A 115,343-nucleotide genomic window follows, 5' to 3' on the forward strand; every position below is an offset into this window, starting at 1 on the left:
ACGGAGTATGAGAAGCTGATGGAAGATCATGAGGCGAAATTGAGAAGAGAGAATAATGAAGGCTAGGGTATACTAGAGTTAAGGTTAATATATAGTTATGATGATGACCTATAGAGATAAGTTATACTTATTGCTATAGGTCATCTTTTTGTATCGAAATTATGGCAGAATTGACAGGGACGGCGTTTACATCCCTTATGTAAAGATATACAATTGATACGAACGGTCTTATGACTGGAATATTGATAGGGGGCTATTACAATGAGTCAAAATGTTAATGAAGCTGCCAGGAAGTCGTTCAATGTCGGCGGCAAGGACTATAACTACTATAGTCTGAAGACATTGACTGAACGGGGCATGTCCGAAACACACAAATTGCCATACTCCGTCAGAGTACTGCTTGAATCGGTACTGCGCCAGTATGATGGCAGTGTCATCAAAGATGAACATATCGAATCTCTGGCAACTTGGGATAAAGGCGATCACCAAGGAAAAGAAGTGCCATTCAAACCTTCACGTGTCATCCTTCAGGACTTTACCGGTGTGCCTGCGGTCGTCGACCTGGCATCACTCAGAAAAGCAATGGATGATGTAGGCGGGGATGTACAGAAGATCAACCCTGAAGTGCCTGTCGATCTCGTCATCGACCATTCTGTACAGGTGGATGCCTACGGTACTGATGATGCACTCAAATTGAACATGGAGCTCGAGTTCGAAAGGAACCAGGAACGCTACGAATTCCTGCACTGGGCGACGAAGGCATTCGACAACTACAAAGCTGTTCCGCCAGCAACAGGTATCGTCCACCAGGTCAACCTCGAGTACTTGGCGAACGTTGTCCATGTCAAGGAGGATGGCGATGAGCTCGTCACGTTCCCTGATACACTTGTCGGTACGGATTCCCACACTACCATGATCAATGGCCTCGGCGTCCTTGGCTGGGGTGTCGGCGGTATCGAGGCTGAAGCCGGAATGCTCGGACAGCCATCCTACTTCCCAGTACCTGAAGTCGTGGGCGTGCGCATGACGAATGGCCTGCCGGAAGGTGCAACAGCGACAGACCTCGCACTGCGCGTCACTGAACTGCTGCGCAAACACGGCGTTGTAGGCAAGTTCGTCGAATTCTTCGGACAGGGTGTAACAGAGCTTCCACTCGCTGACAGGGCGACGATTGCGAACATGGCGCCTGAATATGGTGCAACATGCGGCTTCTTCCCTGTCGATGACGAAACACTCGAATACATGAAGCTCACAGGACGTAGTGAAGAGCATATCGATATCGTCAAAAAGTATCTGCAGGAGAATGACATGTACTTCGACCCGGCAAACGAACCGGTCTACAGCGAAGTCGTCGACCTCGACCTCTCCACTGTCGAGCCTGCACTTGCCGGACCAAAACGTCCACAGGATCTGATCCAGCTCTCCGACATGAAGAAGGAATACAGGAAATCCATTACAGCCGAAAGCGGCAACCATGGCCATGGTCTGGATGAAGCAGAATTCGACAAGAAGACGACGATCAAATTCAACGATGGCAGGGAAGTTGAAATGAAGACCGGCGACCTCGCCATTGCAGCCATCACTTCATGTACGAACACATCCAACCCTTATGTCATGCTGGGTGCGGGTCTGATCGCAAAGAAAGCAGTTGAAAAAGGCCTCGAGGTACCAGCATATGTGAAGACTTCCCTGGCACCAGGTTCCAAAGTCGTTACCGGCTACCTCGAAGACTCCGGTCTGCAGCAATACCTGGATAAACTCGGCTTCAACCTTGTAGGCTACGGCTGTACGACATGTATCGGAAACTCCGGTCCACTGCTTCCTGAAATTACAGAAGCGATCACTGAAAGCGATCTGCTTGTAAGTTCAGTACTGTCCGGAAACCGTAACTTTGAAGGCAGGATCCACCCGCTCGTCAAAGCGAACTATCTTGCTTCACCACCACTCATCGTGGCATATGCGCTTGCCGGTACAGTGGACATCGATCTGCGCAATGAACCGATCGGCAAGGATAAGGACGGCAACGATGTCTTCATGAAGGATATCTGGCCATCCACCCAGGAAGTCAAGGATGCAGTAATGGGCAACGTCAGCCCTGAACTCTTCAGAAAAGAATATGAAAGGGTATTCGATGCCAATGAAATCTGGAACAACATCGAAACGACGGATGCACCACTCTACGACTTCGATCCGGATTCCACGTACATCCAGAACCCATCATTCTTCCAGAACCTGTCCACAGAACCGGGCAAAGTGGAATCACTGAATGGCCTGCGTGTACTCGGCAAGTTCGGCGACTCCGTAACGACAGACCACATCTCACCTGCGGGTGCGATCGGCAAGGATACACCTGCCGGAAAATGGCTGATCGAGCAGGGCGTATCTCCACGGAACTTCAACTCATATGGTTCCCGACGCGGAAACCACGAAGTGATGCTCCGCGGTACATTTGCCAACATCCGTATCCGCAACCAGATTGCGGACGGCAAAGAGGGCGGATTCACAACGTACTGGCCGACTGGTGAAGTCATGAGCATCTATGATGCTGCAATGAAATATCAACAGGATGGCACAGGACTCGTGGTCATCGCAGGAGACGACTACGGCATGGGCTCCAGCCGTGACTGGGCAGCCAAAGGTACGAACCTCCTCGGTGTCAAAGCGGTCATCGCAGCAAGCTATGAGCGTATCCACCGTTCGAACCTCGTAATGATGGGCGTCCTCCCACTCCAGTTCGTCGATGGGGAAGATGCAGATTCACTCGGCTTCGACGGCAGCGAGACATTCGACATCCAAGTCGGTGAAGATGTCATGCCTGGACACGTCCTTGATGCTGTAGCGACGAACCAGGACGGCAAGAAGACTGAGTTCAAAGTCAAGGCACGCTTCGATTCAGAAGTTGAAGTGGACTACTACCGCAACGGCGGCATCCTGCAGCTTGTACTCAGAAACAAACTTAAAGAGCAGTAATATTAAAATAACCCATCTCATTTGAGATGGGTTATTGCTTTTATCTGCTTTCGAATGTGACTTCATCATCCTCAGAGTCTATGACCAGTTCCGTATCTTCAAAGTACCACAGGTCCGATTCCTTGATGAACACCTGTATGCCATCATAGTCGAATACTTTACTGTCAGAGGGGATGCGTTCTACTGTCAATGCTGGAGAAAATCCCTGTTTCAGCTGTGTTTCCCCGCCATACCTTACATAGATGTTGACGCCCTGTCCTTCTTCCGGGTCCAGTTCTTCCTTCATCCAATCCAGTGCACGATCTGTAACTTCCAACATTTCAATCATCCCTTCTGCTACATGAATGTGATTTTAGATTCTGTACCATCCATTATACGTTTAATGTTGGAGATATGTCTAACGACAATGACTACAGCGATGATGAAGGAGAATGCAATCAGCAGCGGATCCCTGAATGCCAGCGAAAGAATAAAGAATAAAACGGCACTCACTATGCTGGACAGGGATACATACTTGCTGAGCTTCAGCGTTATCAGAAAAGCGGCCAGGAGCATGATGAAGAGCAGGGGATTGTATGCCAGTACGGCACCTGCACTGGTAGCGACTGCCTTGCCACCCCTGAACTTGAGGAATATGGAGTAGACATGGCCGATGGCCGCCACAAGGCCGGGAATGAATATATGCATATCCACGTTGAGGAGCATCGCTGCAACCACTGGAAGTGCCCCCTTGAACATATCCAGGAGCAGCACGACGATGCCTGCCTTCTTCCCAAGGATCCTGAAGGTGTTTGTGGTGCCTATATTGCCGCTGCCATGCTGTCTGAGGTCGATCTTATAGAACCACAAGCCGATGAGCAGGCTGAATGGCGTGGAACCCAGGAGATAGCTCAAGACCAGGAGTATTATGATCGTTTCCATTTAAAAACCCCTTTATTATCAGGTACTAACAGTTTACCATAAATTTTTAATGGGGTATAATAAAATATAGTTTACCATAAAATTATTATGTAAACTATTAGTGTTATATGCAATATGAATACATTGATTATGGTTGCAATCCTCACGCTTTTGTATAAAAATAGAACATGAGATAAAAATAACGAACATACGTTTGTAGGAGGAAATCCGATTTGGCAAGACAGAATACTTATAACGATGATTCAATACAAATACTTGAAGGTCTGGACGCCGTAAGGAAAAGGCCTGGGATGTACGTCGGTTCCACCGATTATAGGGGGCTGCACCACCTGGTGTACGAGATCACCGACAACTCGGTCGATGAAGTCATCAATGGCTACGGCGATGAAATAAATATCACCATCAATCCGGATGAAAGCATCACCATCCGCGACAACGGGCGGGGCATGCCGACGGGCATGCACACATCCGGCAAGCCGACACCGGAAGTCATATTCACGGTGCTCCATGCAGGCGGCAAGTTCGGTGCCGGCGGCTATAAGACATCCGGCGGCCTTCACGGTGTGGGGGCTTCGGTCGTCAATGCGCTGAGCGAATGGATGGAGATCAGGATCTACCGGGATGGAAAAGTGCATGAGATGTCATTCAAGGACGGCGGCAAGCTCGACCGTCCATTGGAAGTGACCGGAAAGACGAAGCAGACCGGCACGGAAGTGACATTCAGGCCCGATGGAAAGATATTCAAGAGCGGCACTTCATTCCATTTCGAAACCATCATGGAAAGGATGCGGGAATCCGCGTTCCTGCAGAAGGGGATGCGCATTTCGATTACGGACAGGCGTCCCGAGGAGCCGCTCGAGGAAGTCTTCCAATATGATGATGGGCTGAAAGCCTTCATCAACTTCCTGAATGAGGGCAAGGATGCAATCGGTGATGTGGTCATGTTCTCCGGCGAGTACAACGATATCGTGGCTGAAGTGAGCTTCCAGTATAATGACCAGTACAGTGAAACGCTGATCTCCTTCGTCAACAATGTACGGACGAAGGATGGCGGAACGCACGAGGTCGGCTTCAAGACTGGCTTCACGCGTGTATTCAATGAATATGCACGCAAAATCAAGGAATTGAAGGACAAGGACAAGAACCTTGAGGGCAGCGACATCAGGGAAGGCCTGACTGCCGTCATCTCGGTGAAGGTCCCTGAGAACCTGCTCCAGTTCGAAGGCCAGACGAAGAGCAAGCTCGGTACGAGTGAAGCGCGGAATGTCATGGAATCGCTGATGAGCGAACATCTTCCATACTATCTGGAGGAGAACGGGGCGCTGAGCACCCAGCTAGTCAAGAAGGCGATCAAGGCAAGGAGCGTCCGGGAGACTGCACGGAAAGCCCGTGAGGAGGCTAGGAACGGCAAGAAGCGCCGCAAGGATACACTGCTTTCCGGCAAATTGACGCCCGCCCAGAGCCGCAATGCCAAGAAGAATGAACTGTATCTTGTCGAAGGGGACTCTGCAGGCGGATCTGCAAAGCAGGGCCGCGACAGGCGATTCCAGGCCATCCTGCCGCTTCGTGGGAAGGTCATCAATACCGAGAAGGCGAAGTTTGAGGATATCTTCAAGAATGAAGAGATCAATACGATCATCCATACGATCGGCGCAGGCGTCGGTACGGAATTCAGTGTGGATGATACGAACTACGACAAGATCGTCATCATGACGGATGCCGACACCGATGGTGCGCACATCCAAGTGCTGCTCCTCACATTCTTCTTCAACTACATGCGTCCACTCTTCGACGCGGGCAAGATCTATATCGCCCTGCCGCCTTTATTCCAGCTCAAGAAGAAGGGCAGGAAGAAGGATGAGGTGCGGTATGTCTGGACTGAGGACGAGCTCGTCGAGGCCCAGAAGGAAATGGGCAAAAATATCGAACTCCAGCGCTATAAGGGTCTGGGTGAGATGATGCCGGAACAGCTGTGGGAAACGACGATGAATCCGGAGACGCGGACGTTGATCCAGGTGCGTATTGAAGACGAGGCACTTTCATTGAAGCGTGTCACGACCCTCATGGGGGACAATGTGGAGATGCGCAGGAAGTGGATCGAATCGAATGTCAGCTTCACACTCGAAGATGCGGACAGCATATTGGGGAATGAAGATGTCACAAAACTGGGAGAAAGTGGTGAATTGAATGACTGAACAAGTTCAGCAGCTACAACTTGAAGATGTCATCGGCGACCGTTTCGGACGCTACAGCAAATATGTCATCCAGGACCGCGCCATCCCGGATGTCAGGGACGGCCTGAAGCCGGTCCAGCGGCGTATCCTCTATGCGATGTACAAGGAAGGGAACACTTTTGAGAAGAGCTTCAGGAAAAGTGCCAAGACTGTAGGGAACGTCATCGGCAACTATCATCCGCACGGGGATTCCAGTGTCTATGAAGCGATGGTCCGACTCTCCCAGGAGTGGAAGATGCGCGAGGAACTGATCGATATGCACGGCAACAAGGGGAGCGTCGACGGCGACCCGCCGGCTGCGATGCGCTATACGGAGGCGAGGCTTTCAGAAATCTCGAATGAGATGCTCCGTGACATCAACAAGAAGACCGTCGACTTCATCAACAACTTCGATGATACGGAGATGGAACCGACCGTCCTGCCTTCGAAATTCCCAAACCTCCTGGTCAATGGTTCGACGGGCATTTCTGCAGGCTATGCCACGGACATTCCGCCCCACAACCTCGAAGAGGTCATCGATGCGACATTGAGGGTCATCGACAAGCCGTCCGCCTCCATGGATGAGCTGATGGATATCATCAAAGGGCCTGATTTCCCGACAGGGGGCATCATCCAGGGCAAGGACCAGATCCGGAAGGCATATGAGACCGGACGCGGCAAGATCATCGTCCGGAGCAGGGTGCGGACCGAGGACACCCGGGGCGGCAAGACCCATATCATCATCGATGAACTGCCGTTTGAGGTAAACAAGGCGAACCTCGTCAAGAAGATGGACGAAATCCGGGCCGACCGCAAGGTGGACGGCATCATCGAAGTCCGGGATGAAACCGACCGCGAAGGGATGCGCATCGTAGTGGAAGTGAAGAAGGAGGCGAATGTCGAAGGCATCATCAACTACTTCTACAAGAAGACGGACCTCCAGGTATCCTACAACTTCAATATGGTGGCGATCAGCGACAGGGCACCGAAACAGCTCGGGCTGAAGGAGATACTGGAGAGCTACATCGCCCACCAGAAGGATGTCATCCTCAGGCGCTCGCAGTATGAACTCTCGGAAGCGGAGCGCAGGATGCACATCATCGAGGGGCTCATGCACGCACTGTCCATACTGGATGAAGTGATCCGCGTCATCCGCGAGTCGGACAACAAGCGCAACGCCAAGGCGAACCTGGTGGAAGCCTTCAGCTTCACGGAAGCCCAGGCGGAAGCGATCGTGATGCTCCAGCTCTACCGTCTGACGAACACGGATATCGCAGAGCTCGAAACGGAGCACAGCGAGCTGGAATATACGATCAATCAGCTGCGGGAAATACTGGGCAATGAAAAGCAGCTGCTCAAAGTGATCAAGAAAGAACTGCGCGACATCAAAAAGAAATATGCCGCGCCGCGCAGAAGCACGGTGGAGGATGAAATCGAGTCCATCGAGCTTGAGAAGGAAGTGTTGATCGCCAAGGAGGAGGTCGTCGTTTCACTGACGTCGGAAGGCTATGTGAAGCGCACCAGCCTGCGGAGCTATAATGCGAGTACACCGGATGAAATCGGCATGAAGGAGGATGATCAGGTGCTCCTCTCCCGCCATGCCCATACACTCGAGCACCTGCTCGTCTTCACCAACCTCGGCAACTATATGATCATTCCCGTCCATGAACTGCCTGAGATCAGGTGGAAGGACAACGGCCAGCACCTCTCCAACCGCTTCAGGCTCGGGACGGATGAATCACCGGTGACGGCCTTCGTCATCGAGGATTACGGAGCCGACATCTCTATAGTGACGACCACACGCCGGGGCCAGATCAAGCGGACAGAGCTTAAAGCCTATGAAGCGAGCCGCATCAGGCGGCCGATTTCAGGCATCAGCCTCAAAAAGGACGATCAGGTGGTCTCAGTGGAACTCTCGCATGGCGGCACGGAAGATGTGCTGCTGATTACACAAAAGGGCATCTCGCTCCGGTACCCGCTGTCGGAAGTTAATCCGGTCGGCCTGAAGGCCCAGGGCGTCAGGGCGATTCAACTGAAACCGGATGATGCACTCGCATTCTCGGGACTCCTCTCCAATGAGAAGTTCCTTGTTACGGTCTCCCAGCGGGGGGCGGTCAAACGGACATCTATCGATGTATTCGAAAGGGGTGCCAGAGCCCAGGTGGGCAGCACCCTGCTCAAGGAGATCAAATCGAAGCCCCACCGCATCATCGGGGCGCGGCTCATCGAAAACAATGTCGATATAATCCTTTATTCGCAGAACACCAGTTTCAAGTTGGACGCGAAATCCATCCGGGTGAGCGGCAAATATGCCAACGGTTCATTTGTGGTTGATGAAAATGAATTCGGCGAGGTGGCGCGCGTCGCATTTGAAACGGTGCAATAATCCGAATAGTCCAATTTTCAATTCGGCCTTTAAAGCGGTTTCCCAAATGATATAATACATTTATATCAGGAGGTGCTTTATGGATTTTGAAGGAATTGTACCAGATTGGTTCAAAAGTTTTGTCGACATAGGAAACACCCTGCTGTGGGGTGACTTCCTCATCGGGCTGCTTATTCTTGCAGGTCTTTATTTTTCCATCAGCTCGAGGTTTGTACAGTTCAGATGGTTCAAAGAGATGTTCAAGGTCATTACCGAAAAACCGGAGACGCTGCCTGACGGCAGGAAGGGGATCGCCCCTTTCCAGGCATTTGCAATCAGTGCCGCTTCACGCGTCGGCACCGGCAACATCGCAGGTGTAGCGACGGCCATCGTGCTCGGCGGTCCCGGCGCGATATTCTGGATGTGGCTGATCGCGTTCTTCGGCGCAGCGACCGCATTCTTCGAATCCACGCTTGCACAGGTATATAAAGTGAAGGATGAGGAGGGCGGTTTCCGTGGGGGCCCGGCCTACTACATGGAGAAGGGCCTCAACCAGAGATGGCTCGGACTGTTCTTCGCGGTGCTGATCACAATCACATTCGCATTCGTCTTCAACGGGCTGCAGGCGAACACCATCGCCCATGCCTATCAAGAGGCATTCAACCTCGACAGGTGGGTGGTCGGACTCGTCATCGCAATCTTCACGGCCATCGTCATCTTCGGCGGGGCCCGGACCATTGCGAATGTGGCCGGCTATATAGTCCCGGTCATGGCGGTCATCTATCTGCTGGTCGTCTTCGTGATCCTCATCATCAACTACGACCAGATCATTCCGATGCTGACGGCCATCGTCACAAACGCGTTCGGCATCCGGGAAGTCTTTGGTGGTGCACTCGGTGCAGCGATACTGAACGGCTTCCAGCGGGGGCTGTTCTCGAATGAAGCGGGTATGGGTTCTGCACCCAATGCCGCCGCATCCGCTGCGGTCAGCCACCCTGTCAAGCAGGGGCTGATCCAGGCGCTCGGCGTGTTCTTCGATACGATGATCGTCTGTACGGCAACGGCCATCCTGATCCTGATGTATACGGATCTGAGCTATGGAGCAGACGCACTCCAGGGCATCCAGGTGACACAGGCGGCGATGTCGGAGCAGATCGGCTCCTTCGGGGCGACCTTCATCGCGATCGTCATCCTGCTCTTCGCCTACAGTTCCATCCTCGGGAACTACTTCTACGGTCAGAGCAACCTGAACTACATCAAGGAGAACCGGGTGGTTCTGCTTATATTCAAGGCGCTCGTGGTCGTCATGGTCTTCATCGGTGCGGTGATGGACCTTGAGACGGCCTGGGCGACAGCGGACATGTTCATGGCACTCATGGCGGTGACCAACCTTGTCGCGGTATTCGGACTGAGCCATATCGTCTGGCAGGTTGCAGCCGACTATAAGGCGCAGCTGAAAACGGGTGTGAATCCCGTCTTCCAGACGAACAACATCAAAGCCGACCTTTCGGAAGTCGATGAATGGGGCGAGAACCGATACGCCTATCGTAATGAAGAAAGGCCATAAAAGGCACATAATAAAAAGAGCAGACCATATGGTCTGCTCTTTTCTAGTTGAAGAGTGATCTGAAGAAGGAGACGATGCTTGAGAAGAAATCGGATGCCGCCTTCTTGAATGATTCCCAGGCGCTCGATTCCTGTATATCCTGTCCAATCTCCTCAGCCTGATCGGCTGCATTCTGGAATGCTTCACTCGAAGTGATCTGATCGAGGAGGTTCTGGGCGCTGTCCTTCAGCCGTTCGGCCTCCTCGCTCTGGAAGATGCCGGAGTCCTGTATCTGGATGATGATGACGACGATCCTGTCGATCTGATCCTGTGACAGCAGGCCGTCGAGGCCGTTGGCCGCCATCTGCTCATCGACGATATCCCTGATCTCCTGCTCCGTCAGGTCGCCGCCCTGGTTGATGACTTCAATTTTGATGTCGGTGATCATCTTGTTCAGCTGCTCTTGTGAGAACCCTTCGACATTGCTGTTCTCCTCGGAGATGCCGGAGATCGTCTCAAGTTCCTCCTGGGAGTTCTGTGTACGCTCGGTATCTATGGCTTCCCCCTGTGATTCGTATGCCTTGTAGATGCCGGAGAGGGCACTTTCACCGGTGACATCCTCGGCCGCTCCGATGACCACTTCCGCATCGGTGATGCCGGAAGTCAGCAGTGCATTCTTGTATGTCTCCTCGGTGATTTCAGTGATGTCCCCCATGCTCTCATCCACGGTGATGTCGAGGCCATGGCCTTCGGATTCCTGGATGATGCGGATGCTCGATTTGAGCACCTCATTGCTGTAGTCCTTGCCGATATACTGCTGTACATCCTCGCTGTAGACATATTCGACCTTGTCGCTCTCCTCGGTGCCGAGTATTTCACGTGTCGCATCAAGCAGCTGCTGGTCGCTCTCAAGCGCTGCGCCATACACTGTGACCGCTTCCTCCCATTCCGAAGCCGCCTGGGCCGGAACTGGCACCAGCAGCATGAGCATCATTGCCAAAAGTAATATTTTTTTCATCATTTCAATCCCTCATTCCTTATATATATTTTACTATATAAGCATACGGCACCACAATTTTTTATCCTCCATGGAATGATGGGGAGATATTATTTCTTTATTAATTTCTAAAAACCGGTTAAAATGATTTGATAGATTGATGACAGGAGCATGATTATGGACAATGAATACAGACGTTCCGACAGACCGCAGCCCGAAGGGCGGAAGCGGCGCATCCGGAAGCGGGCGCTCATTCCGCTCATACTGCTCGCGGTGCTCGTCGGCACAATCCTATATGTATACTTCTCATACCAGTCCGGTCTCGATATCGCACGCGACAACGGGGTTGAACAGGAGGAGATGGAATTCAACGGGGCGGATGACAACGACGGCAAAAAGAACATCCTGCTGCTCGGCGCCGACCGCGAGGTGGATGGTGCCCAGCGGACGGACGTCATCATGCTGGCCCAGTATGACTACATGAACAAGGAAATGAAGATGGTCTCTCTCATGCGGGATATATACGTGGAGATCCCCGGCTTCCAGAGCTATAAGATCAATTCCGTCTACTCCCTCGGGGGTGTCGAACTGCTCAGGCAGACCATCCAGCAGAACTTCGGCATCGAAGTCGAGGAATATGCAGTCATCGACTACCAGGCCTTCGAATCGGTCGTTGATGTGATCAATAAGGACGGCATCATGATCGATGTTGAAAAGGACATGTCGGAGAAGATAGATACCGAACTGAAGCAGGGGGAACAGCGCCTTGGAGGGGAAGATCTTCTTGCCTATGCCCGGTTCCGCCAGGATGCAGAGGGTGACTTCGGCCGTGTGAGACGCCAGCAGCAGGTGATCAATGCAGTCAAGGACGAGGCGCTGACTTTGGGCAGCATACTCAAGCTTCCGAAAATTGCGGGCACCGGAATGGGTCACGTCAATACGAGCATGAGCGATGGGGAACTGTACCGGATGATGGCCTCCTTCCTGATACGGGGCGATAAGGACATCCCGACACTCACCGTGCCTGTGGAAGATACGTACCAGTTCATGGACACGCCGCACGCCGGAAATGTCATCGATCTTGACTTCGAAGCGAACAGCCAAGCGATTCATGACTTCTTTGAAGCGGATGCAGAGGATCCGGATGCCGGAGAGCCGACCCGAGAGGAACCGGCAGCGAATGAATAGAAAATAAAAAGGATGGCGGTTACGCCATCCTTTTTTTCGTGCTAATATTTCGGTTTCCTGTCGAGGTCGTCCTGGGTCTTCGGCCATGTACGCTTGCCGTCATTCAGTTCGAACTCCATATTCACATCCGTCACGTGCTGCTGCTTCAGGATCAGTTTTTCTATCTCATCCCTGATCCTGTTGACCTCCCTGGAAGTGAGATTCGGGTCGATTTCGGCGACGACTTCCGCGTGGAGGTTGTCGCCTTCCTTCATGACGAAGAGCTTTCTGATGTCCTTTATCTCATCGTGGCGCAGAACGATCTGTGAGACCCGTTCCTCCATGCGCGGGTCATGTTCTCCAAGTGCCCCGGCTGCATTCTCCATGAAGATCTTATAGACGATATAGAACATCGCCAGGCCGATGAGGACCGAAGCGATCCCTTCACTCTGCGAGAATCCTGTGAAGCGGGCGACGAGGATTGCGATGATTGCAAATATCGCACCCCCTGTGGCGACAGCATCCTCGAGGAAGACGAGTTTTGTGGCCGGCTTGGCCCTGTCCATATTGGCGAAGCTCGTCGTTATCGGCTTCAGGCCGTCATAGGGCATGTCCGCCTGCTGGAGCAGCTCCTTTCCGGCCTTATAGAGCACGAATGTCTCGAGTACCGCTGCGATGGCGAGGACGCCGATGTTGATCAGCAGCATGGTCGTATCGGTCTCTACAGGCAGGGGTTCCAGAATGTGGTGGAGACCCTCCCTTACCGTCTCGTAGGCGAGGATGCCGACGATGATGACTGCAAAGAGCAGGACGAGGTTCACCAGACGGCCGAAGCCGAAGGGGAAGCGCTCGGTGGGTGCCTTTTTCGACAGCCCGGAACCTATGAAGACGAAAAGCTGGTTGAGCGCATCGCCGATCGAGTGCATCATTTCGGCGAACATCGCGACGTTGGCCGTCAGGATGAAGGCTACACCTTTGAGCCCTGCGATGAAGAAGTTGACGATGGAAGCGGTGAGGGAGGCCATGCTCCCTTTTTTAAGTAATGCGATGATATCCTTCAATGAGTGTTCCTCCTTTTTCTCTGTAAAGGTTTTATAATGTCCCATACCCAATTGGCACGCATTTACTTATGAATGCAGGAGATTCGTGTCTATCCGGATGGATTCTGTGATATGATGAATATACGGATGTGCGAACATATGTTCTGTATGGAGGGATGACATGTACAATTATCATATCTGTCCGCAGCGCCATGTATTATGCGTCGATCAGAAAAGCTTCTTCGCCAGTGTCTCATGCATTTTGAAGGGGCTCGATCCCATGACGGCCAAACTTGCTGTGGTGGCGGATACGAAAAGCCTCGGCTCCGTAGTGCTTGCGGCTACACCGGAACTGAAGAAGCTCGGCATAAAGACGGGGTCCAGGCTGTTTGAAATACCGGCCCGCCGCGACATATACATCATCAATCCGTCGATGAAGACATATCTGGACTATTCGGCAAGGATTACGGAAATCGCCCTGAAATATGTGGCGCCGGAAGATTTCCATCAATACTCCGTTGATGAGTTTTTCATGGATGTGACGGAAAGCTACCGCATATTCGAGGATTCACCCTATGCTCTGGCCAAGCAGCTCAAGAAGGAAGTATATGAAGAGACGGGGATCGACTGTGCAATCGGCGTCGGGGATAACATGCTGCTCAGCAAACTGTCCCTGGATATCGAGGCGAAGCGGATGCCGGACGGCATTGCAGAGTGGCGCTATCATGATGTGCCCCGGAAGCTCTGGCCCATCAAGCCGCTCAGGAATTTCTGGGGGATCAACAGAAGGAGTGAGGTCAAGCTTAATGAACGGGGGATATTCTCCATCGGGGATCTTGCACGCTATCCGGTGGTCCATCTGAAGCGGGACTTCGGGGTCATCGGTGTGGACTGGCACCTCCATGCCAACGGAATCGACTTCAGCCTCATCCGCGAAAAGCACGCCATCCATTCCCCATCGATCGCAAAGAGCCAGATACTGATGCGGGACTACCGTTTCGATGAAATATATGTGGTGCTGCTGGAACACGTGGACGAAGTCACCCACCGTCTGAGGCTGGCGGGGAGACTGGCACGGACGATCCAGTTTGCCGTGGGGACTGCAGAAGGCAGGATATACCGCAAGCAGTTCACAGTCCGGGAAGGGACGGATGACGGGGATGTCATCATGCGGGGGATATGGAAGGCGCTTCAGGCACTTGCCGATCCCCATGCCCGGTACCGCACCTTGAGCGTCACGCTGACGAACTTCATTCCAGGATATGCGCGGCAGATTTCACTGTTTGATGACGTGGAGGCTGTCGAAAGGCGGGAAAGGCTGTTGAGGACCGTGGATAACCTCAAGGTGAAGTACGGGCAGCTGAGTGTCATGCGTGCCCTCAGCTGTACGGAAGCCTCGACTCTGAAACTGAGGGATGGGTTGATTGCAGGGCATAAAAGATAGCAGGCAGTCGGGCATAGATTGGGGCAGAAAGGGTATAATGGACATTGGAAGCAGGGATGGATGGCGCATCATAATAGATGGACGGTGCCAGTCCGTCCTCCAAGTGATATAATACATAGGACTATGCTTAAATCATTCACTAATTATGGAGATACTACAGCAAATCTGATAATATAAGCAAAGTATTAAAATTAGTTGACAGGAGTGCCAATATGCAATTTACAGAGTTGACCACTGAGGAATTCGATCATTTCACCCGGACCCGCTTCAGTCATTTTACACAGACGGAGGACAACTACCGCCTGAAGGTGGAGCAGGGTGTTGAAACCTACCTTGTCGGTGTGAAGGACGGAGAAGCGGTCAGGGCTGCCTGCCTCATTACGCTGACCCCGGTGATGAAAGTATTCAAATATGCCTACAGCAACCGGGGGCCGGTGATGGACTATACAGACAAGCAGGTGTTCGATACGTTCTTTGAGGGGCTCCAAAGGTTTCTGAAACCCAAGAAGGTCATGTATGCAAGGATCGACCCATATGAAGTGCTCAGGGAACGGGATCATGACGGCAAGATCCTCAAGGACCGGGGCAACCAGCACATCTTCGATCATTTCGAGGCACAGGGGTTCAGGCATGATGGATTTACGGTAGGATTCGATCCGGTCATCCAGATCAGATGGCATTCGGTACTCGATCTCTCGGGAAAGGATCCGAAGACGCTCCTGAATGATATGGACAGCCTTCGGAAGCGGAACATCAAGAAGGCCCAGAAGCATGGCCTGCATGTACGCTATCTGGAGCTCGATGAGATTGATGTGTTCAGGAAGTTCATGAAGGATACATCCGAAATGAAATCATTCGTCGACCGCGATGATGCCTACTACATCAGCAGGAAGAAGCATTTCGGCGACAACGTCATCATCCCGCTTGTATACGTCAATCTCGACGAATACACGGAATCGATTGCCAAGGACCGCGATGGTCTCGTCAAAAATATCGAAAAGGCCGAGAAGGATCTGGAGAAGGACCCATCCAACAGCAAGGCCGAGAAGAAGATCAAGAATTTCGGCGACCAGCTGAAGAACATAGAGGATAAGCTTGCCGAAGGGAAAGAGCTCCGTGAGACCCATGGTGAGGAGCTGCCGATTGCGAGTGCATACTATTTCATCACACCGCATGAAGTGGTCTATCTTGCCGGGGGCAGCGACAATGCCTTCAGGCATTTTGCAGGAAGCTATCTGATACAATGGCATATGATCAACTATGCACTCGAACATGGCATCGATCTATACAATTTCTATGGCATCAGCGGAGACTTCTCCGAAGAAGCGGAAGACTACGGTGTCATACAGTTCAAGAAAGGTTTCAATGCTGCCGTGTATGAGTATGTCGGAGATTTCATCAAGCCGATCAATGCGCCGGCCTATAAGGCCTATCAGGCGCTCACGAAAATACGGAAGCAGATTGGGAGGTAGGAATACGGATGAAATTTGTTGAATTGACTGAAAAGGAATATGCGAATTATATAGAAAAAGGTGAGGAATCCGCCTTCTTTCAAATGATAGAGAATAAGAAGAACAGGGAGATGGACAAGCAGAAGGTCCGCCTGCTCGGCGTCAAGGACGAGGAAGGTGCAGTCATAGCAGCCTGCCTCTTCACTTTGAAGAAGACCGTCATGGGCAAGTACTTCTACTATTCCAACCGCGGTCCTGTCCTGGACTATCATAATCATGAACTCGTCCGGTTCTTCCTGCAGGCCCTTACGAAATATTTGAAGAAGAACAACGGCCTGTATGTCAAACTGGATCCGAACTGGATCTACAGGAAATATGACAAGGATGTAAATCCGAAAGAGGACTATCCAGCACAGGATGCACTGATCCAGATAATGGAGGAAGAGGGCTATGTCCATCAGGGATTCACACGCGGCTACTCGAAAACATCACAGGCGCGATGGATGAGTGTCCTCGACCTGTCCGGCCATGATGAGAAGTCACTCCTGAAATCCTTCGATTCCCAAAGGAAGCGGAACATCAAGAAAGCCCAGAAGTATGGGGTGAAGGTACGTTTCCTCGAGGTGGATGAAATTGACATCTTCATGGATCTCTATCTTGATACGAGTGAAAGGCAGGGATTCTTCACCCATCCGAATCCAAAGGAATATTTTACAAATTTCAAGAAGTCCTATGGGGATAAAGTCCTCATCCCGCTTGCATACATCGAGCTTGATGAATATGTGGACAACCTCTCCGAACAGATCGAGGAGAACGAAGGCAAACGCAACCAGCTGATGGAGAAGGAGAACAAGAACGACAAGACGCTCAATAAGATCGCCGAACTCGACAAGCAGATCGACAAGATGACCGAAGACAGGATGCAGGCGAGTGAAATACAGAAGAAGGAAGGCAACATCCTCAATCTTGCTTCAGGCATCTATTTCGAAACACCATATGAAATGGTCTACAACTCCGGAGCAAGCTCCAGTAAATATGCCCAATTCGTCGGACCGTACATGATGCACTTCGAAATGATGAAGTACTGCATGGACAGGGGCATCAGCCGCTATAACTTCTATGGCGTCAGCGGGGACTTCTCCGAAGATGGGGAAGACTATGGCGTGTACCGGTTCAAGCGCGGCTTCAATGCAGAGATCGAGGAGCTGGTCGGAGACTTTGTGAAAGTGATCAGCAAAATGCCGTATAACCTCTATAAGGTCAAGCGTAAACTCGAGCAGAAAGCTGCTGCAAAATCCAATTGACGAGTAAAGGAAGGTTAGTGCCGACTATGCAGATAACACCAATACAAGAGGAAACTTTCAAGGCGTTCATGGCCGATTATGACAGCTACTGCCATTACCTGCATGATCCCCTGTACTACGATTATATTTCCAGTCTTCAGGAAACGCATCTGCTCGGGCTCTATGAAGATGAGGCACTCGTCGGTGTATCCATGCTCAGCAGCCGTTCCGTCCTGAAACGCTACAGGATGTTCACTTCACATACCGGCCCATTGATCCAACCCTTTTCAAATGAGCGTCTCCAATTCTTCCTGAAAGAGATCGACGCATATGTGAAGGGGAAGAATGGACTCAAAATGATCCATTCGCCGTACCATATATACCAGATGCGGAATGCTGAAGGAGAAGTCATGGAGAGTGATATGAACAACCATGAAATCGTGGACATATACCGCAATCAGGGGTACAGCCATAATGGATTCACAAAGCAGCTGGTGACGGAAGAACTGCTGAGGCATCAGGCGGTCCTTGACATCAGTATGTCCGAAGAAGAGCTGCTCAAAAGCATGGACAAGACCACCCGCTACAACACACGGACGAGTGAACAGATGGGGGTGCGCCTCAGGTATCTCGAAGAGAATGAGTATGACAAATTCATCGACATATACAAGGACACGGAGGAGCGCATCGGCTTCGACCCCGTCAACAGCCAGAAGATCAGAAACCTGCTCCATGTATTGAAGGACCGGACCTACCTGACATTGAGCTATATCGATCTTGAGGAATATCTGGACCGTCTTTCGGAAGAGCTTGAAGCATTGGAAGCCGATCGGCTGGATATGCAGAATAAGCTCGACAGCGGCAATGGCACGAAACGCATGAAGGGACGCCTGAATGAACTGAAGGATCTGACCGCCAACAAAGAGAAGCGCATTGAAAAGATCAGGGGTGTACAGGCGGAGTATGGCAGCATCATCGAACTGTCAGCTGCGATGTACTACTACAACAACCACGAGATGGTATATCTTTTCAGTGGAAGCTATCCGGAGCACTCCATGTTCATGGGCACCAACTATACGACATGGCAGATGATCAAAAAGGCGAAGTCACTCGGACTCCGCCGATTCAACCTTTCCGGATTGACCGGCGACTTCACGGAAGACTCGAAGGACTATGGCGTCTACAAATTCAAGAAAGGGTATGATCCCTTCATTGAAGAGTTGCCGGGCACATTCGAAAAGGTATTCAACAGACCGGTATACAAGCTGGCTGAGAAGCTCAGGAAGGTATAGACGCAAAAGAAGCTATAGCAATGCTATAGCTTCTTTTCTTTATGCATTTCCTGAAGTAGGGTACTGTATTTTCCGTTCCAGCTTCTGTAGGAAATGATCCATAACAGAAGGATGAGCAGCATGAGCGCAATGGTAGCTGGCCAGAACCAGCCCGAAACGATGCCTTCGGCGTATGAGAGACCGATGGGTGAAAACAATATATAGCAGAAGACCATGGCGCCCATCAACAGAACTGTAACAGGAACCGCAAACTTCCAGGGCAACATATCCACTTTAGGGTCATGCGTGAATTGATGGGGTGCATCAAGTGGTCTGATGAATCCTGAAATCATCATGATCAAGACGGCGAGTGCGAACAGGATACCTTGAATATGGATGAAGCTGATATCAAAACTGAAGCCGAAAAACATGGGGAACCCCCATATCAGCATGTAATAGAGGACGACATGGACGACGATTGCAATCTTGGCACCGATGGGAGGAATATATTTTGAGAATATGCCTACTAGGATGATCGCAATCACCGGGATGTTGAAGAAGCCGGTAAACTCCCTGATGATGTTCCAAAGCCCGTCCGGTGCACGCAGCAGGAGTGGGGCGATGAAGAAGGAAACGAGGGCAAGAAGCGTACCGAACCATTTGCTGACTCGTATCATTTCCCTGTCGGAAGCATCCTTCTTTATTTTCACTTTGTATAGATCATAGACGAACATCGTGGCAGCACTGTTGAGCAGTGAATTGAAACTTGAAAATACTGCACCGAGGAGTACAGCCAGGAAGAAGCCGCTCAGAATCGGCGGCAGCAGCTCGCTGATCAGTGCAGGATAGGCCAGATCCATCGTCTCGAGTCCATCGCCGTATAGATGATAAGCGATGATTCCAGGAATCATCATCATGAAGGGGACGAGGATCTTCAGGAATCCGGTGAACAGTGTGCCTTTCTGGCCTTCAGCAAGGCTTTTTGCACCAAGTGCCCGCTGGATGACATATTGGTTGGTGCCCCAATAGAAAAGATTGGCGAAGATCATCCCGGTGAATATCGTACCGAACGGTACAGAATCTTCACTCGAACCGATGGCATTCAACTTCTCAGGTTCTTCGGTGGCGATGGTCTTCATGCCTGCAAGCATATTCCCATCACCAAGAGCATGGAATCCGATGAGGGGAATCAATAGTCCGATGACGAGCAGCCCGACACCATTCAAGGTGTCGGATATTGCAACGGCCTTGAGTCCACCGAATATGGCATATGCGGCCCCGATGATCCCGACAACCCAGATGACGATCCACATGGACTGTTCGAGTGACATGCCGAGAAGGGCGGGTACATCGAAAAGCTGCAATACGGCAATCGCTCCGGAATAGAGGACTGACGGAATCGTTACGAAAGTATATCCCAGCATGAACAGCAATGTGACCATCATGCGGGTCCCTTCGTCAAAACGGCTGTTCACAAATTCAGGGAGGGTGGTGAAGGCGCCTCCTATGTAACGTGGCAACAGAACAAGGGCAAGTATGATGACCGAGATCCCCGCAGTCACTTCCCATGCCATGTTCGACATGTTGGCATTGTATGATTGGCCGTTCAATCCTACAAGCTGTTCGGCGGAAAGGTTGGTAAGCACGAGGGAACCCGCTATGAACCCGCCGGTCAGACCGCGTCCTGCAAGGAAATACCCATCACTGTCACTGATGGTGTTACGCGTCCTGCGATAGGAATACCAGGCGACAAAGGCCATGAAGAGGATGCAGGTGATAATGGTATAGGTCATTGAATCAACTCCTGATAATATATGTAATTCGTTTATAGTATCTATATATTCTGAATTTTAAGAGATAAACATAGAGAACAAATAATATTAAGCTTTCAGAGGGAAAAATTGCAGTGTCTATTTAACGAGGGTTTTATAAACATTAACAGTAAATAAACAAAAACACCTAAAATGTTAATAAATGTTGTGTTTTTACTTGTCTTTTTTTCTCTGTAGACTTATACTATAACTATACCGTTTAAAATACATTTAAAGGAAGGTATGGAAAAATGAGTAAAATAGGATATGCAAGAGTAAGTACAAAGGGACAGAAACTGGAAAGTCAGCTGGATATGCTGCAGGAGGCGGGATGCATCAAGATCTTCTCCGAAAAGGTGAGCGGACGCAAGGCAGACCGCACAGCGCTGGAACAGTGTATGGAGTACATGCGGGAGGGCGACACGATGGTGATCACCAAGCTGGATCGGCTGGGCCGGACGACAAAACAGTTGATAGAACTCGCGACGACGCTGGAAAAACGCGGAATCGACCTTGAAATCATCAATATGAACGTCACGACGAAAGATCCGATGGGAAAGATGTTCTTTACGATGATGTCGGCATTTGCGGAACTGGAAGCAAGCTTGCTGAGCGAACGGACGAAGAAAGGTCTGGAATCAGCAAGGGCGCGCGGCAGAAACGGCGGCAGGCCTGGCATAACGGATGACAAGAAAGCGATGATACAGTCATTGTATGATACACAGAAATACACAGGGAAACAGATTGCAGAAATGGTTGGCGTATCAAGGGCGACTGTATATAAAGTTGTAAACGAATCAAAAGAAAACAGTTGAACAGCAACAGGAAACATAAAAAATGATGAATGGATGTTAAATGCCTGATCCGGTAATCACTGGATCGGGTATTAATTTGGTCAAATACTGGTAATTCTACAAGGTATTATTTTTCTTATTATAAAGTTTACATAATATATATTATAGGAAGTTATCTATATATCTGAAAGGTGCACCCTTTTTATCTTTTCTTCATATTCCCTATGATTATTCGTTTACTTTATTTTACCTCTGCCGGCCTTCTAACGACGTCGACCCCAACAGTCAAGTGATGGTTCCTTCTATATGCCTATAATCCTATAGATGATCTGTTATTGGATTCATCATATCCAATTTGCTGCAATCATTCCAATCTATTCAAACCTGTATTATATGTATATACATGTGTATCGGCTTTTTCGGCATAAAAAAACAGCTGCATCATATACAGCTGTCCCGTTGCTATCTTTTCCTTTCGTCATGTGGATGATCAGTTTGATCCACTTCCTGTGCGCCTGCATGTTCATCTGCAAGTGCCTTCTTCCGTCTGCGGCCTCTGACATACAGCCATGTCAGGACACTTACGATCAATGACAGTATCCCAAGGAATACGGCATAACCCATCAGCGGTTCCCAGTTGGTATCCTCCATGAAGTTCGGCACGATGAACGCTGTCAGTGCCATTATAATGAAAACGGCAATCGGCATGAGTATATATTTACTGGTGCTCAATGCAATGAGTACGCTGATGATGATTACCAGCAATATGCTGATTATATAGAAGCTTGGACTATCGATCATTCCGTTCACCTCCCTGAAGCATCTATTCCATACTCATATTCTCTTAAATCACAGCAACAAAACCTATTCATTTTGCTTTATTCATATTCGTATAATAAAAGATTTCAATTTTTAGAATTTTCCTGTATAATGGCCTTAATACTTCGGTTTCCGAAATTAAAGGAGTGTCAAAGAATGGAACAATTGAAATCCAGAAATGAAGTTGATGTGAATTATACATGGAACCTGACGGATCTGTTTGAATCTGATGAAGCATTCGAGCAGGCAGCAGAAAACATCCGCCCTGAAATAGAAAGCTACAGCAGAAAGTATGAAAACAGCCTGACAGATGCTTCGGTTGCAGTTGAAGCGATCGAAGGCTTCAAGGGTCTCATGGAGTCGCTGGTGCCGATCGGTGCATATGCGAACCTCAGGCTGTCTTCCGACCAAGGGGATGCATCGGCACAGCGTCTGAGTGGCATTGCGAGCAATATCGGTACATATTTCGGCAGTGAAACGAGTTTTCTGACAAGTGAACTGCTGCAGAAGGACGAATCATTCCTCAAGGATATCAGAACCCGGGCGCCGGAATTCGAAAACTTCGTGGATGAGCTGCTGAAACAGAAGCCGTACCAGCTGGATGCGAAAGTTGAAAAGGCACTTGCCTCCTACTCCACCGTTTTCGAAGGACCCTATAGCCTCTACCTGAAAACGAAGCTGCTGGACATCGATTTTGGGACATTCACAGCCAATGGACAGGAAATCCCCCTCTCCTACCTTGCTTTTGAAGGTGAACTTGAATCGCATGAAGATACTGAAGTGAGACGCAATGCGTTCCGTGCATTCAGCGATAAGCTCGCAGATTATCAGCACACGACGGCAGCAACATACGACCTCCAGCTGAAGCAGGAGAAGACGACTGCAGACCTCAGGGGCTTCGATTCGGTCATCGACTACCTGCTCCATCGCCAGGATGTGGATCAGACGCTCTATAACCGTCAGATCGACATGATCATGAGTGACCTTGCGCCACATATGAGACGCTATGCGAAGCTGCTCAAGCGAGTCCATGGCCTGGATGAGATGAAATACGAAGACCTCAAGATCTCCCTCGATCCGTCCTCTGAACCTGAAATCAGCGTAGAGGAATCCAGAAAGTACATCAATGATGCACTCGGCATCATGGGGGAAGACTATCTCAGCATGGTCAACCGTGCCTATGATGAGCGCTGGATCGACTTCGTGAAGAATAAGGGGAAATCGACCGGTGCCTTCTGTGCAAGCCCGTACGGTTCCCATCCATTCATCCTGATATCATGGACCTCCCTGATGACCGAAGTTTTCGTCCTTGCCCATGAACTGGGACATGCAGGGCATTTCTACAATGCCAACCGGGAACAGAATGTATTCGATGCAAGAAGTTCCATGTACTTCATAGAAGCACCGAGCACGATGAATGAAATGCTCATGGCGAACCATCTGCTCAAGAATTCGGACGATCCGAAATTCAAGCGCTGGGTCATCAGTTCCATCATTTCAAGGACGTACTACCACAACTGTGTGACACACCTGCTTGAAGCTGCCTATCAGCGTGAAGTGTACAAGAAGGTGGACAATAACGAAAGCGTTTCTGCACCGGAACTGAACCGCCTCAAACGTCAGGTGATCGAGGAATTCTGGGGAGAAGATGTGACGATCACCGAAGGTGCCGAACTCACATGGATGAGACAGCCGCACTACTACATGGGTCTCTACCCGTACACATATTCCGCCGGCCTGACCATTGCGACCGCAATGAGCAAACGGGTGCTGAACGAAGGGCAGCCTGCCGTCGATGACTGGCTGAAGGTGCTCAAGTCCGGAGGCACGAAATCGCCTGTCGAACTGGCCCAGATGGCGGGTGTAGATGTAACGACGGACCAGCCCCTGCGTGATACGATCGATTATATCGGGGAGCTTGTGGATCAGCTTGAAGCACTGACGGAAGAAATAGAAGGATAGAAAAAACCGGTAATCGAATTTCGATTACCGGTTTTCTTTGAGCACTGTCTCTTTAGATGTCTGTTCTACTTTCCCCTCCTTCATCAGGCGGCCGAGTGCGCGCTTGAAGGAGCCTTTCGACATGTTGAATGCCTCTTTGATGTCCTCTGGTGAGCTTTTGTCGTTCAGCGGCATGCGTCCGCCATTTTTAGTGATGTAGTCCAGCAGCTTCTCGCTGTCGGCATCCATCTTCTTGTATGCCTGCTGTATGAAGGAACCGTTGATTTCCCCCTTGTCGTTGATGCCGATGACCCTGAACTTTTTCAGTTCGCCGAGCCTCGGTTCATCCTCGCGCTCGCTCTCATGCACAAAAACCTTATGCCCATCTTCGGTCAGAAGGAAGGTGCCGATGCGGAGAAGGCGGTACGGACGCCCTTCCATCCACTTGTTCTTCAGTTCCTCGAACTTGGATGCTTCAATCGGGGTGAAGCGTTCTGCTGCTTCATTTTCAGTGATGAGCCTGCCGTACAGCTGGCTGTCGCTCTCCGCCCTCAACTTGAGGTAGAGCTTATCGCCCTCCTTCGGCCACACGCTCTTCACTTTGGGAAGGTCGATCCATGGCACCAGTATCTCCCGGGGTATGCCGATATCCACAAAGGCCCCCTCCCGGTTCACTTCCGTAACAGTGGCATAGCCATACTGTTCCACTGAAGCGTCAGGGACGACAGGTGCTGCAAACAGTTCGCCACTTCTGTTCGGATAGATGAAGGCGCTGATTTCCTCGCCGATTTCATACTCCCTGTCTGAAGTCGATGCGTTCATCCGGATGTAGAGTGCATCCTCCGTCTTCAGATGATAAGTGGATCCTTCCTTCTTGATCACTTCCAAAAATTGTACTGTACCTGATATCTGGTTCATATATTATCTCCTTCATTATTATAGATCGTTTCAATCACTTCGGTCATATCTTCATTGATGACAAGATCTGCCTCCTCATCGAATGGCGTGTCATCCCGGTTGATGATGACCAGATGACTCCCATTGAAATAGTTGATGAGGAATGCTGCAGGGTTCACGAGCAGCGATGAGCCCATCACCACCAATGTATCTGCCTTCGCCAGTTTGTCTATGGCAGAATTTATGACGGTTTCATCAAGCATTTCCCCATAGAGTACGATATCCGGCCTGAGTACACCGCCACATTCGCAATGTGACAAGTTCTCGGCCATCACGGTCTGTTTGCTATATGCTTTATGACATGCTGTGCAGTAGAACCGGTTGAGAGACCCATGGAGTTCATCCACATTCCGGCTGCCTGCATCGTGGTGCAGCCCGTCGATATTCTGGGTAATGACTCCGAGCGACCGCCCTGTCCTTTCTTCATGGGCGATGAAATCATGGACGATGTTCGGTGCCTTGTCTGCAAGCATCAGGCGTTTCCTGTAGAAACGGATGAAACTTTCCGGGTCATCCTCCAGGTGCTCCCTGCTCAAAAGGTATTCCGGCGAATGGCCTGCCCTGCTGATCTCATCGAACAGACCACCCATACTTCTGAAATCGGGGATGCCGCTTTTGACCGACACCCCTGCACCAGTGAAAAATACGGTACGACGACTCTCATCCATTATAGTGGAAAATCGGCGCAATTCGTGCTCCATTGGTATCCGCCCTCCTAGAATTATATTTCAATGGTACCATAAATGTGTTATCATCGCTTAAGAATATACTAAAGGAGAATGCCTATGCTACAGGTTATAGATGTTGGTCTGAGGTTTGGCGACCGCAAACTGTTTGAAGATGTAAATATAAAGTTCACTCCGGGCAACTGCTACGGGTTGATCGGTGCGAATGGTGCCGGAAAATCCACATTCCTCAAGATACTTTCAGGAGAAATGGAGGCGCAGACGGGCCATGTGAGCATGGCGAAGGATGAGCGTCTTGCCGTCCTGAAACAAGACCACTTCGGATATGAGGAATACCGTGTCCTGGATGTCGTAATGATGGGCCACGCGAAACTTTGGGAAGTCATGAATGAAAAGAATGAAATATATATGAAGCCGGATTTCTCAGATGAGGATGGCATACGTGCTGCAGAACTCGAAGGCGAATATGGTGAAATGGGCGGCTGGACGGCCGAATCCGATGCCGAAAGCCTGCTGCATGGCCTCGGCATAGATTCAACCCTCGTGGACAAGAACATGTCCGAGCTTGAAAACAACCAGAAAGTCAAAGTCCTGCTTGCACAAAGTCTGTTCGGCAACCCTGACGTACTGCTCCTCGATGAGCCGACCAACGGCCTCGACATACAGGCAATCCAATGGCTTGAAGAATTCCTGATCAATTTCGACAATACTGTCATCGTGGTTTCCCACGACCGCCATTTCCTTAATAATGTGTGTACCCATATTGCCGACCTCGACTTCGGAAAGATACAGCTATATGTAGGCAACTATGATTTCTGGTACCAATCCAGCCAATTGGCCCAGCAGATGGCCCAGGATCAGAACAAGAAGAAGGAAGAGAAAATCAAGGAACTGAAGGACTTCGTTGCACGGTTCAGTGCGAACGCCTCCAAGTCCAAACAGGCGACAAGCCGTAAGAAGACGCTTGAAAAGATCGAACTCGAGGACATCAAGCCATCTTCCAGAAGGTATCCGTTCGTGAAGTTCACACCGGAACGTGAAATCGGCAATGATCTGCTCTATGTCAAAGGGCTCACGCACAGTGTCGATGGAAACAAAGTGCTGGACAACGTCAGCTTCACGCTGGATCCGTATGACAAGGCGGTCCTGATCGGCTCCTCTGAAATTGCACGCACCACCCTCCTCCGTATCCTGGCCGGTGAACTCACTCCGGACGAAGGTGAAGTCAAATGGGGAGTGACGACAAGCCAGAGCTATATGCCGAAGGACAACTCGGAATATTTCGAAGGCGTCAATACGAACCTTGTCGACTGGCTGCGCCAGTACGCGCCACCTGAAGAACAGACGGAAACCTTCCTGAGAGGATTCCTCGGAAGGATGCTGTTCAGCGGCGAAGAAGCCAAGAAGAAGGCAAGCGTATTGTCCGGTGGGGAAAAAGTCCGTGCAATGCTGTCGAAGATGATGCTCTCCAAGGCGAACGTCATCCTGCTCGACGAACCGACCAACCACCTGGATCTCGAAAGCATCACTGCAGTGAATGATGGGCTCAAAGACTTCAAAGGCTCCATCATATTCACTTCCCATGACTTTGAATTCATCAATACGATCACGAACAAGGTCATTGAACTGAAGGACTCCGGCGCAATAGTCAAAGAGTCCACCTATGAGGAGTACCTGAAAGACCAGGGTCTCATAAAATCGTAATTTATAGACAATTCCATATATTTTTGAAAAAGTAGTTTACATGCATTGGTTATGTATGTATAATGGCATTTATAAAATTAAATATCAGTTGGATGAGGCGCATCAATCATCAGTAGCCACTTAATATATAGTCTGCGAACTTTAAGTGTGTGAAAGGGTGCGATGCCGAAATGGCCTGCCGTTGCAGCGGCAAGCCATTGGATTTGAGGGTTAAGAGCTCCAGGTCTGTCATTATTTTTACAATAATGGAGTGCATCACTTGTGTATAGATCAGAACAAGTCCGGCATTCCGCCGGGCTTGTTTTTTTTAGTTTGAGTGAGTGCTTCCCCACAGGAGGACATATGGAAACGAGTGTTTTGAAATTTGGCGGAACATCAGTCGGTAATTTCGACAAGATAAAAGATATTGCGAATGAATTGAAATCAAGGGTTTCACGGGGAGAAAAGCTGATTGTTGTAGTCAGTGCAATGGGCGGTACGACAGATGAACTGCTGTTGAATGCAAACAGCCTCTCCTCCACTCCCAAGGAGGATCATGTGGCACTGCTGCTGACTACAGGAGAACAGCAGACCATCTCCTACCTCTCGATCGTCCTTGAAGATCTTGGGATACGGACAAAGGCGATGACAGGCTACCAGGCAGGCATAAAGACATTTGGCGGGCACATGAAAAGCAGGATTGCGGATATTGACCAGAAGCATCTGGAAGCCGCATTGGATAACCACGATGTCGTCGTAATCGCCGGATTCCAGGGCATCAACGATGAAATGGAGATCACCACACTCGGCCGCGGAGGTTCCGACACGACAGCGGTGGCCATAGCAGCCCGGTGCAACATGCCGTGTGAAATATATACGGATGTGGATGGTGTCTATGCGACCGACCCGCGTGTATATGAAGAGGCAGGAAGGATCTATGAAATCACTTACGATGAAATGATGGAAATGAGTGCCCTCGGGGCAGGCGTTCTTGAAACACGGTGCATAGAGATTGCAAAGAACCATTCGATCCCCCTCTACTTGGGCCGCACACTATCAGATGAGAAAGGAACATGGATCATGGAAGATACACAAGTTCTCGAAAGGAAGGCAGTAACCGGTGTGGCGCTCGACAGTGACATCATTCATGTCACCCTGTACGAACCGGAAAGGGAGTCGACCCTCATCTTCGATCTTTTCGAAAAGTTCGAGGCCCATGACATCAACATCGATATGATCTCCCAGGTGGTGAACAGTGAAGGGTTCCAGTTGTCCTTCACCGTCAAAGGAAATGAATCCTATCGCCTGGATGAGATATTCGAAGCGGTCGAACGCCTCCACCCGGAGATGGTGATGGATGTCAGGACAAACCACTCAAAAGTTTCAATCATCGGTTCCGGGATGCGTGATATGACCGGTGTCGCCTCACGGGCGTTCATGGCATTGCAGCAGGCCGGCATCCCCTTCTATCAGACGACGACTTCGGAAATCAGCATTTCCTATGTCGTGGATGGTGAAAAGGACAGGCAGGCAGTCGAAGTATTGGCGAAAAAATTCAATCTATAAAATCAGGAGGAATCGTTATGGTCAAGGTAGCAATAGTTGGAGCGACGGGTGTCGTCGGAAGTAAAATGATAGAAATGTTCGAACAGTACGAGATAGCAGCAGATGAGCTTGTCCTCTTCTCTTCCCCACGATCTGCAGGCAAGGAGGTCGAGGTGCAGGGACAGATGTATACAGTCCGGGAATTGACTGAGGAAGCGGCAAAGGAAGGCTTCGATTATGTCATCATGAGTGCCGGCGGCGGTACAAGCAAGCACTTCGCCCCACTATTTGAAGAAAGCGGCGCGATTGTGATAGACAACTCAAGCCAATGGCGGATGCATGAGGACATCGACCTGATCGTACCGGAAATCAACAGGCCCGTCCTTGACCGCAGGATCATCGCCAACCCGAACTGCTCCACAATCCAGTCTGTTGTCGCCCTTCAGCCGCTGAAGGAGAAATTTGGCCTCAATAGAGTGCATTACACGACATACCAGGCAGTATCCGGCTCAGGTGTCGGCGGCCTGCGCGACCTTGAAGAAGGGGCGAAGGGAGAAGCGCCGACGACCTACCCGCACCCAATCCATGATAATGTCCTTCCGCATATAGACGTCTTCCAGGAAGATGGCTATACGAAAGAGGAAAGGAAGATGATCGACGAAACACAGAAGATCCTGAGCCAGCCAGACCTCGCCGTTACAGCAACATGCGTCCGCGTACCTGTTACAAACAGCCATGCCGTGCAGATCAACGTCACTCTGGACAAGGAAGCGACGGTCGAAGAAGTGCGTGAAGCATTCAAGGGCATCCCCCATATCAAACTGGTGGACAATCCGGAGAACAATGAGTATCCGACTCCCCTTGACAGCACTGGAAAAAGCGAAGTCTTCGTCGGGCGCATCCGCAAGGACGAGTCACTCGAAAACACATTCCATATATGGTGTACAGCAGACAACCTTCTCAAAGGCGCAGCGCAGAATACGGTACAGATCCTAAAAATGATGATGGAAACGGAGAGTGTTCAAAATGGATAGCGATATTATTTTTGAAGGTATTGGCGTAGCAATCACGACCCCTCTGACGAATGACGAAGTGGATTATGCGGCGTTCAGGAAGCATATCGAGTATCTGATCGACAACAATGTCCAGGCGATCATCGTAAATGGTACAACCGGCGAGTCCCCTACACTGTCTTCAGATGAAGCGCGCGAACTGCTCAAGGTGGGTGTGGATACGGTCGCAGGCAGGGTTCCTGTCATCGCAGGCACCGGTACAAACTCGACCCGTGCCAGCATAGAACTGTCCAAATATGCAGCAGAGATCGGAGCAGATGCCTTGATGCTCATTACGCCCTACTACAACAAAAGCAATCAGAGCGGCCTCTATCAGCATTTCACCAAAATTGCAGACAGCACGGAGCTTCCAGTCGTCCTCTACAACGTCCCTGGCAGGACGGGCATGACCATCGAGCCGGATACGGTTGCAGAATTGAGCAGGCACCCGCACATCGTGGCATTGAAAGATGCCGTGGGCGACCTCGAATACACCAAGGAAGTGCTCGAACTGACGTCAGACCAGAATTTCATCCTTTACAGCGGTAATGACGACAATATGCACGATTTCTGCCAGCTGGGTGGAAAAGGACTGATTTCCGTGGTCGGCAACATCATTCCGGGCGAGCTTCAGGAAGTCTATGAAAGCATAAAGAATGGCAGCGGGGATTCACAAGAGAAGTTCGACGCCTTGATGCCGATGATCAAAGCCGTACAGGTGGATGTCAATCCGATCCCTGTCAAAGCGATGACGAGTGAACTTGGTTTCGGCAATTATGAACTCAGGTTGCCGCTTGTTCCCCTCGAAGAGGAGGCATTGAATGAAGTGATCCAGACAATGAGAAAATTCAAGGAGGGTTCCTTCGTATGAAGATCCTTCTCATAGGCTACGGCACAATGAACAAAATCACAGCAAGACTTGCCGAAGAAGAGGGACATGAGATCGTCGGAATCATCGCAGGCAGCGGCAAGGATGCCCCCTACCCTGGCTTCAAAACGATTGACGAGGCAGGAGCGGATGTCGCTATCGACTTCTCGCACCCGGAACTGCTGCTCCCTCTGCTTGAGGATGATGTGAAGACTCCCCTTGTGATCGCCACGACGGGACAGAAGGAGGAAATCGTCTCCATACTGAAGGAAAAAAGCACTTCCCTGCCGGTATTCTTCAGTGCCAATATGAGCTACGGTGTCCATGTGATGAATACGCTGCTCAAGAAGGCGTTGACGGTGCTGGACGAATTCGACCTTGAGATGGTGGAACGCCACCACAACAAAAAGGTCGATGCACCAAGCGGCACACTCGTCAAGCTGCTGGATACGGCCCTGGAGCACCGCGATGGAAGCTATCCGGTCTATGACAGATCCAATGTCCACGAGAAGCGGAAGAAGGAAGAGATCGGCGTCAGTGCAATCCGCGGCGGTTCCATTGTAGGTACGCATGATGTTATATTTGCCAAAGATGATGAAGTCATCGAAATCACCCATCAGGCACAATCCAAGGAAATATTTGCAAATGGTGCACTCAAGGCCGCAAATGTCCTGGTCAATCGTCCGAACGGCTTTTACGACTACAATAATTTATTCGAGGAGAGATAGGAAAATGGAAAACTTTACAGCAGAAGAAATCATCCAGTACATCAGTAATGCACACAAGGTGACGCCAGTGAAAGTCTACGTCAACGGAAACTTTGAAGGCGTGGAATTCCCGGATACACTCAAGGTGTTCGGCAGCGAAACATCAAAGACCATCTTTGCAGACCTGGCGGACTGGAAGGCATTCGAAGAATACAACAAAGATGTCATCACAGACATTGAAGTTGAAATGGACAGAAGGAACTCTGCAATTCCCCTGAAAGACCTGTCGGAAACGAATGCACGTATAGAGCCGGGTGCGTTCATCCGTGAGAATGCAGTGATTGAAGACGGTGCAGTGGTCATGATGGGAGCAACGATCAATATCGGTGCAATCGTCGGAGAAGGCACAATGATTGATATGAATGCCTCCCTCGGCGGACGTGCTGTTACAGGGAAAAATGTCCATGTGGGTGCAGGTTCGGTACTCGCCGGCGTCATCGAGCCGCCAAGTGCTTCCCCGGTCGTCATTGAAGATGATGTCCTGATCGGTGCAAATGCCGTCATCCTTGAAGGTGTAAGGGTCGGCAAAGGTGCGATTGTAGCAGCAGGCGCAATCGTTACGGATGATGTTCCAGCAGGAGCGGTTGTAGCAGGCACACCTGCAAAAGTCATCAAGCAGTCCCAGGATGTGGACAGCTCCAAGAGGGAAATCGTTTCAGCTCTGAGGAAGCTTAATGACTGATCTTGAATTTGTGACTGAACACAGACGGATGTTGCATCAGCATCCTGAAACGAGCATGCAGGAGTACAGGACGACCGAATACATCATTGAATTCCTGCAGCAGATGGAAATACCTTTTGAACGGCCTCTTGAAACAGGGGCCGTTGCTCATCTGTCGGGAAACTCCGATCGGACGATCGCCTTCAGGGCGGATATAGATGCCCTGCCGATACAGGAGAAAAATGATATACCCTACCGCAGCACAGAAGATCATGCCATGCATGCGTGTGGGCATGACGGCCATACGGCGGCCCTGATGCTTTTTGCCAAACGCTGTAAAGCTTTGCATGATGCAGGAGAACTGAGGCACAATGTGATATTCATTTTCCAGCCTTCTGAGGAGACAGCGGCAGGCGCCAACCAGCTGATTGATGCATGGCAGCCTGAGGAAGAAATCGAAGCGGTGTTTGGCGTCCATATGATGCCGAATGAAGATGAGGGTAAAGTGGTGCTCCGGGACGGTGAAATCACTGCAAGTGCAACTGAATTCCGTTTCTACGTGGATGGAAGATCGGCCCATGTGGCGGCGAAGCATGAGGGTGTATCAGCGATAGAGACACTGCTTCATCTCACGACGCAGTTGACACAGCTCCAGCACTTCCACCTGAATGGCCTGAACCGAAACATCATCCATATCGGAAACCTGAATGCGGGGGAAGCCATCAACACTGTTGCAAGCAGAGGCTACCTCGAAGGTACGATACGGACTTATGAGATGACGGATTTTGAGGCGATAAAGGAACGGATGGAAACGTTGGCCCGCACGGCCACTGAACTGTTCAGTTCCAAGGTGGAGGTCACCTTCAATGAAGGATATCCACCGGTGATGAATGCGGATGCGCTGAGGCCGTCTGTAGAAGCGGCCCTGACTGCCATAGATATTAACATCATCGACAGCGAAAAGCCCTACCTGTTCGGGGAGGACTTCAGTTTCTACAACCGGATTGCGCCCTCCTATTTCATATTTTTCGGGAGCCGTAATGAGGAGAAGGGATTTACAAGCAGCCTGCATACATCGACATTCGATTTTGATGAAGCCGTACTCGTTAAAGTGGCGGATTATTATGAAGCGCTGATGGAAGAATTATAAGAAGGAAGTGGATGGAATGGGTGGCACACTCACAATAGACAGAAAACAGTTCATACAGACAGCCGAAGGGGCAGCAGGAGGCAATGATGTCATCGCTGTGGTCAAAAACAACGCATACAATTATGGTCTGGAATTTTCAGTAAGGGCATTTCTTGAGGCTGGCATCCATTCGTTCGCTACCACTTCAATGGATGAAGCGCTTGAGATCAGAAGGATTTCACGTGAGGCGATGGTTTTCCTGATGAATCCGACCTATGATCTTGAGACCGTCAGGGAGAATGGATTCCATATCACCCTGCCCTCCCTCGAATATTATCATGAGTACAGAGAGGCGCTCTCCGGCATCAGTGTACATCTGGAATACGCTGGACTCTTCAACCGTTCCGGCTTCGGTACATCCGAAGAGATGATTGAAGTCATCAACGATGTCCATGCCCTTCCCCGTCATGCAAGGGTGGATGTTGCAGGCGTCTGGACCCATTTCGGCTATGCCGATGAACTGGATATGGAAGAATACGATGTGGAAAGGGAATTATGGATGTCCCTCCTTTCCGATGTTCTGGAGACAGGACATGTCTTCGACTATATCCATTCCCAGAACAGCGCAAGCTTTGCGCGTGACGGGCTGTTCAATGGCCACACACATCTGAGGCTCGGCATCGCCCTGTACGGCTCACGCCCCTATGCATCGCTGCCCGCCGAAAATTACATGCAGAGCCTGACTCTGAAGGCGCCGATCGTCCAGCTGAGAAGACTTTCCGCCAACCAGAAGTGCGGCTACGGCGGAAGCTACCAGCCTGAAAACGATGCAAAAATCGCAGTGGTAGATATCGGCTATGGGGACGGCATCCTGAGAAAGCGCGCCGACTTCGACTGCATGATCAATGGGAAACGCTATGCGATCAAAGCTTTGATGATGAGCCATATGATTGTGGAAGTGGATGAAGATGTGACACTTGATGATGAAGTCATCATGTACAGCAATGATCTGCGGATCGACGACTACACGGCACTGGGTGCAGGGGCAAATTCCGAGCAGCTGGGTGCACTGAACTACAACTCTCTAAAAAAGGTGATTTTAAATGACACTAGCGTATATCAATGATGAACTGCACTTGAACGGCCATTCCCTGAAAGGTCTGGCAGCACAGTATGGGACTCCCCTATTCGTCTATGACGAAGATGCATTACGCAGCCAATGCAGAAGGTTCCACAGTGTTTTTGAAGGGGAAGCGCTGGATTATTCCATTTCATATGCTTCAAAAGCCTTCACTTCCATACAGATGGTCAAACTTCTTGAAGAGGAGAATATGAAACTCGACGTCGTTTCTGCAGGTGAGCTCTACACGGCACTCGAGGCAGGATTCCCGGCTGCAGACATACACTTTCATGGGAACAACAAGACAGCTGAAGAAATCGAATATGCACTTGAAATGGGTATCGGTCTGTTCGTGGTAGATGCTGTGGATGAAGTGGCGCTGATCGACAGGTTGGCTGATCACCCTGTGGATGTGCTGCTTAGAATCAATCCGGGCATCGATGTAAACACACATTCCTATATCCAGACCGGCCAGGAAGACAGCAAGTTCGGACTGTCGATCCACAACGGCACTGCCGAATCGGCAATCGACATGATACATAAAAGCGACAAGCTGAATTTCAAGGGTGTCCATTATCATCTGGGCTCCCAGATCTCGGAGGAAGGCCCTTTCCTGAAAGCACTCGATGTCGTTTTCGAATGGCTGTCCAACGCCTCCATCGATGTTGAGATATTGAATATGGGCGGCGGCTATGGTGTCCGCTACACTGAAGCGGATGTAAGGTTTCCGATCGAGGAAGGCTTCTCAAGGATCATCGGCAAGCTGAAGACCCTTGCTGCCGAATATGACATCGCCTTCCCCCACATCATGATAGAGCCAGGACGTTCAATTGCGGCAGAAGCCGGAACGACCATTTATGAAGTTGGGGTCGTAAAGGATATTCCAGGTGTCTCAAGGTATGTGTCGATTGATGGCGGAATGAGCGATCACATACGGACGCCACTGTATAATGCCGAATATGAGGTGTTGACTGTAGAGGCCGGTGACGGGGAAAGCATCGATTCACATGTCGTCGGCAAGCTGTGTGAATCCGGAGATATCATCGGTAAAAACCTCAGCCTTCCGGAGGACATCAGCCGCGGTGATCTGGTTGCGGTCGCTACTACAGGGGCCTACCACTACTCCATGGCTTCAAATTACAATCAGATGAGGAAACCGGCTGTCGTATTCGTCACTGAGGATGATGTAAGGGAAGTCATCAGAAGGCAGAGTCTGAAACAGCTTATTCAAAACGATGTGATATAAAATAAAAAGAGCCCGCGGGCTCTTTTTTTTGATATAAAAAAACCTGGGATTATCCCAGGTTCAGATGATACAAATCAATTTTTTATAAATAGATTTATATTAGAGTTTAACAACGTTTGCAGCTTGTGGGCCGCGGTCGCCTTCAACAACTTCGAATTCTACAGACTGACCTTCTTCAAGGGATTTGTATCCTTCTTGGTTGATAGCGGAGAAGTGTACGAATACGTCGTTTTCACCCTCGATTTCGATGAAGCCAAAACCTTTTTCTGCATTGAACCATTTTACTGTACCTTGTTTCATTAATTAAATCCTCCAGTGACGATATTCAATAGCATAATCCATATAGCGTAGAAATGTATGGTACATACAATTTCTTATATGGAGAACACTTATTGATATCTCAATTATAAGGCATATGAGCTGGATTTGCAAACCATTCTTTCCTGATTTCATATTTTTTTATGAATATTCAAATAATATTATGCAATTAATTCCCCGTCTTTAAGCATCATCGGTGTATAGAAAATCTGAAGATCTTCTCCACAGTCTTCGCAATTCTCCATCTCGCAGCTGTTGAAGAACGCAAGAAGGCTGTATTTTCCTTCTTTGAATGAATGGAACTGTTCTTTCATTTTCTGGATGATGTCCCTGTATGCATCTTTCATCGCAGTTTCGGACTCATAGCTGAACTGCCTGATGATGTCCTCCTGCCATCCCTCAAAAAGCCACCAGCCTTCATAATCCGCCCTGAGTATGACAATCTTAAACATTTTAAAAACTCCATTCGCGTTTGATAATATATGTATTATATACGCGTATAATTCGCATTATCAAGCTAAAAATCCTATAATATAGTATAAGAGGTGTTGCAAATGGAATCAAGAATGATAATCGTATCCGGACGTGTCCAGGGGGTCGGTTTTAGATATTCGACAAAAGTCATCGCAGATCGGCTGAACATCACCGGATATGCAGCAAATGTCCGGGACTATGTGGAAATACTCGCCACAGGATCGGAAGCGGATCTGGATGAATTTGTAAGGCAAGTCACTGAAGGTGCCTCCCCTGCTTCGAATGTTGATGACTATTCGGTCAAGACCATTCCCCTGGAAGATGGCTATGACAGATTTGTAACCAAATAGTATTGACTGAAGGTGTAATCCAAAAATGAAGAATAATATATCACACTGGTTCGCCTCATTGATTTCCATACCGGTTGCAGTTGTAGCTGGTACGTTTTCGATGATCGCCTTCGATATCCATCTGGCTTTGGACATGATGGTTGCAGCAGGCGGTTTTTTTGCAGCCTACTTCCCTACCCAATCGATAAGCCTGAATTCCCAGCTGCAGAAGATGGGAATATCCAAAAGTGAGTACCGTTACGTCAAAAGGCAGCTTGCAGAAGCGAGGGAAAAGATCAAAAGGCTGAGGCAGAGCTATAAGAATGTAAGGACCTTGAAGGATGTCAAACTCATATATGACATCAATCGGCTCGTCCGAACGATCTACCAGGCGGTCGAAAATGATCCCAAGCTCTTTTTCAATGTACAGCAGTTCTTCCATTCGAACCTTGATTCTGCCGTGAATACCATCGAACAGTATCTTTTTCTGTACAAGATGCCCGGCAAGACCAGGGAGGAGAAGGTGAAGCTGCATGAAACGCGCATTTCACTGCTGGAACTCAAAAGGACCATCCAGTCGAACCTTTCTGCGATGAACCGGGACAGCTATCAGGCTCTTGAAGTTGAGAAGGACTTCATAAAACTGAATAAGAAGCGCACGATGTCCACACTCAAACTCGACAACAAACTTGATAAGGAGAAGGTGGACCTGAATAAGAAAGAAAAAGAGCCAGTATATCAAAACAGAGGTGAAGATGATGAAAGAGGAAAATAAACTAAAAGAGAAACTATTATCCGATCCATTCTCTTCTGTAGATGAAGACACTGACCTCATGCCCCAGCCTGAAGTGGGCATCGAGGAAAAGAATGAGCAGAGCACTCTCGCGACATATCAGGAAAGGTTTACAGAAGAAGATCTGAAGAGGATTGAAGAAATTAAGAATAAGATAGAACCATTGGATAATGATGCACTCATACAATATGGTTCAAACGCCCAGCAGGCATTGTCCAAGTTCTCACACCAGATGCTCACAGAAGTCCAATCGAAGGACGTCGGTCCCATCGGAGAGACGCTGGAGAGTCTGATGAAGAAACTGAAGGAAATCGATCCGGATGAACTGACGAAAGAGAAGAAGAACATCTTCAACCGCATATTCCGGAGGGTGAAAAAATCAGTGAATGAATTGATTTCGAAACACCAGAGCGTGGCCTCGCAGGTCGACCGCATCGGCATACAGCTTGAACATGCCAAGGAGGTTCTGGTCAAGGATGTGCATCTCCTGGACAAGCTGTACGATCAGAACAAGGATTACTTTGATGCAATCAACATCTACATCGCTGCGGCTGAAATGAAGAAGGAAGAGCTTGAAAACCAAACACTGCCTGAACTCAGAAAGAAAGCTGAGGAATCAAGCAACCAGATGCATGTACAGGAAGTCAATGATATGATGCAGTACGTCAACAGGCTTGAAAAGCGGATACATGACTTGAAGCTCTCAAGACAGATCACCCTGCAGTCCGCCCCACAGATCAGAATGATACAAAACATCAACCAGACGCTGGCAGAGAAGATCCAAAGCTCCATTCTGACAAGCATACCGCTTTGGAAGAACCAGATGGCCATAGCCCTCACACTGCTCCGTCAGGAGTCCGCATCACAGGCACAGCAGGCAGTCACCAATACGACCAATGACCTGCTTACAAAGAACTCTGAAATGCTGAAGCAGAACTCCATACGGACAGCCCAGGAGAATGAGCGTGGCATCGTGGATATCGAAACGTTGAAGACGACCCAGGAAAATCTGGTGACCACCATTGAAGAGACATTGAGAATCCAGCAGGAAGGTTCGCAGAAACGCCAGGCAGCAGAGCGGGAACTGGAAACCATGGAAGAGGAACTGAAGACAAGGCTTCTGGAGCTCAAAGAAGAGCATCGTTACTGATACAATAATAAAAAGCGCATCCATCGGATGCGCTTTTTATTATGAATATTTCACTTTTTCATGCTTCATGCCGATCAGATATCCAATGATATATCCGATGATCATTACTGGAATCCATTCAAATGAATTCGCGAATAGAGGCATGCTCTCTATCCATCCAAGATCCATCCATCCATTCCTGTGTACGACAGCAAGGATGCTTGTGATGATCACAAGTGCAACTGGGAGCTGGAAACTCAGTCTCGGTGAAGGGACAAAGTATGTCAGGAACAGCAGCGCGACAGAAGTCATTGCGATCGGATAGATGATATAGAGGACTGGAACACTGGTCTGAATGACTTGGTTAAGCCCCTGGTTCGCCAATACGAGGGAAATCAGTGTGAATACGACGACGAACTTTTCGTATGATATCTTTGGCAGGATGCTGTTGAAGTATTCACTTACGGCAACAATCAGGCCAGTAGCCGTCGTTATACATGCAACCGCGACGATTACACCAAGGAGTATCGCGCCAAATTGGCCGAAGGAGTCGTCTGCGACGAATGTCAGCAGGAATGTTCCCAGATTCTGATCATCGACCTGCTCACCACCGAGATCTACACGGTTGCCGATCCATCCAAGTGAGACATAGATGATGCCGAGGAGCAGTGCGGCGATGGAACTTGCCTTAATTGTTTCGATAAGCAGCTCTTTTCTGCTGGTGACACCAAGATCACGGATGGAATTCAGAACGATGACTGAGAATGCGATGGCTGCGATGGCATCCATTGTAAGGTATCCTTCTGTAAAGCCGACAGAAAATGGCGCAGTTGTATCGAAGCCTTCCGCCGGGGCACCTGGATCGTTGCTTATGTACATCATAATGGCTTTGATGATAAGCGCTACAATAGTGACCAGAAGCACTGGTGTAAGGAACCGGCCGATGTTGTCGACCATGCGGCTCGGGTTGTAGCTTAAAAGGAAGACGATAGTGAAGAAGACGATTGAGAAGATGAGCAGGCTTACCCAACCTGTTCCATTCATAAATGGCATAAGTGACATCTCATAGGCTGTCGTAGCTGTTCTTGGAATGGCGAAGAACGGCCCGATGGCAAGATAGATGACCACCATGAAGATGACTGCAAAAGCCGGATGGACGACTTTCAATGATTCCCTGTATCCACCTTGTGAAATGGATCCGGCGATTACCCCGACGAGAGGGAGTCCGACACCGGTGATGACGAATCCGATGATGGCCATCCAGAAATAGTCTCCACTCTGGAACCCGAGACCAGGTGGGAAGATCAGGTTCCCTGCCCCAAAGAACATGGCAAAAAGCATGAACCCGATGATGATGCTGTGTTTGAAATTCATGGGTTGACCTCCTAATACTTAAAAGTTATTGAAATGATAAACCTTAGTTTACAATACAAACCCCTTTAAGTCCATAAAATTCTTAATTGTCAGATATTTCAAAATGTGAAAAGCTACACTAATATTTTGGTCAATATCCTCTTGAGCAGGTTGGGCAATGCAGCAGCAATTTCTTCTGCATCATTGACGATGATGGCATTGGTGTCATAGATATTCCTGATGGCGGCCAGTGTGTTTTCCTCATTCGATTCATCGATGAAGATATTGATGACCTGGACGCCGGATTTTCTTGCTTCCTGCACTGCCTCATGCGTATCTATGATACCGCTCTGGTTATATTGTTCGGCACTTGGCAGGCCATCGGAGAACATGATGATGAATCTGTCCTTCTCACTGCGCATCCGCAGCTTTTCGGTCTCATGTCTTATCACGAGTCCATCACGGTTATCGCCCGAAGCTTCAATGTCCATCAGTGATACCGGGTAGTAGTATTTGGATTTCCCGAAGTCCATGTGCTCATAGATGTTATTCGGATAATGATTCTTCATCACTTCAAATGTGTCCTCATGATGGGAAACGATACGGTGTGGTATATCCAGTGACTTGAGGATATTATTCAGTATGATGACACCATTCCGGCAGCCTTCAAGGTTTTCAGTCATCGAGAACGACTGGTCGATGATGACTGTAAACGCAGCATCCAGCTCCTTGGATTCGGTATTCTTCTTTACAAAAAGCTTCGGGCTGTCATCGATTATCGGTCCTATTGGATTCTTCATGAGTTTTCCTGTAGTGCGCCTCGTCTCGAAAGCGTTCATCTTGTAGTTGAGTATCTGGGTAATATCCCCGATGACCTTTTTGGCTACAGCATTATAGGACTCGAATATCCGCTGATAATCCTTATACTGGGAGAGTTTGATTTTGGGCTTTACGATGTTGAGCACTGCGTGCTGATTGATGGCGCCAGAATCCTCCATCAAGTTGTCCCCGGTATTTTTACCGAAGCCTTCATGGTAGTCGGATACATCATCCTCATGTGGATTCTGCCTCCCATGCGCACTTTTACGTGAAGTATTGTCCCCGGTCTCACCGAGCATATTGGCTTCATCAGCATCACGGTCCGTCTTGGTGTCCACCCGGCTCGTCTCCTCTTCTTCCTCCTCCGCCTTTTCATCGAGACGTTCGGCATCCTTCCTGAACGGTGTCGTTTTATTGAATTCATTGATTTCATTGAAGGGCATGTCATGGATTCTATAAGAAGTGTTCAGCGAAATTTGGGAAGATAACTTTTCTATTATCTCTTCTGTCAATGTGATGCTTTCTCCGGTGCTTTCACTGATCAGTGGAAAGGATTCTCCGAATGCCTCCATGTTTTCCCTGTCCTCCAAAATCGCAACATTGAAAGATCTCAGGAATGCTTCAGCATCATTGGAAGCATTCTTTTGGTATTCATCCGTTTTTATGCGGTCCCCAAGTTGAATGATTTTTCTGATCATCGGCCGCCATTCAATGGCTGCCCTTCTGTTCCGGTAATATTCCAGGGAAAGGAAGACCTGCTGTGCGAATACCTCCCTGTCCTTCATCCTGTCATATTCCGGGTAATTGAAAATATAAGGGGAAGGATATCTGGTAAGTATATCGTACCTGAACCCTTCCCTCTCACTGATGTCCGTCCTGTGCTTCCAAAAGAAGCTCAGATTGAACTCATTGGAAGCAGGGTTGTAGTAGCTGTATTTTCGTACAGTGACCGTAACTTCCTTCCTTTTCAGCAGAAGGCGCAGCAGGTCAGTGATTTCCATCATTATTTTGGAATCCACAATTTCATCATTGAATTTTATAAATGAATAGCTCATGTTAATCACATTCCAAACTGAAGTTCTGCTGCATTCAGGATTGCCTTCTTCTCCTGTTCACTGTCGAGCTTGTCGATGATCGCCCGGTAGCATGCACGCCCGATCGGCATCTTTGTACTGAGGTCGGCGAGGTCGATCAGACTTCTCACACTGGAAGCCTCCTGCGATATCTGGCCCTGCTCCGTCATCGTGACGAGATCTTCATGGAAATCTGTGATGGATTCGATGAGGGACGCATCTTTCTGGATGCTCTGTGAATTCAGGACCTCCCTCAGCGATTCTTTCGAGACGTAGCCAATTTCTATGACGTTGAAACGGTTCAGCAGTGCTTCATTCATGGGCATGGTGCCGACATAACCGACGTTGATGGCTGCAATGACGTTGAACCCCTCATCAGCAACGATCGTATCACCGGTCAGGGGGTTTGTGATGGTCCTGCGATAGTCCAGTGCCGCATTCAAAATCGGAAGAACTTCAGGTTTAGCCATATTGATTTCGTCAATATAGAGCATCGCCCCTTCTTTCATGGCTCGGATGACCGGCCCATCTATGAAGGTGATCTCCTGCCTGCCTTCGTTGTATTCGATTGTTTTGAAGCCGAGCAGGGATTCGATATCGACATCCACTGAACAGTTTATGCTGTACATGTCCTTGCCGAGTTCCCCTGTCAAATCTTCAGCCAGCCTCGTTTTACCGGATCCGGTCGGCCCTTTAAGAAGAAGGTTCTTTCCAAGGGAAAGGATGATTTGTGCATCGCCTTTTATATTTTCATCATTATGCAGGAATTTTATGGCCATATCTATTCAACTTCTTCAAAGTATGTTTTGTAGTAGCCGCCGACTTTGCCTGAATTATCTTTGACGAATATATACTCTTCCGTTTCATTGACGACCGTATACGTCTCTCCGGGAGTGAGCATATCAGAGACTTTATATTTTTTTGCATCTGTATGCTTTACCTTGACTGTCCTTAAATTGTTGTCATTCCAAGTTTCATGAAGCATATTGATCTCTCCAAACATTTTAATTTATTTTGATTCTAACATAAAAATGACAGGCATCCCACGGGAGCCTGTCATGATCCTTCAATTAACCTTCCAGCAGGAGGTCTTCCGGATTTTCAATCAGATCTTTGATCGTTTTGAGGAATCCGACTGCCTCTTTGCCATCGATGACCCTGTGGTCATAGCTGAGTGCAATGTACATCATCGGACGATTTTCCATTTTCTCATCATCTATAGCTACAGGACGTTTCTGGATGGTGTGCATACCGAGGATGGCCGCCTGTGTACCATTGATGATTGGTGTGGACATCAGTGAACCGAAGACCCCACCGTTTGTGATTGTGAATGACCCGCCTGTCATATCATCAAGGCCGAGCTTCTTATTCTGGGCTTTCTTGGCCATATCGACGATATCGCTCTCGATTTCTGCGAAAGTCTTGCGGTCGCAGTCCCTGACTACAGGAACGACAAGGCCTTCATCTGTGGATACCGCAACACCGATATCGTAGAACTGCTTCATTACGAGGTCTTCCCCATCGATTTCAGCATTGACGGCCGGGTATTTTCTGAGGGCTGCCACTGAAGCTTTTGTAAAGAATGACATGAACCCGAGGCGTGTGCCGTCATGACGTTCCTGGAATTCATCCTTTTTGCGCTTCCTGAGCTCCATGAGGTTGGTCATATCCACTTCGTTGAATGTTGTGAGCATTGCTGTACTTTGGGATACTTCAAGCAGACGTTTGGCAATCGTCTGTCTTCTGCGGGACATCTTTTCCCTGACGACCGGCTTTTCAGGTTTTCCTGATGCCTGCTTCTGCGGCTGCTCCTCTTTTTTAGGCGCTTCAGATTTTTCAGGCTGTTTGCCATGATTGTCGACATCCTGGCTTCTGACGAGGCCGCGTGGATCGGAGGCGTTGATGTCGCTCAGGTCAATGCCCTTCTCACGCGCCATGCGTCTTGCTGATGGCGTCGCAACAATGCGTTCGCTGTCGTCTGAAGATTCTTCTTCATCGGATTCTTTGGAATCGTCCTTTGGAGCTTCCTCTTTTTTCTCTTCCTTATCTGAGCTCTTTTCGGATTCCTTGGATTCCCCTTCTTCCTCTTTGGAAGTATCCTCGGACTTCTCTTCAGAGGATCCGCCAGCTTCCCCATTATCTTCGACGATGGCGATGACCTGGCCGACTTCAACAGTGTCCCCTTCTTCAGCTTTGAGCTCGGTGATGACACCGGCTTCTTCACTGATCACTTCTACATTCACTTTATCGGTTTCAAGTTCGAGAATGTTTTCACCCTTCTCGACACGATCACCTTTCTGCTTAAGCCAGCTTGCGATCGTTCCTTCTGTAATTGATTCAGCCAGTTCCGGCACTTTAACTTCAGCCATTATTCTACCTCCTGTGATTTTAGAGCAGTTTCAATAATATTTTGTTGTATCAGTTTGTAGGATTCCCCATCACCTTCTGCAGTAGAGGCGCGTTTGATCCTGCCTACATAGTTCAAGTCCACCTTGTCGGGGACGATTTCAAGAAGGAAAGGCAGTGCATAGTGATAAGTACCCATATTTTGCGGTTCCTCCTGAACGAATCTCACTTCATCAAGGTTTCTGAGGTCATTTAAGATCTCCTGGATCTGTTCGGATGGGAAAGGATAGATCTGTTCCAGCCTGATGAGGAGGATTTCGTCGTTCGGATTCTCCTTCTGCTCGGTCATGAGATCCACGGCCATCTTACCGCTCGCAATAAGCACCTTCTTGACCTTCGTCTTCTTGTATGAAGGGACGATGATCTCCCTGAAGCCGCCTTCTACAAAAGCACTTACCGGTTCGCTCACGATCTGGTTGCGGAGCAGGCTCTTCGGAGTCATGAGGACCAGAGGCCTCATCTTTTCAGTGTCCAGGTATTTTGCCTGTTTCCTCAGCAGGTGGAAGTAGTTCGATGCACTGGACAGGTTGGCCACGGTCATATTATTCTCTGCAGCAAGCTGGAGATAACGTTCCAGTCGTGCTGAGGAGTGCTCTGCCCCCTGGCCTTCCTGGGCATGAGGCAGGAAGAGCGTCATGCCGCTGGTTTCGCCCCACTTGGCATTGCCGGCAGCCATGAAGTTGTCGAACATGACTTGTGCCATATTGGAGAAGTCCCCATACTGTGCTTCCCAGATTGCGAGGACATCCTTGCGTTCCACATTGTATCCATAATCGAATCCGACGACGGCTGCTTCTGAAAGCGGTGAGTTATGGACATCGAAGGTGGCATTTGAATTGCTCACCTCATGAAGTGGCACATGCTCCTCCCCTGTTTCAGGGTCATGCAGGACTGCATGACGCTGGGCGAATGTTCCACGTTCGGAATCCTGTCCGGTCAATCTGATCGGTGTACCATCCTGGTTGATCGTTGCAAATGCAAGCACTTCTGCATGTGCCCAGTCCACAAGATCTTCCTCATTGTCAAATGGCTTCTTCCTGCGGTCAAGAACGTTGGACAGCTTTTTGAAGACAGTGAAGGATTCCGGATATTTGAATAGATCCTCATTGATCTCCTGGAGACGTTCACGGGAAATTTCATCGGCAGGATTTTCCTGGCCTTCGAGAATTTCCTCAGGTGTCTGAAGGTCTCCATCAATGTTCGTATCCTTCTTGTCGATCTTATCATGCGCCGCCCTCATTTCATCGAAGACGCCCTGGATGATTTCATCCTTTTCGTCCTCGGAAATGATATTCTGTTCGACAAGCTGGGCACCATAGATCTCGTCGATCGTATCGTGGGATTTCACCTCCTGGTAAAGGAGCGGATTGGTTGCAGAAGGTTCGTCCATTTCATTATGTCCGTATCTCCTGTAGCCCACTACATCGATGACGATGTCCTTGTTGAACTTCTGACGGTACTTGAGCGCGATCTCTATGGAACGCAGTACATGCTCAGGCTTATCAGCATTGACATGCAGTATCGGCAAGTCGAACCCTAAAGCGGCATCTGAGGCGTATACTGTAGATCTGGCATCCGTCTCCTCTGTCGTGAAACCGATGCGGTTGTTGGCGATGATGTGCATCGACCCGCCAGTGCTGTAGCCATCCAGCTTGCCGAGGTTCAGGGATTCATAGACGATGCCCTGTCCAGGGAATGCGGCATCCCCGTGTATGATGGCGGCGATCGCCTTATTATAGTCCTGTTCAGGCTTGCCGGCATGGTCGGTGGTTTCCTGCTGTGCCCGTGCTTTTCCAAGCACGACAGGGCCCACTACTTCCAGATGGCTCGGGTTGTTGGCAAGGCTGATGCGCTGCTCAAGTCCTTTGTCTTTTCTCGTCTTGGCCCCACCCAGGTGGTATTTGACATCTTTCATCCAACCCTGTGTAATCTCGAGGGAGCCATCTTCCGGAAGGAACTTCATCGGATCAGTATGCATGAATTCACTGATCATCATTTCATAAGGCTTCTCCAGAATATGGGTCAATACATTCAGACGGCCGCGGTGCGCCATCCCGATCTGGAGGTTTGGAATGCCCTCCTCAGCCATGAGACCGAGCAGATGATCGAGCATCGGCACGAGTGAATCGAGCCCTTCGATTGAAAAGCGTTTGGCACCGACGAAATTCTTATGAAGGTATTTTTCAAAGCCTTCAACCTTCGCCAATGTTTCAAACAGGTGTTTCTTTTCATCTGAAGAAAGTGAAATTTCTTCCTGTGTTTCGATGGTTTCCTTCAGCCATTGGCGCTCTTCCGTATCGTTGATATGCATATACTCATACGCAAGCGGGCCAGTGTACAGTGAATGGAGTTGGGTTACAGCTTCATAGGCATTGTCATAGTAGTCGCCGAGATGCACGCTCACAAGCGACGCAGGCATATTCTTAAGGTCGTCCTCAGTGAGGTCGTAGTCTTCGTAGTCCAGACTCGGAATGTTTTTGACATCCGGCCGGTAGAGCGGATAGATGTCTGATTCCAAGTGCCCGAAGAGCCTGATGTTGTCGATCAGCCGCAATAGGCTTTTCACTTTACTATGATCCATATCCGATTGGACAGTGCCTGGCTGACCAGAACTGATGTTTTCAAACAGGAAGCGCATTTCATCACTTACACTGTCCGGATCGTCTTGATACATGTCATGAAGCTCGAGAAGCAACCCCATATTGGCACCGAAACGTACCGGGGCGCTCTCAAGTTCTCTCTCTTGCATTTTGCCACCCTCTTTAGAATCTTTTTAACTTATACAGTTCCATTCTAGCACTATGGTATACCGTTTTAAAGCCAATAATGCCTGTTATTACAACATTTATCTAATTTTCAAGAGGGAAACGGATGGTCACTTTTGTAAAATGCCCCTCTTCGCTTTCCATCCATACTTTCCCCTTATAGTTATCGATAAGTTTTCTTGCTATGGAGAGTCCGAGACCATTTCCTCCAAGCTCCCTGCTCCTCGATTTATCCACCCTGTAGAACCGGTCGAATATGGCCTCGATTTCATCTTCCGGTATGCCGATGCCGTGATCTGTGATGGCGATATCGAAATGCCCGTCCTTCTTCTCGGTGGTGACGATGATGTGTTTGCGTTCATGGTCATATTTGAGGGCATTATCAAGGAATATGACCAGTATCTGTTCAAGGTGGTAGGGATTGATGTGGAACTTTATGGGCTGTTCATCGAGGTCAAGTGTGAAAGTATAGTCGGGATGCAGTTTCCTGAGCGCATCAACCCTGCTCTTTATTTCTTCATTGATTTCTGCTTCTTCAGTCACTTCTGCAGTTTTTCCATCATTTTTGGTGAGCAGCAGCAGTTCTTCGACCAGCTTGTTGATCCGTTGGAGCTCATCGATGGATATCTTCAATGATTCATCGAGCACTTCAGGCTTGTGCCTCCCCCATCGGCTGATCAGCTTGAGGTGCCCCTGGATGATCTGGAGCGGCGTCCTCAGTTCGTGGGATGCATCTTCAACAAACTGCTTCTGCTGATTGTATGAACGCTCCAGCGAATCCATCATATGGTTGAAGGAGTCGACCATATAGTCCGTCTCTTCAGTATTCGTCTCTATCTGGAGACGTTCCGAGAATCCTTCCGACTCTATCCGCCTCAACTGATATGCTATGTTCCTGAACTGATATGCTATGTTCCTGATGGGTTTCACCATCTGCGTTGAAAAGAAATAGCTGACGATTGAAGTGAACAGTATCGACAGGAATCCGACGATGATGGCAATGAACACCATCATTCTGATGACGGAATTATAGTAGTCGAGGGGATGGACGACAGTAATGTAGCCATCCCAGTATTGCGAATCCAGTTCTACGCGGCCTTCAAGAAAGCTGCCATCGTCATTGTTCATGGCGGATATCTCCCTGTCATGGACAGGCTCGAAGCTGCTGTCAAGATCCATTGGGATGCCGGTCGTGGCACTGAATACTTCTTCACCGCTCTGGGTGTAGAGGATCATCTTCTGCCTGTCATACAGGCTGGAATAGATTTCATTCTGGCTGATCGTATTGATCGGCTGCGATTCATACAGGCTCTCCAATTCTTCAAGGCTTCTGTCTACTGAACGGTATTCCTGGTCCTTCAGATACATGCTGGTGAAGTAGATGAGCAGCGAACTGAATATCAGGTACGTGACGGAGATGATCAGCGTCGAAAGGCGCAGCCACCTGTATTTCAGGGATTGTTTGTTCATGGTCGGATCACGTACCCTACACCCCTTACGGTTTCTATCAGTTTGTGCTTGTCGAAAGGTTTGAGTTTGTTGCGGAGGTATCTGATATACACATCGACCACATTCGTCTCCACTTCACTGTCATATCCCCATACATGGTCCAGGATGGTCTCACGTTGCAGGACGACACCGGCATTCTTCATCAGGAGGTGGAGGAGTTCATACTCAGTCTTGGTCAAGTCGAGCTCCTTGTCGTCCAGAGTGACATGGTAGGCGGATGTATCCATCGTTATGCCATGGAGTTCCAGTATTTCCCGTTTGTCTTCCTGTGAACTGGAACGCCTCATGATGACGCGTATCCTAGCGAGCAGCTCCTCTATTTCGAAGGGCTTCACAATGTAGTCATCAGCGCCATAGTCCAGCCCGATCACCTTATCATAGGTTTCCCCTTTGGCTGTAATGATGATGATTGGTGTGTCCTTCTCCTTCCTCAGCCGGCGGCAGACTTCCAGTCCGTTCAATTTCGGAAGCATCAGATCGAGCAATATGCAGTCGAAATCATGATCGAGTGCCTTTTTCAACCCCTCCTCCCCATCAGCAGAAAGGGTTACGTGATACCCTTCATGGACCAGTTCCAGTTCTATGAATCGTGCGAGGTTCAGTTCATCTTCAACTACTAGAATATTTTTCATCATTATCTTCCTATCATCTGTTTTTCCCCATCATAACATCAAGGGATGGCAGGACAGCAGGAATGTATGGCTGCTCCTGCAATTCAGCTGCCATGAGTATCATGGGATGGATGCACAATCTGTCCTCCAAGACATTATATTGGAAACATAAAAGAAATGGCAACGCCCCGCGGGACGCTGCCATGTGTTTATGGATATATAAACTTGTCTTGAAAATGATCTGTTAAATAAGGGGGGCTTATTCATTCTCATTGATAATCATTTTCAATTACATTTTATATAGGCAATGGTAATCTGTCAAGTTTTTTTATGCAGAATGAAACTTGTAGCGATGACGACAGCTATACCGGCTACAATTCCAGCAATTACATCCGTGGGATAATGGACGCCAAGGTAGACTCTTGAAGAAGAAATCATCAGTATGAAGAATGCACATAATCCATACAGTATGCTTTTATTATTCAGACCGCTGTTCTTGATCAGCGTCATGAGGGAGCCAAAGAAGATTGTCGATCCCATCGCATGCCCACTTGGAAAACTGAATCCTGTGATATCGATGAGTCTCAGCATGGAGGGTCTTTCCCTGTCGAATGAATTTTTCATGACTGGTATGAGTATGCTGCTTGCGAGCATGGAGATGATCATGAAAAGGGTCTCGAACTTCAGCCTGTAGAGCATCAATATCGTAATCATTATCAATGAAAGGATGACCATCGACAGGACTTCACCGACCTGTGTGAAACCGAGCATCAAAGCTGTTGTAATGAAGCTTTCGGAAGCATAGATGAACTCATAGACTTCAGTATCGATCCAATGTCCGATACGGGACTCATGGAAATAGGCGATGACGCCAAAAATGAGCGTGAAAACCAGAAAGAGCGAAAGTTTCTTCATTCGGGTCATCGCTGCGCCTCCCCATCGAGCAGGAGATTAACAAGTGATTCCGGCCTGAAGCCACCTTCAAACTTCTTCATGCATTCCACGATGGCATCCTTTTTGCCTTCGATGCGGTCCAGGGTGGTCTGGAATGTTTCAAGATCCAGTTCTTCGTCCTGAATGACTTCAGCATAGCCCTTTTCCTTGAAGTACTCGGCGTTTTCAACCTGATCTCCCCTGCTCTGAGAGAGCGGCAGCGGGATGAGTATCATCGGCTTTTCATTCAGCAGGAACTCATAGATGGCATTCGAACCACTTCTTCCGACGGCAATATCCGAAATCCTCAGAAGGTGCGGCAGCTCCTTCTTCACGAATTCGAACTGTCTGTAGTTCGGGTTGTCGAGCCCCTCCTGGTAATTGCCCCGTCCACATAGGTGGATGATCTGCCATTCCTTCGTCAGGGCATCGAGGTTCTCCCTTACGAAGGTGTTGATTGAACGGGCACCGAGGGAGCCTCCCATCACGATCATGACGGGCTTTTCTTCAGTGAATCCGGTGAGTTCATATCCGATATCCCTGTAGCCCCTTTTGAGTTCATCCCGTATCACTGGGCCCAGATACTCGGATTTTCCTTTCGGAACATACTCCAGGGTCTTCTTGAAAGTGACATAGATTTTAGTGGCGAATTTTCCAGCTATACGGTTGGCCAGGCCCGGAGTGATGTCGGACTCATGTATATATACTGGAATTCCAAGAGATTTGGCTGCCAACACAACCGGTACACTGACGAAACCGCCTTTTGAAAATACGAATTCGACCTGTTCCTTCTTCAATACTTTACGGGCATCCCCGACACCCCTCATGACTTTGAATACATCCTTGAAGTTCTCGGCAGAAATGTAGCGTCTCAGCTTTCCGCTTGAAATATTGTAGTATTTGATGGATGTTGCACCGATTATTTCCTTTTCAATTCCCTTTTTCGAACCAATATAGACAGGTTCAACACCCTTATTTATAAAGCAGGGTATAAGCAGTTTGTTAAGCATTACGTGTCCGACGGTGCCTCCACCGGTGAGGACAACTTTTCTCTTTTTCGCTTCCATACTTTCCTCCAAAACTCTTTTATGCTAATTACTTTAAACCATTTTTACTGCGGATACAATATAAAGCCGTATAAACACTGTGTTCATACGGCTTTACATTATTCTTCTGTAGATTCTTCTTCAGGAGATGCTTCGTCTACAGGTTCTTCTGTGGATTCCTCTTCCTGTTCTTCATCCTGTCCTTCGGAAGGCTCACCTTCTTCTGTTTCCTCTTCAGGCAATTCTATTTCAAGGTGCTGTGCCCTGCTTTCAGCATACTCCTCAATTTCTTCTTCAGTGTATTCCCCATTGATGTAGTCGACGAGATATTCGAGCTGGGCATCATTCTCATTGATGTACTCCCTCAGTTCACTCATGAGGATGGTGGAAGTTTCACCTGTCACATTCCCGGTCATTTCAAGACCATTGTCGGACTGGAAGTCACCGACCGCTGTCGTAAGATCAGGGCCGAAATCTTCATCGAAGTCTTCAATTTCGTAGCCGAGGGTATCGAGAGCAACTTTGATCGACGGCACCGTCTCATTGGCAATGCCCTCTGTGTACACTTCATCCGGGCTGAGCATATCGACCCTGTAATAATCGGGGTTGACGAGTTTAATGTCCGGTGTGATGCCTTCCCCATGTATCCAATGGCCGTTTGGTGTCAGCCATTTGGTGTTCGTATATTTCAGAAGGGAGTCGTCACCGAATTCCACTGTCTGCTGGACGACACCTTTGCCGAATGATTGCGTACCAGCGATGGTGGCGCCGGTGAGGTCGTCCATGGCGCCCGCAAAGACTTCTGAAGCGCTCGCCGATCCTTCATTGATCAGGATGTAGACGGTGAAGTCCTCCGTATTCGGGTTTGCTTCCCCGCTTGTCGCTATTTCATTGCGTTCGCCATTATTATCTTCAAGGGACAGCACGGTCTGGCCCTCATCGATGAACTGGTTGATCATGTTGACCGCCTCATCCAGCAGGCCGCCAGGATTGTATCTGAAGTCGATGATGACGTCCTCGACGTCGTCTTCAGCAGCTTCATTCAGTTTGCTTTCAAATTCTTCGGTCGTCCCTCTCTGGAAGCGATTGACACTGATGTGTCCGACGCCATCGACTTCTTCATACGTCACACTGTCGATATGGATCGTATCCCTTGTGATCGTTATGTCGATCGGATCGCCTTCCCCTCTTACGATGGTGAGCACGACGTCCGTCCCCTTTTCACCACGTATGAGCTGCACAGCCTCCTGGGTCGTCCATCCTTCAATGGACTCGCCGTCGACCGCAATGATCTCATCGCCAGGTTCGATGCCCGCCTCTTCTGCCGGCGAGCCGCGCATCGGTGAAGTCACGATGATGCGATTGCCTTCCTGCATCACTTCTGCTCCGATGCCTTCGAAATTTCCTGTGACCGTTTCCTGGAATGCTTCCGTCTCTTCGTTGTTCATGTATTCACTATACGGGTCATCCAATCCTTCGACCATGCCCTGGATGGAGGATTCAATCAGGGCATCCCGGTCCACATCTTCATAGTATTCGGAGTTGATCGTGTCATATACATTGTACAGTTTGGAAAATTCGCTTCTCGTATCGGTCCCCACATTGACGGCCTTTTCATTCCCGGCTTCCAGACTGAGCGCAGTAATGACCGCCGTTGCTATGACCGAAGTCAGCAGGATGATGATGAACCAGAAAAGTTTTATGTTGATCCGGCGTCCGCCCGGATTCTTCGTCTCATGACGCTCATGTTCTTCGTTCAAAACTTACACCTAATTTCTACTTGAATAATTAAGTTTTAGTTTACCAGTTTAAGTATGAAAGTTAAAGAAAAAGAACAGTGCATGGCACTGTTCCTGGCTCCCTATTGATTTTCTTCGATGAATGGCAGGCTGGCATCCAATGCGACTTCAATCATCTCATTGAATGTCGTCTGGCGCTCCTCGCTCGATGTCGCTTCACCTGTCAGCACATGGTCGGATACCGTCAAGATGGAGAGCGCCCTTGCATCGAACTTCTTGCTGATGGTGAACAGCGCACTCGATTCCATCTCGAGGGCAAGCACACCATATTGGGCGAGCTGCTCGATGTTGCCATTTTCATCATAGAATGAATCCGCTGTGAAGACGTTGCCCACTTGGACGTTCAGGCCCTTCTTCTTCGCTTCATTATAGCTTGAAAGCAGCAGTTCGAAGTCGGAAGTCGGAGCATATTCGATATTTTTGAAAAGCTTCCTGTTCTGATAGGAGTCGCTTGAGGCACTCTGTGCAAGGATGACATCCCTTACTTTGACGTCCTTCTGGATTGCGCCGCATGTACCGACCCTGATCAGGTTTTTGACCCCATATTCATCCATGAGTTCGTGGATGTATATGGAGATTGACGGTACACCCATTCCCGTACCCTGTACGGAAATACGTTTTCCTTTGTAGTACCCGGTGAAGCCGAGCATATTACGCACTTCGTTGTAGCAGACGACGTCGTCCAGGAAGTTTTCTGCAATATACTTCGCTCTCAGCGGATCGCCCGGCAGCAGGATCGTGTCCGCAATGTCACCTTTTTTTGCATTGATGTGAATACTCATGGTTAAAATTCTCCTTTGGTAGTATTGCGGCTGCAGCTAATGCTCCAGCCAGTTGCGATAGTCTTCAAAAGCTGTGTCATAATGCGAAAGCGGCATGTCCTCGTAGGGGTTCCTCTCCAGGTAGTCTGATATTTCAAGATAGTCGTCGGAATACTTCGGGAACATGGCATCACCCGCAATATGTTCGGCCAGTCGGCCGATGGGAGAAGCTTCCCCTCTTCGTGTTCTGATATATTGATAGAAGGAATAGTTCTTCATTACTTGATGGATGCGCTCGCAACGACAGTGTCCGCCCGATCCAGGTCCGTAACTTCCTTAAGGTCGAACGAGTCAAGAACATCACTGTTTGTGATGATGACCGGGGAGATTGTACTGTTCGCTTCCGATTTTACTAGATCCATGTCGAAAGTGACAAGCTTGTCACCCTTCTCGACCTTGTCCCCTTCCGATACGTGGCCTTCAAACCCTTTACCTTCCATCGCTACAGTCTCCAGGCCGATGTGTATGAGCACTTCCAGACCGTTATTGGTTTTGATGCCGACAGCATGGTTCGTAGGGAATACCTGCATGACTGTTCCAGCCACCGGTGCTACGACTTCCCCATCCGTCGGATCGACGCCGAACCCTTCGCCCATCATCTTTTCTGCGAAGACCGGGTCGGGAATATCTTCCAATTTAACATACTTTCCATTCAATGGACTCGTGATTTCGATTTCTTTGTCTACATCATTCTTTTTTCCAAATAGATTTTTAAACATTTGAATTCTCTCCTGTCCAAGTAAGTTTTTGAAAGTCTACTCAAAGTACTTCAAATATTCACCATAGCCTTTTTCCTCAAGTTCATCCTTCGGAATGAACTCGAGCGCTGCTGAGTTGATGCAGTAGCGCAGTCCTCCGAGTTCCTGTGGGCCGTCTTCGAATACGTGGCCAAGGTGGCTGTCCGAGGACTCACTCCTGACTTCGGTACGCCGCATGCCGAAAGAATCGTCGAAGTGCTCCGTCACATCTTCCGATATGCTTTTTGCAAAACTCGGCCATCCGCAGTCGGAGGCAAATTTGTCCCGTGAAGTGAACAGGGGTGTTCCCTTGATCTTATCCACATACAGGCCATCCTCATAATGGTTCCAGTATTCATTCTGAAAAGGAGGTTCTGTGCCGTTCTCCTTCATCACCTTGTATTCTTCTGCAGTCAGTTCGCTTTCATTTCTTTCAATAGCCATCTATTCCACTCCCCAATGCTCTTCCAAGAATGATTTTCTGCCTGAGCCCTTGAAGTATGCGTTGTAATGCGCACTGTTCGTCTTGTAGAAGTCCTGGTGCTCCTCTTCCGCCCTGTAGAAATTCTTATAGGGCAGAACCGGAGTCCTGATGGGACCATTGAATATGTTCTGGGCATCAAGAGACTCTATCGTTGCCTCGGCAACACGCTTCTGTTTGTCATCATGATAGAATATCGCAGGCATATACTGCGGGCCCCTGTCGCCAAACTGGCCGCCTGTGTCTGTAGGATCGAAGGTTTTGAAGAATATATCCAGCAGTTTTTCATAGGACATCACATCTTCATCAAAATCAATCTGTACTGCTTCGACATGACCCGTGGTGCCACTCGTCACCTCTTGATATGTCGGGTTCTCCACATGTCCGTTCGAATACCCGGAAACGACGGAGTTGACGCCTTCAAACTGATCGAATGGCTTTACGAGACACCAAAAACATCCGCCTGCCAATGTTGCTATTGCCAAATTGCTCACCTCTTAATTATCTTGTTATAGAAAAATACCACTCATCATTCTCATAATCAATCGAATCGACTCTGACATCCCATTCAAGCTGCTCTGTGAACACTTCCGAATCGATTACAAGGGCACGTTCGTCATCCCTGAAACTGATGCCTTCGGGCAGGTCGCTCTGATCTTTGATCAGGCCATACATCATGTTCTGTGAGAGTGGCAGATCAGAAATGTTGATGTCCACCAGCTCAAACACCACTTCTTCACCAGTGGAGACCGGTTCAAGTTCGACCGAAGTTTCAATCGATAATCCGATTACCTGCCTGACCACATCCAGGGCGATCTGCTCCTCGTCTACGGTGATCGCGAGGCTCTCATCATCGATGGCATCATTGATGATGGATTCCATTGCATCGTTGTTCATCTTTACCTCTATACCCGATTCTTCTGGAGTATAATTATCATTTTCTGCCGAAGGGGCCTGATAATCGCCGCTTAGCGCTGTAGACAGCCATATGACGATAGCTGCGTTCACCAGCAGCAGTCCCATGAAAAGCCATTTCCAAATATTCAAAAGGTCACTCCCCGCTAATGTGTCCTGCGCCTGAAATGAAGGAATTCATGGGGATATCTGTTCTTGTCGTCTATGATGCCTTCTTCACTGGACACAAGTTCCCATTCCGACTCATCATATTCCGGAAAGAAAGTATCCCCGCCAAAAGTTTCGTGGATCCTTGTGATGTGCATTTCATCGACAAGGTCCATCGTCTGATTATAGACGCCGCTGCCGCCGAAGATGAATACCTCCCCTTCCAGCTCTTTGATGTCCGCCACTTCATGGATGACATCAATACCTTCCGCATCAAAATCCCTGTTTCGAGTCAGCACGACATTGCGGCGGTTCGGCAGGGGCCGCCCGAGTGAATCGAAGGTTTTCCGCCCCATGACGATTGTATTGCCCTGAGTCAGCTTTTTGACATGCTTAAGGTCATTCGGCAGGTGCCACGGCATCTTGTTCTTGAAGCCGATGACATTCTGTTCCGCGTGACATACGATTAAAGATACCATTTTCTTCCTCCTATACAGCGATTGGTGCCTTGATATAAGGATGTGATTCATAGTCCACGACTTCGAAGTCCTCATAATCCAGTTCAAACATGGAGCGCTCACCATGTATCCTTATTCCAGGGGCTTCGAAGCCATCCCGCTCGAGCTGTGTTTCAACCGCATCGAAATGGTTGGTGTAGATGTGTGCATCCCCGAGCGTATGGACGAATTCATGTGGACGGAGGCCGCACTCCCTGGCAACAAGATGCAGAAGAAGTGCATAACTTGCGATGTTGAAAGGCACACCTAAAAATACATCTCCACTCCTCTGATAGAGCTGGAGGCTCAGCTTGCCGTCATTTACATAGAACTGGAAGAAGGCATGGCATGGCGGCAGGGCCATCGTACCGATCTCAGCCGGGTTCCAGGCGGTGACGATATGACGGCGGGAATCAGGGTTGTTGCGGATGTTTTCAACGACATCCTTGAGCTGGTCCGTAAAGCTGCCGTCAGGACCTTCCCATGCACGCCATTGGCGGCCATATACATTGCCCAGGTTTCCATACTTCCCGGCAAATGCATCATCCTCCAGGACCATCTTCTTGAAGGCATCCATCTCCTTCTGATAGACCGCCTTGAAGTCTTCATCCTTCTGGGCACGATTACCGAAGTCGGTCATGTCCGGGCCCTTGTACTCTTCCGACTCGACCCAGTTCTTGAAGGCCCATTCGTTCCAGATGTTGTTGTTGTACTGGAGTAGGAAACGTATGTTCGTATCCCCGCGTATGAACCATATCAGTTCGGTCGCAAGCATCTTGAACAGCACCTTCTTCGTGGTGAGCAGTGGAAATCCGTCCTCCATGTTGAACCTCATCTGATGGCCGAAGATGGAGTGTGTGCCGGTGCCGGTACGGTCCCCCTTGTACTTTCCCTCTTCCATGATCTTCTTCAGGAGATCATGGTATGTCTGATCGAAACGATTCATCATATCCTCCCCTTTTCTTTTTATGCTTATTTATATATAATAATACATGAATACATGAATTCGAATAAATAAATTTCTTTTGGAGTGTGGCTTATGGAAATTATGATGACAATCGGTCTGACGCTGCTCGCTTTATATATGATCTCGATGAGCATCTACGACTAGGGCGCATAATGTCAATAAAAACAGGAAAGGCTCAGCCTTTCCTGTTTTTTTATGAGCAATGGTCGTCGAAAGCCTCTTTGATATCCATCATGATATCGTTGACGTCCCTGCCCTCGATATGTTCGCGCGGCATGAAATGAACGAGTTCCTGGCCTTTGAACAAGGCCATGGATGGGCTGGAAGGTGCCTGCCCGATATATTCGCGCATGCGTTCAGTCGCTTCCTTGTCCTGGCCGGCAAACACGGTCGCCTTCCTGTCAGGGCGCACAGGATTCTGTTCAGCTACTGTTACAGCAGCAGGTCTTGCAAGACCTGCTGCACAACCGCAGACACTGTTGATGACAACGAAGGCTGATTCATCTGATTCCAGACTGTTCATGAACTGGTCCACTTCCTCCGGTGTCGTCAGGTCATCAAACGCCCTCCCGGTCAGCTCTTCACGCATTGGCTGGGCTACTTCCTTCATGTATGCTTCATATGGATTCATACTACCGCTCCCTTTCTTGAATTTGTTTCCAGACACTGCCGAGGGCAGCTTCCCCCTGCTCTATTCTGGCGATGGCCATTTCGATCTGCAGACGGACATCATACTGTGGCTCGTCCGTATGTGCCTTAAGATGTGGCAGGCTCTCTTCATCCCCCACCTCGTAGATGAACATTGCGGCACGCCATCTGACGATGGGGCTCCTGTCATCCAGAAGAGGATAGACGTCCTCGAGTCCTTCCTTATACCCGAGATCACTATAGGCATCTCCCGCCGTCCTCCTGACGGGCACCGAACGGTCACCGAGCGCACGCTTCAGATATGGCAGCGTCGCCTTCTCCTCAATCATGGCAAGCAGACTGACGGCTTCCCTCCTCACCTGCATCTTTTCGTCCTCAAGTGCAAGTGAAAGCACTTCATAATCCGCTTCCGTCGGCGTCTCCATGTGGTTCAGCAGCCACAGACGATCCTTCCAGTTCTCTTTTGACCGGAAGTCGTCGACGGAAACTCTGAAATACCTTTTCGGCTCAGGTGTCGTCTTCGTCCGGGCTTCCTGGACAAGCTCTGCAAGCCTCTTTTCATCATAGAGTGCATCCAGTTCCTCCAGCAGTTCCCCGAATATCTCTTCAGGTTCACCATATCGCGTGCCATAGTCCTCCCACTTCCTGAGGAGGATGATATTATCCTCCGGCAATGTCGCTTCCTCCACCGCCTTCAGGAAATGGCCGGGCAGCTGCTTCCGGTGCTCCTCCCCATCATTCAGTTTGATCTGGTAGGGTATATTTTTGAATGTCAGGACCTGTGTGGAGACGGCCCCGAAATCACTCTCTAATTTTGGTTTTTTTTTACATCCTGTTCCCGGGATGTGAACGTCTGTTCAATTTCCGGGATCAGGGTCTCCCAGTCGGCTTTCGGGGACTTGTCCACAGAGACGAAGTCGAGGGCGTGGAAGACGCTCGTTACATCTTCGAGTTCAAGAATCCGGTTGATGAAATCAGGCGCTTCATCCGTCACCTGACGGTATGTGGATGACTTCATCTCCGCTTTCTCTTCGCTTACAGTGATCTTCATTGTGTTCGGGCTTGGTGTTGGTTCAATTTTAACGATTTCCATTGTAATCCTCCTATTGCAGCTTATTCCCGTGTGACCGTATGGCGATGCCTACAGAACACTCGTGGATGCAGAAATTATGTGCAGCCGTCCGGGTGCCTTCGGAACGGTTCAGTTCCTTAAGAAGACAGCCTTGGCAATACTTTTCTTCAAGGGCATTGATCTTATCCAATACTTCGAGATTCACTTTTCAACCTCCTCAATCAATTATACCGAAATGTCCTGTATAAAAAAAGGCTGATCTCCTGGATCAGCCTTTTCTGTTCCTGTACAAAGTTTCCTTCGCCAGTTCGTCTGCCCGCCGGTTACTGCCCCTCGGCGTCCAGCTGACGATGAACAGGTCGAATTTATCAAGGTGCTGTGAAATCTGATCGAAGTATTTTTTGAATACTGGATTTTTTACATGATTCCTGTCGAAACTGTCTGCGATCACCTTTGAATCCGTATGGACGATCAGCGAATTGAGGGAATGCTCCAGTGCCTTATCCACTGCAAACGCCAATACAGCCCATTCCGCTTCGTGGTTGTCCATCTCCCCAAGGAAGGTGGTGAACTCGAGGGTGGTCCCTTCATCCTTGAAGACAACCGCGCCGGCGGCCATATCAGGATTCTTCGATGCCGCCGCATCTATATATGCTCTTGCCACTGCCCCACCTCCTATAGATCCAGGGTCTGCACATATTTGCTGCTGATCTTGAGGTCATGTGCATCCAGGATGGTCTGGATTTCAGGTTTTGAAATGTTCAGGGTGCTGCGTGATTCGACGAGGTCCAGGTCTACCGGTACATCGGTGATGATTCTGGCAAGCCTGTGGGAGATCTTCAGGGAGTCGATATCCGTCTCGATCTTCGTACGCACAGCAGGTGTCAGCTGGTCGAGGTTCAGGAGGAGGTCCTCCACACTTCCGAATTCACGGATGAGTTTGAAGGCCGTCTTCTCCCCTATACCCTTGACGCCCTTGTATCCGTCACTGGCATCCCCCATCAGCGCCTTGACGTCGATGAACTGGTCGGGTGTGATGCCGTGCTCCGCTTCAAACCGGGCCTTCGTGTACTGGTCATACACCGTATAACCCTTCTTGGTGAGCCATAATGCATTGTCTTCATCCAGAAGCTGGAGCAGGTCACGGTCGCCGCTCACGATGACGATATCCTTATATGTCTTTGAAAGGGTGCCGATGATGTCATCCGCTTCATAGCCCTTGAGGCCGATCTGGAACATGTTCAGATCATCAAGCACTTCCTTCACATAGTCGAACTGGGGAATGAGTTCATCGGGCGGTGCCACCCTGTCCTTCTTATAGTCTGCAAACCATTCATTCCTGACGGTCTGCGATCCCATATCCCATGTAATGATGAGCTGCTGCGGCCTCAGGGTCTCGACCAGCTTCAGGACATGGCGGACGACCCCCTGGACACCGTTGGTCGGCCTGTCGTAGGCATTGTACATGAACTGCTGGCGGAAGCTTGTTGCATAGAAGTGGCGGAACAGCAATGCCATGCCGTCCACTACCAGTATATTGTTATTCATTTTGTGAAACGATCCTTTCATTGAGGGGGCTCTCCCCTGTTTCAACGCTGTTGGCCCCGTCCGTAATCCACTCGGAGAAACTGCCGCCGTAGAGCCTTGCGGGCAGTCCCATTTCATGAAGGACGAGAAATGGTGGTGTTGCACTCATGCCCGAGCCGCAGTAGACGATGATCTCACTGAAGCCGCCGAGGAAGCCCCGCATATCTTCGAGTGCATCGAAATCCATCCTTCCCGAACGGAAGACATCCCCATAGGGAATGTTCACAGCCCCTGGTATGTGCCCCATCTTCCGGTCGATGGGCTCCTCTTCACCGAGGTACCGCGCGCGTGCCCGGACGTCAATCAGCAGCACGTCCCTGTCATCCACAGCCGCCTTGACTTCATCCATGCCTGCAAGCAGGTTTTTGTCGGCATCATCAAATGTGCCCCTACGCTCCAGGTCTTCAGCAGGAAGTGTTGCTGCACTATCCCTGATCTTCCCTGACAGGGACTTGAGGCGCTCCAGCGAATCATTCCACAAAAGGGCATCGAAGCCGTAGAGACTGAATAGGTAGTAGAGCCGTGTGTGGAAGAACTGCTTTTCATCATCGACGAGCAGCAGTGTCCCGCCCTCCTGTTTCAATGCCTGATGCAGGGCTTCGACCACACTCCTGCAGGGTATCGGATGCCTGCCTCGGTTCAGCCCGGGTGAATCGAACATCCACGGGCTCTGGGGCATATGGACAGCCCCTTTGAGAGGATGGTCGGCCACTTTCCGCCATGATGCCTCCAGATCGTCCATCACATTCCTGCAGTCGACCAGTATAAGATCATCAGGCAGGTCACCTGCGTGGGTACTTCCGTCTATGATCGTCATGCTTCAATCCCCTCCAAATTTTCGATTGCCTGATCCAGTTTCCTGTCTTCGGCATATTCCGCATCGCTTATTTCCGGCAATGGCTCCTTCAGGGACTGCCGGATGCTCTCGAGTGGTTCCTGCATCTTCCGGTCCACATCTTCGAGATAGCCATCGATCATTGCGCTCATATCGGCCTGCATGTTCTCCGCATCCATGGACTGCACGAGGGCTTTTGCCAAATCGAGCTGCAGGGTGCGGAAGTCCCTCGGCTGGTTCCTTGCCTGGTGAAGCGGCTTCTGGAAATCGAGCAGACGGTCCGGATCGGCTCCCGCTTCCGGCTGCGGCCGGTCGACCTGCACCGTTTCGATGTGATGGGCGGTCTGTGCCTCCCTGAGCGACGCGTTCAATTTTCTGATGTCCTGCTCAAGCTCCCTGTCCGCCTTATGATAGATTGCATTGAAGCTGGTCGCAATCTCCAGGCTCAACTGCTGGTTGATGCTGTTGATGAGGAAGGTCCTGTTCTCTGCAATGAACTTCCTGTTCCTCATATCCGACGCGGAGACGAGTCCCTTCAGGTGATCATACAGCTTCAGCGTCAGCTGCTTTTCCACATGGGAGAGGATGATGTCGAGCTCCTGATGCAGTGTCGGCGCCGCGCTGTGTGCGGTGAACTGTTCGAGATCCGAAATCAGTTGATTCCTGACCGCTTCGATGTGCGCCTTTTCCTCATGCTGGTTATGGTACCGCTTCATGTTGCCCGCTATGGCATGCTTCAGCTGGCCGGCCGTCTCCTCGAGTGACTGGTACTGTATCATCGAGGCATTGCGGTGCGCCAGGGAGACGATCTCCTCCTTCGCATGATCGAACCGTCCGTCCCCACCTTCAAGTGCCTGCTTTGCAGAAAGCGGGAAGACCCTGTTCTTTATATTCAGCTGACCGAGGGCGGAGCGGATGTAGTCGAGCACTTTGTCGAGATCCGCTTCAGATTTCATCAGGTCGACGGCATTGACGATGAATATGACCGGGAAGTCGTCCCCCTTGATGGACTTGATGTACTGGAGGAACTGTTCATCGGAACGGCTGAAGACATGGTTGTAGTAGGATACGTAGATGATCATGTCACTCGCTGAGATGATGTTGTGCGTCTCTTTCGTATGCCGTTCATTGATCGAGTTGATTCCAGGGGAATCGATGACCGAAAAGTTGTTCGTGAATTCATTGTCGATGGAGAGGAAGGCCTTATGGATGAAGATCGCCTCCTCATCCGTACTGATCTTTCCGATCAGTTCATCGGTCGGCATCACAACATCGGTGCCGAGGTGTTCCCGGTGGCGGGCATAGTGGGTTTCGATGCCGTTCAGGAACGGGATATAGGCCTCTTTGACCGCCTTCTTATTCTTTCTGATCCACGGCAGGAAGTCGTCGACCGATTCGCCCTCCCTGTTCGTGATGACAGCAAGCGACTGGACGAGGTCTTCTTCAGTCTTATAGAGGGCATGGCTCTCGCCGCCACCCGCAATTTCCGTAATCGTCGCCGTCGTCGGGTTCGGGCTCGTCGTCAGGCGGGCCTCCCCCATCAGGGCGTTGATGAAGGTCGTCTTGCCGGCACTGAATCCACCAAAGACGCTGATGTTGACCTGACCGTTCCTGATGCGCTCGAGCTTGTCTTCGATGATCGTTCGGAAATCTTCATACCTTGGATGGTCCTCGAGCATCCCGGCCAATCTTGTGAAGTATGGCGTGTCCATCTCTTCCACTTCCGCCGGTCCATCGCTGTCGCTGGAGTACGTCTTCTCGGGCTCCGCCTCGCCGAAGTCATGGCTGATCGGCTCTGTCAGCTTGAGCCGTTCCATCTCATCATCCAGATGGATGTAGAAATGCCTGTAGTTGTCGGTCTCTAGCGATTCCTTCAGGGCCAGCACCTCCCCAAGGGAGGTGTACAGCCGTATCTCTTCCGTCAGGTGGTCGTCACTGTCCTTCTGATCCCACCCCCCTGCTTCAAGGCCCTTCAGGTGTTCCATCGCTTTTGATGAGATGTCGGATTCGATCTCACGCTTCAGCTTGTCCAGATAGTTCATGATGTAGTTAGATGATAGGGAGGTGATCTCCTCCTCGATCAGGACATCCGGATTCCATTCATACTTGAAGGGGGCGCCCTCGAGACCTAGGGAATCGAACATGCCGTTGACCGGAGCATTGATTTCGGTCTGCAGCACAGGTGCAATCTCCTGCCCGATCTTTTCCTTATACTCTTCATAGAGCATCTTCGCCTTTTTCCTCTTGCCGAACAGGCCGCCCGGCTGTATCTCACCGGAAAGCACCTTCAGGAAATCGGTGATGGCCGACTTCACCTGGTGCGGATATATGTAGCTGTTTGCCGTAATATCCTTGAGCGCCTTCTGGACATGCGTGCGCAGTGCCTCCGGATCCTCATGAAGGCGGGCAATGCCGCTCTTCTCCACTTCCTTCCCAAGGTAAGCAAGGTGCGATTCCACCGCTTCACGCGTCGGCTCCCCGGATATGTCGAGCTGACTGCAGAGATCCGCTTCTGCATCCTCGAGGTACTGGAGCTGCCTGTCTTCGATGTTCCTGATGATCCGTTCGTGGTATGCCGCTTCATAGGCGTCCCGCGCCGCCTCGATTTCCGAGATGTGCTTCGTCACCTGGTTGATTTCGTTGTATGGCGAGTCATAGATCGAAGTCGTGAATACATGTTCAGGCACGATGCTCCACTGGTCCAGTGTCCGCCTGATGCGGGAGAGGAAGGTGTCCATGGAGAGCTCCCGGTCATCGTGCTTGTCGATCTGGTTGATGATGAGTGAGAACGGTATGTTGAGGTCGGCGATCTCCTTGAGCAGCTTCATGTTGTGTTCACTCTCCACATGGTTGTATTCGACTGTGAAGAAGATGTAGTCGCTGTTGAGGAGGAAGCGGTTGGTGCTCTCCCCGTGGCTGCTCGTGTTGGAGTCCACACCCGGGGTGTCCTGGAAGACGGTCCGTTCCCGGAAAAGTGCATGCGGCACATTCATCGAGATGGAGGTGATGTCGAGGTCCCGCGTATTCAGTTTCCTCAAGGATTCGTAGTTTTCAAGCGGGATATACCGGTACTGGTCGACGAAAGCCTGTATCTCCTCGCTGTCCCCGATTTCAACCGAAACGGTGTTGCTGGTGGTCGGCACCGGGGAGGACGGCAGTATCTCCTGGTTCAGCATATGGTTGATCAGGCTCGACTTCCCGGCGGAATAATGCCCGATGAAGGAGAAGACCAGCTGATCTTTGTATGTCTTCATAATCGCATGGTCGATCTGGGAAACAAGGTCTTCATTTTCGGACTTGAGTATTTCCTTCTTCAGTTTGTATAGGATTTCCAGTGTCTCTGTCGCAGCCAATGCTTCATTCCCCCCGTTTTCCCCAATATTGGAAGTATGTCGTTTCGATGTAGCCGTTGAACAGCTTGCGGCGCTTCGTCGCCTTTTTACCGACGATATGCTCGAACATCTTGTTCGATGTCATGAGGTAGACGCTCAGTGTCGGATCCTTCGCCATCATTTCCCCGATCTTGCGGTACATCTCCTCCACTGCCTTGGCCTCCCCGATACGTTCCCCGTATGGCGGGTTGGTGACGATCTGTACATGATGCTCCTCGAGTTCCATGTCATGTATGTCCCGTGTTTCGAAGTGGATGTTATCGAGCAGCCCCACTTCCATGGCATTGTCCTTGGCGATCTGGATCATTTCCGGATCGATGTCGGATGCCAGGATGCGCACTTCCCTGTCATAGTGGGCGGCATCTTCAAGCGCCATCCGCTCGCGCTTCCAGTCCTCTTCCGGTATGATGTCCCACTTCTCAGCGTCGAATGTCCGGTTTGAGCCCGGTGCGATGTTCAGTGCCATCATGGCCGCTTCGATCGGTATTGTGCCGGATCCTGCGAATGGATCGAGCAGGGTGTTCGACCCGTCATAGTTGGCGAGCTTGAGCATGGTGGCGGCAAGGGTCTCCTTGATCGGCGCCTCACCCTGACCAGTCCTGTATCCCCGCTTGTGGAGGGCATCCCCGCTCGTATCGATGGTGAGTACGGCACGGTCCTTGAGTATGGAGATGTCGACCTTATAGCGCGGTCCGGTCTCCGGCAGCTTCGTCTTGATGCTGAAGGCGTCCTTCAGATGCTCGACGATGGCCTTCTTGACGATCCTCTGGACGTCCGGCACGCTGTAGAGCGTCGACTTGTGGGAGCGCCCCGTGACGGGGAATGCTGCGGCCGGTCCGAGTATATCCGACCATGGCAGCGCCTTCGTCTTCTCGAAGAGTTCATCGAATGTCTCGACATTGAAGTCGCCGACGATGATGCGTATGCGGTCGGCGGTCCGCATCATCAGATTGGTCCGGATGATGGCCGTCTCATCCCCCTCGAAATAGACCCTTCCGTTCTCGAGTCTTGTTTCATAGCCGAGCGCTTCGATCTCATCCGCCACTACTCTCTCTATCCCCATTGGTGTATTTGCCAGCAATTTGAACTGCATCCAAAAATCCTCTCTTCATATGTATTATTTGTTTGATTATATAATAAAAGCTCTCCATTACAAATGGAGAGCGTATCTAGTCCGGTATCTCTGTAAGCCATGTTCTGTACCGCTGTGCTGAGGCGTGCACTAGTTACACTCGCACATTGGTGATAATCATCTGTCTATACTACAGTGTAGTATCTTTCCTCAGGTTGAATTCCCATTGGAAAGTGCTCCTACCTAATTTGGATTGCTCACTCGAGGGGTTTACCGCGTTCCACCTCCTGCATTTCTGCAGGAGCTACGTCACTGTGGCACTTTTATAGCTACTGGGGCCGTATGCATCGCACTTAGGCCGGTTCGCAGCCGTCAGCCTTGAAGGCTGCCCTGACTTATTGTTTCGTCAGGCACGAACACTACGATCGTCTCAGAATCGTGTGAGCATGGACTTTCCTCTATGCACTTGCATGCATAGCGATTATCCGAGATACCGTTTTGAACTAATTGACTTTGGACTGTCCAAACACTTTCTTCTCCAGATTGCTCAGCCGTTTCAGGATGTCTATCTGATGGGTCTGCGCCTGGTTGTCCACCGACCTCGAATTCGTCGCAACACGGATCCGGAGTTCTTCAACTTCCTTCTTCAGCCGTGCGTTCTCTTCTTCGAGTCTTTTGAGATTGCTGTTCATGTCGGCCATTTTTTGATAGTCGCTGATGACATCATCGAGGAAACTATCTACTTCAATGGGTTTGAAACCTCTAAGAGACTTCTCGAACTCTTTTTCGAATATATCCTTTGCCGAAAGCTTCAGCGTATATTCGTTCATTGTATCACCTCTCATAAGCGGAATCTATGAAAGCATTGATTTCGTCAAATTGTATTCTTTCAATATTATACGGATTATTCTCCTGGAATTCAAGCATTTGCTCGTATATGAAACGTGTTTTCGACTCGACCTCCTCATCGAATACGATGAGGGCCTGGTCGGAATGTTCGATCAGGAACTGGTTGATCATCCTGAACATCTTCGGTGACTCGTATGGACGATTGAAGACGAAGTTGTGGAAGTCGCTGGCTTCCAGTATCCGGTTCAGCTTCAGCTGGTCCTCCTCCTTGTACCGGTCGTCGAAATTGTGGAACGGCTTCAGCACGGAGAACTTGAAACCGTACTCCTCCCGGACGTCCATTATGGCCTCTGCAGCATAGAATTCGATGCCCGTATACCCTTGGATGATGAACCACTCGGTCCCCGTTTCAGCATACGCCCGCACCTTCTCCCGCATGAATTGCTTCAGCACTTCGGCTTCCGGCTGCGTGTCCTTGAAGATGCCGAGCTCGTATGGACGGTATCCCGCTATCAGCGTCTTCATCGGAACAGCCCCTCCCTCTCTGCATGAGCCAGCCACATGTTGATGAACTTGTACTTCTCACGGTACAGCTTCAGGCTGAACCGCCCTGCGTGGCAGGCCATCAGAAGTTCCATGAACTCCTCGACGACCTTCTCCCGTGTCGGCGGATTGAACCTGAAGTCGGTGCCGATGCCGCTGATGGCGTCCACCAGCCCCTTGTTCTCTTCAAGGAACGGTTCGATTTCGGATGCAAAATCAAATTCATGACCGGACCTCGCCATATCATATCTGCGGTCCACTTCATCGAGCAGCGCCCGCAGGTCTTCAAAAGATGCCTTTCTTGACAAAACTGCCACACTCCCTATAATTATCAATGGTTTAATTCCAATGATCTGTTGTATAATGTTATATTATCATCATACAGAATAATGGAAGGCGATGTACATGAAATATCCCAAGGGCATCAAACCCCGGCCGAAAGGTCCCATCAGCAGGAACCGCACACCGGACGGCAAAGTGAAGTACGGCTCCAGGGGAATGACTCTGGAGAAGGACCTGGACCAGACGAATGCATACTATCTGGAGACGGGTCGCGCCGTCATTCACAAGAAGCCGACGCCCGTCCAGATCGTCAATGTGGACTACCCTTCAAGGAGAAAGGCGAAGATTGATGAAGCCTATTTCAAGGTCCCTTCGACGAGTGACTACAACGGCATATACAGGGGCCGGTATATAGATTTTGAAGCAAAGGAGACACGAAACGACAAGCGCTTCCCCTTCATCAACATACATGAACACCAGGTGGATCATATGAGGCGCTGCCATGAGCAGGGCGGCGTCGTGTTCATCATCATCAAGTTCTCATTATACGATGAAACATACCTGATGCCGATCGGGCATTTCCTGCCTTTCTGGGAAGCATTCCTTGATGGCGGCAGGAAGTCCATCAGGTACACGGACATAAAAGACGCGAGCCTGCTGCTGAAGCAGGGGATCAACCCGCGGATCAGCTACCTTGATGCAGTCGACGAATTTTATTTTGAGAATGGAGAATAGGATACTATGGAAGAGAACTATAAAAGAACCAAAGGCAGGAAGACTGGAAGCGGCACATCCAAAAAAGGGGGCCGGCGGTCCCGGGCCTCCCTCATCAAACGGATACTGCTGTGGGCGGTCCTCATTGGTCTGATCCTCCTCATCGTCGGTTCATTCCTGTTTGCGTATTACGCATCAAAATCCCCGGCATTCAGCGAGGAGAAGCTGAAGGATCCGATACCGGCGAAGATCTACGACAAGGATGATGAACTCGTCACTACGCTGTATGGCGGCCAGAAACGGGTGCTGACGGATATAGACGAAACACCTGAGAAGGTCACAGATGCGATCCTTGCCGTGGAAGACAACCGCTTCTACGAGCATGGGGCCATCGACTTCGTAAGGCTTGGCGCTGCAGTGCTGAACAATGTCACTGACGGGTTCGGCAGCCAGGGTGCGAGCACGATCACCCAGCAGGTCGTCAAGCGGGTGTTCCTCACCGAGGAGAAGACGATCGAGAGGAAGGCGCAGGAAGCCTACCTCGCCTACCGTCTCGAGCAGGAATATTCCAAGGATGAGATTCTTGAGATGTACATGAACAAGATCTACTACTCCGATGGCATATACGGCATCCGGACGGCCAGCCTCTATTATTTCGACAAGGAACTTGAAGCGTTGAACCTGGCGGAAACGGCCTATCTCGCCGGCCTGCCGCAGCTGCCGAACAGATACAATCTGTATGTGGATCCTGAGACCGGGACGAATCGTGCACATACCGTATTGAACCTGATGCTCCATCATGAGCGCATTACGGAAGCCGAGTACAATGAAGCCATCAACACCGACATCACCGCCAACCTGGTTCAGCGTTCCGAAGAGGAGCGTGCCTCGAATGAGCCTGAGGATCCGGAATACGCCTCCTACATCAACGTGGTGAAGCGGGAGCTCCAGCAGAACGACAAGTTCAAGGACATGGAACTCGGGGAAGCCCTGGCCAGCGGCCTGTCCATCTATACAAACATGGACAGCAGCATCCAGAGGGAGCTCCAGACGATGGTCAATGACCGGGACTACTACTACAATCCGAAGTTCAAGAGCGAGCACTTCAACCTTGCCTCATCGATCCTGGATACGGAGACGGGCAATCTCGTCGCCATCTCCGGCGGCCGTGACTACCGCGAAGTGGTCATGCACAACCAGGCATTGGTTAAAAAGAATGTCGGATCCACCATGAAGCCGTTCCTCTCCTATGGCCCCGCCATCGAAAATATGCAGTGGCGCACGGACCAGACGATCGAGGATGAAGCGGAATACCAGCCGGAAGGCTTTGATCATACGATATATAACTATGATCAGCAGGATCATGGTGAAGTGACCATGCGCGACGCCCTGAGGCAGAGCCTCAACATACCTGCCGTCAAGACTTTCGAGACGGTGATGGACGAAGCAGGAGAAAATGCACCGGAGGAATTTGCGGAAGCCGTGGGACTCGAATACAGCACCGAAGAGGAGGAAGACCTCCCACTGACCTTCAATGATGTGCTCGGCGGCGGGGACTACTCCCAGTTCACACCATTGCAGATGGCAGAAGCCTACGCTTCGCTCGGCAACGGCGGCACCTACAATGAAGCCCAGTCCATCCGCTACGTGGTGACGGATGAAGGGGAAACGGTCGAATTCGAGCATGAGTCCGAGCAGGCGATGGAGGATTACACTGCCTATATGCTGACGGATATGCTGAAAGGGACTTTTGAACCTTACGGCAGCGCCGACTATATTCCGATGAACGGCCTTAACATAGCCGCGAAGACGGGGACGACATCCTACAGCAGCGATATCCGGGAAGAAAAAAATCTGCCGGACAGTTCAGCGAAGGATGCCTGGATCGTCGGCTATACGCCGGAGTACACGATGAGCCTGTGGACAGGCTTTACAGCGACCGAAGAAGGCGGAGACACTTCGTTCGTCGGTGCGGACGAGCATATCACGCCACAGTGGTTCTTCAGGGATATCATGCAGTCGATCAGCACATATAACGGCCAGGACTTCGAGCGTCCCGACAGTGTCGTCGAGGTCAACGGCGATGAACTTGCTGTAAAAGGCAGTGAGGACATGCAGACTTATGAAGACGAACAGCGTCAGCGCAATACCCAGCAGCGCCAGCAGCCGGAGGAAGACATCGATGAACCGAACCAGGTGATCACCGAGGATCCTGAAGCGGCGGATGAAGCAGAACCATCCACTGAACAGGAAACGCCGGAAACACAACCTGAAGAGCGTACTGAAGAACAGGTTGAGGAACCGACTGAAGAAGCACCTGAACAGGAAGAGACGATCGAAGAACCGACAGAAGAAGTGACGGAACAGCAAACGGAGGAGTCGGAACCGGCCACAGAAGAGGAACCAACATCTGAAGAGACCGAAGCACCTGAACAGGAGCAGACGACCGAGGACCCGGCTTCTGAAGAAACCGGGGAACCAACGGAGGAACCGACTGAAGAAGAGACGGATGAAGCCGCATAATAAAAATCCCATGAGAATTTTTTCTCATGGGATTTTTCTATCTGTTCATCCTTATACGATAAGAAGCCAGCTTCTTGGTGAATTCATCATGGAGTGCCTTCAGCTGGATGATGCTGTGGTACTGGTAGGGGCGGGAGCGGATGTAGTCCTTGCGTTCCTTGAAGTTGAAGGGAAGCACATGTTCATGTGCCTCCTCCGGGATCTCATCGAGCACTTCATTGATTTGGAAGAAGATTTCCCCCTGATAGGCATCGTAGAGTGCATGATCCGGGTGCCTCGCCTCTTCAAGCAGCTTCTGGTGCATCTCCCCAATTGTCATTTGAGCGCCTTCGCCTTCATCCGCTTCTGCCCTTCCCGGCAGTCTTCAAGCAGCAGGCAGGTTTCACATTTCGGATTTCTGGCTGTGCAATGGTAGCGTCCGAAGAAGATCAGCTGATGATGGGTCTTGCTCCAGCGTGCTTCTGGCACCTTCTGCATCAACGTCTTCTCGACTTCAAGGACGGAATCCTTGTAGCGTGCGATGCCGAGCCTTTTCGCCACACGTTCGACATGGGTGTCCACAGCAATCCGCGGAACGCCGAAAGCCACGGAAAGCACGACATTGGCGGTCTTCCGCCCCACTCCTGCGAGACTCACGAGAGCTTCGTAGTTGTCAGGTATTTCGCCATCGAAACGGTCGATGACATCCCTGCACAGCTTCTGGATGTTTTTGGCCTTGTTCCTGAACAGGCCGATCGAGCGGATGTCATTCTCAAGTTCCGGAAGTTCTACAGCAAGATAGTCCTCCGGTGTTCTGTATTTCTTGAAGAGGTCACGGGTCACCCTGTTTACAAGGTTGTCGGTGCATTGTGCGGAAAGCAGGACTGCAATGGTCAGTTCGAATGGGTTGCGGTGTACGAGCTCGCATTCCGCGTCCGGGAACATCACATCTATCTTGTCGATCATCTCTACCGTCTTCTTTTTACTGATCAAAAACATCTTCTCCTTCCAGCCATGAACGTACAGGCATCCGGTCCACCTTTTCCGCCGGTTCATCCCTGCCCGTCTGGTTCAGGATGCGTTCGACATATTGGAGTGAAGTGATCTGGTTCTGGTAGGCCAGATCGACGGCATCCCGGATTGTCTGCGGGCTGTATCCGGAATCTTCAAGCCAGCTGTTGATCCTTTCGAATTCATTCGGGCTGATGACCCTGCCATACAGGCCTTCGACATACTCGAACAGGGATCTGATTTCAGACGGGTCCGCCTTTTCGGGCGCCGTCGATTCCAGCAGGCGGGAGAGCTTTCCATAGAGGGGTTCGAGATTGAACCGCTCTATGTATTTGCCCTCTTCCCGGATCGTCTCGACTTCGAGCAGCTCCTTCTGTATCAGGCCCTGTATGAGCCCGGCTATCTGGGATTCCGACATCGTCGTCCCCTTGGACAGATGTGAGAACTCCGGCAGCTGTGATGACCGCTGATGGATGTCCATCAGTTTGATGAGGACGACAAAGGACGATTCATCAAGGCCCAGCTCGGAATAGCAATCCAGCAGCACTTTGTTCACGGGTATGTTCATGTATCTTATATATTCTTCAAACATGCTGTATCTCCTTATAAAAATATCGCCTGACGGCGATATTTTCGTCTATGGATATAGTCTGTTGAGCAGGCGTGGGAACGGTGCCGTCTCCCTGACATGCTGGACGCCGCTCAGCCAGGCGACTGTACGCTCGAGGCCGAGGCCGAACCCGGAATGCGGCACGCTGCCGTATCTCCTCAGGTCGAGATACCATTCATAGGCCTCCAGATCCAGACCGCTCTCCTCGATCTTCTGCTTGAGGGTGTCGTAGTCATGGATCCTTTCACTGCCCCCGATGATCTCCCCGTAGCCCTCAGGGGCGATCAGGTCGGCACACAGGACGGTGCGCGGGTCTTCCGGATTCTCCTCCATGTAGAAGGATTTGATCTCCTTCGGATAGTTCGTGATGAAGACGGGCTTATCGAAATGGTTCGCGATTTCGGTTTCATGCGGTGCACCGAAGTCCTCGCCCCACTCTATATCATCAAAGCCCTTCTCCTGCAGCAGTTCCACCGCTTCCGTATACGTGATGCGCGGGAACGGTGCGCGGATCTTCTCAAGGACGCTTGTATCGCGGTCCAATATGCCGAGGTCGAGTCTGCAGTGCTCCAGCACCTGTTGTACGAGGTACTCGACATACTGTTCCTGTACTTCGAGGCTGTCCTCATGGTTGTAGAACGCCATCTCAGGCTCTATCATCCAGAACTCGATAAGGTGCCTCCTCGTCTTGGATTTCTCCGCACGGAATGTCGGACCGAATGAGAAGACCTTACCGTGTGCCATCGCAGCCGCTTCTGCATACAATTGGCCACTCTGTGACAGGTAGGCATCTTCATCGAAGTATTTTGTATGGAAAAGTTCCGTCGTACCTTCCGGTGAACTGCTTGTGAGTATCGGCGGATCGATCTTCTTATAGCCGTTCTCGAAGAAGAAGTCATGTGTGCTCTTGATGATCTGGTTGCGGATGTTCATGACTGCATGCTGCTTCTTCGAACGCAGCCACAGGTGCCTGTTGTCCATGAGGAATTCAGGACCATGGGCCTTCGGTGTGATTGGATAACCTTCCGAGGCATGGATGACCTCTATGCCGTCGACTTCCATCTCGTAGCCGAAATCTGAACGGTCATCCGCTTTGATCGTGCCTGAAACATACATGGATGTCTCCTGTGTCAGACCTTTTGCCTTTTCGAAAAGATCTGCATCATTTTCCTTCACAACGATGCCCTGCATGAAACCGGTGCCGTCCCTGAGCTGCAGGAACTGGATTTTACCGCTGCCGCGCTTCTGCAGGAGCCAGCAGCCGATCGTCACCTGCTGGCCTTCATATTTTGCTGCCTGGTTGATTGAAATCTTCATGTTAAACTCCTTTGGAATGTTGTTCTACAAATTTTCTGATGCGGTCCAATGCTTCTGTCATATCTTCGATGCTGAGCGAATAGCTGAGCCGGATGTTGTCCGGTGAACCGAAGCCGGACCCCGGGACTGCCGCCACGTGGACTTCCTCGAGGACCGCTTCAACGAATGCATCCACACCGTCGAACCCGCACTTCCTGGCGCACTCGGCGAAGTTCGGGAATAGGTAGAAGGCGCCTTCCGGCTTGATGCAGTCGATGTATGGAATCTCCATCAGCTTCTCATAGGCCTTGTCCCTTCTCTCCTTGAAGGTGCGGTTGTACTCCTCAAGATAGGATGGGTCCATATTATAGGCAGCGAGCGCCGCCCACTGCGACGGTGTCGCCGGGTTGGATGTCGAGTGGCTCGACAGTGCGGTCATGCCCTTGACTACATCGCTGTCCCCGCATACGTAGCCGATGCGCCATCCGGTCATCGAATGCGACTTGCTGACGCCATTGACGATGAGCGTGTTCCTTTTCATCTTGTCGCTGAATGAGGCGATGGAGATGTGCGGATGGTCGTAGACGAGTGTCTCATAGATCTCGTCCGCAACTACGACGATGTCCGTCTTTTCAAGGTATTCGGCGAGGCTGCGGAGCTCCTCCTCCGTGTATACCATGCCGCTCGGATTGCTTGGGGAGTTCAGCAGCAGCATGCGTGTCCTGTCGGTCACATGGCGGTCGATGATTTCGGGAGTGATCTTGAATGAAGTCGACTCGTCCGTCTCCATGATGACCGGATTGCCCTCAGCGAGCTTCACCTGTTCAGTATAGCTCACCCAGTACGGGGTCGGGATGAGGACCTCGTCCCCCGGGTCGAGTGTGGCCTGAAAAAGGTTGTACAGCACATGTTTCGCACCAGTGCCTACAAAAATCTCGGACAGCTCGTAGTCGAGGCCGTTATCGCGCTTCATCTTTTCGATGATGGCTTCCTTCAGCTCGGTGATGCCGGAGGCGGAAGTATACTTCGTCTGGCCGGCCTTGAGCGCTTCATATGTCTTTTCTATGATTTCATCAGGGGTGTTGAAGTCCGGTTCTCCAGCACTGAGGCTGATGACATCGACCCCCTGGGCCTTGAGGTCCCTGGACTTGGCTGTGATGGCCAGTGTCTGGCTGGGCGTAATATTCTTGATTCGTTGAGAGAGTTCCATATTCCTTCTCCTTTAGAGTTGATATAGTCATTATAAATCACGGAGCAGTCCTTTGAAAGACTCTCCATCCCCCTGAATGACATTTTCAGAAGGAAAGTACTTCAGGAAGGCATTCCTGTACTTCCTGTCGAGGATGCGCTTGTCGAAAAGGAGCAGCAGCCCGCGGTCCTCGGGCTGCCGCTGTACACGCCCCGCAATCTGCCTGAACTGGAAAACGGCTTCCGGCAGATCATTCTTATAGAAGTGCCTGAAATCCGATTTCTTCGGGACGGGGAACGGCAGTTTGGTGAGCATCAGACATTTCGTCCCCGATGCCTGCATATTGATGCCTTCATTGAAGCTTGATGTCCCAAGCAGTACACATCTGTCCAGGTGGTTGAACTGCGAGAGCAGCTTCTCGCTGCTCGACATCCGGGTCTGCCGCAATATGACGAAGTCCTCGAATGTCGGGACATCAGCCGTATATTCATGCACCTTGTCCAGAAGCTCGAAGTTCGAAAACAGCACCATCAGCTTCTGGCCGGTCTCACTCAAGTAGACCGCGATGTATTCCACTATGGCAGCGATGAAGTCATCATCATTGATGTCATAGGCGGGGATGTCTTCAGGAATGAAGATCTTCGTCCCGCCGAACAGATTTTCATTCTGCACGATGAGCGACTTGAACGGCCTGTCGCCATACCAATAGTCGAGGTGGCTGAACCCGCCGTTCACTTCGAGTGTGCCGGACAGCATGATGGTGGCTTTTATATGTCGGGCCCGCTCCCGTAGCGATGCCATATCCTCCTGTTGGACATGAACTTTTATCTTCTGGAGGTTCCTGTTCCCTTCCAGAACATATCTATCCTGCCTGATGGCCGCACCGAGGGTGTTGAGCATCTTCTGATAGTGGTGCATGTGGTTGTATATGACCTGATAGTTCCGTGTGCCGCGTACTGCTCCAAGGAAGGTCGACGTATGCCTGATGCCCGTTTCGATGTGGTGCAGCAGGTCGCTTGTGTTTCTGGCCTCGATTGCAGTGAACATCTTATCTATGTTCTGGTTCAGATGCTTGAGTATATCCTCGAGAAGGTATACGGAAGTCGCATCATTATGGCTGATATAGTTTGCCAGAAGACGCTCCTGACTGGGGGTCCCGATCTGTCCGATGAAGAACTTCATCGCCTGGTAGCTGAAGGTGGTCTTCATCCGCTCTTCGAGCGAACGTTTGAGCTGATGGGCCTCATCCACGATGACCGTATCGATATCCGGGAGGTGGTCGATGCAGTCGATGAGGAAATAGTGGTTCGTCAAGGTGAAGGTCGCATGCCCGGCTTCTGTGAGCGCCCTGTTGAAGAAGAAATGTCCGGCCCCTTCCCCGGCCTGTATGGAGGCGGTCTTGTAGTATGCACGCTCCGGTCCCCTCAGGTGTATTTCCGACAGGTCCCCCGTATCCGTTTCAAGCAGCCATACAAGAAGCTTCATCTTCAGCTGGATGATTTCTGTATTGTTGTCCTCCAGAGACAGCAGGAGCTTGAATGCATCCAGGTTCAGATAGTTCTCCCTGCCCTTCAGTGCCACGGCAGGGATCGGCATGCCGATGGCGGCCTCCAATGCCGCGAGGTCCTCGATGAGGATCTGATGCTGCAGTATCTTTTTTGATGTCGAGATCAGCACCTTCTGACCATACAGCGAATGGAAGCTGATGACGGCGATGAGGAAGGCGATGGTCTTGCCGACACCGGTATATGCTTCGAGCGCAAGATTCTCCTTCTGCTCCAGCGCCTCGAAGATTTCGTTGGCCAGACGGAGCTGTTCCGTCCTGTACCGTCTGCCGGAATGTGCAATGTAGCGATCGTACAGCTCTCCGACAGTGGCAGCCTCCATCTTGCGCCGCTCTCCCTGCTTCCGCCTGATGTAGAAGTCACCATGGCGCTCGAGGTCTTCGGCATCCCCAGTGCGTGATTCTGCGACTATGGAGAAGATGACATCGGATAGATTGTATTTCAATGGCTTCGACAGGTGATAGAGATGCTTCAGCGTCTCTGCGTCGAGTGTCATCATCTTCTGCAGCAGATGAATGAGGAGTTCTGCTGTGGCCCTGGCGTCCTCATCGGCCCTGTGGGCGTTCGACAGCTCCAGGCCGAGTGCCTGGGCGATTTCATTGAGCTGGAAGCGTTCAAGCCTGGGCAGGAAAATCTTCGACAGCTCCACGGTATCGAGCAGATGATTGGGCTGATAGTCGATGCCGCATGATTTGAAGGCAGACTGCAGGAAGCCGAAATCGAATTCGACATTATGCGCCGTAAAGATGCAGCCATCGAGCAGCCCGGCCACCCGGGAGGCGATGTCCCTGAATTTGGGTGCATCTTCGAGCATGGAACTATCGATGTTCGTCAGCTCTCTTATGAAAGGTGTCAACTCGGTTTCATCCGACAGGAAGGTGGAGTACTGATCGGTTATCTTCAAATCCTGTACGACCACAATGCTCAGTTGGATGATACTATCTTTATTCTTGTTATTTCCGGTAGTTTCCAGATCCACTACCGCAAACTTCTGATTCTGCATCTCATCACCAGTTCCCACTATAGTTCTATATCTGCACTTATGACTTTTCTGATTTCACCCGTCCGGTCGAGCACTTCAAGGAATCCCTCATCATCTATGTCGAGGGCTTTTGCCATGTAGCTCTCCCCGGTTTCCGTGATCCTCAATTCCTTATTGAACACGATGGCGCGTGACTTCCATTCTTCCCTGATTGCACTGAACGGCTCGTTCAGGAAACGATGATAATAGTGTTCGATGTTCCGGATGAGCTTCTCCATGAAATCATCAAGATCCATATCAACGTTTACATCCATCTCCCGTTCGATGGATGTGGCGTTTGGGAGGTCCATTATGTCCTCGTCTTCGAATATGTTGATCCCAATACCACAGATTATAGCATTTATGACGCCGCTTTCGCTGACGACTTCGGTAAGGAAGCCGGAAACCTTCCTTTTGTCTATATAGATGTCGTTCGGCCATTTTATGCCGCTTTCGATGCGGAAGGCCTGATCGATCGATTTGGAGATGGCGAGCGAAACGAACAGGTTGAACCGGATGATTTCCGAAATCGGTATATTGGGCATGAGTACGAGCGAGAGGTAGAGTCCCCTATTCTTTGGTGAAGCCCATTCCCGGTTGAACCGCCCCCGTCCGTTGGTCTGCTCCTCGGCCACCACCATATAGGCGCCGTCATGATGTTCCAGCTTCTGCATCGCCTCGATCTGTGTCGATCCGGTGGTGGGCAGGTATTCCACATGGCTGAACAGCTCCGACTGTGCCACGAGCATCTCCAGGGATGTGGGGCTTATGTAGCGCGGGTGTCCGGTCAGGTGATAGCCTTTGCTTGTGACGGACTCGATCCGGTATCCTTCACGCTTCAGCGCGTTCATGTTCTTCCAGACTGCAGTCCTTGATACGCCAAGCCTGTCAGCCATCTCCTGTCCGGAAATGAACCGATCATTCTTCAGTAATTTCAATATCTCCTGCTTCATATTCGACATGTGCCTCCACCCACTCCATTATAATCTTCGTGTCATTCTCCAGTCTGCCATCCAGGATCTTCTCCTCTACCGCTGAAAACACCTTCCTGATCCATCTGCCGCCGCGCGCATTGAAGAGTTGCATGAGCATATTGCCATCAAGATTGATGTCTGAAATGTCTGAGATGGGCAGCTGCGGCTTCAGTTCAATGGCGGACTTGAGCAGATCCTTCTTCTCCTTCGATTCCGTGAAGGTGTTCAACTCCACGATTTCAGAGGCATTCTTCAATATCTTCATGTCATGCCCATAGGCGACCTCCTTTATGGTGCTCGGCCTGTGTAGCATTCCTATCAGTCTGGTGGTGTCCTTGATCTCCCTTTTCATGTCATTTGAGAGTTTCAGTTCATGTAGATGGGGCTCGAGCCCCGGGTTCCTCCACATCTGGAGTGCAATCTCATTTTCCAGTGAACGGACATCCGTATCAAGGAAATCCTCATCCCCGATATTTTCAAGGAAAGCCAGATGCGCCTTGAGGCGGGTCTTCACCATCAAGGCCTTGGCCGCTTTGACGCCGGCCCCCCTGTACAGCTTATCGAGTTCGACGACGCACCGCTCCACCGCAACGAATTCAAGATTTTGCGCATGGGCTGCCATCGCATTTTCGGTCTCGGGAGCGACGTGGAATTCGAGATGGGCAGCAAACCGGGCAGCCCTCAGCATCCGCAGTGCATCTTCGTTGAACCGCTCCTCCGGACAGCCCACGGTACGGATGACCCGCTCTTCTATATCCTTCATGCCCCCGTAGGGATCAAGGATCTCGAAGTTTTCATCCATGGCCATGGCATTCATTGTAAAATCCCTGCGTTCCAGATCGCTGTTGAGCTGGTTTGTGAATGACACCTGGTCCGGTCTCCGGAAGTCGCTGTAGCCCGATTCGGTACGGAATGTTGTCACTTCGAATGGGATGTCGTCAATGAGCACGATGATTGTACCATGCTCCTTGCCCACATCGACGGTGCGTTCGAATATGCGTTCGATATCATCAGGCAATGCATCGGTGGTGATGTCGACATCGTTTATTGCCCGATGCATATGATGATCGCGCACACATCCCCCGACGAAATACCCCTTGTATCCATACGTTTCCAAAGTGCCGAGTATCCTATTGCCTATCAGGAAGAGTTCATGCATTGTTCTTTTCTCCAATCAGCTGGTTGTACAGGGATTCATATTGACTGACGATGACATCCGAGTGGAACCGGCTTCTGATATCTTCAAGCATGCGGGCCTGGAGTTGATTGTAAAGCGCATCATCCTTAAGGATCTTGATGATATGTTCCCCGGCGCCGGTGTAATCTCCAATATCCACAAGATAGCCGGTCTTTTCATGCTGGATGACTTCGCTGATGCCACCGGCGACTGTACCGACGGGAACAGCGCCGCAATTCATCGCTTCAAGCAGGGCCAGGCCGAAACTCTCCTTCTCGCTCATGAGCAGGAAAATGTCGCTCATCAGATAGAACTTCCTGACATCCGTCTGCTGGCCTGCAAATATGACGGATTCCTGCAGCCCAAGGCGTTTCACAAGCTGACGCACGCTATTCATCTCGGGGCCGTCCCCCACAAGCACCAGGACACTGTCCATCTTTCCATGAACACCATCGAAAGCCCTGACGATATCATCGATCCGCTTTATTTTTCTGAAGTTGGAAGTGTGCATCAGAACTTTCGTATCTTGAGGAATGTCATAGCGGGCCTTCATTTCAGATTTGATCCGGTCCCGGTCGTCCATATTGAAATACGATTCGTCCACAAAATTATGGACGGTCTGTATTTCCTTTTCGGGCTCTATCAGCGACAGCGTCTGATTCTTGAGGCTCTCGGATACGGCAGTGACGATGTCAGATCCATTGATGCCGAACCGGATTGCGCTGACCAGGGACATATCATATCCGAGAACCGTGATATCCGTCCCGTGCAGGGTGGTGACGATGCCGACATCCCTCTTTGCCATCTGTCGTGCGAGGATGCCGCAGACCGCATGGGGTACCGCATAGTGCATATGGATGACATCCAGATCATACTCGATGATCACTTCAGAGATTTTGCTCGCCAGTGTGATGTCATAGGGCGGATAACGGAAGACACTGTAATCGTTTATATCCGTCTGATGGATATATATGTTCGGATGGTTGGCATCCAGACGGAATGGGACATTGGAAGTGATGAAGTGCACCTCATGTCCGCGTCTTGCCATCTGTATACCGAGTTCAGTGGCGATGATGCCGCTGCCGCCGACACTCGGATAGCAGGTTATGCCTATCTTCATCAGATCTACCCCCTATCTTTATGGCTCAGATGATAGAGTACCGCCTCAGCCGTACCCTCATTCGTCGCCAGAGGCACGTCATATACGTCTGACAGGCGCAGCAGCGCACTCACATCCGGCTCATGGGGCTGGGCGGTAAGCGGATCCCGGAAGAAGATGATGCAGTCTATCGTATTGTTCGCCACCATGGCACCGATCTCCTGGTCCCCTCCAAGCGGTCCCGATTTGCATCTGTGTACATCAAGGCCGGTATGCTTGATGATTCTGCCACCGGTCGTTCCTGTAGCATATAGTATCTGGTTTCTGAAGAAATCCATGTGCTTATCTATGAATCTGAGGAGGTCATCCTTCTTTTCATCATGTGCAATCAATGCGATTTTCATATTATCATCCGTTCTTTAAGTTGCTGGTATTGATTATAGATAATGTTCCCTCTGGTGTGAAGGCGATTTTGGCACTTCATCATATGATGGCGCTCAGTGTGTATCATATCATAATAATATTAACAGAATTCTGGACAAATAAAAAAGGAACCCTTTCACAGGCTCCTTTTTCGCTTCTAGTTGCCGCTCCTGGCAATCAGAATGAATCTGACAAGTTCCGCCACGGCGACTGCAGTCGCTGCAACATAGGTCATTGCGGCTGCGTTCAATACCTTCTTGGCATGACGGTACTCTTTTTCGTTGACGATGTTCAATGATTCGATCTGGTTCATCGCCCGCTTGGATGCATCGAACTCGACGGGCAGCGTCACAATCTGGAACAGGACTGCAAATGCCATGAGTGCGATTCCGCCCCATAGGAGCATGTTACCGAGTCCTCCGCCTGCATTGCTCTGCGCATACGTGATGAGCATGCCGGCAATGATCAGGAAGTACGAGAAGTTGCTCCCCAGCTGTGCGAGTGGGAAAAGTGCAGAACGGAAGTTCAGGAATGCATAGCCTGTCGCATGCTGGATCGCATGGCCGACCTCATGGGCTGCAACCGCCGTTCCCGCTACACTCGGTGTATCGTAGTTGTGTGGGGAAAGGACGAGCTTCTTATTCTTAGGATCGTAATAGTCGCTCAGGAATCCCTGCCCTCTTTCGACGGAAACATCATAGATGCCATTCTCCTTGAGGATCTCCTCTGCAACCTCACGCCCTGTAAGACCACTCGTTGAACGTACCTTAGAGTACTTGTTGAACGTAGACTTTACGTTCATCTGCGCGAGCATTGGAACAACCATTAAAATCACAAAATATACAATTATATACACGTGGATTCCAACCTCCAAAAGTTTTTCATACTTTATTTTACTTCAATTTTTCTCATATAGTCAATCAGAACGCCTTGGCACAAGCTGATGTAGCAGCACAAGTACGAATACGCTCAGCCAGAAGGCGAAATAGCCGATGTGCTCCTGATATTGGGACAGGTTGCCGTAGACCGGGTACTGTCCGTATACGTAATCTATGATGTCATTATGGAACAGCCAGATGGCTGTAATATAGAGGTGAACAGGCCTGATTTCAAGGTGCGGCAGGAAAAGGAGAGCCTGGACCGCCATGATGCCGTGTGAAGCAATGAGCATCAGGCCGATCCATGAAACAAAGCCCGTCTCCATGAAGGTGAGCAGGTTCATGATCACCGCCCACACACCATATTTGATCAATGTTGTGAACGCAAGGGCATCGATCAGTCCCCACTTCTTTCCGATCAGTATCATGATGATGAGGACCGACAGGAAAAGCGTGGCTGTCGGACTGTCGGGCACGAATGGAATGAAATACCACTCGGTATCGGACAACTGTCCCCTGTACCACCAGTAGCCGTACAGGGTTCCCAGTGCATTGGATATGAGAAGCAGGATCAAGAACCACCTGTTATACATCAAGTCGATAATTTTATACATTGGGATGAACTCCTATTAAAAAAAGCCCTATTGCTAGGGCTTTTTCTTATTCTATATCGTCATCAGTTCGAAGAATTCTCTGCCTCGTCTCGCGATGTCAGCTCGAGATTCGCAACAAACTCGGAAATCTGCTGGATTTCTTCTTCAGTCAACTGGCCTTCAAATGCTGGCATTTCACCTGTACCATTCGTTACGAATGCATTGACGGTCTCAGCGTTGAGGTCGGGTTCGATCAGGTTCGGTCCGGATCCGCCGGTCAATTCACCGCCGTGGCAGCTTGTACAGTTGGAACGGATCAGATCCTGGAAGACAGGATCTTCAGTATCGAGGTTGGAGAATACGATCTGTCCCTGCTGGTTCTGTGTTTCCCAGTCATGGTATGCAACTGATTCCCAAGTAGTGTAGAAGATGATGCCGAATGAGATGAGCATCATTGCCGCTGCTACGGGACGCTTAGTCCAGCGGCGCTCCTTGTTGTTGTCGAGCCAAGGTGCAAGAAGCAGTGCCCCTACACCGATACCCGGGATGACCATCGCACCGATGATGTTGAATGGCCCTGATGCATATGTGTACTTGAGAATTTGATAAAGGAACAGGAAGTACCAGTCCGGCAGAGGTATATATCCTGTATCTGTCGGATCAGCGACACGCTCAAGCGGTGCCGGATGCGCTACTGTCAGACAAAGGAAGCCGATGAGGAATACTGCACCGGTCACCCATTCCTTCAGAAGAAAGTCTGGATAGAACTCTTCAGTACGACCCGGGAATTCCGAGTAGTCGCGGTTAAGTTTTGGTTTGTCATATTTCTGTATTCGTGAATCGCCGACGAATGTCAACCCTTTTCCACGTTTCATATCATTTTACCTCCCTTGTCTCCTATAGTGGTCCTGAAATACCTTGCTTACGTATCATGATGAAATGGATCGCCATCAAGACAAATAGAGCAGCAGGCAGGAAGAATACATGGATGGCAAAGAAACGTGTCAGCGTCTGTGCACCGATGATGGTCTCATCACCAGCGAGCAGCGTCTTGATCCATTCACCGACAAACGGTACACTCTCTGCAATATCCAAACCTACTTTTGTGGCAAACAATGCCTTCATGTCCCAAGGCAGCAGGTAGCCTGTAAATGCAAGTCCGAGCATTACCAGGAAGAGCAGTACGCCGACAACCCAGTTGAGTTCGCGTGGCGCTTTGTATGAACCTGTAAAGAATACCCTTAGAGTATGTAGGAACATCATTACTACTACCAGGCTGGCGCCCCAGTGGTGCATGCCTCTGACGATCAATCCGGCTGCAACATCATGCTGCAGGTAATAGACTGAATTCCATGCATTGATGATGTCAGGCACATAGTACATTGTCAGGAACATTCCTGATAAGATCTGTATAACTGTAATAAAAAACGTCAACCCGCCGAAGCAATAGACGAACGCCGAGAAGTGGTACGCGGGATTGACGTGTTCCGGTACTTCGTGGTCGGCAACATCCCTCCATATAGGAGTGATATCAATGCGATCGTCTATCCAATCATAGATTCTGTTAAGCACATTTTTCCCTCCTATACTAATTTACGAGTTCATTGGCTTTCATTTCGCCAATAGTGATGTAACCATCGGACACGCCGACTTCATACTGATCCAATGGTCCTCTTGGAGGTGTACCTGGTACGTTCTTACCATTCTTCTCATAGAGACCATTGTGGCATGGACAGAAGAAACGGTTCGGATTCGCCTCGTCACCTGCCCAGGTCACCGTACATCCGAGGTGCTTACATACTGGAGACAGAGCGATGATATCCTCTCCGTCACGGTATACCCAGACGAAATCAGTGACTTCACTCACATACCAGCCATCCTGCTGTTCATAGGAAAAGTCCACTTTCACAGGCTCTTCCGTAATATCATCGGCTGATACACTTGTAGTGATCATGGAGCCCGATGCTTCCTCCTGGAACAGCGGATCCAGTGCGAATCTTCCCATTGGCAATATAACACCAGCCGCCATGAAAGATCCTACTCCCATCAAGGAATAGTTCAGGAATTGGCGTCTTGTTACTTTTTGCGACATTCATATTTCCCCCCTCAAACGCGCGTTCTTTTACATATATTAATATAACTAGGACATTTCAATTTTAGCCTATTAGATGAAACCGGTCAATAAGCTATCACAACTTTTGGGAGTGACGGATAGCATAATGGTGTAAAAACACCCATTACTTGAGGTTCCATATTGCAATGATTCTTTTCATGACATCCTTGACTTCATCGTTGATGAGGCTCATCTTCATTTCGAGGCTCATGTCCTCCAGTGGAATCCTGTTCAGAACGATGAAATGTGCATCTTCCAGTTCCAGGTCATGATGGGTCAGAACGATGATCTTCTTGAAGCCGTAGGACTTCAGCTGTTCTATATATGACTCCAGGACAGATGTGATCTGCTCCACGGTCATTACTGCAGGAGTGATGAAGAGACGTCCCTTCAGCTGCTTCTCCAACTGTATCGTCACCGTCTGGATCATTTCCATATCACTGGCATTCGACTTTGCCCCGTCATCCATATCTGCACTGGCAAAGGGGATCACTGCAGTATCGACAAATTCGATTTCATCCTTCAATACTTTCAGGTCCTGATGATTGTAGAGCATGCTCTCACCTTTTCTACTTATTTTATCTGATTGAGGTATTCGGTCAGTCTGATGAAGCGCTTATGGTCTTTCGCATCGAGCGCTTCATCTATCTGCCTTATGACGGCTTCCTGCCCCATCTTCTCCAGCGTACTGTCCATGTCCGTTTCAAGTGACTTCATCTTCTGGTAGCGTGCATCATGCCGGCTGAGGTTGAAATGCAGGAACAGTGTATGCTCCTGGTTCATGTTCAGCTCATGGAAGATGACTTCACCATCAACAGTGACCGTATTCCCCTTTTCGAAAAGGAGTGTGGGACTGGCGCTCCCGCTGTCGGAGATGCGCAGCTTCCTGTCGACGGTGCCCTCGTCTCGAAAGACGACATTTCTGGACACCGTCGGGTGGGACTTGATGAAGTTCAGTATCCACACCGCCACCCGGTCATCGAATTCATAATTGTATAGTATATAGTCAATGAAATCTTTCCTATATTTGGTCATGTTCATCATCAAAACGCTCCTTCTCGAACTGCCAATCCACATTGTCAGGTTCCATAATGATGAGTTTATCCAGTACATCCTTTCTTGAAGGATGCCGGATTTCCGTCAAGTACTCATAGTAGTCCGTATAGAACTCGATGGATTCCCCGATCAGCTTCGATGCCTCCTGGTACAGGGACAGCGCATCGGCATCATTTTCATTCTCCTGCTGGATCTTTGCCAGAAGATAGAGGCTTTCCCCGGAGAGCGCATGGGTGTCGAGGTGTGATGTGTATGCACCGACTTCCGTAGTGCGTCCAGTCTTCAGCAGCGTCTCGAAAAGCATCAGGTAGGCGTCATCATAATCCTGATCCAGGGAAATCGCCCTGTCGAAGCTATCAAGCGCCTTCTCCTCCTCCGCGTTACGGAAGTGGAGTCTGCCGAGGTGGAAGAAGAAGAGAGGCTCCGTGTCGTCTTCTTTGATGTAGTCCCCGATCAGTTCTATGGCTGCATCAAGATCATGTTCGGTCTCGTGGACGTTCATGAGCAGGATGTAGGCATTGACGTAGTAGGGTTCATTCTCTATCACCTGTCTGAGGAGGTTCTTGGCGGATTCGTAAGACTGCAGTTGATACTCGAGAAGCGCCTTCCTGTAGTAGTCGTCGTTGGAATAGTATTTATCGTCTGCAGCCTCGAAGTACATCTGTGCATTTTCAAGGTCGAGCTGATTCATGTGGAGTTCGGCGAGGCGCAGATTCAGTTCCACACCGTTCACTTCCTGGAAGCCATTGCTGATGAGCATTTCGTAATGCCGGATGGCATCCGGGAATTCACCATCCTCATAATAGATTTCTGCAAGGGCGAAATCCAGTATCGGATCATCACTCAGCGCCTTCGCTTCCAGCAGCGACCTTACAGCGACATCGCTCATGTTGAGCTGCTGGAAGATTTCCGCCTTCAGCATAAGGACAGCCGGCGTCTTGTCGGCTTCATTCACCAGGCTCAATGCTTCATCCAGGCGGCCATCTGTAATCAGTATATCCACCAGGTAGGCAAGCACCTCGTCGTCATGTCCGGTATTACTGTGGAGATGCGAGAAGATCGTCTCAGCAGGCTTGTGGAGACCTGACGCGATCAGCGTGTCCCCGAGGATGAAGAGTGCTTCAAGATCCATCTCATCAACGAGCTGGCTGATGTTGCCGAGCACCTCATCGAGTTTCCTTTCAGGGTACTCCCCTTTTTTCAGTTGATCAATAACTTCATATATCTGGTCCTGCATATTATGCTTCCTTCCTTAACTTTTCCAGATCCTCCATAAATCCTGGATAGGATATGTCAATGGCAGAAACATCATCGATTTCTATCGGTGTGTCACTGATGATGGAGGAAATGATCAGCATCATTATGATGCGATGGTCATTATACCCTTTTACCGGCGTATTTTCCTCTATGGAGACTTGGCCCGGATGTACGGTGAAGCCATCATCATACTCCGTAAAGCTGATTCTGAACTTTGAAAGCTCGTCGATGACGGCCCGGATCCGGTCCGTTTCCTTATATCTCAGTTCGTCCGCATCCCTGACAGTACACGCTTCGGTACTGTAGGCGGCAAGCAGTGCAATGATCGGGATCTCATCGATGAGGCGAGGGATGATGTCGCCGGAGATATCGAATCCTTTGAGGTTTGGCGTATGGGAGGCATGGACCGTTCCTATTGCCTCACCTTCACTGGATGTCTGTTCGACCCTCACATCGGCACCCATCATTTCGAGTACATCAAGGATGCCGGAACGTGTGCTGTTGAGGGAGACATTTTCAACAGTGATGCTCGAACCGGGCTTCAGCACAGCAAGTACGATGGGAAATGCTGCCGACGAGATGTCTCCGGGAACCGTAACATCGGAAGCGGACAACGCATTGCCGCCCTTGAGCCTGATTACGCCGTCTTCTGCAGAAATGTCCGCCCCGAACTGTTCAAGCATGATTTCAGTATGATTCCGTGAAGGGGATGGTTCATGGATGACGGTCGTCCCTTCCGTATAGAGGGCGGCGAGCAGAATGGCACTCTTCACCTGGGCGCTTGCCATCGGCATCGTATAGCTGATTGGGGAAAGCCTGGCCGGCCTGATGATGATGGGCGGATATTTTTCATCCTTCAGCGAAATGTCTGCGCCCATTTCAGTGAGTGGCCGCTGGATGCGGTCCATCGGACGCTTGGCGATCGACTCATCCCCCTCCATCTCGGCAGCGAGGCCGAGCCCGGCGATCAGCCCGGTGAGCAGACGGGTCGTCGTCCCGGAGTTGCCGGTATACAAAGTCTTCGCAGGGGCGTGAAGCTGTGCGGCGCCCGGTGAAGTGACGACCCATTCCTCCTGTTTCTGTTCCACCTCTGCACCAAGGGCGCGCATGCATTCAAGGGTGCGGTGGGTATCCTCGCTCGGCAGCGGATAATGGATGCGGGTCGTCCCTGCAGCAAGTGCGCCGAACATGAGGGCCCTGTGGGTGATTGACTTGTCTCCCGGGACTTTTAAAGTGCCGTTGAATTTGCTGTTCATTAAAGACTTCATAAGCTCTCCTTTAGATAAGAAAGATATTTTTTGAGTTCGGTGTTTTCTATTTCAATGAAATGGCACTGGCCGATGGATTTCATCAATACAAAACCGGTCGCTGCACGGCTCTGGTTCTTCTTGTCCCTTCCCATCAATGACATCATTTCATCCTCATCGATGGACTTCAATTTCTGGATCGGATAGCCATGATGGATGAAATACTGTCTGAAATGGTCAAGGTCGAATATTTTCCGCCCTTCCACCTCGTTTGAGAGGAACATCGTGAAATAGAGTCCGAGTACGACTGCGATGCCATGAGGCATTTTATATCTATATTCTATGGCATGGCCGAGAGTGTGTCCAAGATTAAGGTATTTTCTGATCCCCGACTCCTTTTCATCATTCAGGACATGATGCATCTTGGTTTCTATGCCGCTGATGATGAATGGCTTCATGGCGTCAAGGGTAATCTCCCCACGTGTTTCAGCCATCAGGTCCCGTACGGTCTCCTCGTCTTTCAGGAGGGCATGCTTGAACACTTCACCGAAGCCGCTGAGCACTTCGTCCTGCGGAAGCGTCTCAAGGAGGCTGAGGTCATAGATGACCGCTTTCGGCCTGTAGAATACGCCGATCAGATTCTTGCCGTGCGTACTGTTGATGGCAGTCTTGCCTCCGATTGAAGAGTCATGTGCAAGCAGTGTGGTGGGTACCTGGATGTAATCCACGCCGCGCAGTACCGTCGCTGCCGCAAAACCGCCAGCATCACCTGCTGCACCACCGCCGACCACGACAATCAGGTGATGCCTCTGGATGCCCCTTTCGAGCAGGGACTCTGTAATATGCTTGAAGGCATCGAAAGATTTCGATGCCTCGCCGCCTTCCAATATGATGGGACTGTCGATGAAAGACAGCACGCTGTCCTTATACAGTTGATATACATTGCGGTCCACAAGGAAGTGGACGGCATCGTAATCCGCTGAATAATCGGCGAGCCGGCTTTCCAGTATGCCGTGATCCACGTGGATCGTGTAGTTGTCTGCAGCATAACTCGTCCGTATTTCCATCCTAGTACTCACTCACTCGGGTCTTGTATTTGGAAACTGCTTCTTCCAGCTCATTGAAATCATCATGGGGGAATTTTTCGAGGATGGCCCTAGCCATCTCGATGGCCACCATATGTTCACATACGACGGAGGCTGCAGGTACTGCACATGCATCACTGCGCTCGATCGTCGCCTTGAATGGTTCCTTGGTGTTGATGTCCACGCTGAAGAGCGGCTTATACAATGTAGGGATGGGTTTCATGACAGCTTTGACCACAACAGGCATGCCGGTTGTCATGCCGCCTTCGAACCCGCCGAGATTGTTGGTGCGTCTGTAGTAACCCCGGTCCTCGCTGTAGAGGATTTCATCCTGTACCTGCGAACCTGGTGTTTCACCTGCCATGAAGCCGATGCCGAATTCCACGCCTTTGAAGGCATTGATGCTGACGATGCTGGCTGCGATCTTGGAATCGAGCTTGCGGTCGTAGTGCACGTAGCTGCCGAGTCCTGGGATTGGATTTTCAACGATGACTTCCACTATACCACCGATGGAATCGCCCTTTTTCTTCGTCTCGTCTATGAGCTGTTCGGCTTCCTTCGTCTTTTCTTCGGAAACCATCCGCACGGAGGAGTCATCCGGACGTGTGGCACGCTCCTCGATGCTGTAGTCTCCTTCGTCCTTGACGGTGCCGATCTGATTGACACGGCTGAACATGCGTATATCGAGGGCATGCAGCAGTTCCTTGCACAATGCACCAACCGCTACCCTTGAGGCAGTCTCCCGTGCTGATGAGCGCTCAAGTATGTTGCGGAGGTCGCGCATATTGTACTTCATTCCGCCGACGAGATCGGCGTGGCCCGGACGAGGTTTTGTGATGACCCTCTTCATGGACTCCTCTTCTTCCGGAGTCAACGGCTCACTGCCCATGATCTTGCTCCAGTGCTTGAAGTCATCATTTGTGATTTCGATCATGATCGGACTGCCGAGCGTCTTGCCGTGTCTGATGCCGCTGCCGAATTGGAAAGTATCCTTTTCGATCTGCATGCGGCGTCCCCTGCCGTAGCCGCCCTGCCTCTTTATGAGCTCTGAAGTCATCCTTTCCTTATCAATCGGAAGGTTCGCCGGGAACCCCTCCACTATAGCCGACAATTTCGGTCCATGTGATTCGCCCGCTGTCATAAATCTCATTTGTATAGCCTCCTCTTATTTGTGGATATTAAAAAAAGCTGAGTGCTTTACCCAGCTTCTGCTATTCGATTTCCCTAGTAGATCCAGGCACTGTTGGACAAGTTGTAGTCAAGGATTTCACTGTCATCGAAGAAAAGTGAAATTTCACGCTCTGCACTCTCTGGGGAGTCTGAACCATGAATGATGTTCTTGCCTACAGTAAGTCCGAAGTCTCCACGGATGGTTCCTGGAGCCGCCTGCTGAGGGTTTGTGGAACCGACGACAAGACGTGCAGTGTCGATTACATTCTCCCCTTCAAGTACCATGGCAAAGACAGGACCTGAAGTGATGAAGTCCACAAGTTCACCGAAGAAAGGCTTGTCCTCATGCTCCTGATAATGTGTTTTGGCCAGGTCTTCTGAAACCTGCATCAGTTTGGCGCCCGCCAATTTGAACCCTTTATCTTCAAGGCGTGACACGATTGTGCCTACCAGGTTTCTTTGGACACCGTCCGGTTTGATCATTAGAAATGTTTTTTCCATTTTGTATTCTCCTTTAGTTGAAATCCAGTCCATATCATTCTAACATTATTATTTTTGATTTTTCAATTTAATTCAGGCGATTTGAAAGTTTTTCTGCAATTTCCTGCAGATAGGCCCTTATCGGCTCTTCAATCCCTTCAATGGCTTCCAGAGCTTTCCTGATATGGGAGTTGCTGACTGCGATTGCCTGGTCGATTGCATCGGAATGGAGCAGCGCATCGATCAGACCATCGAGCTGCGCCTTCCCGCCGTCAAATGATTCCAGCTGCCTTCTGAAATCCGGATCTTCGTCCCTCAGAATCAGCACCGGCAGCGTATAGTGTCCATTTTCCAAATCGGAAAACTTGGGTTTGCCGAGTGTCTCTTCGTTGCCGATGAAATCCAGGCAGTCATCGACGATCTGGAAGCTCATGCCGATGTGATAGCCGTAATCCAACAGGACATCGAGCGTCTTCTGATCGACGTTTGATGCATAGGCACCCATCTTGATGCTGAGCTCGATCAGCAATGCCGTCTTCCTGTATATCTTCCTGTAGTAGTCATCCATGGTCTGGTGCGCATTGAACTGATGGTCGAGCTGGAACAGCTCACCGTCGATGATCTCCCGGATCGCTTTTGAAAAGGATTCGTGGAGTCCATGGTGTTCTATCGTGCTCACCAGCGAAAGGGATGTCGAAAGAAGGTAGTTTCCGGTATTGACCGCCTGGAGATATCCATGTTCATAGTATACCGTCGATTTGCCCCGACGCAGTTCACTGTTGTCGATGATGTCGTCATGTACAAGGCTTGACATATGTATAAGTTCAAGGCTTGCACTTGCCCTCAATACATCGGGGAACTTGTCATCTTCACCGAGCTTTCCGACAAGCAGGGTGAAGGTGGGCCGGATCTTCTTGCCCCCTGCAATGAAAAGTTCATAGCTCTTCTCATTGACGAGCACTTCATTCGGGTCGAGGTGCTCCTTTATGAGACCCGTGACCGCCTCGAAGTCTGAAGCGAGATACTGCTTGACCGTCTTCAATGGCGACCCACCCGTCCAAGCGGCTTGTATCCGATATGGGTGGCGGCGGTGCCGAGAGTATGGGGGATGACCTTAAGATTGATGAATCCGCTCTTTTTCATCATGAGTTTGAGCGCGTCCTTGGACAGGAATGCACTTGTCGATTCATACAGCCATTCGTATTCCTTGGCACTGTCTGCAATGATGCCTCCGAGGGTCGGCATGATCTTGCCGAAATAGAAGTCGAATCCTCTGCTGATCAGCTGATTTTCCGGGGTGGAAGTTTCCAGGATTACGAGCGTGCCGCCCGGTTTCAATACTCTATAGAACTCCTCTACTGCACTGCCATAATCCGGGAGGTTCCTGAGACCGAAGCCGATCGTCACATAATCGAAAGAACCATCGTCGAATGGGAGGGCCATGGCATTTCCCTGGATCAGTTCTATGTTGGGATGTCCCGACGTCTTTTCAGCTGCAACTTCCAGCATTTTTTCACTGAAGTCGAGGCCGACGACTTCAGCTTCCGGTGCTTCCTCGGCCAGCTGTATCGTCCAGTCTCCAGTGCCGCAGCATACATCCAGTATGTCATGGTCATCTTTGACAAACATTTCCTTCATAGTCCTGTTCCGCCATAGATTGTGCTGGTTGAAGCTGATGATATTGTTCATCAGGTCGTAATCAGTGGAAATAGAATTAAATATGTTTTGAACTTTTTTCTCTTTATCCATTCAACTCACCTTTGCTTTTGGTTTATGTATGGAAGCGAAGTGATATCCAATTGCTCCAACTGCCTGTCTATGACATCGTTCAAACGTCTGTCTATGTATTCATTGGAGATGAGATAGAGGATAGGCCCATATAGAAGCCTCTTCAGCTCTTCCGGGTGCGGGATGTCATCAGACATGGCCAATTCGGACTTCTTTGAACTCAGTGCCTTTGATATATCCATCATATCCTGCAGTACCCTGTATTCTTCATGTTCAGCCAAAATCATATAGAACTTGCTGAACAGGTAATCTCCTGCCAGCACATGCAGTTCCCTCCTGTCATCCTCCGGAATGTCGTCCAGAAAGTTGAGGGCAGTGTTGAACAGCAGAACCGCCTGGTTCACATGGGGACTGTGTAGGATAAATTCCCTATTTGAAAAAAACTCAAAAAAAGGATCATCATTTAGTTCGAGGATCCATGAATTGGTACCCAGATCGGATTCTATTTCTTTCCTTAGAGCATTCATGACAAATATCACCTTATAAATTAATAGACCTAACCATGACGTTAGGCCTAAAGTAATCAATTATTTTACCGCATCTTTAAGTGCTTTGCCTGCTTTGAATGCAGGGACTTTTGATGCTGCAATTTCAATTTCTTCTCCAGATTGTGGATTACGTCCTTTTCTTGCTGAACGTTCACGTACCTCGAAGTTACCGAAACCAATCAGTTGTACTTTTTCACCATTTTTCAATGATTCCTGAATAGTGTCAAATACTGCATCGACAGCAGCACCTGCTTCTTTTTTCGTGAGGTCAGCTTGGTCACTGACAGCATTGATCAAATCTGTTTTGTTCATCAGATCCACCTCCTTATATGACTATAATGATAACCATGATTATCATTATGTTTTGACTTTAACACAGTGGATGTTGCACTGCAACGGATTTCACCGTTTCACAGCCAAAAAAAGCCGTATTAATCGCTTTTGTGGCGGTTCGTCATGAAAATGGGCTCGTTTTCATCATTGACTGTGATCTCCGGTGAATAGAGGGGGACGACCGGTGTATATTCATAGAGGACATGGCGCACATCATCCCCTGTTTCGAATGACAGGTCGTTCTCGTTGATGATCCTGGCAATATCTTCACGGTAGTCGACGATGAATTGCTCTCCCCCATTGTAGTATACATTCAGGGAAGCACCTGTGTAGGGGCTTGAAACAGTCGGGTTCTCATCCAGGTTGTAGAAGCTGAGATCCAGAGGGTATACATTCGGCCCGATCGGGTCGTCCAATTCGACATGTTCGCCCATCGCCTTGAGGCGGATGTTCAGTGATCTGACTTCTTCTGTAATATTCAAGTCTGCAATCTTCACCTTCGGGTCATCTTCAGCATCTATGATGACGTACTGGTAATGTCCCCCTGCCTCGTAGGCACTCTCCGGCCGTTCATCAAGGTAGGCCGGCACGAGCCTTTCAAAGTCGATCTGGTACTCCAGGTACTCCCGCTGCCCCTCTTTCGTCTCTATCGGCAGCAGGCCATCGGAATCTTCCCGGAACTGGTCCACTGCATTCTGCACCATCTCTATCTGCATATCTTCAGGCATCTGGTTCTGAACCTGTTCCGACTCGGGGTACAGGCAGCCCGACATCAGGATGCTGCCTGCAATGGCGGCGAGGATCAATCTGAATCTACGCATGGCTGCTGCCCCCCAGTACAGGAATCATCAGCAGGAATGCAATGATGAGGAGCGCCCAGGCGACCATTGACACGATGATACTGATGATCCTGGATGATATCTTGTACCGTGCCACATAGATGAGTACGGCAGCAAGGGCCATTGCCCCCAATGAATAGAACGATATCCACATTAAATCCATTCTCGATATATCAAACATCTTATCACTCTCTAGTCCAATCTTTATATTGTTTCTCCAGAACTTCCTTCAGTTCATCGGTTTCCCCAGTCTTTTCACGCATCATCAGGGCATAGAATGCCTCTTCTTCACTGATGTCTTCGAAAAGATACTGGTAGAGCACTTTCGTAATCGGCATCTCAACATCATATTGCGCTGCAAGCTCATATGCCGCACGCGTGGTGTTGACGCCTTCGACCACCATGCCCATCTCCTGCTGTGCTTCTTCTATGGTCCTGCCCTCTGCAAGCATGATGCCGCAGCGGTAGTTCCTGGAATGCATGCTTGTTGCAGTGACGATGAGGTCCCCCATTCCTGTAAGTCCGAGGAATGTGAGCGGGTTGGCGCCCATGCGTGTACCAAGGCGTGCAATCTCCTGAAGGCCGCGCGTAATGATCGCCGCCTTTGCATTATCTCCGAAATCCAGGCCGTGCAGGAGGCCGATGGCCAACGCGATGATATTCTTCAATGCACCGCCGATTTCCACACCGATCATATCATCGTTATGATAGACGCGGAAATACTTGTTCATGAAGACATCCTGTATGATTTTTGCACTTTCAGGCTTGAGCGAAGCTGTGCTTACCGTCGTTGGAGATCTTTTCGCAACCTCTTCGGCGTGACTCGGGCCGCTGAGGACACAGATGTCCTGCACGGTATCCTCGGTCGTCTCTTCAGCAATGACCTCGGAAACCCTCAGATGTGTGTCGAGTTCCAGCCCCTTTGCGACGTGGACGATCAGCACTTTCTTATGAAGGCGCTTCAAAAGTGCATTGATGTCCTTCGTCACACTCCTTACCGCTTTGACTGGCACGGCAAGTACCAGGATTTCGGCATGGCTGACCCCTTCTTCGAGGTTGGATATCGCTCTGATGCTGTCAGGAAGGGTCACATCCTTCAAATATCTGTTGTTAGTATGCTTCTCATTGATCTCCTTGACTACATCTTCATTTCTGCCATAGATGCGCACGTCATGATTATTGTCGACAAGCACCATCGCCAGGCTCGTACCGAAGCTCCCGGTTCCGACCACTGTAATTTTCATAAGGACTCCCCCCTCCTAATTCCTTTTCCTGCTAAGGATGTGTATTGGTGTGCCAGTGAAATCAAAGGCTTTCCTCATCTGGTTCTCCAGATATCTACGGTAGCTGAAGTGCATCAGGTCGACATCGTTGACGAATAATACGAATGTCGGCGGCGCCACACTGACTTGAGTACCATAGAAGATGTTGAGCCTGCGCCCCTTGTCAGTAGGTGTCGGGTTCATGCTCACGCTGTCCACGAGGACTTCGTTCAATGTGCTGGACTGGACACGCTTCTTATGGGAGTCGTTCGCCAGTTTGATCAGTGGGAAGAGTGTCGCAAGACGCGACTTGTTCAATGCGGAGACGAAGGTGATGGGGGCATAGTCGAGGAACTGGAATTCCCTTCTTATCTTATCCTCGAACTTCTTCATCGTCTTATCATCTTTTTCTACAGCATCCCATTTGTTCACTACGATTATCACCGCACGCCCGGCTTCATGGGCAAGGCCGGCAATCCGCTTGTCCTGTTCGATGATCCCCTCTTCACCATTCAGGACGACTAGGACGACATCGGACCGCTCAATCGCACGGTTTGCGCGCAGTACTGAATATTTTTCGGTGGCTTCATACACTTTGCCCCGTTTCCTCATGCCCGCGGTGTCGACAAGTGTGTAATGCTCATCATCATAGAAGTATTCCGTATCGATGGCGTCCCGTGTTGTACCCGCGATATCCGATACGATGACCCGCTCTTCACCAAGGATGGCATTGACGAGACTTGATTTTCCGACATTCGGCCGGCCGATCAGCGATACCCTGATCGAATCATCCGCTTCCACTTCCTCCTCAAGGGATTTGAAGTGTTCAACAGCCTGGTCGAGCACATCGCCGAGACCGAGGCCGTGGGAGCCGGATACCGGGAAGGGATCCCCGAGGCCGAGATTATAGAATTCATATATTTCATTGCGCATTTCAAAATTGTCGATCTTATTTACAGCAAGCACTACCGGTTTTTTGGACTTCTGCAGAATCCGGGCAACAAAAAGGTCATCCTCTGTAACCCCTTCCCTGCCATTGGTGATCATCAGGATGACATCCGCTTCCAGTATTGCGATTTCAGCCTGCATTTTTATCTGTTCCTGAAACGGCTCATCCTTTATTTCTATCCCACCTGTGTCGATGACATTGAATTCGTGATTGAGCCAGTCCCCCGAAGCATAGAGCCGATCCCGTGTGACACCCGGCGTATCTTCAACAATCGCTTTTCTTTCACCGATGATGCGATTGAATAAAGTGGACTTGCCGACATTCGGTCTCCCTACTACGGCTATTGTTGGTTTGTACATATCCTACCTCCTATATTTAAGGTTATTTTAACACAAAAATAAAATAAAGAGCGATACTATCGCTCTTTAATCATTTGCATAACCTATTGATTTGAAGTCGTTCTAGATATCGAGATCCCTGAAACGGTCACCGAATACATCTCCGAGTGTCGGACCTTCGTCATCTGAATCATCCCGGTAGACTTTAGCCTGCTCTTCCCTGGATGGTCTTTCGGTAGTTTCCTTGATGGAGAGGGATACCTTTTCGGAGTCCTCGTTGAGTGAGAGGATCTTCACTGTAACAGTCTGTCCTTCTTTCAGCACGTCGGATGGTGTCGCAACATGCTCGTGGCTGATTTCGGATACGTGTACAAGCCCTTCGACACCTGGTGTCACTTCGACGAATGCACCGAAGTCCACAAGTCTTTTCACCGTGCCTTCAAGGACATCGCCTTCTGAATGTTCATTCACGAATGTACTGAAAGGACTTTCCTGTGCCTGTTTGAGTGAAAGGCTGATGCGTTCCTGTTCAGGATCGACATCGAGAATCTTAACCTGTACCTTGTCTCCGATGTTCACTGCATCTTCAACTTTTTCGACCCTGCTGTAGTCAAGCTCTGAGATGTGAGCGAGTCCATCGACTTCACCGAGGTTGATGAAGGCGCCGAAAGTAGTGATGCGGACAACTTCACCTTCAACGATGCTGCCTGCTTCAAGGTTTTCAAGCTGCTTCTTGCGCTCTTCCGCCTTTTCAGCTTCGACGATGCGTTTACGGTTGAGGATGACGCGGTTCTTTTCAGGTTCGATGTCTTCAACCTTGACTTCCAGTTCCTGTCCTTCAAACTGGTCGAGGTCTTCGATGTACGCATCGGACAGGAGTGAAGCAGGAATGAATCCTCTGACGCCCACATCCACTACGAGTCCTGCTTTTACAACTTCCATCACTGTACCTGTGATCGTCTCGTCGTTATCCTTCGCGGACTGCAGAGTGTCATAGGCGTTGGTTTCATCAAGCTTCCTGATGGAGAAGATGACGTTCTTGCGGTCTTCTTCATTTTCGACTTTGATGACTACACCTTCGATTGTATCTTCTTCAGAAACAATCTCTTCAGGACGTTCGATCCTTTTGTTGGTGAGTTGGCTGATTGGAACGATACCTTCAAAATCGGAATCTTCAATGTGCGCTTTTACAAATTTGTCTTCTATCTTGTAGACGGTGCCCCTTACGGTATCACCGATTTCAAATTCGCTAGAAGTATTTGATTCCGCCTCTTCGGAAGTGTTCACTTCCTCGTTCACCTGTTCCCCGTTGTTCTCTTCGTTGTTCTCTTCGTTCAAAATATTTTCTGTCGTCATATGCCTGCCTCCAATTACATTACTAAAAAGTGTATATATCTAAGTTCTTACAAATATATTGATTTGTCAAGTAATTATGCGGAAATAAGAAGATTGTTGATGCCTTCCCTGATTCTTTCCGTTATTTCCTTGCGGTTTCTGCCCTCTGCCACAAGTGCGGCAGTATCAATAGGTTTGCCAAATACTATTGTAACACCTTTTTTCCTATCATAGTTGCCTTTAATTGCCGCGGGTACCACCTTTGCTCCGGATTTCACTGCCATGAAGCCTGCTCCCTGCTGAAGCTCCTTCAATGTGCCGGATCTGTTCCGGCTGCCTTCCGGAAATATGAGCAGCATGTTTCCTTCCTTCAGCACTTCGACGGATTTCTTCAATGCCGCCCTGTCCCCCTTCCCGCGTTCCACAGGAAAAGCGTTCAGGCGGCTGATCAGGAAGCCGAGGATTGGTATCCTGAAGAGCTCGGACTTCGCAAAGAATGCCATCTCCCTCTTTACGCTGATCGCGACGAGGGGCGGATCCAGCTCGGAAATGTGGTTGCTGCAAATTATTACAGGCCCTTCGGAAGGGATCCTGTCCTCGCCGATCACCCTGATTTTGTATCTTGCGTGATAGAATCTTTTGACCATTGCTTTAATTGTGCTGTAAAACATCTCTAATCCTCCCTCAACAGGTCTTCAGCCATTCTGATGATCTTTTCCTCGACTTCGGGGATGCTCATGTGGCTCGTGTCGAGCAGCACAGCGTCATGCGCTTTCACAAGCGGGGAGATTTCCCTGTTCATATCCAGGTCGTCGCGACGGATGATCTGGTCGGTCAACGTTTCGAGATCGATGTCGGTACCCCGCTCCTTCTCCTCCTTCAGCCTGCGCTTTGCCCTTATTTCAGGCGACGCTTTCATGTAGACCTTGAGTTCCGCCTCCGGCAGCACCGTGGTGCCGATGTCCCTGCCATCCATAACCACGCCTTTGTCTTCGGCGATTTTCCGCTGCATGGAGACGAGGTATTGCCTCACTTCAGCAAGGCTTGAAATTTCACTTACATTGTTCGTCACTTCCTGGCTGCGTATGTCCGCTGATACATCTTCACCATTCAGATAGATGGATGTGCCGTCTGCACCAAAACGGATATCGAGATCATCCAGCTGGTCGATGACGCCCCTTCCGTTCCTGATGGCATGGAGTGTGACCGCCCGGTACATTGCACCGGTATCGATATATATGTAGGCCATCCTTTTGGCCACACGCCTGGAAATCGTACTCTTGCCTGCTGCAGCAGGACCATCAATTGCAATATTGATTTTCTTTTTCATATAAACCCGCCTTGTTCATTGTTCCCGTTTATCTTATCATAGTTTTATAGATTCGTTTAGGAGGAAGTCATATGCATAAGAAAATTTTGGCGATTCATACAGGGGGGACGATCAGCATGTCCTCAGAAGAAGGGCTGATCACTTCAGGAGAAGATAATCCGGTGAAGATAGACCGTGCAGAGGATCTCGGCATCCATCTGGAGGAGACCTACCCTGTGAAGAAGCCCTCTCCTCATATGACCCTGGACGATATGATCGAAATCAGGGACATCATCCGCCGGGAGGCTGCGCGATATGACGGCTTCGTCATCACCCATGGCACGGACACGCTTGAGGAGACTGCCTATTTCCTCGACCTGACACTCGATATCCCTCAGCCTGTGGTGATTACAGGGGCGATGCGGTCATTCAATGAAATCGGCTCCGACGGCATGTACAACTACCTGTCCAGCCTGCGTGCGGCAATGGATGAGCAGTCAGCTTCAAGAGGCGTCCTGGTCGTCTTCAACGACGAAATACATACGGCAAGGAACGTCACCAAGACACATACTTCGAATATAGCAACCTTCCAGAGCCCGAACCATGGACCGATCGGCATCCTGACGAAGGATGACATCCACTATCACCATCAGGTGCGCATCCAGGACCAGTTCGACCGTGCTGATTCCACGAGGAAAGTGGGGCTGATCAAAGCCCATGCAGATCTCGATGGAACCTTCTTCGAGGCGCTGGTCGAGAACGGATACGATGGACTCGTGATCGAGGCACTGGGACAGGGGAACCTCCCGCCAAGCGCCCTCGGCGGGCTGCAGAAGGTACTCGATGCAGGGATCAGCACCGTGCTCGTTTCACGCTCCTTCAATGGCATCGTCGGCAGCTATTATGATTACGAAGGCGGGGGTCATGACCTCAAAAACAGGGGAGTGATCTTCTCCAACGGCCTGAATGGCCAGAAGGCAAGGATCAAACTGCTTCTGGCATTATGCAACGCGCTCGACGGGGAGGCTCTGGAGGAAGTCTTCCAGCATTAGAAGATGCCCCCTGCCTGAACAGGCAGGGGGCATCTTCATGCGTTCATTTCTTCTTCAAGATATCTTCGGCTATGGCTCCTCCATGGAACCGGCCATTCTCAATGAATATGGTATTGGCATCATTGCCCGCGGCAATCACACCTGCAATATACAGGCCGTCCACGTTGGTTTCCATCGTTTCCCGGTCGTGCATCGGGGCGACGCCATATTCGTTCTCATTCAGCTGTACTCCGAACGACTTCAGCAGACGATAGTCGGGATGATAGCCGATCATGGCAAATACATAATCGTTTGGTATCTCGAACGTCTCCCCTTCCTTCTCAAGCACGACACTGTCATCTTTGATGTCGATGACTTCAGTATTGAAGTGCATATCTATCTTGTCATGTTTGACGAGGGAGTCGAACTGCGGGAGCACCCATGGCTTCACACTCTTGGAATATGCACCCTGGCGGTAGACGACCGTAACATTGCTGCCGGCCTTCTCCAGTTCAATCGCAGCATCCACACTGGAGTTCTTTCCACCGACCACAAGCACATCCTGGTTGAAGAAGGGATGCGCCTCCTTGAAGTAGTGGAAGACCTTATCCTTGTGTTCACCGGGGACATTCAGCTGGTTCGGCTGCCCGTAGTAGCCTGTGGCAATCACGAGATGGTCGCAGCTGTAGCGCCCTTTTGATGTTTCCAATATGAATCCGTTTCCAGTCTTGCGGCCTGATGATACTTCTTCATAAGTATTTATGTTCAGGTCGAAATGCTTCACTGCCTCACGGTAATAGACCAGTGCCTGGTTCCTTTTCGGCTTATGCTGTTCTGTGATGAATGGGAAGTCCCCTATGGAGAGCTTCTCGCTTGAAGAGAAGAATGTCTGGTGGGTCGGATAGTTGTAGATGGCCTCGACGATATTGCCCTTTTCGATTACGAGGTATTCCATCCCCCTATTCTGCATTTCGATGGCTGCAGAGAGGCCGCATGGCCCTGCCCCTATGATGATGGTTTCTATATGCTTCATGTTTAACACCTTTCTATTCTGGTATCACCAGTTCCTGTCCGACTGTCAGTGAATCGGCATCTACACCATTGTTGGCATCCTGGATCTTTCTGATGTTCTCTGAGCTGCCGCTGCCATAATACCTGATTGCGATACGGTACAGGTTGTCCTCGGCCCTCACGATATGGACCGTGCCTGAAGGTGTCTCCTCCTCCGGTTCCCCGGATGCTTCAGAGGACTCCTGACCGGACTCCTCCGGTGCTTCTTCAGTTTCTTCCTCCTGGAGGGTTTCAGGCTCCTCTACGATGCTTGTACTGGAGTCGGAAGTTTCCCCCGACTGCTTTTCCTCTATGGCTGAGGCGGCCGCCTCTTCAAGCTCAGCCTCTTCATCCGGACTCAATTCAATTTCCACGGCACCGGTGCCAAGGTCCTCCTGTCCAGCCTCCTCCCTGGATTCAGCCAGTTCACGCTCCATCTCGGCCTTCTGCTCTTCGAGTTCCTGATCGGTTGCTCCGGAAGGTGCTTCTTCGGTTTCTTCGGAGGCATTGTCGGCCACGCCCCCGGTACCATCGCCTGCAGGCCAGAAATTGCTTATGATGAGGACGCCCAATATGATTGTAACAGGCAGGATGAGTACACCTGCGATGATGGCGGGCACGAGACGCCTGTCCCTGCCGCCCTCTTCACTTTCAGCAGGCTGATCTTTCCGGGGTCTGAGTTCGGAGAGTTTTTCCTTCGATACTTTGATTTCATCCTTGACCCTTTTGTTGTAGGAGGAAAGTTTGCCGGCGAAGATTGTCTTTCCCTTTTCAAGGTCTTCCTTGTTGAGACGCTTCGAGAACTTTCCGCTCCAAGCTTTGAAGCGGTCGCCGGCGGCCAACTTCTGACCATCCTTCTCCTTTGGCCTGTGGCGCTCTGCACGGCTCAGCTTGCGGGATTCCTCCCCGGATGATGGATGATCCTTGCCGCTCTTCTCCTTCTTGGACTGGGAAGCGCGCTTATGTTCTATATCCTTGTAAAAATCATCTTTCATAGACATTCTCCTCAAACTGGTATCGTTCTTTATAATTATAGTATGTTTCCATTTCATTTTAAAGAGGTATCACCTCAGGCGTGCGACTATAGTCGTATTGTAGTCCGACAGGCCGAATATAATTGAAATATCCTTTGATTAGCCGTAAAATAAAGTAGAAAGAAATGGTTGAGAGGTGAAGATAGTGAGTGAAAAGAAATACACCATCGTCGACATGGACACATGTATCGCGTGTGGTGCCTGCGGCGCAGCAGCGCCTGATATATATGACTATGACGATGACGGTATAGCATATGTCATACTCGACGACAACCAGGGTACGATGGCCGTCCCTGAAGAACTACTGGAAGACATGGAGGATGCATTCGATGGATGCCCGACCGATTCGATAAAAGTCGAATCGCAGCCATTCGACGGAGATGCCTTAAAATATGAATGATATAGATGAATCCCTTGGAAATTGAATTTCCAAGGGATTTTTTCTACCTTCTGAGCTTCGGGATCAGTTTTACATAGACGAGATACGCCACGAGACAGACAAGGATCCCCTTCACCAGATTGAATGGGATGATGCCCGCAGTGACCACAGCACGGATGTTCTCTATAAGATCAGAATGATCGATGATGATGCCATACATCGGCAGCAGGACGAAGTAGTTCAGCACAGCCATCATTAAAGTCAGTACGATGATTCCGGCAGCAAAGCCGACGATCAGGGACTTCTTCGTCCGGCGCCTTTCGTGGATGAAATAGATCGGAAGCAGCAATGAAAATGCAGCAAGCATGTTGGCCAGCGGCCCGATCGGTTCACTCGCCATCAGGAGACCGTACAGCACAATCTTCATGATGATGACGAGTGACCCCGCTACCCCGCCGAACAGGATGAACCCTATGAATGCCGGGATATCGGAAAAGTCGACGGTAAGGAATGGCGGAATAAAAGGAATCGGGAACTGGATGAGCATCAGTATGAACGACAGTGCCGCCAAAATGCTTATAATGATCAGTCTTTCCAAACGGTTTCTCTTCATATGCGTCATTCCTCTGTATGTTTTTTCGGAAGCGTAATACGGAAGGAAGTCCCCTCCCCAAATGTGCTTTCGAGATCTATGGTTCCATTATGCCTTTGGATGATGCTTTTGACAATATACAGGCCGAGACCAGTTCCATGCTGCCCCCGGGTCCGGGATTCGTCCACCTTGTAGAAGCGTTCGAAAATGCGCTGCTGATGCTCCGGTCTGATGCCCGTGCCCGTATCGGCCACCTCAATGGTGACATTGCGCTCCGAGGCCCCTGCAGTGATGGTGATGCGATCGCCTTGTGAAGTGTAGCGGATTGCATTGTCGAGAAGATTCGTAAGCACCTGGCTCACTTTGTCGAAATCGAATTCGAAGGTCAGGTCCCCTTCCTCTCTGACGATGGAAAAATCAATGCCATTCTCCAGCATTTCGTGTCTGAACCGGCTGCCGAGCTTATCAAGCAGCTGGCCAAAGTCATTTTCTTCGATATTGAAGAAGTCTGATCGGCTGTCCATCCTGGCGATGGTGATCAGTTCATTGACCATGGTGTTCATCCGGTCGGACTCGTCTTTGATGATTCCGATCATTTCCTTTATCTCCTCTGGCTCGGTGACGATGTCATCGAGCAGTGCTTCGGAGTAGCCGCTCAGCATGACCATCGGGGTCTTCAGCTCATGCGAAACGTTCGCAATGAATTCCGAACGCAGTTTCTCCGCATCCACTTCCTCGGTCACATCCCGCACCAGCAGGATGACCCCATAGACGATATCGCCTTCTTCAACTGGTGTATAGGACAGCTGCAGGTGACGGTTCTGCATCTCCATGCGTTCGATCGCAGCTTCCCTGTGCTCTGCGATCTCCCGGATGTTTTCATCAAATCGATCCGATTCCGAAGCATGGACCCTTATGAGATCATAGAGTTCATTGCCCTTCTGGTTGCTGTAGATCAGTTCGACATCGCTGTTGAAATAGAGCACCCCTTCATTCATATAGGTGAAGATCTGCTCCCTCAAGTTCCTTTCATGGGTGATTTCGCTGATGTTGCTGCGGATGTCATTATTCATCTTGTTGAATGCGAGGGTGAGTTCCCCTATCTCATCACGGCTCTTCACATCCAGCTTATTGTAGTTGCCCTTCGCTGTGGAGAACGCAGCATTCTTGAGGCTGATCAGCGGCCGCGTAATCCTGGTGATGAGGAAGAATGCGAAGGAGGTGGTGATCAGGAAGAGCACAAGGGCACTGCCGATGATGATGGTGGTGACTGCCCGCATCGATTCATTGATGTCTTCAAGGTCCCTGTATTTGATCAGAGCCGTGTCGCTCTCGAAGTAGTCGCTCAAATTCGACACTTTGACCATATAGTCATGGTCATATATGTCTTCAAGGATGAAGGTGTTCCCTTCGCCCTCGCCCGAGAGGATCCGCTGGTATATCGCTTCGTCGGTGGAGGACTCGTGGGAGATCATCGTTCCATCGGTGTAGAGTATCAGATTATCCTCCTGCAGAAGCATGGAATCGAGATCGTTGATATCATGCTCCGTCAGGACGATTTCCTCCGCACGGGTGATTTCCTCTTCGAGCAGCGTTTCCGTCGAATTGAGTACATAGTTGCGGAAGTACAGGCTTAAAATGATCGATAATATAATTAAAACTGTCGTTACTATCAGGATGATAGTTAACCACAGTTTTGTTACGACGCTGTTTATGACATTCATTATTCGTTGACCTCGAACTTGTAGCCGATGCCCCATACGGTGTTGATCATATTGCTCGCCTCCGGCGAAACTTTATTGAGTTTCTCCCTGAGGCGCTTCACATGGGTGTCGACGGTCCTCAGATCGCCGTAGAAGTCGTAATGCCAAACTTCCCTGAGCAGTTCCTCACGGTCGAACACCTTGTCCGGGCTCCGTGCCAGGAACAGCAGCAGCTCATATTCCTTCGGTGTCAGATTCACTTTGACGTCATCGGCGAGCACCCTGTGGGCATCATTGTCGATCACCAGATGATCGTACACGATGACATCCTTGGTTGATGAATCCGCCTCTATGAAGGATGTTTCCGATGAACGGCGGAGTATCGCCTTGACGCGCAGCACAACCTCCCTTGGGGAGAAGGGCTTGACGATGTAGTCGTCTGCACCGACCTCAAAACCTTCCACACGGTTGTTCTCCTCGCCTTTGGCCGTCAGCATGATGACTGGTGTCGATTTTTGGGTCCTCAGACGCTTGGCGACTTCGATACCGTCCATCTTAGGCATCATGAGGTCAAGAAGTATGCAGTGGAAATTCTGCTCCAGAGCGAGCTCCAGAGCATCCTCCCCATTATCAGCTTCAGTGATTTCATACCCTTCACGTGCGAGGTACATGTTCAGCAGTTTTCTGATGCGTTCTTCATCATCTACTATGAGAATTCTTTCAGACATATAGACCCTCTTTTCGTTTTATGCGTAGGAATGCAGCCCTGCAACGAGCAGATTTATGGCAATCAGGTTGAAAAGGATGAGCAGGAAGCCGATGATGGCAAGCCATGCAGACTTTTCACCTTCATATCCCCTGTTGAGCCTGAGGTGGAGGAAGACCGTGTAGAACATGAACGTAATGAATGCCCATGTTTCCTTCGGATCCCAGCCCCAGAAACGGCTCCAGGCGATCTGTGCCCAGATGGCCGCGAAGAATATGCCGCCAAGTGCAAAAATGGGAAAGCCGATGATGACCGACCGATAGCCGATTTCATCCATCAGGCCGAGATCAGCCTTGTTGGACCACGGCTTCAGCACAGCGATGATCCTCTTCCTCAGGATGAGGCGGATGATTGCATATGTGATGAGACCGAGCACTACGGACCAGATGACGGTGTTGAGCTTCTGTGAGTCGATGATGGGAGGAAGGTTCACTCCACTGTGGAAGTGGTCCGCCTCTTCATAGTTATTGTCACCGGCATGTTCCACGGGCACGGCATTTTCAAAATTGACCAGGCTCGGCAGATGATATTCGGCGACCTGCGTCTCCCCCTGCTTATCCTGATAGAGGAAGTCGTCCTGGTATCCGATCACATTCTGCATGAGTATTGTCGTCACAATGAAGACGAGCACTGTTACTATACCCGCCATGACCGCTTCCAAAAAGCGTGCGCGCCAGGATTTTTCATCCGCCGGAACAGCCTTCAGAAGATAGATCAGGCCGGCGACGGCACTCATCGACAGTATACCATAAGCCAGGGTCACTGTAATGACGTGGATGGCGAGCCAGTTGCTCTGGAGGGCCGGGATGAGCGGTTCCACTTCCCTTGAGAACATGCTGCCATAGGCCATGAGGAGCATGGATATGGGAAGTGCGAACAGGCCGAACAATTTGGTCTTGAAATAGAAGTATGTGATCAGGTAGCCTGCGATGATCATGATGGCGAACATGGTGATGAATTCATACATGTTCGATACAGGGGCATGGCCCTGGGCAATCCATCTCAGTATGAAATATGACAGCTGCAGGATGAACCCGACGACCACCATAGAGATGGCGATTTTGGCAGGCTTGTCCGACCTTGATTTGATGCTCGTCGCCAGCGGAAGCATCGCCACTAGATATAATATGAAAGCTGCATAGAGCAGCGTACTGCTTATTGCTACAAGTTGAGATGCCATATAGTATTACTCCTTGTTTTTGTCTTTGTCCGCGTCATCCAGTTTGTCATTGACTGCGCCAAGGCCGTTGGATTCGAGAATCTCGTTGATCTCGCGCTTCATGCCGAAATAGTTTTTATTGGTATGTGCAGCGAGCGTGAGATTATCGTCCGCCTTGATCCATACTCTTCTATGGTTGATGTATGAACCGGTGAACAGGCCGATCAGGAAGATGATGAAGCCCGTCGCGATGAATGGTATGGTGAGGTCTTTTTTGAGTGTCAGCACGGTGGCCATATGCTCTTCAGCCTCGACGAACCGGATGCTGTAGTCGTTGTCTTCTGTGATGTCGGTGCTGTTCATGATCTGCAGCAGGCTGAGTTCACTTTCTTCACCATCGTCAACTTCGAATACGAATGCCGGATTTCTCGGTACCGGTGTGGCTGATACCAATGTACCATTATCATCGATTTCAAGAAAATCGGGAGAATATGCCCTCATGTTGACCGACACTCCCTCAGCAATATCGTATGAACTTTCCGGATCGCCCAAGTTGACGGTGAAATTATCACCGACTGTATTGCCGTCCGCGTCTTCCAGGTGGAAGGTCATGGACTTGAGCTGTGAATTGTCGTAGCTCGACTGGTAGAGTTCGTAGCTGCCGAAACGGTATGGATGGTTGACGCGGATGCTGTACTCGTCCACCGCTTCGAGGTCCGGGGAGGAGCCGACTATATCCGCACTGTTGTTTTCATAGAAGGTGATGTCCGTCTGATAGTTGCTTACGAGCATCGTATTGCTGCTCAATGCCTCGTTGAAGACTTCACCGGCCTCCTCATCATAAGTATCAAGGCTGAACGCTTCATTTTTGACATAGTACTGGCCTTCCGTCGTCGGCAGCTCCTCTGTTTCACCCTCGGGGATATGGACGATTTCATCCACATACATGCCCGGGAAGAACCTGAGCATACTGCCGAAAAGCAGGATGATCAGCCCGGTGTGGTTGATGTAGGGTCCGTAGCGGGAAAGGCGTCCTTTCTCGAGCAGATAATTGTCCCCCTCCTGCCGCACTTTATAGCGCTTTTTAGAAAACGCATCGATAAGTCTGCCGGTATCATCAGGACGGTCTGCATTGAGGAACAGCCTCTGTCTGCGGAAGAAGCTGTCATGCTTTTTGACGCGCTGCTTGCTCAATGACTTGAACAGCGGTACGCCCCGGTCGATGCTTGCTGCAATGATGGACAGAGCGAGCATGCCGTTCAATATGAGGAACCACCACGAAGAATAGAGGTTGTGGAATCCAAGGGAATAGTAGAGGTACCCGAGGGTGCCATAGTTTTCCTGATAGTACTCGGCTGGATCGACGCCGAGCGGGATGAAGTATTCCTGGGGGAAGATCGTACCGATCGACGCCGCAATGGCGATGGCCAGTATGATGGAGACCCCGACCTTGATGGAGGTGAAGAAGATCCAGATCTTGTCGAAGATGCTCTTCGACTTCGTCTTGGACCTTACCGCACTGCCATCATACCTCATCAGGTCTTTTATTTTGTTCTTGTCGTAATCACTGTTAATCATTTTGCCGCAGGACTGGCACAGCTGAGTGCCGGGCGGATTGACATGACCACAGGATTCACATTTTATTTCCTTTAGTTCCATTGCTGATTCATCCTATTCTGTGGATTCACTGATAAACGCATTGATATCATCATGAGTGAGCTGATATTCCTGTTTTTTGACGATGATCCCCTCTTTGTTTACGGCGATCGTCGTCGGTAGTGGGCCGATATTATAGGCTTCGGTTACACTTTTTGACTGATCCAGTGCTATGGGGAATTCCAGGTTGGCATCGAGGCCCGAGATGAACTGACGGATCTGCTGCTCATTTTCGCCAACATTGACGGCGACGATTTCATAATCCTCATGTCCTTCTGTATAGATGTCATTCATATCCGGCATTTCCTCCCGGCAAGGTTTGCACCATGTGCCCCAGAAATTCAGGATGACTCCTTTATCTTCGGTCAGCTTGGACAGCTGGATCTCTTCCCCTTCAAGTGTCGTCAGTTTGAAGTCCACGGCCTCATCACCGACCTCAACGGCCTTAGTGCCTGAAGTCAGGTTGAACCACACTGTAACACCTATGAGTACGGTGATGGTCAAGATGATGCTCACTCTGAGGATGTTGCGTGTACGTCCCTTCATATTTATCACCTGCCTGTAGTTCTGATTCATAAATTCAATTATATCATCTTATAAAATTGTCCTGTATGACAGTATTATGACAATTGGCGGGTTCAGGACGCCTTGGCGTTTGCGATCAGCTTCTTGACTTCATGCGGTTTGAGGAAACGGTATTCCCCTTCCCCAAGTCCTTCAAGTGTCAGGAAGTCATAGCTGATGCGCGTCAGTTTGATCACCTTCAGCCCGAAGTGTTCGAACATCCGCCTCACCTGGCGGTTGCGCCCTTCATGTATCGTCAGCTCAAGGATCATCTGCCTGTCCTTCTTATCACGGATGACCTTCACATCTGCCGGCGCCGTGACACCGTCTTCGAGACGGATGCCCTTGCGCATCTGCTTCTGTTCCTCACGCTTCAGGATGCCGTCGATCTTTACACGGTATGTCTTCTTCATTTCATATTTCGGATGCGTCATGTACTGGGTGAACTCCCCATCATTCGTCATGAGCAGGATGCCGGAAGTGTCATAGTCCAGGCGGCCTACAGGATACAGCCTGACGTCCATCCTTTCGAATGCGTCGACTACAGTACGGCGGCTCCTCTCGTCTTCAGCCGTGGAGATCTCCCCTGCCGGTTTGTAGTAGAGTATATAGACCTTCTCCTCCTGGCTGATCGGCACGCCATCGACTTCAATCTTGTCGTTCTGCTTCACTTTTGTCCCGAGTTCCGTGACCGTCTGGCCGTTGACCTTCACCCGGCCCTCCTCTATCATCACTTCTGCTTTTCTTCTTGAAGTGACACCACTATTTGCGATTGCCTTCTGTAATCTTACCTCTTCCATTACTTTTCCTCCTCTATGCTTTCAAAAAATAAATCCATTTCTTCCTGTTCAAGAATTTCCTTCTGTGTCGGCAGCGCCTCAAGCGACTCCAGGCCGAACAGCTGCAGGAAGTGCCCGGTCGTGACGAAATGGGCGGCCCGCTCATCATGCATGTTCTTCTTTGCGATCAGCCCCTTGCCAAGAAGCGTGGAGACGGGACCATCTGATGCGACCCCCCTCATCATTTCTATGTCGCCTCTTGATACCGGCTGGTTATAGGCGATGATGGACAGGACCTCAAGCGAAGCCTGCGACAGCTTCTGGCTCGGCCTGTCGTCCAGAATGCGCTGGATATACTTTTCCATTTCGGGGGTCGTCTGCAAAAAGTATCTGTCCCCGTGCCTCTGTATGGTGAGGTTTGGTCTGGAATACTCCCCGACCACCTTCTCGAGATGTGCCTTCGTAATCGGTACATGCATGATCATCTGTTCCTCGGAAAGGCCGGCGTCCCCTGCAATATACAATAATCCTTCAATGATTTCCATCTTCTCCATTAGTCATACAGCCTTTCAATTTCAAAATCCTCATGGCCCCGTGGACGGATGGCCAGCTGGTTGTCCTTCACGAAATCCAGCAGCGTGATGAATACCGCCACGACTTTGGGCTTCGATTCGGAAAAGGTGAAGAGGTCCCGGAGCCCAAGAGTCCTTTTACCCTCAAACCGCTGACGCAGGAATGCCTCCGCAGCCTCCCGGGAGACGGATTCCCTTCTGACGGTGATGTTCCGTGGGCGGTCGATTGAGATCCTGTCCCTCACCTTCTGGTATGCCACCATCAGGTCGGCAAGGGAGACTTCAAGCGGTGCGTCATCGTCCGCCTGCTCCTCGAAGACGTGGGGTGCCTTGATGTAGATCCTTTCATTCTGCTTCTTCAGCTCCGCCAGCTGTTCGGCATACTGCTTGTAGTTCTGGTATTCGATGAGCTGCTCCATCAGTGATTCCCGCGGGTCCTCATACTCCTCCTCCAGATGGGGCGGTTCAGGCAGGAGCATATGGCTCTTTATTTTCAGCAGTTCGCTGGCCATCACGAGGTATTCGCTCGCCACATTGATTTCCAGCTCTTTCATTTCGTCGATATATTCCATATACTGACGGGTGAGCGTCTTCATCGGTATGTCATAGATATCGATTTCCAGCTCTTTGATCAGATGAAGAAGAAGGTCCAGCGGTCCTTCGAATACATCCAGTTGTACTTTGTATCCATTCATAAAAATTACCTCGATATCAGGAGACGATAACATGAAACTGTTTCATCTTATAGATTTCTATAACGAACTCATTATAAAGCAAGATTACTTTGAATGCCATGAAATCATGGAGGCCACGTGGAAGTCGTCCCCCGCATTCTCCAAAAATGATGCAGAAGTGTTCCTTATTCTTCTTGCTACCGGAGAATACCATTACAGGCGCGGGAATATCAATGGGGCGGTAAGGTCATACCGCCGTGCGCTGAAGCTCTATGAGGAGAACACCTATGATCTCACTGCACTCGGCATGGGGGAGGAACTCGTCGAAATGATGATCGCAAGGATGGAGAACATGGAAGATATGCCATTCCACCCCCTTGCCTATCCATTGACGGAGGACATGTGGCAAGCGCTGCACGAACATGGCGGCTATGGGCCGTCGTCGGATATTGAAGCTTTCAAGAGGTGGACGCGGGACCGGGTCGTCCAGGATGAGGAAATCGTCTGCAAACACCGCCTGCGTGACCGTACGGATGTCCTTCTGGAGAGGGAATCTGCCATCAAAAAAAGAAAACATCGGAAATGATGTTTTCTATAGGACAAGCACCCAGTAGACGAACCCCCATATCAGAGCAAGGAGTGCAACCAGGATGAAGGTGAAGTATTTATTCTTCATCTGATGAAATCTCCTTGAACAAGCTTTCGCCATGAGTATCATATTCAATTTTATAGTTTTCGGCGATGGTGGCTGCGATATCGCTGAAGGTACTGGAGTCCCTGAGTGGTCCGTAATGCATTTCCCGTCCCGTCTTCATCAGAAGCGGGACATTTTCACGTGTATGATCCGTACCGGTGTAGGTCGGGTCATTGCCGTGGTCTGCAGTGATGATCAGGAGGTCATCTTCACGAAGCTTCGATACGATTTCAGGCAGACGGTCATCGAAGGCCTTCAGTGCATTGCTGTAGCCTTCAGGATTCCTTCTATGGCCATAGAGCGCATCGAAGTCGACCAGATTGAGGAATGACATGCCATTGAAATCCCTGTCCATCACTTCAAGCAGCTTGTCCACGCCATCTTCATTGTTCTTCGTACGTACCGAATCCGTGATGCCCGATCCTGTGAAGATGTCGTTGATCTTGCCTATTGCGATGACATCATTGCCGTTGTCCTCAAGCGCGTTGAGCACTGTGCGCCCGAAGGGTTCAAGTGCATAGTCATGCCTGTTTTCCGTACGTGTGAAGTTTTCACTGGAGTCGCCGACATATGGACGGGCGATCACCCTGCCCACGAGGAAATCGGGATCGGTCGTCATTGCGCGGACCTTTTCACATATGGTGTAGAGCTCATCAAGTGGAATCACATCTTCATGGGCCGCTATCTGCAGTACGGGGTCATTCGAAGTATAGACGATCAGATCCCCGGTCTTCATCTGGTGCTCACCATATTCCTTGATGATTTCCGTGCCGCTGGCAGGCTTGTTGCCGACGATGTCACGGCCCGTGGCTTCACGTATCCTGTCGAGCAGTTCTTCAGGGAACCCGTCAGGATAGACTTTGAATGGCTTCTTGATGTTCAGGCCGGCGATTTCCCAATGCCCTGTCATCGTATCCTTACCCTGGGAGACTTCACTCATTTTGCTGTAGAAGGCTTCCGGGGATTCCGGACATCCAAGGCCTGGAAGCGGATCGATGCATCCGAGCCCGAACTTCTCAAGATTGGGCAGTTCTACCGGATGGCTCTCAAGCGTGTGCTTCAGCGTATGTGTGCCGGCATCGCCGAACTCGGCAGCGTCATGCTGGGCACCGATGCCAACCGAGTCGAGGACGATCAGATGGATTCTTTTGTACATTGTATCTCCTACTTTCTTGGGTGGAATTTTTTATACATTTCTCTGATTTTAACAGCAGAAATCTGCGTGTAGATCTGTGTTGTGCTGATGTCGGAGTGGCCCAGCATCTCCTGGACCGCTCGCAAGTCCGCGCCATTCTCAACAAGATGTGTGGCGAAGGAGTGGCGGAAAGTGTGCGGGGTGATGTTCTTGCTGATGCCGCTGGCCAATTCATACTTCTTCACCGTTTTCCACAAACCCTGACGTGTGAAACCTCTGCCGCGATTTGTGATGAACAGCTCTTCTGCGTCATCATCCTTCAGCAGGGCCAGACGTTCATTCGCTATATACTGTTCCAGCAGCTCCCCGACGAAGTCGGTGATCGGAACAATCCGCTCCTTGCTCCCCTTCCCCATGATGCGGATGTAGCCCATATCGGTATTGAGGTCCGAAGTCTTTATGTCTATCAGTTCACTCACCCGGAGGCCGGAGGCATATAGGAGTTCCATCATCGCCCTGTCCCTGATGCCTGCCACCGACTGGTCGGGGGTCGCGAGGAGGCGCTCCATCTCTTCCACCGTCAGATAGACCGGAAGCTTTTTTGCTTCTTTGATGGAATGCAGCCGGAGGGCCGGATTATGCGTCGTGATGCCATCATTGACCAGGAACTGGTGGAAATTTTTGAGTGTCGACTGCATGCGCGAAATCGTCTTGGCACTCTTGCCCGCCTGCTTCAGTTCCTTTAGGAAGGTGATGAGCAGCTCAGTGTCGATCCGTGAAGGATCGAGCGTTTTCCGCTCGGTCAGATATGCTTCATACTGGAGGAGGTCCTGGCGGTAGGAATTGATGGAGGACTGGCTCAGCCCCTTTTCGACACTCAGGAAAAGCAGGTACTCATCAATATGCCTTTTGAAATCCGTATCCATTATTCCTTCTTGCTCTGGCAGTCGCCGCATATTCCATGGAAAGTAAGCCGGTGGTCGGTCACTTTGAAGTTATGGTCCTTTTCGACAATCTTCTCTACATCCTCCAGAAGGTCTTCTTCTATTTCCTCTACTGCTCCGCATTCCATGCAGACAAGGTGATGGTGGAAATGCTTCGCGCCCTCTTTCCTGAGGTCATAACGGCTGACCCCATCGCCGAAGTTGATTTTGTCGAGAATCTTGAGTTCACTTAACAGCTCGAGTGTACGATAGACCGTAGCCAGCCCTATTTCAGGGTATTTGTCCTTCACTTTGAGAAAGACATCTTCGGCACTTAAGTGATCACGTTCATTCTCGAGCAGGACGCGTACAGTCACCTCCCTTTGGGGAGTGAGCTTGTAATGGGCCCCCTGAAGTGCTTCCTTGATCCTCTGAATCCGATTTTCCACGTGTTCACCTACTTTGTATGATAATCAAAAACATTATAACCAATTTATAATGTTTTTAAAAGCCCTTTACATCTTATTTAGAATTATTACAAATTATATGACGCTATTACATGCTGCACGGCGATGAGCGTCT

The 115,343-nt window shown here is 50.0% G+C and carries 118 protein-coding genes, 1 other RNA gene and 1 riboswitch (2 of these 120 running past the window's edge); of the genes, 29 read left to right on the forward strand and 90 right to left on the reverse strand.

From position 1 onward, the window contains the following. Positions 1–66, forward strand: partial view of a glycine betaine uptake BCCT transporter gene (locus tag EDC33_RS01290; protein ID WP_124009947.1) — the 3' portion only. 1,518 nt of this gene lie to the left of the window's left edge; only the last 66 of its 1,584 coding nucleotides appear in the window; its start codon lies beyond the left edge, outside the window; the stop codon is at positions 64–66. A 195-nt stretch (positions 67–261) separates the two neighbouring features. Next, the gene (acnA, locus tag EDC33_RS01295; RefSeq protein WP_124009948.1) at positions 262–2,970 is read left to right on the forward strand and encodes an aconitate hydratase AcnA; all 2,709 of its coding nucleotides are present in this window, start codon (positions 262–264) and stop codon (positions 2,968–2,970) included. A gap of 40 nt (positions 2,971–3,010) precedes the next feature. Here the strand turns inward: acnA and EDC33_RS01300 are convergent, their stop codons facing one another. Together EDC33_RS01300 and plsY are read right to left on the reverse strand one after the other, a co-directional pair. Next, complete coding sequence (locus EDC33_RS01300) at positions 3,011–3,289, reverse strand: HesB/YadR/YfhF family protein (protein WP_040104798.1); 279 nt, start codon at positions 3,287–3,289, stop codon at positions 3,011–3,013. A gap of 17 nt (positions 3,290–3,306) precedes the next feature. Beyond that, a complete protein-coding gene (gene plsY, locus EDC33_RS01305; protein WP_040104797.1) occupies positions 3,307–3,891 on the reverse strand; it encodes a glycerol-3-phosphate 1-O-acyltransferase PlsY in 585 nt (194 codons plus the stop codon). Between the two features lie 212 nt (positions 3,892–4,103). Here plsY and parE point away from each other — a divergent pair, with 212 nt between their 5' ends. From parE to EDC33_RS01320, 3 genes are all read left to right on the forward strand, one after another. Further along, positions 4,104–6,086: a DNA topoisomerase IV subunit B gene (gene parE / locus EDC33_RS01310; protein WP_124009949.1), complete on the forward strand. Its 1,983-nt coding sequence runs from the start codon at positions 4,104–4,106 to the stop codon at positions 6,084–6,086. Continuing rightward, the gene (gene parC / locus EDC33_RS01315; RefSeq protein WP_124009950.1) at positions 6,079–8,490 is read left to right on the forward strand and encodes a DNA topoisomerase IV subunit A; all 2,412 of its coding nucleotides are present in this window, start codon (positions 6,079–6,081) and stop codon (positions 8,488–8,490) included. Before parE ends, parC begins: the two co-directional genes overlap by 8 nt. Before the next feature lie 79 nt (positions 8,491–8,569). Beyond that, a complete protein-coding gene (locus tag EDC33_RS01320) occupies positions 8,570–10,036 on the forward strand; it encodes an alanine/glycine:cation symporter family protein (protein ID WP_040104794.1) in 1,467 nt (488 codons plus the stop codon). Positions 10,037–10,079: 43 nt separating this feature from the next. Here EDC33_RS01320 and EDC33_RS01325 read toward each other — a convergent pair whose 3' ends face one another. Beyond that, positions 10,080–11,033 carry a DUF1002 domain-containing protein gene (locus EDC33_RS01325; protein ID WP_170156331.1) on the reverse strand — a complete coding sequence of 318 codons (954 nt, stop codon included), beginning with the start codon at positions 11,031–11,033 and terminating at the stop codon, positions 10,080–10,082. Between the two features lie 156 nt (positions 11,034–11,189). Between EDC33_RS01325 and EDC33_RS01330 the strand changes: the two genes are divergently transcribed. Further along, the gene (locus EDC33_RS01330; RefSeq protein WP_094905480.1) at positions 11,190–12,200 is read left to right on the forward strand and encodes an LCP family protein; all 1,011 of its coding nucleotides are present in this window, start codon (positions 11,190–11,192) and stop codon (positions 12,198–12,200) included. Between the two features lie 41 nt (positions 12,201–12,241). On the opposite strand, the gene EDC33_RS01335 is transcribed toward EDC33_RS01330, so the two are convergent. Next, positions 12,242–13,240: a cation diffusion facilitator family transporter gene (locus EDC33_RS01335; protein WP_124009951.1), complete on the reverse strand. Its 999-nt coding sequence runs from the start codon at positions 13,238–13,240 to the stop codon at positions 12,242–12,244. A 160-nt stretch (positions 13,241–13,400) separates the two neighbouring features. On the opposite strand from EDC33_RS01335, the gene EDC33_RS01340 reads away from it, so the two are divergent. The 4 genes from EDC33_RS01340 (at position 13,401) to EDC33_RS01355 (ending at position 18,689) form a co-directional block, all read left to right on the forward strand. Further along, positions 13,401–14,663 carry a Y-family DNA polymerase gene (locus EDC33_RS01340; RefSeq protein WP_124009952.1) on the forward strand — a complete coding sequence of 421 codons (1,263 nt, stop codon included), beginning with the start codon at positions 13,401–13,403 and terminating at the stop codon, positions 14,661–14,663. 212 nt (positions 14,664–14,875) lie between these two features. Further along, a complete protein-coding gene (locus EDC33_RS01345; RefSeq protein ID WP_124009953.1) occupies positions 14,876–16,135 on the forward strand; it encodes an aminoacyltransferase in 1,260 nt (419 codons plus the stop codon). 8 nt (positions 16,136–16,143) lie between these two features. After that, the gene (locus EDC33_RS01350) at positions 16,144–17,418 is read left to right on the forward strand and encodes an aminoacyltransferase (RefSeq protein ID WP_124009954.1); all 1,275 of its coding nucleotides are present in this window, start codon (positions 16,144–16,146) and stop codon (positions 17,416–17,418) included. Positions 17,419–17,444: 26 nt separating this feature from the next. After that, entirely contained in the window at positions 17,445–18,689 is a 1,245-nt protein-coding gene (locus tag EDC33_RS01355; protein WP_124009955.1) for a peptidoglycan bridge formation glycyltransferase FemA/FemB family protein, read from the forward strand. Positions 18,690–18,712: 23 nt separating this feature from the next. Here EDC33_RS01355 and EDC33_RS01360 read toward each other — a convergent pair whose 3' ends face one another. Continuing rightward, complete coding sequence (locus EDC33_RS01360) at positions 18,713–20,461, reverse strand: solute:sodium symporter family transporter (protein WP_124009956.1); 1,749 nt, start codon at positions 20,459–20,461, stop codon at positions 18,713–18,715. Positions 20,462–20,730: 269 nt separating this feature from the next. On the opposite strand from EDC33_RS01360, the gene EDC33_RS01365 reads away from it, so the two are divergent. Continuing rightward, the gene (locus EDC33_RS01365) at positions 20,731–21,294 is read left to right on the forward strand and encodes a recombinase family protein (protein WP_124009957.1); all 564 of its coding nucleotides are present in this window, start codon (positions 20,731–20,733) and stop codon (positions 21,292–21,294) included. A gap of 441 nt (positions 21,295–21,735) precedes the next feature. Here EDC33_RS01365 and EDC33_RS01370 read toward each other — a convergent pair whose 3' ends face one another. Then, positions 21,736–22,074, reverse strand: a complete 339-nt coding sequence (locus tag EDC33_RS01370; RefSeq protein ID WP_094905487.1) for a DUF2651 family protein — start codon at positions 22,072–22,074, stop codon at positions 21,736–21,738. 174 nt (positions 22,075–22,248) lie between these two features. On the opposite strand from EDC33_RS01370, the gene pepF reads away from it, so the two are divergent. Next, positions 22,249–24,054: an oligoendopeptidase F gene (pepF, locus tag EDC33_RS01375; protein WP_124009958.1), complete on the forward strand. Its 1,806-nt coding sequence runs from the start codon at positions 22,249–22,251 to the stop codon at positions 24,052–24,054. 24 nt (positions 24,055–24,078) lie between these two features. On the opposite strand, the gene EDC33_RS01380 is transcribed toward pepF, so the two are convergent. After that, a complete protein-coding gene (locus EDC33_RS01380; RefSeq protein WP_124009959.1) occupies positions 24,079–24,951 on the reverse strand; it encodes a CvfB family protein in 873 nt (290 codons plus the stop codon). After that, entirely contained in the window at positions 24,948–25,691 is a 744-nt protein-coding gene (locus EDC33_RS01385; RefSeq protein WP_124009960.1) for an NAD-dependent protein deacylase, read from the reverse strand. Before EDC33_RS01385 ends, EDC33_RS01380 begins: the two co-directional genes overlap by 4 nt. An 84-nt stretch (positions 25,692–25,775) precedes the next feature. Between EDC33_RS01385 and EDC33_RS01390 the strand changes: the two genes are divergently transcribed. From EDC33_RS01390 to lysA, 9 genes are all read left to right on the forward strand, one after another. Beyond that, a complete protein-coding gene (locus EDC33_RS01390; RefSeq protein WP_124009961.1) occupies positions 25,776–27,380 on the forward strand; it encodes an ABC-F family ATP-binding cassette domain-containing protein in 1,605 nt (534 codons plus the stop codon). An 84-nt stretch (positions 27,381–27,464) separates the two neighbouring features. Continuing rightward, a riboswitch (Lysine riboswitch) is annotated at positions 27,465–27,644 on the forward strand. A 78-nt stretch (positions 27,645–27,722) separates the two neighbouring features. Further along, positions 27,723–28,925: an aspartate kinase gene (locus tag EDC33_RS01395; protein WP_124009962.1), complete on the forward strand. Its 1,203-nt coding sequence runs from the start codon at positions 27,723–27,725 to the stop codon at positions 28,923–28,925. Positions 28,926–28,942: 17 nt separating this feature from the next. Next, on the forward strand, positions 28,943–29,938 hold the full coding sequence (locus EDC33_RS01400) for an aspartate-semialdehyde dehydrogenase (RefSeq protein ID WP_124009963.1): 996 nt from the start codon (positions 28,943–28,945) through the stop codon (positions 29,936–29,938). Beyond that, the gene (gene dapA / locus EDC33_RS01405; RefSeq protein ID WP_094905493.1) at positions 29,931–30,827 is read left to right on the forward strand and encodes a 4-hydroxy-tetrahydrodipicolinate synthase; all 897 of its coding nucleotides are present in this window, start codon (positions 29,931–29,933) and stop codon (positions 30,825–30,827) included. Before EDC33_RS01400 ends, dapA begins: the two co-directional genes overlap by 8 nt. Next, on the forward strand, positions 30,824–31,552 hold the full coding sequence (gene dapB / locus EDC33_RS01410) for a 4-hydroxy-tetrahydrodipicolinate reductase (protein WP_124009964.1): 729 nt from the start codon (positions 30,824–30,826) through the stop codon (positions 31,550–31,552). Before dapA ends, dapB begins: the two co-directional genes overlap by 4 nt. A 4-nt stretch (positions 31,553–31,556) precedes the next feature. After that, the gene (gene dapD / locus EDC33_RS01415) at positions 31,557–32,273 is read left to right on the forward strand and encodes a 2,3,4,5-tetrahydropyridine-2,6-dicarboxylate N-acetyltransferase (protein WP_040104777.1); all 717 of its coding nucleotides are present in this window, start codon (positions 31,557–31,559) and stop codon (positions 32,271–32,273) included. Further along, positions 32,266–33,402, forward strand: a complete 1,137-nt coding sequence (locus EDC33_RS01420) for a M20 metallopeptidase family protein (protein ID WP_124009965.1) — start codon at positions 32,266–32,268, stop codon at positions 33,400–33,402. Before dapD ends, EDC33_RS01420 begins: the two co-directional genes overlap by 8 nt. A gap of 16 nt (positions 33,403–33,418) precedes the next feature. After that, entirely contained in the window at positions 33,419–34,507 is a 1,089-nt protein-coding gene (locus EDC33_RS01425) for an alanine racemase (protein WP_124009966.1), read from the forward strand. Then, positions 34,485–35,747 carry a diaminopimelate decarboxylase gene (lysA, locus tag EDC33_RS01430; RefSeq protein WP_124009967.1) on the forward strand — a complete coding sequence of 421 codons (1,263 nt, stop codon included), beginning with the start codon at positions 34,485–34,487 and terminating at the stop codon, positions 35,745–35,747. The genes EDC33_RS01425 and lysA overlap by 23 nt, the downstream gene beginning before the upstream one ends. Before the next feature lie 99 nt (positions 35,748–35,846). Here lysA and cspA read toward each other — a convergent pair whose 3' ends face one another. Both cspA and EDC33_RS01440 read right to left on the reverse strand, forming a co-directional pair. Then, the gene (gene cspA / locus EDC33_RS01435; protein WP_017548994.1) at positions 35,847–36,047 is read right to left on the reverse strand and encodes a cold shock protein CspA; all 201 of its coding nucleotides are present in this window, start codon (positions 36,045–36,047) and stop codon (positions 35,847–35,849) included. Between the two features lie 179 nt (positions 36,048–36,226). Beyond that, a complete protein-coding gene (locus EDC33_RS01440; protein WP_040104773.1) occupies positions 36,227–36,517 on the reverse strand; it encodes a DUF1033 family protein in 291 nt (96 codons plus the stop codon). A gap of 102 nt (positions 36,518–36,619) precedes the next feature. Between EDC33_RS01440 and EDC33_RS01445 the strand changes: the two genes are divergently transcribed. Genes EDC33_RS01445 through EDC33_RS01455 form a run of 3 tightly spaced genes read left to right on the forward strand, consistent with a single transcriptional unit; the run spans position 36,620 to position 38,811 of the window. Further along, entirely contained in the window at positions 36,620–36,889 is a 270-nt protein-coding gene (locus EDC33_RS01445; protein ID WP_040104772.1) for an acylphosphatase, read from the forward strand. 25 nt (positions 36,890–36,914) lie between these two features. Then, the gene (locus EDC33_RS01450; RefSeq protein WP_094905498.1) at positions 36,915–37,643 is read left to right on the forward strand and encodes a 5-bromo-4-chloroindolyl phosphate hydrolysis family protein; all 729 of its coding nucleotides are present in this window, start codon (positions 36,915–36,917) and stop codon (positions 37,641–37,643) included. Beyond that, the gene (locus EDC33_RS01455; RefSeq protein ID WP_094905499.1) at positions 37,627–38,811 is read left to right on the forward strand and encodes a toxic anion resistance protein; all 1,185 of its coding nucleotides are present in this window, start codon (positions 37,627–37,629) and stop codon (positions 38,809–38,811) included. The genes EDC33_RS01450 and EDC33_RS01455 overlap by 17 nt, the downstream gene beginning before the upstream one ends. Positions 38,812–38,850: 39 nt before the next feature. Here EDC33_RS01455 and brnQ read toward each other — a convergent pair whose 3' ends face one another. The 32 genes from brnQ to EDC33_RS01610 all read right to left on the reverse strand — a co-directional run bounded on the left by brnQ (position 38,851) and on the right by EDC33_RS01610 (position 67,975). Further along, a complete protein-coding gene (gene brnQ / locus EDC33_RS01460; protein WP_124009968.1) occupies positions 38,851–40,164 on the reverse strand; it encodes a branched-chain amino acid transport system II carrier protein in 1,314 nt (437 codons plus the stop codon). 113 nt (positions 40,165–40,277) lie between these two features. Further along, the gene (locus EDC33_RS01465; protein ID WP_124009969.1) at positions 40,278–42,017 is read right to left on the reverse strand and encodes a VWA domain-containing protein; all 1,740 of its coding nucleotides are present in this window, start codon (positions 42,015–42,017) and stop codon (positions 40,278–40,280) included. Positions 42,018–42,022: 5 nt separating this feature from the next. Further along, positions 42,023–42,814 (reverse strand): ATP-binding protein, encoded by a 792-nt coding sequence (locus EDC33_RS01470; RefSeq protein WP_094905502.1) that lies wholly within the window; start codon positions 42,812–42,814, stop codon positions 42,023–42,025. A 2-nt stretch (positions 42,815–42,816) separates the two neighbouring features. Beyond that, positions 42,817–43,020 carry a DUF6501 family protein gene (locus EDC33_RS01475; RefSeq protein ID WP_040104767.1) on the reverse strand — a complete coding sequence of 68 codons (204 nt, stop codon included), beginning with the start codon at positions 43,018–43,020 and terminating at the stop codon, positions 42,817–42,819. 85 nt (positions 43,021–43,105) lie between these two features. After that, the gene (odhB, locus tag EDC33_RS01480; RefSeq protein ID WP_040104766.1) at positions 43,106–44,404 is read right to left on the reverse strand and encodes a 2-oxoglutarate dehydrogenase complex dihydrolipoyllysine-residue succinyltransferase; all 1,299 of its coding nucleotides are present in this window, start codon (positions 44,402–44,404) and stop codon (positions 43,106–43,108) included. Further along, the gene (locus EDC33_RS01485) at positions 44,404–47,190 is read right to left on the reverse strand and encodes a 2-oxoglutarate dehydrogenase E1 component (protein ID WP_124009970.1); all 2,787 of its coding nucleotides are present in this window, start codon (positions 47,188–47,190) and stop codon (positions 44,404–44,406) included. Before EDC33_RS01485 ends, odhB begins: the two co-directional genes overlap by 1 nt. A 100-nt stretch (positions 47,191–47,290) precedes the next feature. Then, complete coding sequence (locus EDC33_RS01490; protein WP_124009971.1) at positions 47,291–48,676, reverse strand: HAMP domain-containing sensor histidine kinase; 1,386 nt, start codon at positions 48,674–48,676, stop codon at positions 47,291–47,293. Beyond that, positions 48,673–49,347 carry a response regulator transcription factor gene (locus EDC33_RS01495; protein ID WP_094905505.1) on the reverse strand — a complete coding sequence of 225 codons (675 nt, stop codon included), beginning with the start codon at positions 49,345–49,347 and terminating at the stop codon, positions 48,673–48,675. The genes EDC33_RS01490 and EDC33_RS01495 overlap by 4 nt, the downstream gene beginning before the upstream one ends. A 297-nt stretch (positions 49,348–49,644) precedes the next feature. After that, on the reverse strand, positions 49,645–50,250 hold the full coding sequence (locus EDC33_RS01500; protein WP_094905506.1) for a phosphatase PAP2 family protein: 606 nt from the start codon (positions 50,248–50,250) through the stop codon (positions 49,645–49,647). Beyond that, a complete protein-coding gene (locus EDC33_RS01505; RefSeq protein WP_094905507.1) occupies positions 50,247–51,326 on the reverse strand; it encodes an undecaprenyldiphospho-muramoylpentapeptide beta-N-acetylglucosaminyltransferase in 1,080 nt (359 codons plus the stop codon). Before EDC33_RS01505 ends, EDC33_RS01500 begins: the two co-directional genes overlap by 4 nt. Before the next feature lie 98 nt (positions 51,327–51,424). Beyond that, complete coding sequence (locus EDC33_RS01510) at positions 51,425–53,065, reverse strand: S41 family peptidase (protein ID WP_094905508.1); 1,641 nt, start codon at positions 53,063–53,065, stop codon at positions 51,425–51,427. Positions 53,066–53,166: 101 nt separating this feature from the next. After that, positions 53,167–53,886, reverse strand: coding sequence for a purine-nucleoside phosphorylase (gene deoD, locus EDC33_RS01515; RefSeq protein ID WP_040104759.1), 720 nt, complete (start codon positions 53,884–53,886; stop codon positions 53,167–53,169). A 36-nt stretch (positions 53,887–53,922) separates the two neighbouring features. Beyond that, positions 53,923–54,144, reverse strand: coding sequence for a YozE family protein (locus EDC33_RS01520; protein WP_094905510.1), 222 nt, complete (start codon positions 54,142–54,144; stop codon positions 53,923–53,925). Further along, positions 54,144–54,644, reverse strand: a complete 501-nt coding sequence (locus EDC33_RS01525) for a PTS sugar transporter subunit IIA (protein ID WP_094905511.1) — start codon at positions 54,642–54,644, stop codon at positions 54,144–54,146. Before EDC33_RS01525 ends, EDC33_RS01520 begins: the two co-directional genes overlap by 1 nt. Before the next feature lie 36 nt (positions 54,645–54,680). Further along, positions 54,681–55,106 carry a peptide-methionine (R)-S-oxide reductase MsrB gene (gene msrB, locus EDC33_RS01530; protein WP_094905512.1) on the reverse strand — a complete coding sequence of 142 codons (426 nt, stop codon included), beginning with the start codon at positions 55,104–55,106 and terminating at the stop codon, positions 54,681–54,683. Continuing rightward, positions 55,107–55,628 carry a peptide-methionine (S)-S-oxide reductase MsrA gene (gene msrA, locus EDC33_RS01535; protein ID WP_094905513.1) on the reverse strand — a complete coding sequence of 174 codons (522 nt, stop codon included), beginning with the start codon at positions 55,626–55,628 and terminating at the stop codon, positions 55,107–55,109. A gap of 16 nt (positions 55,629–55,644) precedes the next feature. Beyond that, positions 55,645–56,190 (reverse strand): DUF2140 family protein, encoded by a 546-nt coding sequence (locus tag EDC33_RS01540; protein WP_094905514.1) that lies wholly within the window; start codon positions 56,188–56,190, stop codon positions 55,645–55,647. Positions 56,191–56,204: 14 nt separating this feature from the next. After that, positions 56,205–56,684 (reverse strand): dihydrofolate reductase, encoded by a 480-nt coding sequence (locus tag EDC33_RS01545; protein WP_124009972.1) that lies wholly within the window; start codon positions 56,682–56,684, stop codon positions 56,205–56,207. A 10-nt stretch (positions 56,685–56,694) separates the two neighbouring features. Beyond that, positions 56,695–57,651 carry a thymidylate synthase gene (locus EDC33_RS01550; RefSeq protein WP_170156332.1) on the reverse strand — a complete coding sequence of 319 codons (957 nt, stop codon included), beginning with the start codon at positions 57,649–57,651 and terminating at the stop codon, positions 56,695–56,697. Positions 57,652–57,862: 211 nt separating this feature from the next. Then, positions 57,863–58,300, reverse strand: coding sequence for a BrxA/BrxB family bacilliredoxin (locus EDC33_RS01555; RefSeq protein ID WP_031544774.1), 438 nt, complete (start codon positions 58,298–58,300; stop codon positions 57,863–57,865). 1 nt (position 58,301) lies between these two features. Beyond that, a complete protein-coding gene (locus EDC33_RS01560; protein WP_342665359.1) occupies positions 58,302–59,162 on the reverse strand; it encodes a virulence factor in 861 nt (286 codons plus the stop codon). Then, positions 59,126–59,410 (reverse strand): NifU N-terminal domain-containing protein, encoded by a 285-nt coding sequence (locus EDC33_RS12900; protein ID WP_308809860.1) that lies wholly within the window; start codon positions 59,408–59,410, stop codon positions 59,126–59,128. Before EDC33_RS12900 ends, EDC33_RS01560 begins: the two co-directional genes overlap by 37 nt. Before the next feature lie 10 nt (positions 59,411–59,420). Further along, positions 59,421–59,594 carry a zinc-finger domain-containing protein gene (locus tag EDC33_RS01565; RefSeq protein ID WP_084184823.1) on the reverse strand — a complete coding sequence of 58 codons (174 nt, stop codon included), beginning with the start codon at positions 59,592–59,594 and terminating at the stop codon, positions 59,421–59,423. Between the two features lie 63 nt (positions 59,595–59,657). Further along, complete coding sequence (locus tag EDC33_RS01570; protein ID WP_031544776.1) at positions 59,658–60,053, reverse strand: ribonuclease HI family protein; 396 nt, start codon at positions 60,051–60,053, stop codon at positions 59,658–59,660. Between the two features lie 11 nt (positions 60,054–60,064). Beyond that, complete coding sequence (locus tag EDC33_RS01575) at positions 60,065–60,937, reverse strand: 5'-3' exonuclease (protein WP_170156333.1); 873 nt, start codon at positions 60,935–60,937, stop codon at positions 60,065–60,067. Further along, entirely contained in the window at positions 60,930–61,793 is an 864-nt protein-coding gene (locus tag EDC33_RS01580; RefSeq protein WP_124009975.1) for a sulfurtransferase, read from the reverse strand. Before EDC33_RS01580 ends, EDC33_RS01575 begins: the two co-directional genes overlap by 8 nt. Then, entirely contained in the window at positions 61,790–65,164 is a 3,375-nt protein-coding gene (locus tag EDC33_RS01585) for a dynamin family protein (RefSeq protein WP_124009976.1), read from the reverse strand. Before EDC33_RS01585 ends, EDC33_RS01580 begins: the two co-directional genes overlap by 4 nt. Positions 65,165–65,168: 4 nt before the next feature. After that, entirely contained in the window at positions 65,169–66,296 is a 1,128-nt protein-coding gene (locus tag EDC33_RS01590; RefSeq protein WP_124009977.1) for a THUMP domain-containing class I SAM-dependent RNA methyltransferase, read from the reverse strand. Between the two features lie 88 nt (positions 66,297–66,384). Next, positions 66,385–66,768: RNase P RNA component class B (gene rnpB, locus EDC33_RS01595), an RNA gene on the reverse strand. Positions 66,769–66,778: 10 nt separating this feature from the next. Beyond that, positions 66,779–67,105 carry a cell division regulator GpsB gene (gene gpsB, locus EDC33_RS01600; RefSeq protein ID WP_040104745.1) on the reverse strand — a complete coding sequence of 109 codons (327 nt, stop codon included), beginning with the start codon at positions 67,103–67,105 and terminating at the stop codon, positions 66,779–66,781. Between the two features lie 4 nt (positions 67,106–67,109). Then, a complete protein-coding gene (locus EDC33_RS01605; protein WP_124009978.1) occupies positions 67,110–67,649 on the reverse strand; it encodes an SLOG family protein in 540 nt (179 codons plus the stop codon). Next, on the reverse strand, positions 67,646–67,975 hold the full coding sequence (locus tag EDC33_RS01610) for a DUF1798 family protein (RefSeq protein WP_094905522.1): 330 nt from the start codon (positions 67,973–67,975) through the stop codon (positions 67,646–67,648). Before EDC33_RS01610 ends, EDC33_RS01605 begins: the two co-directional genes overlap by 4 nt. Before the next feature lie 91 nt (positions 67,976–68,066). Between EDC33_RS01610 and recU the strand changes: the two genes are divergently transcribed. Both recU and EDC33_RS01620 read left to right on the forward strand, forming a co-directional pair. Continuing rightward, complete coding sequence (gene recU / locus EDC33_RS01615) at positions 68,067–68,684, forward strand: Holliday junction resolvase RecU (RefSeq protein WP_371868306.1); 618 nt, start codon at positions 68,067–68,069, stop codon at positions 68,682–68,684. A gap of 6 nt (positions 68,685–68,690) precedes the next feature. Next, positions 68,691–71,186, forward strand: a complete 2,496-nt coding sequence (locus EDC33_RS01620; protein WP_124009980.1) for a transglycosylase domain-containing protein — start codon at positions 68,691–68,693, stop codon at positions 71,184–71,186. Positions 71,187–71,223: 37 nt separating this feature from the next. Here the strand turns inward: EDC33_RS01620 and EDC33_RS01625 are convergent, their stop codons facing one another. The 33 genes from EDC33_RS01625 to cmk form a co-directional block, all read right to left on the reverse strand. Further along, positions 71,224–71,505: a YpoC family protein gene (locus EDC33_RS01625; RefSeq protein WP_124009981.1), complete on the reverse strand. Its 282-nt coding sequence runs from the start codon at positions 71,503–71,505 to the stop codon at positions 71,224–71,226. Continuing rightward, positions 71,502–72,158, reverse strand: a complete 657-nt coding sequence (gene nth / locus EDC33_RS01630) for an endonuclease III (RefSeq protein ID WP_124009982.1) — start codon at positions 72,156–72,158, stop codon at positions 71,502–71,504. The genes EDC33_RS01625 and nth overlap by 4 nt, the downstream gene beginning before the upstream one ends. Next, positions 72,148–72,768 carry a DnaD domain-containing protein gene (locus EDC33_RS01635; RefSeq protein WP_124009983.1) on the reverse strand — a complete coding sequence of 207 codons (621 nt, stop codon included), beginning with the start codon at positions 72,766–72,768 and terminating at the stop codon, positions 72,148–72,150. The genes nth and EDC33_RS01635 overlap by 11 nt, the downstream gene beginning before the upstream one ends. 45 nt (positions 72,769–72,813) lie before the next feature. After that, on the reverse strand, positions 72,814–74,103 hold the full coding sequence (gene asnS, locus EDC33_RS01640) for an asparagine--tRNA ligase (protein WP_094905528.1): 1,290 nt from the start codon (positions 74,101–74,103) through the stop codon (positions 72,814–72,816). A 1-nt stretch (position 74,104) separates the two neighbouring features. Next, positions 74,105–75,292, reverse strand: a complete 1,188-nt coding sequence (locus EDC33_RS01645) for a pyridoxal phosphate-dependent aminotransferase (RefSeq protein ID WP_124009984.1) — start codon at positions 75,290–75,292, stop codon at positions 74,105–74,107. A gap of 30 nt (positions 75,293–75,322) precedes the next feature. After that, entirely contained in the window at positions 75,323–77,839 is a 2,517-nt protein-coding gene (locus EDC33_RS01650; RefSeq protein WP_124009985.1) for an exonuclease domain-containing protein, read from the reverse strand. A 17-nt stretch (positions 77,840–77,856) separates the two neighbouring features. After that, the gene (locus tag EDC33_RS01655) at positions 77,857–78,819 is read right to left on the reverse strand and encodes a biotin--[acetyl-CoA-carboxylase] ligase (RefSeq protein ID WP_094905531.1); all 963 of its coding nucleotides are present in this window, start codon (positions 78,817–78,819) and stop codon (positions 77,857–77,859) included. After that, positions 78,776–80,005 (reverse strand): CCA tRNA nucleotidyltransferase, encoded by a 1,230-nt coding sequence (locus tag EDC33_RS01660; RefSeq protein ID WP_170156334.1) that lies wholly within the window; start codon positions 80,003–80,005, stop codon positions 78,776–78,778. Before EDC33_RS01660 ends, EDC33_RS01655 begins: the two co-directional genes overlap by 44 nt. Beyond that, complete coding sequence (gene bshA, locus EDC33_RS01665) at positions 79,983–81,128, reverse strand: N-acetyl-alpha-D-glucosaminyl L-malate synthase BshA (protein WP_124009987.1); 1,146 nt, start codon at positions 81,126–81,128, stop codon at positions 79,983–79,985. Before bshA ends, EDC33_RS01660 begins: the two co-directional genes overlap by 23 nt. A gap of 5 nt (positions 81,129–81,133) precedes the next feature. Continuing rightward, entirely contained in the window at positions 81,134–81,511 is a 378-nt protein-coding gene (mgsA, locus tag EDC33_RS01670; protein ID WP_094905534.1) for a methylglyoxal synthase, read from the reverse strand. A 176-nt stretch (positions 81,512–81,687) separates the two neighbouring features. Further along, positions 81,688–82,386 (reverse strand): zinc metallopeptidase, encoded by a 699-nt coding sequence (locus tag EDC33_RS01675; RefSeq protein ID WP_084217598.1) that lies wholly within the window; start codon positions 82,384–82,386, stop codon positions 81,688–81,690. Between the two features lie 60 nt (positions 82,387–82,446). After that, positions 82,447–83,022, reverse strand: a complete 576-nt coding sequence (locus tag EDC33_RS01680) for a DUF1405 domain-containing protein (protein WP_094905536.1) — start codon at positions 83,020–83,022, stop codon at positions 82,447–82,449. Positions 83,023–83,084: 62 nt separating this feature from the next. Continuing rightward, complete coding sequence (locus EDC33_RS01685) at positions 83,085–83,876, reverse strand: menaquinol-cytochrome c reductase cytochrome b/c subunit (protein WP_094905537.1); 792 nt, start codon at positions 83,874–83,876, stop codon at positions 83,085–83,087. A gap of 22 nt (positions 83,877–83,898) precedes the next feature. Beyond that, positions 83,899–84,573 (reverse strand): menaquinol-cytochrome c reductase cytochrome b subunit, encoded by a 675-nt coding sequence (qcrB, locus tag EDC33_RS01690; RefSeq protein ID WP_094905538.1) that lies wholly within the window; start codon positions 84,571–84,573, stop codon positions 83,899–83,901. A gap of 16 nt (positions 84,574–84,589) precedes the next feature. Next, a complete protein-coding gene (locus EDC33_RS01695) occupies positions 84,590–85,093 on the reverse strand; it encodes a QcrA and Rieske domain-containing protein (protein ID WP_040104726.1) in 504 nt (167 codons plus the stop codon). A gap of 145 nt (positions 85,094–85,238) precedes the next feature. Beyond that, positions 85,239–85,670: a DUF2487 family protein gene (locus tag EDC33_RS01700; protein WP_124009988.1), complete on the reverse strand. Its 432-nt coding sequence runs from the start codon at positions 85,668–85,670 to the stop codon at positions 85,239–85,241. Positions 85,671–85,687: 17 nt separating this feature from the next. Then, positions 85,688–86,158 carry a YpiB family protein gene (locus EDC33_RS01705; protein WP_229716661.1) on the reverse strand — a complete coding sequence of 157 codons (471 nt, stop codon included), beginning with the start codon at positions 86,156–86,158 and terminating at the stop codon, positions 85,688–85,690. Beyond that, positions 86,136–87,407: a tetratricopeptide repeat protein gene (locus EDC33_RS01710; protein ID WP_124009989.1), complete on the reverse strand. Its 1,272-nt coding sequence runs from the start codon at positions 87,405–87,407 to the stop codon at positions 86,136–86,138. Before EDC33_RS01710 ends, EDC33_RS01705 begins: the two co-directional genes overlap by 23 nt. Position 87,408: 1 nt before the next feature. Further along, entirely contained in the window at positions 87,409–88,695 is a 1,287-nt protein-coding gene (gene aroA, locus EDC33_RS01715) for a 3-phosphoshikimate 1-carboxyvinyltransferase (protein WP_124009990.1), read from the reverse strand. Continuing rightward, the gene (gene aroB / locus EDC33_RS01720; RefSeq protein WP_124009991.1) at positions 88,692–89,741 is read right to left on the reverse strand and encodes a 3-dehydroquinate synthase; all 1,050 of its coding nucleotides are present in this window, start codon (positions 89,739–89,741) and stop codon (positions 88,692–88,694) included. Before aroB ends, aroA begins: the two co-directional genes overlap by 4 nt. A gap of 1 nt (position 89,742) precedes the next feature. Then, entirely contained in the window at positions 89,743–90,909 is a 1,167-nt protein-coding gene (aroC, locus tag EDC33_RS01725) for a chorismate synthase (RefSeq protein WP_040104721.1), read from the reverse strand. 74 nt (positions 90,910–90,983) lie between these two features. After that, on the reverse strand, positions 90,984–91,430 hold the full coding sequence (gene ndk, locus EDC33_RS01730) for a nucleoside-diphosphate kinase (RefSeq protein ID WP_040104720.1): 447 nt from the start codon (positions 91,428–91,430) through the stop codon (positions 90,984–90,986). A gap of 67 nt (positions 91,431–91,497) precedes the next feature. Then, on the reverse strand, positions 91,498–92,451 hold the full coding sequence (locus tag EDC33_RS01735; protein WP_124009992.1) for a polyprenyl synthetase family protein: 954 nt from the start codon (positions 92,449–92,451) through the stop codon (positions 91,498–91,500). Next, on the reverse strand, positions 92,448–93,158 hold the full coding sequence (locus EDC33_RS01740; RefSeq protein ID WP_094905545.1) for a demethylmenaquinone methyltransferase: 711 nt from the start codon (positions 93,156–93,158) through the stop codon (positions 92,448–92,450). The genes EDC33_RS01735 and EDC33_RS01740 overlap by 4 nt, the downstream gene beginning before the upstream one ends. A gap of 5 nt (positions 93,159–93,163) precedes the next feature. Further along, positions 93,164–93,541, reverse strand: coding sequence for a hypothetical protein (locus tag EDC33_RS01745; RefSeq protein ID WP_229716660.1), 378 nt, complete (start codon positions 93,539–93,541; stop codon positions 93,164–93,166). Positions 93,542–93,724: 183 nt separating this feature from the next. Continuing rightward, a complete protein-coding gene (locus tag EDC33_RS01750) occupies positions 93,725–93,997 on the reverse strand; it encodes an HU family DNA-binding protein (RefSeq protein ID WP_031544853.1) in 273 nt (90 codons plus the stop codon). A gap of 119 nt (positions 93,998–94,116) precedes the next feature. After that, positions 94,117–94,839 carry a hypothetical protein gene (locus EDC33_RS01755; RefSeq protein WP_094905547.1) on the reverse strand — a complete coding sequence of 241 codons (723 nt, stop codon included), beginning with the start codon at positions 94,837–94,839 and terminating at the stop codon, positions 94,117–94,119. Then, on the reverse strand, positions 94,832–95,020 hold the full coding sequence (locus EDC33_RS01760) for a DUF2768 family protein (protein ID WP_228310220.1): 189 nt from the start codon (positions 95,018–95,020) through the stop codon (positions 94,832–94,834). Before EDC33_RS01760 ends, EDC33_RS01755 begins: the two co-directional genes overlap by 8 nt. Before the next feature lie 22 nt (positions 95,021–95,042). After that, entirely contained in the window at positions 95,043–96,101 is a 1,059-nt protein-coding gene (locus EDC33_RS01765; protein ID WP_094905548.1) for an NAD(P)H-dependent glycerol-3-phosphate dehydrogenase, read from the reverse strand. A gap of 15 nt (positions 96,102–96,116) precedes the next feature. Next, positions 96,117–97,427, reverse strand: coding sequence for a ribosome biogenesis GTPase Der (der, locus tag EDC33_RS01770; protein ID WP_040104714.1), 1,311 nt, complete (start codon positions 97,425–97,427; stop codon positions 96,117–96,119). Positions 97,428–97,529: 102 nt separating this feature from the next. After that, a complete protein-coding gene (gene rpsA, locus EDC33_RS01775; RefSeq protein WP_124009993.1) occupies positions 97,530–98,762 on the reverse strand; it encodes a 30S ribosomal protein S1 in 1,233 nt (410 codons plus the stop codon). 74 nt (positions 98,763–98,836) lie between these two features. Continuing rightward, positions 98,837–99,412, reverse strand: a complete 576-nt coding sequence (locus EDC33_RS01780) for a lysophospholipid acyltransferase family protein (RefSeq protein ID WP_124009994.1) — start codon at positions 99,410–99,412, stop codon at positions 98,837–98,839. 2 nt (positions 99,413–99,414) lie between these two features. Further along, positions 99,415–100,071 (reverse strand): (d)CMP kinase, encoded by a 657-nt coding sequence (gene cmk, locus EDC33_RS01785; RefSeq protein WP_124009995.1) that lies wholly within the window; start codon positions 100,069–100,071, stop codon positions 99,415–99,417. A 71-nt stretch (positions 100,072–100,142) separates the two neighbouring features. Between cmk and EDC33_RS01790 the strand changes: the two genes are divergently transcribed. Next, positions 100,143–101,102 carry an asparaginase gene (locus tag EDC33_RS01790; RefSeq protein ID WP_094905553.1) on the forward strand — a complete coding sequence of 320 codons (960 nt, stop codon included), beginning with the start codon at positions 100,143–100,145 and terminating at the stop codon, positions 101,100–101,102. 43 nt (positions 101,103–101,145) lie between these two features. Here the strand turns inward: EDC33_RS01790 and EDC33_RS01795 are convergent, their stop codons facing one another. Continuing rightward, positions 101,146–102,114, reverse strand: coding sequence for a YpdA family putative bacillithiol disulfide reductase (locus EDC33_RS01795; RefSeq protein ID WP_124009996.1), 969 nt, complete (start codon positions 102,112–102,114; stop codon positions 101,146–101,148). Between the two features lie 13 nt (positions 102,115–102,127). Next, complete coding sequence (locus EDC33_RS01800) at positions 102,128–103,126, reverse strand: LysM peptidoglycan-binding domain-containing protein (RefSeq protein WP_170156335.1); 999 nt, start codon at positions 103,124–103,126, stop codon at positions 102,128–102,130. Between the two features lie 214 nt (positions 103,127–103,340). On the opposite strand from EDC33_RS01800, the gene EDC33_RS01805 reads away from it, so the two are divergent. Further along, positions 103,341–103,565 (forward strand): 4Fe-4S domain-containing protein, encoded by a 225-nt coding sequence (locus EDC33_RS01805; RefSeq protein WP_040104831.1) that lies wholly within the window; start codon positions 103,341–103,343, stop codon positions 103,563–103,565. Between the two features lie 43 nt (positions 103,566–103,608). On the opposite strand, the gene EDC33_RS01810 is transcribed toward EDC33_RS01805, so the two are convergent. The 9 genes from EDC33_RS01810 to EDC33_RS01850 all read right to left on the reverse strand — a co-directional run bounded on the left by EDC33_RS01810 (position 103,609) and on the right by EDC33_RS01850 (position 112,030). Further along, positions 103,609–104,157: an ECF transporter S component gene (locus tag EDC33_RS01810; RefSeq protein ID WP_094905556.1), complete on the reverse strand. Its 549-nt coding sequence runs from the start codon at positions 104,155–104,157 to the stop codon at positions 103,609–103,611. A 5-nt stretch (positions 104,158–104,162) separates the two neighbouring features. Continuing rightward, complete coding sequence (locus EDC33_RS01815; protein WP_124009998.1) at positions 104,163–105,860, reverse strand: HAMP domain-containing sensor histidine kinase; 1,698 nt, start codon at positions 105,858–105,860, stop codon at positions 104,163–104,165. Then, on the reverse strand, positions 105,860–106,567 hold the full coding sequence (locus EDC33_RS01820) for a response regulator transcription factor (RefSeq protein ID WP_040104706.1): 708 nt from the start codon (positions 106,565–106,567) through the stop codon (positions 105,860–105,862). The genes EDC33_RS01815 and EDC33_RS01820 overlap by 1 nt, the downstream gene beginning before the upstream one ends. Before the next feature lie 18 nt (positions 106,568–106,585). Next, the gene (ccsB, locus tag EDC33_RS01825; RefSeq protein ID WP_124009999.1) at positions 106,586–107,785 is read right to left on the reverse strand and encodes a c-type cytochrome biogenesis protein CcsB; all 1,200 of its coding nucleotides are present in this window, start codon (positions 107,783–107,785) and stop codon (positions 106,586–106,588) included. A gap of 6 nt (positions 107,786–107,791) precedes the next feature. Continuing rightward, positions 107,792–109,342, reverse strand: coding sequence for a cytochrome c biogenesis protein ResB (gene resB, locus EDC33_RS01830; protein WP_249036065.1), 1,551 nt, complete (start codon positions 109,340–109,342; stop codon positions 107,792–107,794). Between the two features lie 93 nt (positions 109,343–109,435). Further along, a complete protein-coding gene (gene resA, locus EDC33_RS01835) occupies positions 109,436–109,996 on the reverse strand; it encodes a thiol-disulfide oxidoreductase ResA (RefSeq protein WP_229716659.1) in 561 nt (186 codons plus the stop codon). Positions 109,997–110,058: 62 nt separating this feature from the next. Further along, entirely contained in the window at positions 110,059–110,784 is a 726-nt protein-coding gene (locus EDC33_RS01840; protein WP_040104702.1) for a pseudouridine synthase, read from the reverse strand. Continuing rightward, positions 110,784–111,317 carry an SMC-Scp complex subunit ScpB gene (gene scpB, locus EDC33_RS01845; RefSeq protein ID WP_124010001.1) on the reverse strand — a complete coding sequence of 178 codons (534 nt, stop codon included), beginning with the start codon at positions 111,315–111,317 and terminating at the stop codon, positions 110,784–110,786. The genes EDC33_RS01840 and scpB overlap by 1 nt, the downstream gene beginning before the upstream one ends. Next, a complete protein-coding gene (locus EDC33_RS01850) occupies positions 111,317–112,030 on the reverse strand; it encodes a segregation and condensation protein A (protein WP_094905562.1) in 714 nt (237 codons plus the stop codon). The genes scpB and EDC33_RS01850 overlap by 1 nt, the downstream gene beginning before the upstream one ends. A gap of 31 nt (positions 112,031–112,061) precedes the next feature. Between EDC33_RS01850 and EDC33_RS01855 the strand changes: the two genes are divergently transcribed. Next, a complete protein-coding gene (locus tag EDC33_RS01855) occupies positions 112,062–112,595 on the forward strand; it encodes a DUF309 domain-containing protein (RefSeq protein ID WP_124010002.1) in 534 nt (177 codons plus the stop codon). Between the two features lie 79 nt (positions 112,596–112,674). On the opposite strand, the gene deoB is transcribed toward EDC33_RS01855, so the two are convergent. From deoB to EDC33_RS01875, 4 genes are all read right to left on the reverse strand, one after another. Continuing rightward, complete coding sequence (gene deoB / locus EDC33_RS01860) at positions 112,675–113,859, reverse strand: phosphopentomutase (protein ID WP_124010003.1); 1,185 nt, start codon at positions 113,857–113,859, stop codon at positions 112,675–112,677. Positions 113,860–113,867: 8 nt separating this feature from the next. Continuing rightward, positions 113,868–114,764, reverse strand: coding sequence for a site-specific tyrosine recombinase XerD (gene xerD / locus EDC33_RS01865; protein ID WP_124010004.1), 897 nt, complete (start codon positions 114,762–114,764; stop codon positions 113,868–113,870). Then, positions 114,764–115,210, reverse strand: a complete 447-nt coding sequence (gene fur / locus EDC33_RS01870) for a ferric iron uptake transcriptional regulator (protein WP_094905565.1) — start codon at positions 115,208–115,210, stop codon at positions 114,764–114,766. The genes xerD and fur overlap by 1 nt, the downstream gene beginning before the upstream one ends. 86 nt (positions 115,211–115,296) lie before the next feature. Further along, positions 115,297–115,343 carry the 3' portion of an NUDIX hydrolase gene (locus EDC33_RS01875; RefSeq protein WP_229716658.1) on the reverse strand. Its footprint extends 505 nt past the window's final position, so 47 of the gene's 552 nt are visible here — the last part of the coding sequence; its start codon lies off the right edge, out of view — the gene reads right to left on this strand; the stop codon is at positions 115,297–115,299.

It is taken from the genome of Salinicoccus roseus (genome assembly GCF_003814515.1).
Taxonomy (GTDB): Bacteria; Bacillota; Bacilli; order Staphylococcales; family Salinicoccaceae; genus Salinicoccus; species Salinicoccus roseus.

Coding starts and splice junctions, on each gene's coding strand:
- brnQ (WP_124009968.1), bottom strand. CDS start 40,164: ATGAATTTCAAACACAGCATCATCATCGGGTTCATGCTTTTTGCCATG.
- EDC33_RS12900 (WP_308809860.1), bottom strand. CDS start 59,410: ATGGAAATCGTTAAAATTGAACCAACACCAAGCCCGAACACAATGAAG.
- EDC33_RS01605 (WP_124009978.1), bottom strand. CDS start 67,649: ATGAAGACGCTGATAGCGGGATACCGTCCATACGAGCTCGGCATCTTC.
- resA (WP_229716659.1), bottom strand. CDS start 109,996: ATGAATCAGAACTACAGGCAGGTGATAAATATGAAGGGACGTACACGC.
- EDC33_RS01710 (WP_124009989.1), bottom strand. CDS start 87,407: ATGCAGGACCAGATATATGAAGTTATTGATCAACTGAAAAAAGGGGAG.
- EDC33_RS01680 (WP_094905536.1), bottom strand. CDS start 83,022: ATGTATAAAATTATCGACTTGATGTATAACAGGTGGTTCTTGATCCTG.
- EDC33_RS01395 (WP_124009962.1), top strand. CDS start 27,723: ATGGAAACGAGTGTTTTGAAATTTGGCGGAACATCAGTCGGTAATTTC.
- asnS (WP_094905528.1), bottom strand. CDS start 74,103: ATGAAGATTTCAATCAACCAGGCAGCAAAATATGAAGGCCAGCAGGTG.
- EDC33_RS01490 (WP_124009971.1), bottom strand. CDS start 48,676: ATGAACAAACAATCCCTGAAATACAGGTGGCTGCGCCTTTCGACGCTG.
- EDC33_RS01810 (WP_094905556.1), bottom strand. CDS start 104,157: ATGAAGAGAAACCGTTTGGAAAGACTGATCATTATAAGCATTTTGGCG.
- EDC33_RS01320 (WP_040104794.1), top strand. CDS start 8,570: ATGGATTTTGAAGGAATTGTACCAGATTGGTTCAAAAGTTTTGTCGAC.
- aroB (WP_124009991.1), bottom strand. CDS start 89,741: ATGGAAATACGGACGAGTTATGCTGCAGACAACTACACGATCCACGTG.
- pepF (WP_124009958.1), top strand. CDS start 22,249: ATGGAACAATTGAAATCCAGAAATGAAGTTGATGTGAATTATACATGG.
- EDC33_RS01850 (WP_094905562.1), bottom strand. CDS start 112,030: ATGAATGGATACAAAGTACAACTGGATGTATTCGAAGGACCGCTGGAC.
- EDC33_RS01740 (WP_094905545.1), bottom strand. CDS start 93,158: ATGGATAAAGAGAAAAAAGTTCAAAACATATTTAATTCTATTTCCACT.
- recU (WP_371868306.1), top strand. CDS start 68,067: ATGTACATGAAATATCCCAAGGGCATCAAACCCCGGCCGAAAGGTCCC.
- EDC33_RS01750 (WP_031544853.1), bottom strand. CDS start 93,997: ATGAACAAAACAGATTTGATCAATGCTGTCAGTGACCAAGCTGACCTC.
- der (WP_040104714.1), bottom strand. CDS start 97,427: ATGTACAAACCAACAATAGCCGTAGTAGGGAGACCGAATGTCGGCAAG.
- aroA (WP_124009990.1), bottom strand. CDS start 88,695: ATGAAGTCTTTAATGAACAGCAAATTCAACGGCACTTTAAAAGTCCCG.
- EDC33_RS01370 (WP_094905487.1), bottom strand. CDS start 22,074: ATGATCGATAGTCCAAGCTTCTATATAATCAGCATATTGCTGGTAATC.
- EDC33_RS01340 (WP_124009952.1), top strand. CDS start 13,401: ATGTACAATTATCATATCTGTCCGCAGCGCCATGTATTATGCGTCGAT.
- EDC33_RS01380 (WP_124009959.1), bottom strand. CDS start 24,951: ATGAACCAGATATCAGGTACAGTACAATTTTTGGAAGTGATCAAGAAG.
- ccsB (WP_124009999.1), bottom strand. CDS start 107,785: ATGGCATCTCAACTTGTAGCAATAAGCAGTACGCTGCTCTATGCAGCT.
- dapB (WP_124009964.1), top strand. CDS start 30,824: ATGAAGATCCTTCTCATAGGCTACGGCACAATGAACAAAATCACAGCA.
- EDC33_RS01700 (WP_124009988.1), bottom strand. CDS start 85,670: ATGCTCTACAATCATCAGGACCTGAAAGTATTGAAGGATGAAATCGAA.
- EDC33_RS01580 (WP_124009975.1), bottom strand. CDS start 61,793: ATGACGATCATAGACGGAAGTACCCACGCAGGTGACCTGCCTGATGAT.
- EDC33_RS01470 (WP_094905502.1), bottom strand. CDS start 42,814: ATGGCCATAAAATTCCTGCATAATGATGAAAATATAAAAGGCGATGCA.
- aroC (WP_040104721.1), bottom strand. CDS start 90,909: ATGAGATTTATGACAGCGGGCGAATCACATGGACCGAAATTGTCGGCT.
- EDC33_RS01425 (WP_124009966.1), top strand. CDS start 33,419: ATGGGTGGCACACTCACAATAGACAGAAAACAGTTCATACAGACAGCC.
- EDC33_RS01420 (WP_124009965.1), top strand. CDS start 32,266: ATGACTGATCTTGAATTTGTGACTGAACACAGACGGATGTTGCATCAG.
- dapA (WP_094905493.1), top strand. CDS start 29,931: ATGGATAGCGATATTATTTTTGAAGGTATTGGCGTAGCAATCACGACC.
- EDC33_RS01575 (WP_170156333.1), bottom strand. CDS start 60,937: ATGAATAACAATATACTGGTAGTGGACGGCATGGCATTGCTGTTCCGC.
- EDC33_RS01300 (WP_040104798.1), bottom strand. CDS start 3,289: ATGTTGGAAGTTACAGATCGTGCACTGGATTGGATGAAGGAAGAACTG.
- bshA (WP_124009987.1), bottom strand. CDS start 81,128: ATGAAGATAGGCATAACCTGCTATCCGAGTGTCGGCGGCAGCGGCATC.
- EDC33_RS01820 (WP_040104706.1), bottom strand. CDS start 106,567: ATGTCTGAAAGAATTCTCATAGTAGATGATGAAGAACGCATCAGAAAA.
- EDC33_RS01485 (WP_124009970.1), bottom strand. CDS start 47,190: ATGCAAGAGAGAGAACTTGAGAGCGCCCCGGTACGTTTCGGTGCCAAT.
- EDC33_RS01325 (WP_170156331.1), bottom strand. CDS start 11,033: ATGAAAAAAATATTACTTTTGGCAATGATGCTCATGCTGCTGGTGCCA.
- cspA (WP_017548994.1), bottom strand. CDS start 36,047: ATGAAACAAGGTACAGTAAAATGGTTCAATGCAGAAAAAGGTTTTGGC.
- EDC33_RS01390 (WP_124009961.1), top strand. CDS start 25,776: ATGCTACAGGTTATAGATGTTGGTCTGAGGTTTGGCGACCGCAAACTG.
- EDC33_RS01350 (WP_124009954.1), top strand. CDS start 16,144: ATGAAATTTGTTGAATTGACTGAAAAGGAATATGCGAATTATATAGAA.
- EDC33_RS01330 (WP_094905480.1), top strand. CDS start 11,190: ATGGACAATGAATACAGACGTTCCGACAGACCGCAGCCCGAAGGGCGG.
- dapD (WP_040104777.1), top strand. CDS start 31,557: ATGGAAAACTTTACAGCAGAAGAAATCATCCAGTACATCAGTAATGCA.
- EDC33_RS01800 (WP_170156335.1), bottom strand. CDS start 103,126: ATGAAAGATGATTTTTACAAGGATATAGAACATAAGCGCGCTTCCCAG.
- deoD (WP_040104759.1), bottom strand. CDS start 53,886: ATGAGTATTCACATCAATGCAAAAAAAGGTGACATTGCGGACACGATC.
- ndk (WP_040104720.1), bottom strand. CDS start 91,430: ATGGAAAAAACATTTCTAATGATCAAACCGGACGGTGTCCAAAGAAAC.
- EDC33_RS01655 (WP_094905531.1), bottom strand. CDS start 78,819: ATGTCGAATATGAAGCAGGAGATATTGAAATTACTGAAGAATGATCGG.
- xerD (WP_124010004.1), bottom strand. CDS start 114,764: ATGGATACGGATTTCAAAAGGCATATTGATGAGTACCTGCTTTTCCTG.
- EDC33_RS01385 (WP_124009960.1), bottom strand. CDS start 25,691: ATGGAGCACGAATTGCGCCGATTTTCCACTATAATGGATGAGAGTCGT.
- EDC33_RS01645 (WP_124009984.1), bottom strand. CDS start 75,292: ATGGAACTCTCTCAACGAATCAAGAATATTACGCCCAGCCAGACACTG.
- deoB (WP_124010003.1), bottom strand. CDS start 113,859: ATGTACAAAAGAATCCATCTGATCGTCCTCGACTCGGTTGGCATCGGT.
- EDC33_RS01525 (WP_094905511.1), bottom strand. CDS start 54,644: ATGTTTAAAAATCTATTTGGAAAAAAGAATGATGTAGACAAAGAAATC.
- EDC33_RS01765 (WP_094905548.1), bottom strand. CDS start 96,101: ATGAAAATTACAGTGGTCGGAACCGGGAGCTTCGGTACGAGCCTGGCG.
- EDC33_RS01450 (WP_094905498.1), top strand. CDS start 36,915: ATGAAGAATAATATATCACACTGGTTCGCCTCATTGATTTCCATACCG.
- gpsB (WP_040104745.1), bottom strand. CDS start 67,105: ATGAACGAATATACGCTGAAGCTTTCGGCAAAGGATATATTCGAAAAA.
- cmk (WP_124009995.1), bottom strand. CDS start 100,071: ATGAAAAAGAAAATCAATATTGCAATTGATGGTCCTGCTGCAGCAGGC.
- EDC33_RS01365 (WP_124009957.1), top strand. CDS start 20,731: ATGAGTAAAATAGGATATGCAAGAGTAAGTACAAAGGGACAGAAACTG.
- resB (WP_249036065.1), bottom strand. CDS start 109,342: ATGATTAACAGTGATTACGACAAGAACAAAATAAAAGACCTGATGAGG.
- EDC33_RS01505 (WP_094905507.1), bottom strand. CDS start 51,326: ATGGAAGCGAAAAAGAGAAAAGTTGTCCTCACCGGTGGAGGCACCGTC.
- EDC33_RS01495 (WP_094905505.1), bottom strand. CDS start 49,347: ATGAAAAATATTCTAGTAGTTGAAGATGAACTGAACCTCGCACGATTC.
- acnA (WP_124009948.1), top strand. CDS start 262: ATGAGTCAAAATGTTAATGAAGCTGCCAGGAAGTCGTTCAATGTCGGC.
- EDC33_RS01355 (WP_124009955.1), top strand. CDS start 17,445: ATGCAGATAACACCAATACAAGAGGAAACTTTCAAGGCGTTCATGGCC.
- EDC33_RS01445 (WP_040104772.1), top strand. CDS start 36,620: ATGGAATCAAGAATGATAATCGTATCCGGACGTGTCCAGGGGGTCGGT.
- EDC33_RS01685 (WP_094905537.1), bottom strand. CDS start 83,876: ATGAAACGTGGAAAAGGGTTGACATTCGTCGGCGATTCACGAATACAG.
- EDC33_RS01465 (WP_124009969.1), bottom strand. CDS start 42,017: ATGAGCTATTCATTTATAAAATTCAATGATGAAATTGTGGATTCCAAA.
- EDC33_RS01475 (WP_040104767.1), bottom strand. CDS start 43,020: ATGCTTCATGAAACTTGGAATGACAACAATTTAAGGACAGTCAAGGTA.
- EDC33_RS01635 (WP_124009983.1), bottom strand. CDS start 72,768: ATGTTTGAAGAATATATAAGATACATGAACATACCCGTGAACAAAGTG.
- parC (WP_124009950.1), top strand. CDS start 6,079: ATGACTGAACAAGTTCAGCAGCTACAACTTGAAGATGTCATCGGCGAC.
- rpsA (WP_124009993.1), bottom strand. CDS start 98,762: ATGACGACAGAAAATATTTTGAACGAAGAGAACAACGAAGAGAACAAC.
- msrB (WP_094905512.1), bottom strand. CDS start 55,106: ATGGCTATTGAAAGAAATGAAAGCGAACTGACTGCAGAAGAATACAAG.
- EDC33_RS01705 (WP_229716661.1), bottom strand. CDS start 86,158: ATGATGAACATGACCAAATATAGGAAAGATTTCATTGACTATATACTA.
- EDC33_RS01400 (WP_124009963.1), top strand. CDS start 28,943: ATGGTCAAGGTAGCAATAGTTGGAGCGACGGGTGTCGTCGGAAGTAAA.
- EDC33_RS01590 (WP_124009977.1), bottom strand. CDS start 66,296: ATGCAGTTCAAATTGCTGGCAAATACACCAATGGGGATAGAGAGAGTA.
- EDC33_RS01695 (WP_040104726.1), bottom strand. CDS start 85,093: ATGTCGCAAAAAGTAACAAGACGCCAATTCCTGAACTATTCCTTGATG.
- EDC33_RS01795 (WP_124009996.1), bottom strand. CDS start 102,114: ATGAAGCATATAGAAACCATCATCATAGGGGCAGGGCCATGCGGCCTC.
- EDC33_RS01620 (WP_124009980.1), top strand. CDS start 68,691: ATGGAAGAGAACTATAAAAGAACCAAAGGCAGGAAGACTGGAAGCGGC.
- EDC33_RS01625 (WP_124009981.1), bottom strand. CDS start 71,505: ATGACAATTGGGGAGATGCACCAGAAGCTGCTTGAAGAGGCGAGGCAC.
- EDC33_RS01855 (WP_124010002.1), top strand. CDS start 112,062: ATGAAACTGTTTCATCTTATAGATTTCTATAACGAACTCATTATAAAG.
- EDC33_RS01760 (WP_228310220.1), bottom strand. CDS start 95,020: ATGGATTTAATGTGGATATCGTTCTATTCATTGGGGGCAATGGCCCTT.
- odhB (WP_040104766.1), bottom strand. CDS start 44,404: ATGGCTGAAGTTAAAGTGCCGGAACTGGCTGAATCAATTACAGAAGGA.
- EDC33_RS01840 (WP_040104702.1), bottom strand. CDS start 110,784: ATGGAAGAGGTAAGATTACAGAAGGCAATCGCAAATAGTGGTGTCACT.
- EDC33_RS01650 (WP_124009985.1), bottom strand. CDS start 77,839: ATGCAGAATCAGAAGTTTGCGGTAGTGGATCTGGAAACTACCGGAAAT.
- lysA (WP_124009967.1), top strand. CDS start 34,485: ATGACACTAGCGTATATCAATGATGAACTGCACTTGAACGGCCATTCC.
- EDC33_RS01815 (WP_124009998.1), bottom strand. CDS start 105,860: ATGAATGTCATAAACAGCGTCGTAACAAAACTGTGGTTAACTATCATC.
- EDC33_RS01440 (WP_040104773.1), bottom strand. CDS start 36,517: ATGTTTAAGATTGTCATACTCAGGGCGGATTATGAAGGCTGGTGGCTT.
- mgsA (WP_094905534.1), bottom strand. CDS start 81,511: ATGAAAATCGCATTGATTGCACATGATGAAAAGAAGGATGACCTCCTC.
- EDC33_RS01545 (WP_124009972.1), bottom strand. CDS start 56,684: ATGGTATCTTTAATCGTATGTCACGCGGAACAGAATGTCATCGGCTTC.
- EDC33_RS01345 (WP_124009953.1), top strand. CDS start 14,876: ATGCAATTTACAGAGTTGACCACTGAGGAATTCGATCATTTCACCCGG.
- EDC33_RS01805 (WP_040104831.1), top strand. CDS start 103,341: ATGGACACATGTATCGCGTGTGGTGCCTGCGGCGCAGCAGCGCCTGAT.
- EDC33_RS01780 (WP_124009994.1), bottom strand. CDS start 99,412: ATGTTTTACAGCACAATTAAAGCAATGGTCAAAAGATTCTATCACGCA.
- EDC33_RS01500 (WP_094905506.1), bottom strand. CDS start 50,250: ATGACCCGAATGAAGAAACTTTCGCTCTTTCTGGTTTTCACGCTCATT.
- plsY (WP_040104797.1), bottom strand. CDS start 3,891: ATGGAAACGATCATAATACTCCTGGTCTTGAGCTATCTCCTGGGTTCC.
- EDC33_RS01455 (WP_094905499.1), top strand. CDS start 37,627: ATGAAAGAGGAAAATAAACTAAAAGAGAAACTATTATCCGATCCATTC.
- EDC33_RS01550 (WP_170156332.1), bottom strand. CDS start 57,651: ATGATGAATCGTTTCGATCAGACATACCATGATCTCCTGAAGAAGATC.
- scpB (WP_124010001.1), bottom strand. CDS start 111,317: ATGGAGAAGATGGAAATCATTGAAGGATTATTGTATATTGCAGGGGAC.
- EDC33_RS01520 (WP_094905510.1), bottom strand. CDS start 54,144: ATGAAGAACTATTCCTTCTATCAATATATCAGAACACGAAGAGGGGAA.
- EDC33_RS01360 (WP_124009956.1), bottom strand. CDS start 20,461: ATGACCTATACCATTATCACCTGCATCCTCTTCATGGCCTTTGTCGCC.
- EDC33_RS01790 (WP_094905553.1), top strand. CDS start 100,143: ATGCATAAGAAAATTTTGGCGATTCATACAGGGGGGACGATCAGCATG.
- EDC33_RS01555 (WP_031544774.1), bottom strand. CDS start 58,300: ATGAATCCATATGAAGCATACATGAAGGAAGTAGCCCAGCCAATGCGT.
- EDC33_RS01755 (WP_094905547.1), bottom strand. CDS start 94,839: ATGCGTAGATTCAGATTGATCCTCGCCGCCATTGCAGGCAGCATCCTG.